This is a genomic window from Ruegeria sp. BI7, from assembly GCF_056537925.1.
The window spans coordinates 1-114,553 of record NZ_JBQFSK010000008.1 but is presented as its reverse complement, the minus strand read 5'-3'; the positions used below and the strand labels follow the sequence as shown (position 1 = coordinate 114,553).

The following is a 114,553-nucleotide window of genomic DNA, read 5'->3' as shown; positions in this document are numbered from 1 at the left end:
GCGTGGTTTGCAAACAGACCTGGACCTGAAATACGAAGACCAGACTTTGGCGGTATACCCCGCCTATCTGGCGCCGCACCCGTGGCCCTATCCCTTTGCGATGGACCGCGAGGCTGGAATTGCTGCCTATCAGGCGATGGTCACAGCCGAGGAATACAAGGCCCGCAAAGCGGCCGGTGATGTGTCGATTATCCACCGCTATAACATTGCGGGCGACGCGCCAGTGATGCAGGTCGAACTGACCAAAGTCGACAAGATGACGGCGGATGTGACCAAGTATGAGTTTTGCGCCCCCGATAGTGCGCCCTTGCCCGGCTGGAGCGCGGGTGCGCATTTGGACGTGCTGGTCGCGCCGGAATTCCTGCGGCAGTACTCTATGTCGGGAGACCCGTCTGACCGCTCCGTCTATCAGATCGGTGTGCTGCGCGAGGATGACGGGCGCGGCGGCTCAGCCCTTTTGCACCGCATCTTCAACGAAGGGCGCAAGGTTTTCATCTCAAAACCGATCAACCATTTCGAATTGGATGAGACGGCCACCAAGACCTTTCTGATGGGCGGCGGGATTGGCATTACCCCTATGATCGCCTTTGCCCACCGCCTGCACGCGCTGGGCAAGCCGTTTGTGCTTCATTATTCCTCCAGCACCCGTGCCAGCGCCGGATATCTGGACGATCTGGCGGCGATGCCCTGGGCGGAACATGTACATTTTCATTTCTCGGACGAAGGCACCCGCGCCGATCTGGATGCGGTTCTGTCGGGCTACCAACCGGGTTGGCGCGTTTATACCTGTGGGCCGGACCGCTACATGGACAGTGTGATACAAGCGGCTGAGGCGCAGGGCTTCCCCGAGGACGCGCGGCACCTGGAGTATTTCTCGGTCCCTGAACAGCCTGAATATGAAAACCATCCGTTCACCTTACGGCTGGCAAAATCGGGTCGGGAATTGATCGTACCTGTGGAAAAGGACGCTGCACAGGTGTTGACCGAGGCGGGGATTCACGTGGACGTCAAATGCTCAGACGGCATATGTGGGGTCTGCAAATGCGGTGTGATTTCGGGAGACATTGAACATCGCGATTTCGTTCTGTCGAACCAGCAACGCGCGGATGCGATGATCCTGTGCCAAAGTCGCGCGGCGCAGCCAGACGGCGTGATCGAGATCGACCTCTGACCTCAGGTCTGGAAACGACATCGGGTAACATGAAATTTGGTCGCTCCTGCCATGGACGCGGCCATGCTGCTGCACTAACGTCCCCTCTGAACCCAGTGAATCCTGATCAACAGGTGCGAGGTATTTCATGGATTATCACAGCCCCGCCAGCTTTGCCGAAGCTTCGGCACTGGCCGCAAACGCGACGGGCATCACACGGTTTCTGGCAGGCGGCACCGATGTTCTGGTGCAACTGCGATCAGAACTTGTGACGCCCGATACGCTGATCGACATAAAGAAGATCGACGGCGTGCGCGATATCAACAGCAACGCCGACGGCAGTTGGACGCTGGGCGTCGCTGCCACTGGCGCCGAGATGAGCGAACATCTGGAACTGGGTCGCGACTGGCCCGGCGTGGTCGAGGCGATGGATCTGATCGGCTCGACCCAGGTTCAGGGGCGCGCGACGCTGACCGGCAACCTGTGCAACGGCTCTCCGGCGGCGGATTCGGTGCCTGCCATGGTTGCGGCGGGTGTCACGGTCACGGTGACCGGCCCGGATGGCGACCGTGAGGTAGCGGTCGAAGACATCCCAACCGGACCCGGTAGAACGTCGCTGGCCAAGGGCGAGTTGATCTCGGCCGTCCACATCCCCGCACGGGGCGACAATGGCGGCGACGCATACCTGCGCTTTATCCCGCGCACTGAGATGGACATTGCCGTGGTTGGCGTTGGCGTCAGCCTGCGTCTGGACGGGGACACCGTCACCGAGGCGCGCGTATCATTGGGCGCTGTCGCGCCAACCGTGCTGCTGGTTGAGGACTGTGCCAAGGCCATCGTCGGCAGCGCGCTGGACGACGCTTCATTGGACGCACTGGCCGCTGCGGCATCCGCGGCCTGCAACCCGATTGACGACAAACGCGGCACTATCGAATTCCGTACCGAGGTCGCCGGCGTTCTGGCCAAGCGCGCCGCGAAAATCGCCTATGCCCGCGCCAAGGGAGAGGAAGCATGAGCAAGTTCCACGTATCCACCACCGTGAATGGTGACGCGGTCGATTACCTTTGCGATCCGCGCGAAACCCTGCTGGATTGTCTGCGCGACAAGCTGAACCTGACTGGTGCGAAAGAGGGCTGCGGCACCGGCGATTGCGGCGCATGCTCGGTCACGGTTGATGGCCGTTTGGTCTGTTCCTGCCTGATGTTAGGGGTCGAGGCCGATGGCAAGCAGATCGAAACCGTCGAAGGCATCGCGGAGGGTGACGTTCTGCATCCGCTGCAGAAAAAGTTCATCGAGCATGCCGCCCTGCAATGCGGTATCTGCACGCCGGGCATTTTGGTCGCGGCCAAATCGCTGCTAGAGAAGAACCCCAACCCGACCGAAGAAGAGGCCCGGTACTGGCTGGCAGGCAACCTGTGCCGCTGCACTGGGTATGACAAGATCATTCGCGCCGTGATGGAAACGGCCGAAGAACTGCGGGAGGCTTCATAATGGCACTCGACGATCGTAAAACGCAATTCACCTTCGTCGGCACACGCCCGGATCGGCCTGATGGCCTGGACAAGGTCACTGGTCGCGCCAAGTTCGGGGCGGATGTTTCTGCGCCAGGCATGCTGCACGGCGCGATCCTGCGTTCGCCCCACGCCCACGCACGGATTGTGAAGATCGACACCTCGCAGGCCGAAGCGCACAAGGATGTCAAAGCCGTCGTCACCCGCGCGGATTTTGCCGAAGTGCCGTTCAAACCCGGCCTTGAGGGTGAATTCTGGAATGTTCTGGAAAATGTCATGGCGGGTGAAAAGGCGCTCTATGACGGGCACGCAGTCGCGGCTGTGGCGGCGACCTCGGCCTTGGCGGCGCGCGATGCGCTCAAGCTGATCGAGGTTGAATACGAGGTGCTGCCGCACGTCACCGACGTAGACAAAGCGATGGAGCCGGATGCGCCGGTCTTACGCGAAGGTGCTGCGGATTATTCCGTACCCGAGGGGATGCACCCGAACGTCGTGCGGTACCACGAAAGCGGGCACGGCGATGTAGAAGCTGGCTTTGCCGAAGCTGACTTGATTATCGAAGACAGCTTTGTCACCGAGGCAACCCATCAGGGGTACATCGAGCCGCATGCCTGTTTGGGCATGTTGGGCAACGACGGTAAGGGTGAGCTGTGGTGTACCACTCAAGGCCACTGGATCGCGCAAAAGACCTGCGCGGCGCTATTGGGTATCGAAACCTCGCAACTGCGCGTGACTGCGTCCGAGATTGGTGGTGGTTTTGGCGGCAAAACCACAGTCTTCATCGAACCTGTCGCGCTGGCACTGAGCCGCAAGGCGAACCGCCCGGTTAAGCTGGTGATGACCCGGTCCGAGGTGTTCCGGGCCACTGGCCCGACTTCCTCGGCGTCGATGGATATCAAGATCGGGATGAAGAAGGATGGCACCATCTCGGCAGCCCAAGGCGTGTTCCGCCTGCAGGGCGGGGCGTTTCCGGGCGCCCCGGGTGACATGACCGCCATGTGTGCCTTTGCACCCTATAACCTGACCAATGTCAGCCAGATTGGGTATGACGTGATGGCCAACCGCCCGAAACAGGCCGCTTACCGCGCGCCGGGTGCACCGATGGGGGCTTTTGCGGTTGAATCGGTGATTGACGAGCTGTGTAAGAAGCTGGGCCTCGATCCGATCGAAGTTCGTCTAAAGAACGCCGCCCATGAAGGCACCAAGGCCAGCTATGGCCCGACGTATGAGCGGATCGGTTTGGTGGAAACGCTTGAGGCCGCGAAGGCCCACCCGCATTACTCGGCCCCGCTGAAGCCGGGGCAGGGTCGTGGGATTTCCTGCGGGTTCTGGTTCAACCACGGGGGTGAAACGTCGGTTTCGCTTGCGCTGTCCGAGGATGGCTCGGCACAGTTGATGGTGGGCACGCCCGATATCGGCGGCTCACGCGCGTCAATGGCGCTGATGGCGGCCGAGGTTCTGGGCATTCCGTATGAGAACATCCGTGTGACCGTCGCCGATACTGCGACGCTGGGGTATAACGACGTTTCGCATGGTTCGCGCGTGACCTATGCAAGCGGCTTGGCAACCATCAAGGCAGCAAAACACGCGGTTGAAAAGCTGTGCGAACGAGCTGCCGCCAGCTGGGGAATTCCGGCGGATGCGGTGAAATGGGAAAACGGCTGCGCTGTACCTTCGGGTCCAAACGCGGGTGATTTCGACCCGCGCCCACTGGCCGATATCACCGCCCACATGGGTCAAACCGGCGGGCCTATCTCGGGCCATTTCGAGGCCACGCCAGAAGGCGCAGGCGTATCCTTTGGCACCCATATCGTTGATGCTGAGGTCGATCCGGAAACAGGCAAGACTGCGGTTACCCGCTATACGGTCATTCAGGACGCGGGTAAGGCGATCCATCCTACCTATGTGGAAGGCCAGTATCAGGGCGGTGCCGCGCAAGGCATCGGCTGGGCACTGAACGAGGAATATATCTATGGCGAGGATGGCCGCCTGCAGAACTCGATCTTCCTGGATTACCGTATCCCTGTCGCCAGTGACTTGCCGATGATCGACACGGTGATTGTCGAAGTGCCCAACCCCGGCCATCCGTTTGGCGTGCGTGGTGTGGGTGAGACGGGCATCGTGCCACCTTTGGCCGCCATCGCAAATGCGGTGTCGCATGCGGCGGGCGTTCGGATGAAGCAACTGCCGATGTCACCGCCCCGCATTCTGGCGGCGCTTAAGGACAATGGTTGAGGTTCACCTCTGGTCCAGCCTCCGGTCACTGACCGGGGGCCAGCAGGTGGTGGAGGTTGAGGCCAAGACCACAGGCGAGTTGCTGCGAGAACTGGTGAAGATTCATCCGCAATTGCAGGCCCCGATTGATGCGGGGGTGTCCATCGCCATCGACGGGCGGGTCATCGCCAGCGGGTTAACCGAACCGATCCCCGAAGGTAGCGAAATCTATCTGATGCAACGGCTGAGGGGCGGTTAACCCTTAGGCGACCACGGTTCGCGCCCGACCATGCGGTCGGCTTCGGCGGTGATGTCGTTCATGTGCTGCTCAAGGCTTTGGCGCAGGGTTTCGATCTGTTCTTCGGACGCTTTGCGCGGCACGGTTTCAGTCCATTCCCGGCACAGAAAGACACCCTTGTTCCGCCAGGGGCGCGGCATCAAAAGACGATCCCATGTCCCGGCCTCGCGGCCATGTTCTGCCGAAAAGGTGATGCCGAACACCCGCTTGCCCGAGGTGCGCGCCCAGACCAGAGGCACAGTTGACAGTACCCGTTCGGGACCGCGCGGACCGTCCGCGGCGATGCCTATGGAAATGCCCTGCTTAATCTTGCCGATCACTTGGCGCGATATCGCAATGTTATTTGCGTTTTTGCTGGTCATGGCGATGGTATCCATGCCGAACAGTTTCTGCACTCGGCCCACCATACTACCCGCTCTTGCGGATGAGGTGATCGAACAGATCGGCCCTTTTTCCAAAGGAAAGAAATAGGGGGATTGCGCCAGCCTTTGGTGCCACAGCACCACGATCACCGGCTCACCCTGTTCGACCAACTGGTCCAGTTCGTCGTACCCGATGCGTTGCCATGTGGTGTTGCGATTGACCATCCGGATATAGCTTGCGATGCGGCGCGCAGCCCAGTTCAGAACGGCTTCGCTGTCGGCGATCTTTTTGCGGATACTCACGGATGGGGTCCCTCGTACTGACCAAACCGTGTCTTATAGAACTCAACGCCGCACGCAACTTGTTTGTCGAATGCAATTGTCGCGCGGAATCTGAAAAAGCCTCTTGAGTCCGTCGCGCGGCTGGCATATCTGAGGCGCACCTTAGGGGTATAGCTCAGTTGGTAGAGCGACGGTCTCCAAAACCGTAGGTCGCGGGTTCGAACCCTGCTGCCCCTGCCATTGCACTCAAATCGCTGTTTCAATGAATGTGCAAGAGTCGTGCGACTTGCATATGGGTTGTTGTGAGAAGTGACAGCCTGCAGAAGTCTTACGCGCACTCTTGCACGCCGATGCTTATCAGATATTCACCGGACACATACAGAAACTCATCCGGGCCCACAAACCTTGCCTTGGACATGAACCAGTTTCTTATCGGTCGCGGGTAGTACGTGGCAAGCGAAGTGCTTTTCTGGTCGAATTCCTTTTCGGTCATCTTTGTCCGGTTTACTCGGTACGGGCCGTGAAAACCGAAAAGCGTTTCGGAGGATACACACACATCGTCTGCCCCCAACAGCATGGTGCAGCTGGAGTTACAGTAATCCCCGACAATGTGTATGCGCGCGTTGGTCCTATTGGCGATTTCGATCTGAACCTTGCGGTCCAGAACCCGCCCGCCTGGATCATTGCCAACCTGTATTTCTTTCGATGCCAATGGCGTGCTCATAGTCAAGAGCACTGCCAACGCTGCGGTTAGACCTCTCATCTGCTCGTCTGCTCAAGGATGCTTTTTTTGTTTTGTTTTTTTGTTTAGCAGGAATTCGAAGAGGTAGATACACAGCGCCGAGATACAGCGGGATGGGCGGGTAAGGAGGACACACCTTGATCCGAATATTAGAGTTTCCAGAGGCATAGTCCGCTTGAAACGGCCACGCCACAGTCTTGGGTTCAGCAAGCCAGGCCATTGCCGCGCTTTTCGTGGTGGTGACAATTGGCCAATCCCGGTTTCCTACAGCGACGGAATGACATAATGTCCGACCACCACGAACACACGTAAGAGGACCCATGTCGCGCTTTGATGGATATTTCCTGCGGCAATTGCTGATTCTGTTCGGCTTTTTCACCTTGGTTCTGGTCGGTGTGTTCTGGATCACCCGATCGGTTAGCCTGTTTGACCGGGTCATCAGCGGTGGCCAATCGGCCATGGTGTTTCTGGAATTCTCGGCGCTGACATTGCCAACGCTGATCCGCACGGTGATGCCGATGGCGGTGTTTGCCGCCGCTGTTTATGCCACCAATCGGCTGAGCCGCGAAAGCGAGATGACGGTGATGCTGGCCACCGGTTCCAGCCCATGGCGGCTGGCCCGTGCGGTATTCCTGTTTGGGTTGGTGGCCGGGCTGATGATGGCCGTCATCAGCGTCTTTTTGCGCCCCGCATCTGTTGAGCAGCTTGAACAGCGCCAAGCCGAAGTAGCAGGGGACGTCACCGCGCAATTGCTGAATGAAGGCGAATTCCTGCATCCCGCCTTTGGCGTTACTGTCTATATCGGCAAGATTGACCTGGACGGCACGCTGTCCGAGGTTTTCGTATCAGATCGGCGAGATGCGCTGAACCCGGTCAGCTATTCCTCAAAAACGGCCTATTTGGTCAACAATGAATCTGGGATCCACTTGGTGATGTTGGACGGGATCGCGTTGCGTTTGAATCAGGAGGGCAGAACCTTGTCCTCGACGCTGTTCGAGGACGCCTCATATGACATTTCCGCACTGACGAATTCGAATGTCATGGCCGAGCGCAGTCTCGAAGCCATCCCCACCATTGAACTTTTGCGAGACCGCGCCGCCATCAGCGTCGCCGAAGGCTTTCCCATCGGAGAATTGGTCGACGAATTGCATCAGCGGTTTTCGTGGATTGCCATTTGTATCGCCGTGGCAATGGCCGGGTATGCCACGTTGATGTTGGGTAGCTTTTCGCGATTTGGTCTGTGGCCGCAGATCCTGGGGGCGTTTTCGATTCTGGTCGTGCTGGAAGGCGTGCGGGGCTTTGTTTCACCCGTTGTAATCGAAGAACCGAAATTGTGGATACTGTTGTATCTGCCGGCGGTCATCGGCATCGCGGTCGCCTGTCTGTTCTTGCTGGTTGCCGGGCGGCCATTGCTGCGCAGGCGCCACAGAGAAGCCTCGAGCGCGATCTCTCAGGCCTAGACTGCGCGCAGTTCGGTCAGGCAGGTCAGGACATCGTCACTGGTTGTGCTGTCACGGTTGGTCACCAGATGCAGCGGCAGCAGCAGGTCAATGGCCCCGGCCACGGGTGTCAGTTGACCCGCGGACAGATGATCTCGGATGACGTATTCCGGGAAATACCCGGTTCCGCCCCGCCGCAGGACATAACGCAGGGCCATCAGGCAATTGCCCAGAAACACCGTTTGCCCCGTGGCCTGCCGCGCAGCCGAACGGACGTGGTCCTGATAGACCTCGCCCAGTTCCAGATTGACGAAAACTGGATTGACCGTTTCCGGAGTTTTGACAAGCAACAGGCGTTCGGGGTTTAACTCGTGCGATTGCACGCGCGGATCGTTGGGTGTTTCGTGGGTCAATGCGGCGTCCAGAACATGGGTGGCGACCGCGTCGACCATGTTCAGATCGTGGTCATAGTTCAACGTCAGCAAAAGTTGCCCGAGGCGCTGTTCGAACTGAACGGCCAGATCGACTAGCAGCGGGTCCCAGATGCTCAGTTGCGCACTAAGACGCAGCGCGATCCGGTTCTGCGTTTGGGCTGGCAGTTCGCGCGATGCAAATGACCAAAGCGACAGCATCTGTTCGGCATATGGTCGGAACTGCTGCCCGAATTCAGTCAGGCTGGTGCCGCCTGCACCGCGGGTGAACAACGCCTTGCCCGTTTCTTCTTCGATCAGCCGGATACGGGCGCTGACGGCGGTTTGTGTCACGTTCAGTTTGCGCGCGGCGGCATGGAAGCCCCCGGTCTCGGCCACGCATAGAAAGGTCTCGATTGCTTTGAATTGCATGGCGATACTATTTTTTCATCAGATTGATAAAATCAATTCATTTTTTTGAGCAGGAGGGATGCGTTACTCTGATTCCAACAGATCAGCCAAAGGACCGCGCCATGCTGGACAAAAGCCACAAACCCACCTGGACCAGTTTCGAAGAGGCCACCAAGGCCGACTGGGACGCCGTCATGGAGTATGAAGAGGCATACAATGCCGCTTTGCCCGACCGCATTCTGGACGCGATCCGGTCGCTGGACGAAGACTGGACGCCCTATCCCGTGAACCGCTATCAGCACAGCCTGCAGGCCGCGACTCGCGCCTTTGAAGACGGCGCGGACGAGGAAATCGTGGTCGCAGCACTGATCCACGACACCGGCGATATTCTGTCACCCTATAACCATGGTGAGCTGTCAGCGTCGATGATGAAGCCCTATGTCAGTGATAAAACTTATTGGATTCTCAAACATCACTGTGTGTTTCAGGGGTACTATTACAACCATCATCTAGGCGGCGACCGCAACGCCCGCGACAAGTATCGCGACAGCCCTTATTGGGAGGACTGCCGCTATTTCTGCCATGAATACGACCAAAAGGCGTTCGATCCGGATTACCCGACCAAACCGCTGGAGTTCTTCGAACCCATGTTGCGTCGTGTCCTGAACAAGGGCGAGGGGCACATGGAGTTGAACGAGACCGCCGAGGGTTAACAGGCAGACATCAGGCGATAGACGATCTGCGCTGCGGTAAAGTCCCAGGCGGCATTGCCATTGGGGGCTAGTTCGACCACGTCGAAGCCCACGCATTTGCGGCCTTTCAGGGTATGTTCGACCAACCGCAGCGCTTGATAGTAGCCCAGCCCGCCGGGCACCGGTGTCCCGGTGGCGGGCATGATGGCGGGATCCAGCCCGTCCACGTCAAAACTGACATAGACCAGCTCAGGAAAATCCTCGGGCAGGTCGACGGCGTGGATATTACCGGTGACCAATTCCTCAGCATCCACGTGGAAAACGTGATTTTTCAGGCGGCTTTGCGCTTCTTCGGTCGAAAAGGCGCGCACGCCAAACTGCGCCAATCGGATACCTTCTTCAGCGAGCAGATGCATGACCGATGCGTGGGAGTGTCTTTCCCCCTGATAGGCATTGCGCAGGTCGGCATGGGCATCGATCTGGACAATGCCTATGGGTTGACCCAAGGCGCGAGCCACACCCATCACAGCGCCGTAACTCAGCGAATGTTCGCCCCCCAAAGTGACCGGCACCTTGCCCGCGCGAATGGCGGCTTCGGTGCGCTGGGCAAGGCGCTCCATGATCTCGGACAGGGACGCATCGCAATCCACGGGCTCTTCGGTGAAAATCCCCTCGACGCAGGGCTCGGCGTGGCCGGTGGTACGTTCCAGCTCATTGCTGGCCTCGATGATGGCCTCGGGGCCTTTGGCCGTTCCCGAACCGTAAGATACCGTGCGCTCCAGCGGTACCGGGATCACGCGGAACCGGGCATCTTCGGTGCGCTCAGTTGCGGTCAGTTCACTGTCGAGGAAAATGCTCATGAGAGTCGGTCCTTAAAGTCGTCATAGCCGAACTGTTTGATGATCTTCAACTCGTCCGATTCGCTGTTCCACAGGGCGATGGTGGGCAGGGGTACGCCGTTGAACGTGTTGGTTTTCACCATTGAGTAATGCGCCTGATCAAGGAAGGCAAAACGCTGGCCGATCTCCAGTGGTTTGTCCCATGTGTAGTCTCCGATCACGTCACCGGCCAAACAGGACGGGCCGCCCAGACGGTAGGTGTGACCTGCCTCGGCCTCGTCCATCAACGCGGGGCGATAAGGGGCTTCGATCACGTCAGGCATGTGACAGGTGGCCGAAATATCGGTGATGGCAAGGTTCATTCCGTTGGTGGGCAGGTCGAGGATTTCGCCGACCAGAATACCCGCATCCAGCGCGACAGCCTCGCCGGGTTCGAGGTAAACGTCGATGCCATAGGTTTCGCGGATGTTCTTGATGAAGCCCACCAGCCCCTCACGGTCATAGTCGTCGCGCGTTATGTGGTGGCCACCACCAAAGTTCAGCCATTTGAGTTGATTGATATAGGGCACAATTTTTGGTTCTACGGCGGCCCATGTCCGCTGCAAGGGATCGAACCCCTGTTCGCAGAGTGTGTGCATATGTAGGCCATCGACACCGTTCATGGCCTCGGCGGTCAACTGGCTAATCGGGGTACCCAGACGTGAACAGGGCGCGCAGGGGTCGTATTTGGCAATCTCGCCTTCGGAATGCTCGGGGTTGATGCGCAACCCAACCTGCACGTTTGCGGCCTGTGCTTTGGCCAAAAACAGGTCCTTTTGTGCCGGGCTGTTAAAGATGATGTGGTCGGACAGCGATAGGATTTCGTCCATGTCGGCATCTTTGTACCCGGCGCAGAAAGTGGCGACTTCGCCGCCATATTCTTCGCGGCCTAACCGGGCCTCGTAAATGCCGCTGGCGCAGGTGCCACCTAGATGCTGGCGCACCAGTGGGGCCAACGAAAACATGGAAAACGCTTTGAGCGCCGAAAGGACATGCGCGCCAGACAGGGTGCCGATATCGGAGAGGATGGTCAGGTTTCGCTCGACCGCTTTTTCATCGACCACAAAGCAGGGGGTTGGCACACGGTTCAGGTCGAAATTGCGGAAGGCTCCGGCGTCGCCAGCCTGTGTGGTCATCATGTCGGACATGTCCGGCGTTTCCTTGTGGTGGAGAGGCCGGGGGCTCTGCCCCCGGACCCCCGGAGTATTTGGCAAAAGATGAAATGAGTGGACTTAGAACTCGACCGGGCCGTCGAGTTCGTGGACTTGCCAGGGCAGGCCATGCTCATTCAGCATGTCCATGAAGTTGTCGGGGTCAAGCTGTTCCATGTTCCACACGCCGGGCTCGGACCAGTTGCCTTTGATCACCTGCGCCGCGCCGATCATGGCGGGGACGCCGGTGGTGTAGCTGACCGCCTGGCTGCCGACCTCAGCATAGCATTCCTCGTGATCGCAGATGTTGTAGATGTAAAAGGTCTTCTCACCCGAGCCGTCCTTGGCTTGACCGGTAGCGATGTCGCCGATGCAGGCCTTGCCTTTGGTTTCGGCACCCAGATCGCCGGGATCGGGCAGCAGGGTTTTCAGGAATTGGATCGGGATGATTTCCTTGCCGTCATGCATGACCGGATCGATGCGTGTCATGCCGACGTTCTGCAGTACGGTCGCGTGTTTGATATAGGCGTCGCCAAACGTCATCCAGAAGCGGGCGCGCTCGATCTCGGGGAAGTGGGTCGAGAGCGATTCCAGTTCCTCATGGTACATCTGGTACATGTTTTTCCGCCCGATGGCAGGAAAGTCGTATTCAACCTTGTTGGTCAGCGCCGGGCTATGGTGCCATTCGCCGTTTTCCCAATGGCGGACTTCGGCCAGCACTTCACGCAGGTTGATCTCGGGGTTGAAGTTGGTGGCGAACTCCTGATCGTTCGAGCCGCCATTGGCATCCAGAACGTCGATCTGGCGGATGGTGTCCAGCTTGTGTTTCTTAAGCCATTTGGCAAAGACGCTGGTCACGCCCGGATCGAAGCCCGATCCAAGAATGGCGGTCAGCCCAGCCTCTTTGAACCGCTCCTGATAGGCCCATTGCCAGTGGTATTCGAACTTGGCCTCATCCTCGGGCTCATAGTTCGCTGTGTCGAGGTAGTGGATCCCGGCCTCAAGGCAGGCGTCCATCAGCACCAGATCCTGATAGGGCAGGGCGAGGTTCACCAGAATCTCGGCCCCTGTTTCCTTGATCAATTTGACCGTGTCTTCAACCTTGTAGGCATCCAGTTCCGCCGTGGCGATATCGACGCCCACACGCTCTTTCACCGCTTTGGCGATGGCGTCGCATTTCGATTTGGTCCGGCTGGCCAGAGTGATTTCGGTGAAGATATCCGAATTCATCGCCATCTTGTGCACGGCAGCGTGGGATACGCCGCCAGCGCCGACAACCAGTGTTTTGCCACTCAAAGTTCCCATGGGGGTAATCTCCTCTCTGGGGTTATTCGTAATAGGTGTAGCCGTTGATCGAGTCGCGATAGGCGCTCATCAGGGTTTTGCGGTCCTTGGCCATCAGAGTACCGGTCGAGATCGCTTCGTCCACCATTTTGCGGAAGGCGGCGACGCAATCATTGGGGTCGAACTCGACATAGGACAGGACCTGGCTGATGGTGTCGCCCTCTTGTTCGTGCAGCAGGTCAAAGCCACCGTCAGCGCGCAGGTCGATGGTTACCACATTGGTGTCCCCGAACAGGTTGTGCAGATCGCCCAGTGTTTCCTGATAAGCACCGACAAAGAACACGCCCATCAGGTATTCCTGATCTTCGGGCAGGGAATGCACCGGCAGGCTGGGTGAGACACCGTCGGCCAGAATGAACCGGTCGATCTTACCGTCGCTGTCGCAGGTGATGTCGGACAGGACCGCGCGGCGGTCGGGTGTCTGGTTCAGCCCCTGCAGCGGGACGATAGGGTGCAGCTGGTCAATGGCCCAGACATCGGGCAGCGACTGGAACAGCGAGAAGTTGCAGTGGTAGATATCGGCCACTTTTTCCAGTTGGTCGTCCACATCCGTTTCCAAATCATCGCTTGCTGCCAGCGCCTTGAGGCGGGCCATCAGCGATAAATAGATGCGTTCGGCGCGGGCCATCTGACGCAGGTCGACATAGCCGCGGCGGAACAACGCGCGCAGCTCGTTGCGGTAAAAATTTGCGTCGTTCCAGCATTCTTGCAAACGCTCGGTACTGAGGTACCCGTTGATCGCGGCAAGGTCTGAGACCAGATGGTGATCGTCCGCTGCGACCTCGGGGCCGTTCGGTGCGTCATACAAGGTGCTTTCCAGCACATTGAACACCAGCATCGACGACGTCGCCACCACGGCGCGCCCGCTCTCGGTCACCAGCGTTGGATGTTCGACCTCGGCCTCGTCCATCGCGTAGGCCACGGTTTCAACCACGTTGGCGCAGTATTCTTCGACCGTGTAGTTGATCGAGTTCTCGGCAGCCTTTTTCTCACCGGTATAATCCACGCCCATGCCGCCACCGAGGTCCAGATGGGTCAACGGCACGCCCTCGCGCGTCAGTTCGGTGTAGTACCGGCAGGCCTCGCCAACGGCGCGGCGCACGTCGTTGACGTCCTGCACCTGAGAGCCCAGGTGTGAATGTTGCAGCTTCAAACAATGCAGCAAACCTGCCGCTTTCAGCTTGTCCACCGTGGCGACCAGTTGGTCAGTGTTCATGCCAAAGGCAGACCGGTCGCCCGAGCTTTCTTCCCACTTGCCGCTGATCTGATTGGTCAGTTTGACCCGCACACCAATCAGGGGTTCGATGCCCAGTTCGTTATAGACCTCGATCACCGTGTCCGCCTCCTTCGGGCTTTCCAGAACGATGACCGTGTTGAAGCCGATCTTACGACTGAGGATGGCCAGTTGGATGAACTCGGCATCCTTGACGCCATTGCAGACAATCAGCGCCTCGCGGGCCAGACGGTGCGCCAGTGCGACAACCAGTTCGGGCTTGGAGCCAGCCTCGAGCCCATAGTTATACTTTTTACCGAACTCGACGATCCGGTCGACCACCTGGGCCTGCTGATTCACCTTGATCGGGAATACGCCGCGATAGCTGCCTTTGTAGCCGACACGTGCAATCGCATCGCGAAAGCTTTCGTTGATATGCGCGATCTCGTTTTCCAGATACGAACTGATGCGCAGCAACATCGGTGCCTTAATACCGCGTTCGTCCAGATCATGCAGGATACCTGGCAGGCTGATTGCCGCCGCCTCGGGCACCAGGGGATTGCGCAGACCGATCTCGCCCTGCTCCGTCACCTCAATGAGGCCTTTGCCCCATTTCTCTACCCCGTAGATGGAATGCGGTGCGTCGGGCGTCTGTTTCAATCAGGTCAGTCCTTGCGGTTAAAGTGCCGGTTTAGCGCCCGCCAATACGGCAGCATTTTGATTCTTCCAAGTGTAATCTATGTGGGGGGATTTGCCGAGTTTATGCAGGCTTGCGAATTGGGATCAGGTGATTGTCCCAATGACAGTCCGGACGGGCTGAAATGCGGGGGGTGGATGTCAGCTCTCCGACTATCCCGGTGCCGGTGGTGAAAACGAACCCTTTGGGGCCGGAGCCAAGACCACAGACGTCTTCCAACGGGAAATCCCCGTTCAGTTGGCCATTCGCGACGTCGAACCGGTGCAAGGCGTTGCCGCGTGGGCAGGTGATGGCAACCGTGGTTTCATCCCCGGCAAAGGCGACACTGCCTGCGTAGCCTTGCAACGTGCTTTGCGCGGCATCAGGCGCTGAAAGCAAACGCGGTGCTTCGCCCCGACGATGTAGGCCCAGCAGAGGGGGGTGATGCACCTTGTCCCCCTGCCACTGCATCGCAAATGCCACCAAACCGTCGTGCCGTACAGCCAAATGGCGGATCGAATTCTTATGCAGCGCGCGTGGCAGTTCCATCTGTTCCAAAACCGTGCCGGACAAATCCAGATAGGTCAGCTGCGGCTGCATGGTTGGCAGGTTCAGCTTGGTGCGCCCTGTCTCGGGGTGGGTTTCGATGCCGCCATTGGCGATAACCAGCGTCTGACCATCGGGCATCAATCGCATGTCATGCGGACCGATCCCGCCCGAAGTGAACTCGCCTATGCGGGTGTAGCTGTCTGTGTTCCAGACGCCAATCACGCCGTCTCCGGAATCGTAGTCGTTTTCAGTTGTGAACAGACGAGTGCCGTCGGGGGAAAAGACGCCATGGCCATAGAAATGGCGACCGTGTGGGGCGTTAAGTCGGGTGACTTCGGTGCCTGTGGCGCAATCGATGACCACCGCAAAGGTGCCGGGACGACGGGCAAAAGCCACGGCCTGTGCGCGGTGCGGATGGGCTGCCGCCGCGTGGCCGCGCGCAGGTAGAGGTATGGAAAACAGAATGTTTCCACCCGTATCCAGCCCGGCTAGTCGATAGCTGCCATCCGGGAACAGGGCAGCGGCGAGATAGTCGGGCGAACCAACTGCGGCCCAGCCTTGTAACGGCGAAAGGCTGGTCGCGGCCAGACCGGCCAGAAAATGACGACGGCTGGGCAACAGGTCAGTCCCCGTCCAGTGAATTGAACCCGGCGCTGATGCCTAGCGTCGGACCCAGCTCGGCCGAGGCAATCGCACGGGTATCGTTGATGGCTTGCTGCAACGCCTCGACCCTAAGGCGGCCCTGCGGAGTGGTGACCCCGGCCAGCACCGGGTCGTCCAGCGATTGCGCGCGGATGATGGCCTTGTCAAAGGCGCTGTCCAGATCGGCGGCAATCTTGGGGTGGTCCGTTGACAGGTGCGCGGCCAGATCGCGCAGGGCGATCAGGGACAGTTCCACATGACGAAGCGCGCGTTCCGAACGGCGTGCCTCGGCCCGGTTGGGGCGCGGGCGGTCGAAGGTGCCCATCGGACGACCAAGGCGGGTGTCGCCGGTGAATTCAAGTCCGGTCACCAACGCCTTGTAAAGCTCTTGCGTGGCCTCATCGACGGACTGATAGGGGCTGTCGTCGCCCGGTTGGGTTAGGGCGGTTGCATAGCCGCCCCAATCTGCGTTTATCGCGCGGGCATTGCTGGCGATATCGGTGGTGATGGCCTGTATCAACGCGCAGCGAAATGTGGCGCTGCCCTGATCGGCAAAATTGGGCTCATAAAGCATCTGCTCTAACGCAAAAAAGCCACGTCCGGCGACGGATGTCTCGGCAAAACCTTCGGGGCTTTCCACAGCCGCATCCTCGGTCGCGATCAGGCTGGACAGGGCTTTGGGGGTGAACCCTTTGGTGTCGGGCCAGAAGGCCAGCGCAAAGGCGCGGTCGTTCACCTCGGACGGGCCAAAGCGCAGATGGCTGACCGAGATCCAGTCGTCAAAGGCCGCGTGATAGGCGCCCCGCAATTCGGGCGAGGTTTGGGTGCAATCGGTTTGTGCTGTTTGGGCCAACACCCCGGTCGTTTCAGCCAGTGAGGCAAAGCCGGGAAGGATGTGCCCTTCGACCGTATCCGACAAGATCGGCTCACGGTCCTGCGCCAGCGCAGTTAGGGGCAGCGTCAATGCGACGGCAGCAACAAGGATACGCATGTGTCAGAGGCTTTCCAGAAAATGGATCAGGGCATCGCGGTCGGGTTTGGGCATGGCCACGACCGTATCGCGGGCTGCCTGTGCCTCACCCCCATGCCAGAGGATGGCTTCCAGCAAGGATTGCGCGCGACCATCATGCAGGAACTGGGTGTGGCCCGAAACCTGTTCAGTTAGCCCAACGCCCCAAAGCGGTGGCGTGCGCCATTCGCGCCCTGTGGCGCGACCCTCGGGGCGGTAATCAGCCAGCCCTTCGCCCATATCGTGCAGCAACAGGTCGGAATAAGGCCAGATCAGCTGAAAACTCTGTTCGGGCCGGTCTGACATGCGATGGGTGACAAAGGCAGGCGTGTGGCAGGACGCGCAGCCAGTGTCGTAAAACACCTGCTTACCGTGCAGCACCTGAGGGTCGTCCATGTCCCGCCGGGCGGGAACGCCCAGGTTGCGGCTGTAAAAGGCAACAAGGTCCATTCCGATCTGGTCGATCTCGAACTCGCGCACGTCACCGTCCCCGTGCGGGGCGGTCACACAACCAATCTGAGCATCGGTGCAATCGCCGTGGCTGGCGGGGTAAAGTGGGCTTGATATGCCGATATCACCGGCAAAGGCCGCCGCCGATTGTTCCATGATCGTGGGCATCCCGGCCTTGTGTCCGAACCGACCCATCATCGGGGCGCCATATTCCATCGCCCAGACGATATTGGGACGCCCGGAAATCCCATCACCATCGGCATCGCTGGGATCGGCGTTGGCCAGCAGATCCGCGACCGGGATCGCTTCGAGCAATCCAAGGCCGATCATTTGCGGCGCCACACGTGGACTGAGCATCGCCTCTGGATGCAGCGGCCCGTATCCAAGGTCAGCCGCCGCGTAGGTCGGTTTGCGTAAAGTGACGGTTTCGCCATCCGACAAAGCGACCGGGACGGCTTCGTAGGTTATATCCAGGCGATATTCAGCCGGATGACCGGGCAGGGCCAAATCCTGCATCTGGCCGCCGTAATTCGGTTCAGGCTGGGTGGCGATGTAATCCTCGATCTCGTCATACCCACCGCCACCGGGGATCGAGACCCGCAGGAACATCGAAATTGCATTGTCATCCGGACCGTTGGGCGTGTGCCCGCGCCCGTCCTTGATATGGCAGCGCTGGCACGACCGGGCGTTGTACAGCGGCCCCAGCCCATCCGAGGCCAGAGTTGAGGCCGGAGAAGACACCCAGATTTTCTTGAACAGTCCGTTTCCAACCTTAAAGTCCAGCTCTTGCTCAAAGCTCAGGTTGCCTGAGGGCTGCGAAAATGCGTCAGCATCGGCACGGGCGCGAACGGTGGCGGCACCGGCGGGCAAGTCCTCGAACCTTTGGGGCTTGCTGAAATCGGTGGGCGCAGCGGTGACACGGGCGATGCGCGCACGCTCATCCTCGGTTCTGGGTTCGAAATTCAGGTGATAGTCCCGCAACTCGGCGGCTGGGGTTTGGGTGGCCGCAAGGGCGACCACCGACAGGATGAAAAGGCTACTCGCCCTCGTCCATTTTCGATGCGTTGAGTTGCGCATAATTGGCGTCGCCAATCCTTTCGTACAGGTCGAGCTGCGTTTCCAAAAAGTCGATATGACTTTCTTCATCGCGGATCAATTCTTCGAACAGCGACATAGAGGCATAGTCTTGTGCTTCTCTACAGTAATCCCGCGCTTCTACGTACAACGCGCGCGCGTCCTGCTCGGCTGCCAGGTCGCATTCCAGTGTTTCCTTGGGGTTCTGACCAATTCTCAGCGGGTCCAGTTTCTGCAGGTTGGGATGGCCTTCTAGAAAGATGATCCGTTCGATCAGCTTGTCGGCATGCCCCATCTCTTCGATGGATTCCTCACGGCTTTTCTTGGCCATGTGGCCAAGGCCCCAATCTTCCTGCAGGCGGTAATGGAGCCAGTACTGGCTGACGGCTGTCAGCTCATGCCGCAGAGATTTGTTGAGGTATTCTATTACCTTGGGGTTGCCCTTCATCTGCTTTCTCCTGAGTTGCTCTGGTGCGTAGGGCACGGAGCTGCATGGGGACTTCCAGATTATCGTTCGATCGCATTGTGTCCAGAAAAAGCGGCATGCAGCCGCCACAATCCGCCGATTTTCCAAGGGCGTGGTAGACCTTGCCGGGGGTGATGATCGTGTGTGCATCTGCTGTCCGCATCCAATCGATCGCGGCGCGGATATCATGGTCAGTTATGTTTGTGCAGTGACATACGATCATAGTGAATTCAGCCGATTCTATTTCCTAGAGAAATAGTCAGTTAATTTCGGGGCGTCCAGTTAGAAATTTCGTATGACCTTGAGTTGAAGGTTTTAGGTGCGTCTCTGCCGACACGTGGTTTTGGGGATCACTCTTTGATCCAGCGCGCGGTTAGTGCCGCCAGTTCGTCCGCATCGTAGAATTTAGATAGCCACGAAATGTCTCCAAATTTGGATTGATATTCTTGTGGTGTGATTGAATAGGACTGCTGCAGGGCGCGGTAGAGACCGAAGATCTTTTTATCCTCTGCAGTGTTGGAGACACCGAAAGGAATCTCGTGGAATTGAGAAAAGCTCTGCAGCCCCCGGTAAAATTCAGCCATTTCTTCCAGTTTATAGAAGAAAACACTGATGTCTGGTGTGCTTGTGAACCAGAAACCATTTTCCACAAGTGCAAGGTCGTCTAAGGCGAAGCCCGTGGTTTCCTGGAAGCTGTCGAACCAGGGCGCCATGAAGTTCGTCACGTGCTTTGGTGCGACCACGTCGAAGTGGGCACGGATGTCTTCGAGGTTGGTATTCAAAACCGATTTCTCGTCGCCAAGATACCAATATGCATTTATTGGATTGCAGATGTTCTGAAAGCAGGCGGACATGCATCGTGACAGTGGTTCACGGACGCCACAAAAAAGCAGGACAGGCTGTTTAACCGCTGCACGATCGGTAATGAATTTTTTCGCGCGCTCATGTTTGTGCATATGCGCAACATTGGGGTAGGCAGTCTGGAATGCTGATTTGAGGCTCTGGGAACCAACTTTGCCCATTTGATAGATCATGATGGCAGGATCATTGAAACCGGCGGCTTGCGCGTGCTGAAACTTCAGGTCCAAATCGGCTTGTATGTCATCATGTGAGATCATTAGAACTTTCTTCAATTCGATTGTTTTTGAACGCTGGATCTGTTCTGATTTCGCCTGTAATTGTCGGGGTTACCCGATTTCGCCAGCGCATTGCAGGGTGATCTTTAAAAAGCTGAACTGGATAAGGCAACCTTCTCGAACCTTTGGGTCTTCCACAGAACACCTTCGGCATCTGGGGGCATCCTTCATTGGCAACCTTATTCGGCATGAAAAAGTGCGGAACCCTAAGGTCCCGCACGATAACAGGTGCGTTTAGTTTCCCAAGAGGATACGACGGGGCGGAACAAGGTCGCTCCTGCGTGCGAACAGCTTACTGAAAAACTGCGTTCGGGTTATCCAGGCTGTCCGATCCTTCAAAGTTTATCTGATCCAGTTCTAGCGTGGTCACGATACGCTCGATCGTTTTGGTCTGATCGACCAGACCGTTGACGCCGCCCATGATCAGTTGCTCGCCGCCCTCATTGCCGCGTTCCAGCATCTGGTCATAGGCGAAACCGGCCTCGGCGGTCGACTTCAGACGGCCCAGGGCCTGCATGGTATTGGCCAGCTTGACCTTCATCTCGGCGTCCAGAGACGGATCGGACGAGATCACCAAGTCCGATAGCGAAGCGCCCGAAACCGGGGTGCCGTCGATGCGGGTATAGCTGCCCAGATACACGTTCTGAATGCCCAAGCCATCGTAATAGTGGCTGTTGTGGGTGTTGTCCGAGAAGCAATCATGCTCTTCCTCGGGGTCGTTCAGCATCAAGCCAAGGCGCATACGTTCACCTGCTTGCTCGCCATAGGACAGCGAGCCCATGCCGGTTAGGATCGCGCTGACGCCAGCGGTTTCATTCGCGTTCAGTGCAGCACGCGCCTCACCACCTTCGGCCCATTGTGCGGCCATCCATTCCAGATCGCTGACCAGCAGGGCGGTCGCGGCGCTCAGATATTGGGCGCGGCGATCACAATTGCCGCCGGTGCAGGCGTCACCTTGAACATAATCGGTATACGGGCGATTGCCCGCGCCCGCGCCGTGACCGTTCAGGTCCTGACCCCACAGCAGGAATTCGATGGCGTGGTAACCGGTGGCGACGTTTGCCTCGATACCGTCAGCCTCGTGCAGGGTTTCGCCCAGCAGTTCGGGGGTGATTTCGCTGGCGTCGATGGCCTCGCCCGACAACTCAAAGCTTGGATTGGCGATCACGTTCAGCGCGGCAAACTCGTTTTCATCAGTGGGTCCGCCATAGGAGGCATCGACATAATCGATCAGGCCTTCGTCCAGCGGCCAGGCGTTCACTTTGCCTTCCCAGTCATCAACGATGGCGTTTCCAAAGCGGTAGACCTCGGTCTGTTGATAGGGCACGCGCGCGGCGACCCAGGCGGCGCGGGCCGCGTTCAGGGTGGCATCGGACGGTTCGGCGATCAGGGTGTATACTGCCTCTTGCAGCGCTTTGACCGCGATCAGGCTGTCGTCATATTTGGCTTCGGCTATGTTTGCGTAGGTATTCAGAACATCGGCTTTCGAGGGTGCGTCAGCTGCAAAAGCTGCGGTGGCAGCACCAATTGTAAGGATGCTGGTGGCGGTGAAAAATCCGGTCATGGGGGTGACACTTTCCAGTCAGAAAAAGGTTTTCATACGCCGGTTATGTGGCGCGTATGATGTATTAACTGAGTGAATTAGTCACCTATGTCAACCTGAGTTTTATAGTCGGATAATATTGGTCACCCCGATACTCCCCAATATTGGTGGGGCGCGATGCGTGGGGCCAAGATTGCACGGGATTTGAAACATATTAGAATAATCCGGGTGATTCTTTGTTTAGTGGTGCCTGTTTATGAAAAGCGCAGCTTTCGCCCTGATCCTGATCTCTGCGGTTTTTGTGTCGCAGGCTCATACCGCTGTCGCGCAGGATCATGCCGCGGGTGATCTGGACATTGTGGTTTCCGGGGCCGAGTTCACCTTGTCACTGGCAGTCCCCGCCGCCGGCATTCTTGGCACCGAGAAGCCTGCACAAAACGATGAAGGGCGGGACTCTATTGCCGTCGCCATTTCCGACCTGTCCAAACCTCTGGAGTTGTTTGTTGTGCCCGAAGAGGCCGAGTGTTTTGCCGCGATGGCCAATGTCACACTTTCGGCCATAGGTTTGGGGCAAGACACAGACACCACGCGGACGGATGGTGATGACACAAACGAATTTCAGGCTGAATACCTGATAAGATGCAAGAATATCGACGTGATTGAGGCCATCCACTTTGCATATTTCGAACGATTCCCGACGGCTGAAAAGCTGGCCGTGCGGGTTGATCAAGCTGGTAAAAGCCGCACGCAAAACATCACGCGCGGCGCACCTGATCTGACGTTCAAGTAAGGTGGGTTATGTCAAAACGCCCTGACATAACCTAATCTTCGAACTGCAGGGACAGCTCCTTTTGTGTTGCGACGCTTTGACAACACAGGATCAACCCCCTCTCGACGTCACGATCCTCCAGAGCCATCCGGTTGCGCATATGAACGGCGCCGTCCTCAAGCTGGGCGACGCAGGCACCACACACACCGGATTGGCAGCTGAACGGTGGGTTCAGACCGGCTGCAATCGCCGCGTCAAGGAGGGTTTGCCCAGCAGCAACAGGCACCTCCGAGACCTTGCCGTCAAGCCTGATCCGGGCGGTTGCGGCCATGCCGGGTTCGCTCAGGTCGTCTTGGGCGTCTCCGCCGAAGCTTTCCATGTGGATGCGATCGTCTGGCACATCCAGATTCCGCAGCGCCGCCCGGATATCCGTATTCATACTGCCGGGGCCGCAGATCCAATAATGAGTGTCTTGCGCCACCGGAGGCGTTTCAGTGATTGCCGCCTGAATGACATCTGCGTCCAACCGCCCTGTGCGCCACGGTGAAAACCAGCTGAGCATGGAGGGGTGCGACAGGACATGGCGCAGGGTGAATTGGTTCGGGTGTTGTTCCAGCAACTGCTCAAGCTCATCCTGGAAAATAATGCTGTTCGCATTGGTATTGCCAAAGACCAGATGGGCCACGGAATGGGGCTCATCTGCCAGAACGGTCTTGATCATTGCATAAAGCGGCGTGATGCCGCTGCCCGCCCCAAAGAAATAGTGGGTGCGGCGTTTCAGGGCCCCGGGCTGTAATGTGAAATGCCCGAATGGGGGCATGACCTCGACCGTGCCACCGGGCGACAGGGTGTCGCCTACGTAGTTGGAAACGATCCCATCCTTTACGCGCTTGACCGTGATGCGCAGCGCAGATCCCGGCGGGTTCGAGATGGTATAGCTGCGCCTTTGCTCCGCACCGGCAATCTGAAACCTGAGCGTCAGATGTTGCCCGGCCGTCCATTGAAACAGATCGGTCAGATCGGGCGGGACGTCGAAAGTTATGCTGGTGGCCGCGCCGCCGATCTCTCGGCGAGTGTCGGACACGGTCAGGGTATGAAAGTCACGTTGCATAACAAGGTCCCGTCATCGGTAATCATAGGTCGTGGTCAAGGACTGGATCACCGTCCCGCCAAGATAAGGCGCAAAGACAAAGGTGTCTGTCTGACGCATTCTGCCGCTGTATCCCTGCCAATCATAGTCGACATCGGTCACGGCGGTGACGTGCGACACGCCATCCTCGGTGTGCGATGAAATCTGGGGCGCGGAGCGTGCGGTTTCGGAGTATCCCTCCAACGCCTTCGCGATCTCGGGGTCTTCCGCGTCGGTGTCATCCCCGACACGGTACGAGAACACGTCGTCCGGCTGCCCCATCCCGTATTTGAGGATGATCTGATGCGTGGCATCGGGGTGCCAATCGCTCCAGGTGGCAAGCAGGCTTTGTTCATCCTGCGCTTGTAGGATACGCGCGGCAATGTCTTCCGGTGCGTCAGCTTGCGCCGTCAGCACCAGAGCCGATGCAAGCGCAACTCCGATCAGGGTGGCTTGGATTGGTTTCATGATCAATCTCCGGGGCATTCAGCTGTCTTGCATGAAATCCAGCACCGCTTTCTGGTGCTGCGTGATCGGGCTTTCGCCAATCCCAGCGGGGCCGATTTCCAGATACGGACTTTTCAGCGATTTCTGCTGCTGTTCGCAGGCATAGATATCTTCGGTCGTGAAATCGCCCGATGCCATCGGATCATCTGCGCCTGCTGCATCGTCGCCTTGATATTTCGGGCCGCCAAAATCCCTCCAAAAGCCCGCGCTTTTCCACTGTTGCTTCTGGAACTCCCAGTTCGAAGCGTTGGCAACCTTTGTGCGGTTCTCGATCCGTGTCAGATCGGGGGCCAACGGTGTGATGATGAACAGATTCCAGCTTTCTTCGCTGGCCCCGATACCAATGCCGGGAAACAGCATAGGAACCCACGCACCGGTATGAGGTTCAGCGATCACACGCGGCATAGGAAGTTTGGCTTCGTGGTCCTTCGCGTAGGCCTCGGACGGGGGTTCCCAAAAGTGGTAATGCGGCCCCTTCCATCCGTATTCCGCCTTGGCATGGTCATACATATGCAGCGTATTCGAATGCAGATGGCTCAAGTGGTAGACGTCGATGTAATTCTCGACAACGATCTTCCAGTTGGCCTTGATTTCATAGGTGTTGCGCCTGTCGGTATACTCGACCAGTTCCTCGGGCTTGTGCGGGCCCAACAGGGGATCGACCTCTCCGAACCATTCGGCAAGGGTGGGGGCGTCAGGGTCCGGATGCACGAACAGCATCCCGCGCCAGACATCCACGCTGGCCGGTTTGAGGCCAAGACAGGATTTGTCGACACCGTTGGGAAACTCCGACGCCTCATCCGGGACCGAGATCAGGTTGCCCTCAAGATCATAGGTCCAGTCGTGATAAGGGCAGGTCAGCGCTTTTTGTGTCTTGCCGACCGCGCGGATCAACTGGGTACCCCGATGCCGGCAGATGTTGTGAAAGGCACGCAGCCGGTGATCGCGCCCCATGACGATGAACAGATTGTTCAGCCCGGCCTGAACCGACAGGTAATGGCCCGGTCCTTCGATATCTTGGACCAGCCCGGCAAAACGCCAAGTGCGCGAGAAAATCTGACGCTGTTCGCGGTCGAACCAGTCCTGCGAGGTGTAAGCCTCGACCGGTAGATGGTGATACATTTTGGTCATCAGAGTACCTCAGGCAAGAAGATGGGCATATTGGGGAAACAGGCTGGCGGCGATCATCATCAGACCCAGCGCAGCCCAGAGGCCGACGATGGCCCAGTACAGAACCGGGTCATCGTCGCGGTTGATTTCGAACACCAGAAAGGCTTGTCCGTTCATGATGGTTGGGACGATCCACCAGACAAAGAGCAGCCCCCAAACCCAGTAGAGACCAAGCACAGTGGCCACCAGCAGGATGGGCAGGGCAATGTAGTTCACCGTTCGCGTCGGGGTCATACTTTAGCCTCCAGTGTCGATGCCAGCAGAGAGGCGGCCAGTTTCAATTCGGCGCGCCATGCTTCGGGCGGGTCCAGCGGGGACAGGGCGTCCATACTGACAAAGATTGCCGAAATGCCCTGTGTTGCTGCGCGTATGCTTGCGTCTGGTGCCATTGGTGCCGCGCGCCGCAGGATTGCTTCGACCACGTCGAAGAAATCTGTGAGGCTGTCCATCAGACCTTTGCGCAGATCGGGGCGATCGGGCACTGTGGTGACCAGTGCCTGATAGGCCAGCATCAGCCGTGGATCGGTTCCGCTATCTTCGGAAAACAAGGTGTCCACCAGGTCCGAAGGTGTCGCCGTGTCTGGCAAAGCCTGACGCAAACCGTCCAATGACGCGGTAAATCCGGCAATCACGTATTCGGCCAGCGCGGTTATCATTTCGTCCTTGTTTCCAAGGTAATGGCGTAAGAGCGGTCGCTTGACGCCGGCTTCATCGGCGATCCGCGCCTGGGTCGCGCCTTCCAGCCCGAACCGCGCCACGCAGGTTAGATAGGCGTCGAGTATTTCGTGCGATCTTTGGTCTTTTAGCGAAGGTCTGGGCATCAGGATCTCGTTTATTGTCACGAATGACAAATAAGCGAGAAAAATACTTTGTCAACCATGACAATTTATTTTTCGAACTGAGAGCGGTGAAAACCCGATCTCGGTTAGTAATGATGAAAAGCGGAAAGGATCGTTAGTTGCGCCGGGCCGCATCGGGCTGCACCGGCAGTTCGTTGAAATGCTTGGCCGTTAACCGGTCACGGAACGGCCAAACACAGGTCAGTTATCATTTACGCGGGATCGAACGCAAAGTTGGTTTCGGAGGTTTGGCCGGTCACAGACTTGCTGGGCGTACCTGATACATAGACCTCTTCAACAGCGCGATCGTCTCCCATCATCTGCAGGACGAACAATTCTTCTGCAAGACTGCCAACGCGATCCATACGCAGGGCCATGGCGGAGGTGCTGCGGGCGTTCAGAACAACGACATCCGCCTCGGTTCCGGGGTCGAGGTTTCCGATTTTGTCTTCCAGACCCAGAACGCAGGCATTACCGCGCGTAGCCCAGTGGAAGGCCTGCAGGGGATGCAGAGCCAGCCCTTGCAATTGCAGAATCTTGTACCCTTCGTTCAAGGTTTGCAGCATCGAGTAGCTGGTGCCAGCACCGACATCCGTTGCGATCCCGTTCGAGATACCGCGCGCGCTCAGCCCGCCATGATCAAAGAGGCCGCTGCCCAGGAACAGGTTTGAGGTCGGGCAAAACACGGGATGTGCACCGGTTTCTGCAAGCGCGTCGATCTCGCGTGCCTCCAGATGGATCGAGTGCCCCAACAGAGTCTTTTGCCCCAGCAGACCAAAGGATTGGTAGACATCCAGATAATCCCGCGCCTGCGGATAAAGCTGCTTGGTAAAGGCAATCTCATCTTTGTTTTCCGACAGATGCGTCTGGACGTGACAATCCGGATGCTCCTGCGCCAAGGCCTGCGCCATGGCCATCTGTTCCGGCGTCGATGTGATCGCGAACCGAGGTGTGATGACATAGCCGTTGCGGCCCTTGCCATGCCAGTCGGTGATCAAGGCTTTGGTGTCATCGTACCCGGTTTGCGGCGTGTCCTGCAGACCTTCTGGCGCATTGCGGTCCATCAGGACCTTACCACCAAGCATGCGCATGTTTCGTCTGGTTGCTTCTGTAAAGAACGCATCCGCCGAGGTCTTGTGGACCGAGCAATAGGCCACGGCGGTCGTGGTGCCGTGGGTGATGAGCTGATCGTAGAATGCCCGCGCCATGTTCGCGCTGTGTGCATCCGAAGCAAAACGGGTTTCTTCCGGGAAGGTGTAATTGTTGAGCCAGTCCAAAAGCTGTGCGCCCCATGAGGCGATCACCTGCACTTGGGGGAAGTGAATATGCGTGTCGATAAACCCGGCCATCATAAGGTGTGGGCGATGGTCTGTCACAGGCACATCCCCGGCTTTGGTGCTGATCTCGGCGAAGGGTCCGGTGTCCTGAATGATGCCGTCCTGGATCAGCAGGGCACCGTCCTCAAGATAGGTATACGCGCCGGAATCTTCGCCGCTTAGGGGTTCGCGATGAAAGGTCAGCAGACGACCGCGAAGCAATCTCTGTGTCATGAAAGGTCTCGTTTTTAGGATAGGGAAAGAGTAGGGGGCAGCCCTGCGACTGCCCCGCTATGGATTAGGCCTGTTGTGCAGGTGAGTCGTCGTCGATCAGATCAGGCTCATCCGGTACGATCACACGATGCTCAAGATCCTCTTTGGGTGCGAACATCGGATAGACATAGAGGAACGCGCCGATGATCAAGTAACCAATGGTGATCCCGTCGAACTGAGGCACCTGCAACGTGTAGGAATGGATGATCCCGACAGAGGACATCAGCCCACCAGCGACAGCAAACGCGCCCGCCATCCGGAACCGACCGTCGATTACGTCGGCCACAATGGCACCCCAGACCAGACCCGTGATGATCGCACCTTGGCTCAGGGCAAGGTGTCCTTCGTAATGGGCACCTTCCATCAGTAGTGCTGCGGTCAGGCCTTCGTCACCCAGCGAGGGCAGTCCCTCGACACCGGTGCTGCGCAGAGCGTTCATCAGAGACCCCCACTTGACCATCAGGAAGGCCGAGATGTGAGGCAGGATCGCAAAGGACACGGCAGCCATGTGCATCGGCTTTACAGCCCAGGCCGTGTTGGTGATCAGGCTGACCGAAACAAAGACCAGGACCGGAGCCGCGGCGGCAATCGGGATCAGGCCCGCAAGGAAGGACAAGAAGCCCAGGAAAGCGGCGGCAGCGATCACAACAGCCACACCAACGATGTAACCGGCATGTGCATCAAGCCGCTTGTAGGCAGGGTGCCCGATGTAAACGGTTGTCGGGAAGGGCGAACCAAAAAGCGCACCCAACATTGTGCCTGCGCCGTCCGTTACTTGGCACAGTCCAACCGGGTAGTGGTCGCCTGCAGCCTCAGCCGATTCCACGTTGTTCATGGTTTCGATGAAGTTGTAGATTTGTACCGGGATCAGCACCAGGAACAGCTCGGGGTTGGCGAACAGGTATTGCACACCGGCGATGAGGTCACCGAAATAGGGGACCGGCGGGTAAAAGCCGATGCCGCTGACGTCGATTTTGGATTCACCAAGGAGGATAGCAATCACCGTACCGGCAGCAATTGCGACCAGACCGGCCGGAACATTGCCCGGCAGGCGAAAACGCCCGATCAGACCCCACAGGATAAACAGCAGCGACGTGAAGCCGATGATGGGGTTTTCGAACACCTCGGCCAACGGAACGGAACCGATAAAGACCAGCGCAATACCGCACAGCGTGCCCAGCATCCCGGCGCGCGGCGTGATCCGCTTCAGATAAGGCCCGACAATGGCACCCAAGGCCGCAACGATGCCGCCCATGAACCCGGCGCCGATGCCCACTTGCCATGCCAGCATGGGATCATTGGTTGCCCAGTAGATGGGTCCGATCACACCGAACAAGTAGACGAACATAACCGGCGTCGAGATGCCGTAGGGCAAGGCGGTGACGTCTTCACCCCGTTTGTTTGCGGCCCATTTGGCGAGGTACGTATAAACGGCAACACCGGCCAAAATCGCGACGGCGGCACCGGGAACAATGCGGCCAAACACGATTTCGGCGGGCATCTGAAACACGAACTGGCAGACCCCGGAAAGGATCAGCAGATTCACGAGGTTGTCAGTAAACAGCGCCCAGAAAGCGCTGAAGTCGCTGCGGGTAAACAGCTTGTATTCGTAGGTCCTCCCGTCCATGACGGTCTCCTCCTCTGATGTGACCGGAATGGCCCGACAGATGTCAGGCCGATCTCCCTTTCCGGTCGTGATGGTGGCCCCGCAGGGGCGCCTGGTTTGCCCCGGTCGGGGCGGTCGCGGCAGTTTCAGAGGTCAATTCAGCCATCACCTCGGCCACCACGAAGGTGGCGATGACGCTGGGCCGCTTGTCGCGGCTACCGCTTGCCCCGATAGGGCATTTCAAGTGTTCGATAGACTGTCCGTCACAGTGTTTGTGCGCCCAGTTCCTGAGCTTTACCCGCTTGGTGGCGGACCCGATCATCCCCACATAAGCGGCGTCCTGACGTTCCAGTGCGGCGGATGTCAGCAGGAAATCCAATCCATGATCGTGAGTCAGAACGATAAAGGCGCTGCCCGCAGGCGCACCCCAGATATCCGTCTCGGGGATCGCGCTGACGCGGGTTTCGACATTGGCTGTGCAAAGCTCGACCTCTTCGGGTCGAGTGTCGACGAGGATGCAGCGCACCGGCAGATGCTGAAACTGATTGGCCAAAGCGCGCCCCACGTGACCTGCGCCCATGACATAGACGTGTGGCAAAGCCTCGTCGCGCTGGGTCGCGCGTTCTGCGGCGGCCCATTTGTCGGACGCACGCATGCGGGTCAGTTTCATCTCGACCCGCCCACCGCAGCACTGGCCGATTTCCGGGCCAAGCGGCACATCCAGATCCTGATGCAACACCCCGTCGCGCAGCATGTCGCGGGCGGCGTTGATGGCCATGAACTCCAATTGGCCACCACCGATGGTTCCCCACAGCGCCCCGGGTGCCACGAACATCTCTGTCCCTTCATTGCGCGGCGACGACCCGCGCACACGCGTTAGTGCTACGCGGATCACGCTGTGCTGCGTGGACAGGAATTCGCTAAGGGAACCGGGGGCAGTCATGGCTCAGGGCCCCGCTTGCAGCCGCGCAACTGCCATTAGCACACGTTCGGGGGTGGCTGGCGCGTCAAGGCGCGGGCATTCGCGGTAATCAGCGACAGAGGCCACGGCCATCGACAGCGCCTCGAACACCGAAATGCCCAGCATGAACGGCGGTTCTCCGACAGCTTTGGAGCGTTTGATGGTCAGCTCGCGGTTTTCCGACCAGTCGGCGAGGTTCACATTGAAGATGCGCGGACGGTCGGACGCGAGCGGAATTTTGTAGGTCGACGGCGCATGAGTGCGCAGACGGCCCGCGTCGTCCCACCAAAGCTCTTCGGTGGTCAGCCACCCCATGCCCTGAATAAACGCGCCTTCGACCTGGCCCTTGTCCAGCACAGGGTTCAACGAGCGTCCAACGTCGTGCAAAAGATCAGTACGCTCGACCCGGTATTCACCTGTCAGGGTGTCAATTGTCACTTCCGAACAAGACGCGCCATAGGAGTAATAGTAGAACGGGCGGCCTTGTCCTTTGGCCCGATCCCAGTGGATTTTCGGCGTCTTGTAGAACCCGGCCGCCGAAAGTTGCACACGTGCTAGATAGGCCTGTTTGATGAACGTGTCGAAAGGCAGAACTTCGTCGCCGATATGCACCTGATTGGCGTGGAAGGCCACGTTCTCGGGTGTAACATCCCAGTTCTCAGCGGCGAATTTCACCAGACGCGCTTTGATCTGCTCGACCGCGTTAAACGCAGCCATGCCGTTCAGATCAGTCCCGCTCGAGGCAGCCGTGGCTGAGGTGTTGGGAACCTTCTCGGTGGTCGTTTTGGTGATCTTGATCCGGCTGAAATCGACCTGAAAGGCTTCGGCCACGACCTGCGCGACCTTGGTGTTCAGGCCTTGCCCCATTTCGGTGCCACCGTGGTTTAGGTGGATCGAACCGTCATTGTAGACATGCACCAGTGCGCCAGCCTGATTGTACCAAGTCGCTGTAAAGGAAATGCCAAACTTGACCGGTGTAAGCGCGATGCCTTTTTTCAGGATCGGCGACGTCTTGTTGAATTCGATGATCTCCTGACGGCGCTTGCGATAATCCGATGTCTCTTCCAGCTCTCCGATTAACCGGTCGAGAATGCTGTCTTCGACCTCTTGGTGGTAGGGGGTGATGTTGCGGTCCGTGGTGCCGTAGAAATTAACCTTGCGCACATCCAGCGGGTCCTGCCCGGTGGCATAGGCAATCTCTTCGATCATCCGCTCGGCAGCGATCACGCCTTGGGGGCCGCCAAACCCACGGAATGCGGTATTCGAAACCGTGTTGGTTTTCATCGGGTGGCTGTTCAGGCGGACGTTCGGATAGAAATAGGCGTTGTCCGCGTGGAATAGCGCCCGGTCGGTCACGGGCCCCGAAAGGTCTGCTGAAAACCCGCAGCGCGCGGCAAAGCTGCCTTCGACAGCCTGAATGCGGCCATCATCGTCAAAGGCGACGTCATAATCGATCACAAAGTCATGGCGTTTGCCGGTCGCCGTCATGTCCTGATCCCGGTCGGGGCGGATTTTCACGGCGCGGTTCCACTTTTTGGCAGCCATGGCAGCAACCGCGCAGAACAGGTTCATCTGGCTTTCCTTGCCGCCAAAGCCACCGCCCATACGGCGCACGTTGACCACAACGGCGTTGGATGGCACGCCCAGGACATGCGCCACCATATGCTGCGCCTCGGACGGGTGTTGGGTTGAGCAATGCACGACCACATCGTCGTCTTCGCCCGGAATGGCAAAGGCGATGTGACCCTCGAGGTACATGTGATCCTGGCCGCCAACACTCATGCGGCCCTTGATCCGGTTGGGGGCGGCAGCCTGCGCCGGGGCGACATCTCCGCGCTCCAGCTTGAGCGGTGCCGTGACATGCGGGTAACCGGCCTCCTGCGCGGCAATCGGGTCCAGCGCATGGGGCAGAGTTTCGTAGTTGATTTTTGCCAGTTCTGCGGCCCGGCGCGCGATGTCGCGGGTTTCGGCAACAACGGCAAACAAAGGCTGCCCATGAAACTGAATGGCATCGGTCGGGAAAACCGGTTCATCGTTCAGATGTGTCGGGCTGATATCATTGGACCCCGGCACATCATCCGCGGTCAACACTCCGACAACGCCGGGCGTGGCCAGAACGTCGGTGAAGTCGAAGCCCAATAGCTTGGCGTGCGCTACGTCCGAGACGCCGAGATACGCGTGCAGCGTGCCTTCGGGCTGGGCAATATCGTCGGTGTAATCGGCCCGTCCGGTGACATGCTTGATCGCGCTGTCATGTTTGACATTGGTGTGGGCCGCCCCGGTGATGGAAACGTTATCTTTCATTTTTTGTCTCCTTATCAGGCGCAAGCCAGTTGAACGGGGGCGTCGGTTTGGGCGTCGTTTTCAAGGTAGAAGCGGCGCAGCAGGTTTTGGGCGGATAGCATTCTGTAGTCAGACGATGCGCGCCAATCGGTGAGAGGGCTGAAATCTTCAGCCAGCGCCTCGGCGGCGGCCTCAAAGCTTTCCCGCGACCAGGATTGACCGCTCAGCGCCGCCTCGGCAGCAGCGGCTCGCTTGGGCGTGGCAGCCATACCGCCGAATGCGATGCGCGTATTGCTGATGGTGCCGTCCGTGACCGTCATGTGAATGCCAGCAGCGACCGAGGAGATGTCCTCGTCACGACGTTTGGAAATCTTGTAGGCCGCATTCAGATCATCGGGTCCGGGCAGGGGCACATGGATGCTTGCGACGAACTCATCGGGTTGGCGGTCTTGCTTTCCGTAGTCGATGAAGAATTCAGCGAGAGGCAGCGTCCGGCTTTCGGAACCGCGCCGCAGCGTGATTTCCGCTCCAAGCGCGATAAGAACCGGCGGCGTATCCCCGATGGGCGAGCCATTGGCGATATTTCCGCCGACGGTTCCCATATTCCGCACCTGCCACCCTGCGATGCGATCCCAGTAGGAGGACAGGTGTGGCAGGTGTTCAGACAGAAGTTCCTGGCAATCGGTGTAGCTGGCGCCAGCACCGATCAGGAGGAGGGAACCCTGTCTTTCGACTGTTTTCAGGTCTTCGAGATGACCGGTGAAGATGGCAGGCCCGATGTTACGCAGGAATTTGGTAACCCAAAGACCCACATCCGTGGCACCGGCCACGATCGTGGCCTTGGGATAGGTCTGCAGGCAATCGGCAAGGTCATCAACGCTGGAGGGGATAATGCTCAGGTTGTCTTCCGGCCCGGATACAACGCGCCGATCGTCCTTGAGCGCGGCCAGACGTGCGGTCATGGTTTCACGTTCGGTATTCAGGTGGTCCGATGCCGGGGTGCCATAGCGGCTGACGGCAACGGCGGCACGGATGATTGGCTCATACCCGGTGCAGCGACACAGGTTGCCCTGCAGCGCGGTTTCAACCTGCGCTTTGGTCGGCTCGGGCGTTTGCATCCACAGTGCATACAGCGCCATGACGAAGCCCGGCGTACAGAACCCGCACTGGCTGCCGTGGTGATCAATCATCGCCTGTTGTACCGGGTGCAGACGACCGTCCGGGCCGGACAGGTGTTCAACCGTCACGACATGGCAGCCATCGACCGAGGCAAGAAACCGGATGCAGGCATTCACGGGAACATAGGCCAGACCTTCACCGCCAAGCCGTCCAACAAGAACGGTGCACGCGCCACAGTCGCCCTCGGCGCAGCCTTCTTTTGTGCCTGTCAGCCGACGCTCCAACCGCAGGAAATCCAGAAGCGTCTGGTCTGCGGATACGTTTGGAACGGACACATCCTTGCCATTCAGGACAAATTGGATGTCGGTGCGATGCGTCATGGTATTCTCCCTATGCCCCTGCCTTTCAGGTGGGTAATCGGGGGAACCATAGGCGCAACGATTGAGTCTTAAAATCGCCGGAAACGGCAAATACTTTCAACAGATCGTTGAAAAAGAAAACGCCATGGCGCAGTCTTTCCCCAAGGAGAGGATCGAATGTCGTACATCGAAAGCCTGCGTGTTTTTGTCAGAGTGATGGAGCTGGGCAGCATTACATCCGGCGGGCGCGACCTGCGGTTAACCCCGGCGGTGGCCAGCAAACGATTGAAAGAGCTTGAGAACCATTTGGGTGTGCGGCTGTTCAACAGAACGACCCGGTCGATGACCCCAACCGAAGTTGGATCGGTTTTCTACGACGAGGCCAAGGCCGTTCTGCTGGCGATCGATCACGCCGAAGCGCGCGTTGCCAGCTTTTCCGATGCCCCGCGAGGTGCCATTCGCATCACCGCGCCGCTGGGAGTCGGGCGTAGAATCGTCGCGCCTCTGGTGCCGGAATTCTCGGAACTCTACCCCGAAACAGAGATTCGCATGCGTCTTTCGGACCGCAAGGTGGACATGATGGCCGACGGTTTGGACATCGCGTTCTTTATCGGTGAGCCCGGCGATTCCACCATGAAACTGCGGAAGTTTGCGGATTGCGATCGCGTGCTGTGCGCGTCTCCGGAATATCTGTCGAACTTTGGCGTGCCCAATACGCCGGATGACCTTCTGCATACGCCCCATAACTGCCTTTTGCTGCGGTATCCCAGATCGCCCGAATACTTCTGGACCCTCAACACCGACATGGGACCGCGAAAGCTGGAAGTTCACGGTAAATACGATGCGGATGATGGGGACGTGCTGACAGACTGGGCGCTGGCGGGCAAAGGGATCGTTAACAAACCACGCTTTGACGTGCGGGAATATCTTGAGGACGGTCGACTGGTCGAGGTCCTACCGAAGACACCCCCAGTGCCGACGATTTTCGGGTGCCTTTATCCGCATAAAAAGCTTCAGGACCCCAAGGTGCGCCTTTTCGTCGAACATATCGCGCAGCACAGCAAACGCTTTTTCGCGCCGGGCTGAAAAACAAAAAACTGGGTATGAAAACCCAGTTTGCCTGTCACCAATTTCTCTGTTGGTGCTATTGATCTCTGACTTCGTTGATCCACGCAACAATGGTCTGGCGTGCTTCTTCATCCATCTGAACCGCCGATGGTGGCGGCATCGCGTGGCTGATCCCAGCCTGCAGATAAATCTGGTCGGCCTGCCGGGCCACGTCACCGGGTGTTTCAAGGTAAACCTTCTTGGGTGCCCATTTCATGGTGCCGTAGACCGGCTCGCGCGCATGACACATGGAGCAATTGCCCAGCACCGTGTCATACGCGGCCTCAAAACCGGCGGCTGACGCATATTTCTGTTCATATGGTGTCAGCTCGCGGGCTTCGGCGTCTTCCCATGTTTCTGTTGGCCTGACCGAAGACAGCCAAGCGATTATGACCATGAGAATGACCGTGACAGCCCAGGTCCAGTGCGGGCCTTCCCCGGTCGAGTGCATGGTGTTGAAGTAATGCCGGATGGTCACGCCTGTTAGGAAGATCAGGCTGGCAATGATCCACGAATACTCGGTTCCGAAAGCCAGCGGATAGTGGTTTGACAACATCAGGAACACGACCGGCAAGGTCAGATAGTTGTTGTGCGTCGAACGCACCTTGGCGATCTTGCCATATTTGGCGTCGGGCGTCCGACCAGCCTTGAGGTCTTCGACCACGATCCGCTGGTTGGGCATAATCTGAAAGAACACATTGGCCGTCATGATCGTTGCCGTGAACGCACCAAGGTGCAAGAGCGCAGCGCGGCCAGTGAAGATCTGGTTATAACCCCAGGACATGATCACCAGGATCACGAACAGCAACAGCATCAACACGGTCGGGTGGTCGCTGAGCTTGGATTTGCACATCTGATCGTACAGCAACCATCCGATAGTCAGCGAACCGCCAGAGATCAGGATGCCTTGCCACAGCGCCAAATCCACCTTGGTTGGATCAAGCAGGAACAGCTCACCGCCGACCCAGTAGATGATCATCAGAAGGGCCGCTCCAGATAGCCAGGTCGTATAGCTCTGCCATTTGTGCCAGGTCAGATGTTCCGGCATCTGGGCAGGCGCCACAAGGTATTTGACGGTGTGATAGAACCCGCCGCCATGTACTTCCCATTCCTCGCCATAAGCCCCGTCCGGTAGGGTAGGGTTCGGCTTAAGCATGAGGTCCAGCGCGATAAAATAGAATGACGCGCCAATCCACGCCATCGCGGTGATCACATGCAGCCAGCGGACAGAAAAGGCGATCCACTCCCACATTACGGCCAAGTCGTACATGGCATTGCTCCTAAAGTTCAAAGTTCCTGTGCACTCTATGCGATAGAGGTTTGTTCTGGTATTGCTGCGAAAGACCAAGCAGTATCAAAAAATGCAAAAAAATGTCCTACTTCGATAACATCCGCACTTTTGTCCGTGTCTATGAATTGGGCAGCATGTCTGCTGCGGGCCGCGATTTGCGGGTTTCGCCGGCTGTAACATCAGCTAGAATTTCCCAGCTTGAAGAACATCTTGGTGTACGTCTGTTTCAACGTACAACGCGCAGCCTGACGCCGACAGAACAGGGAAAATCGTTTTATCGGGGGGCGACGGAAATTCTTGAAGCCGTCCAGAACGCCGAAGCGCAAATCGTCAATATCACCGAGAACCTCAAGGGATCGCTGTATATCGCCGCCCCCTTGGGGGTTGGTCGGCGTCTGATAGCACCGCAGGTGCCAAAATTTCTGGCTGAATACCCTGAGGTGAATGTTCGGCTAAGGCTGACTGATCGAAATGTGGATATCACGACCGAAGGCCTGGATTTGGCTTTCTTCCTTGGTCAGCCCGAGGACAGCAATTTGCGCATTCGAAAGATTGCTGACGTGGAACGGGTTCTGTGTGCATCCCCGAAATACATCAAGAAACATGGGATGCCAGAAAGTGGCGACGATATTGTCGCCAATGGGCATGAATGCCTCAGCCTGCGGTTTCCCGGTGCAACTGAATTCCAGTGGCTTTTGAGAACCGAAACCGGACCAAAGCGATTCCGTGTTTCAGGGCGGTACGAGTCAGACGATGGCGACGTGTTGACGGATTGGGCCTTGGCCGGGCACGGCATCGCGTTGAAGCCGGTATTTGAGATTTCAAAGTACCTCAACGCCGGTACCTTGGTTCCGGTCGCGGTTAAAACACCACCGGAACCGATTCAAATGGCGTGTTTGTTTACCCACCGTCGTATGCAGGACCCCAAGACACGCCTGTTCATGGAGTTCATAATCGAGCGTATTGGTTCAACGATTGCTGAGACAAACACGTCCTAAAAGGCGGCTCAGCTGCCGCGATAGGTTGAGTACCCGAAGGGCGAAAGAAGCAGCGGCACATGGTAATGCGACTGTTCGGACATCCCGAAGCGGATTGGGATTACGTTCAGAAAACGTGGATCCTCGGGCGGAGTGCCAGATGCGTCCAGGTATTCCCCGGCGTAGAAAATCAATTCGTACTCGCCCAATGAAAACTCGGCTTCGGGCAGGATTTGTTCATCCGTGCGGCCGTCGTCATTGGTGACCAGGGTTTTCAGCAGTGTACGGCCAGCCCCCTCAATTCGAAAAAGTTCGATTTTCAGACCCTCGGCAGGGCACCCCCGCGCCGTGTCCAGAACATGTGTAGTTAGGTAACCTGACATTTGCGCCTCTCTATAAAACTTGGAAATTACTAATCCGAATACTCCCCAAGAGGCAAAGGCTGACTGGCCGAAACTCTTTGTTGTATTTTTTGAAAAACATCGTCGATTATCTGGGGTATTCATCATTTCAAGAAGAAGGAAATTGATGTGACGCGTTATCCACGAGATATGACCGGCTATGGTGGGCAAGTGCCCACAGCCAATTGGCCCAATGATGCCAAAATCGCGGTTCAGATTGTGCTGAACTACGAAGAGGGCGGTGAAAACAACATCTTACATGGTGATGCCGCGTCCGAGGCATTTTTGTCCGAGGTCACCGGTGCCGCCCCTTGGCCCGGCCAAAGACACTGGAACATGGAGACGATCTATGAATACGGCAGCCGTGCCGGATTCTGGCGCGTTCACCAGCTTCTCCAAGACCTCCCCATCACTGTTTATGGCGTGGCCACTGCGTTGGCCCGCGCACCGGCACAAGTTGCGGCAATGCAGCACGCAGGGTGGGAAATCGCCAGCCATGGCTTGAAGTGGATCGAACACAAAGACATGAGCCCAGACGAAGAACGCGCGCAAATCCGCGAAGCGATCCGTCTGCATACCGAGGTCACGGGCCAGCCGCCGCGCGGTTGGTACACGGGCCGTTGCTCGATGAATACAGTCGATCTGGCCGCCGAGGAAGGCGACTTTGCCTATATCGCAGACAGCTATGCCGACGATTTGCCCTATTGGACAAAGGCCGGTGGCAAAGATCAGTTGATCATGCCCTATACGCTGGACTGCAACGACATGCGCTTTGCGATTCAGGCGGGGTTCACTACTGGCGACCAGTTCGAAAGTTATCTGAAAGACAGCTTCGACATGCTGTATGCCGAAGGCGAAGCCGGTGCGCCCAAGATGCTCTCAATTGGTCTGCATTGTCGGTTGATTGGCCGGCCGGGCCGCGCCATGGCGCTGAAACGCGCGTTGGAGCATTTCATGAAACATGACGGTGTCTGGTTCGCGACGCGCGAACAGATTGCCGATCACTGGGCAAAGGAACACCCCCCGATGCAACGCCTCACCCCGTCCGAAATGGACCAGCCCACCTTTGTTGCCGAATTCGGCGGCATATTCGAACACAGCCCATGGATTGCCGAAGGCGCGTATGATCTGGAGCTTGGGCCGACCCATGACAATGCTGCCGGAGTTCACAACGCGCTGGCGCGGGTGTTCCGTACGGCCTCTGCCGAAAAACGTCTGGGTGTTCTGACTGCCCACCCGGATCTGGCGGGCAAGCTTGCCGCGGCAGGTCGTCTGACCAAGGAAAGCACGGCTGAACAGGCCGGGGCCGGTCTGGATATGCTGACGGACGAAGAACGCGCGAATTTCACAGCGCTGAACGAGGCATACACAACCAAGTTCGGCTTTCCCTTCATCATTGCGGTCAAGGACAACACGAAAGCCAGCATTCTAGACGCCTTCAACCGCCGTATCGACAGCGACCGCGACACCGAATTTGCCGAAGCCTGCCGCCAGGTCGAACGGATCGCGGAACTGCGCCTGATCGAGAAGTTCGCGGGATGACGACTGTCCTGAATCTTCTGCCCCTGACGTCCGAGGCCTTTGCGCCATTCGGCGATGTCATCGAAGTGGCTGGTGATGTGGACAAATACATCAATCAGGGCAAGTGCGCGCGGTATCATGACCGCGCCGCGCTGGATTTCCATGACGGGCGCGCCGGGATCAGCGTGTTTCAGTCCGAGGCGTTCAGCCTGCCGATCAAACTGGATATGGTCGAACGTCACCCGGATGGAAGTCAGGCCTTTCTGCCCTTGTCGGACAAACCCTTTGTTGTGGTCGTGGCGCCCGACGAAGATGGAGTCCCCGGACAGCCTATCGCATTCAAAACAGCACCGGGGCAGGGCGTGAATTATCACCGCAACACGTGGCATGGGGTTCTGACCCCGCTCCACGCGCCCGGGCTTTTTGCAGTGGTCGACCGAATTGGAACCGGGCCCAACCTTCAGGAGCATTGGTTCGAGGAGCCCTTCACAATCACAGAATGAGAAACCTAGCCGGAAGAGGAGCCGGTTAACGTCTCTCAAGGGAGGAAAGACAAAATGTCAGATGCAACCATCGGAACGCCGGAGCAGCTCCGCGATCCGAATTACTCACCACCACTTATCAAAGCGGTCCCACTGGGCATTCAGCACGTGCTGGCGATGTTCGTCTCGAACGTTACGCCAGCCATTATCGTTTGCGGCGCGGCTGGGTTTGGGTTTGGCTCGAACAGTCCCGATTTTCCGCAGATGATCTATATGATCCAGATGTCGATGTTCTTTGCGGGCGTCGCCACGTTGTTCCAGTCCATTGGTGTGGGTCCTGTCGGAGCCCGTTTGCCCATCGTGCAGGGGACATCGTTCGCCTTCATCCCGATCATGATCCCGCTGGTGGTTGGAAAGGGCGTTGATGCCATTGCTGTCCTGATGGGCGGCGTTGTTGTTGGTGGGCTGTTCCATGCGTTCTTAGGGCTGTTCATCGGACGTCTTCGATTTGCGCTGCCGCCACTGGTGACAGGTCTAGTGGTGACCATGATTGGTTTGGCGCTTGTGAAGGTCGGCGTTCAATACGCCGCTGGCGGTGTGCCCGCCATCGGTACCGAAGAATACGGCTCGGGCCTTAACTGGTTCATGGCAAGCACCGTGATCGTGGTCACGCTTGGTCTGAAGTTCTTTGCGCGGGGTATGTTGTCTGTGTCAGCGGTGCTGATCGGCCTGTTGGTCGGGTACGCGGTGGCATTTGCACTTGGTCAGGTGAATCTGGGCAATGTTGGCAACGCGGCTTCCTTCGCACTGCCGAACCCGCTGCATTTCGGCATTGAATTTTCGGTCGCGGCGATCATTGGCTTCTGCGCGATGTCCTTTGTATCAGCGGTCGAAACGGTGGGCGACGTGTCCGGTATCACCAAGGGCGGCGCTGGACGAGAAGCGACCGACAAGGAAATTCAGGGCGCGACCTATGCCGATGGTGTCGGCACCGCAATCTCGGGCCTTTTTGGCGCGTTGCCGAATACATCGTTCAGCCAGAACGTCGGTCTGATTGCCATGACCGGTGTCATGAGCCGCATGGTTGTCACCATCGGTGCGCTTTTCTTGATCATTTGTGGTCTGATCCCGAAAATAGGTGCGATTATCTCATCCATCCCGATCGAAGTGCTTGGCGGTGGCGTAATCGTTATGTTCGGCATGGTGGTCGCGGCGGGTGTCTCGATGTTGTCGGACGTGAACTGGAACCGTCGCAACATGGTGATCTTTGCGATTGCGCTGAGCCTTGGCCTTGGATTGCAGCTTGAGCCCGGTGCTTTGCAGTATCTGCCCGGCACATTAAAGGTTCTGGCCACCTCGGGTATCCTTCCCGCCGCCGTCATCGCGATTGTTTTGAACCTGGTTCTGCCCGAGGAACTTTCGGACGAGGCAACCGAAGAGGTTTCAGGTGGTATGGCGGGTCACGGTCAGGGGTCGATTGGACATGACGATCACGTCTAGTGATGCCTGAAATGGCATTCCACGTGACACAGTAAAAAAAGCGGCGTGCCGAGGTGCGCCGCTTTTGTTTGTTCGGAAATCCCTCTGCCAGAATCAGATTTGAGGAAGCAGAGGCCGAACGACCAAGCCGCCCGAAATCGAGGCGGCCCATCTATGTTCCTGACTATTTAGTTGCTATTCAGCCGCCGCACTGAGGCGCTTATGCTGAGGGTAGGCAACAGATCCCGGTCTCAGTGCCATGTGCCGATTTACATCCTTGTAAAGAAGGTAACGGAATTTACCCGGACCACCTGCATAGCAAGCCTGGGGACAAAACGCACGCAACCACATGTAATCGCCGGCCTCAACCTCGACCCAGTCATTGTTTAACCGGTAAACAGCTTTTCCTTCGAGGACATAGAGCCCGTGCTCCATTACATGCGTCTCGAGGAATGGGATGACTGCACCCGGCTCAAACGTGACAATCGTGACATGCATGTCGTGACGCAGGTCACTTGGGTCGACAAACCGTGTTGTGGCCCATTTGCCGTCTGTGCCGGGCATGGTTGTCGGCTCAATATCGTTTTCGTTAAGGATCAGAACATCGGGCTTATCCAGCGCTTCGACCGCCTCATAGGCTTTTCTGATCCAGTGGAACCGCAGCGTTTCTTCAGCGTGGTTGTGCAGCGTCCATTCACTTGCACAAGGCAAATAGGCATAGCCACCAGGGGTCAATTCGTAGGTTTCGCCTTCGACGTTCAACGTCGCTGTTCCTTCGACAACGAACAAAACGCCTTCGGCCTCGGGGTCGACCTCAGGCCGGTCAGAGCCCCCGCCCGGCTGCACCTCCATTATGTATTGCGAGAATGTTTCGGCAAAGCCGCTCAGCGGGCGCGAGATTACCCACAAGCGCGTGTCGTCCCAAAACGGTAGAAAGCTGGTCACGATGTCCCGCATTGTGCCTTTGGGAATGACGGCATAAGCGTCCGTAAAAACAGCGCGGTCAGTCAACAGTTGGTCCTGCGCGGGATGGCCCCCGTGCGGCGCGAAATACTTGGTGTTCATGTATGCTCCTGAAGAATAACCGTTTGCTCTAAAATATGCGCCGGTCACATCCATCGACCACCCACAAAGAGGCGACAGCTCTATTCGAAAAGATTTGAAAGTGCCCGCTGTCAAAGCCTGCCTCGCCCAATGGTGGTTGCCTTTGGACAATTGGGTCAGTTTGGATTGCTTTCCAAAGCCTTCATGCTTTTGATAACCTTTTCGGCGTGTAACGGGTCTTTGAAGATGCCAGTCAGCATTTTTTCCACATCCGCATCGGGCCATGAACTCTTTAACTCGGCATATTTGCGCGCGGCCTCTTTGGTTTTACCCAATTCGTAAAGAGCGGCGGTCTGATAGGCGAAAGAGGGCGCGCTGATCGGATCCCCGTAACTCGCTGCTGCCGAAAAGGCATCCAAAGACGTCTGGTAGTTTTCAAGATGGAAATTCGCGGCGCCAAAAATATTGCGGTTCGCAAATCTCTGGTTGCTTCGGCCGCCGTTCATGGCTTTTTCCGCATGACGCGCGGCTTCGGCAAAGTGACCGGAGAACAGCGCGATCGAGCCGTGAATGTCCAGAACATGTTCATCGTCAGGCGCTAGTGCTACGGCCCTTTTCGATATCCTCATGGCCTCATTATATTCTCTGTTCGCGAATTTGGCCCATGCCTGGGCGGACTGAGCCCACGGGTCAGCGGGTGCCAGACGCAACGCATTGTCGGCCATGGTCATGGCTTCACGGGTCAACTCCGATTTTTCAGGGCCTGGCGGTGTCACTATGGCAAGTGTCGCAAGCGCCTGAGCTGCCCCCGCATAGCCCCCGAAATAATCAGGGCCCAACTCGATAACGCGGCGGAATACCTCTGTCACCAATTGTTGGCGCGGGCGGTCAAAGATAGGAAACATCATGCTTCTGGCTTGATCGGCCAGGTTCATGGCTTGCAGAGAAGATGCCGACTGTTCGATCACGGCCTGACGTCTCAACGAGTCCTGCGTTGGAATTTGAGTACTCTGGTGAACCCGTGTTTCGGAATTTTCCCCCAGGCCGATGATTGCGATACCTATACCAATCCCGGTTCCGACAACAAAGGACAGCGCCGCCCACCCGAAGGTGCGACGAGGATTCTCGCTCTTATCAGATGAGGCAATCGCGACCCGTTCGAAACGCGGCCTGTACCCTCCTGTGTCGACGAAAATCCTGACGGGATCAGAGCGTCCTGCCGTGTCGTAGTAATGTTTGAGGGTTTGCCGCAGGCGTCGCGCGTCCACCCTGACGACATTGTTTATGTCGCCTTCTTCGGCAGGGTCCCGATCATATACATCTTGGGCGATGGTTTTGCCCATGATAAGCGCGCCGCGGCCTTCCAGTTCCTCAGTGACGATGTATTTCAAAAAGGCACACAGGCGGTCCAGATGGGCGAATAGTTCGCTGCCGCAAACCGCTAGCATTGCGTTGGTCTTTTCGGTGTTTCGAATATCTGACGCCATTAAACCCCTTTGTTTGCAAGGTTTTTAGATCGTATTCGAATGTAATAATGCACCTGAAATCAGCGTGAGTCACCCCTGTGTCACCGTGATTCCGTTACCTCGAAGAAAAACCTGCGGGACACTGACCTTGCATCGCACAGGATGACCTGCCGACGACGACTTTTCTTTTTCACCGAAGCTGTCGGCGATTTCAGCAAGGGAGTGCAAATCATGAATAGACGAAAACGGCTATTGAAGTACTCGGTCTATTTGGCCGCCGGGGTGACGTTTGGATTCTGGCTGGCCGCCCCGAACGGAGGGCTGAAAATCCTTGGTGACACGTTCGGCCCTCCCATGGCCTTGGCGCAGGAGACACCCGAGGTGTCGCCGGTCAAGGCGAGGGAGAGAGATACGTATTACCCAAACAGTGAGGACCTGAAACCGGACGAAATGCGGGTGATTGCCTGTGGCACCGGAATGCCAACGACCCGCGCCGCGCAAGCCGCAGCCTGTTTCCTGGTCGAACTTGGGAATGGCGACAAGTTCCTGTTCGATATCGGGTCGGGTTCAGCCGAGCGAATTTCTTCGCTGCAAATCCCGTACAACTATCTCGACAAAGTGTTCATAGGGCATCTGCACACCGATCATTTCGGGGCGTTGCATGACCTGTTCATCGGTGGTGCCTTGATGGGGCGCAATGTTCCCCTTCGGGTGTGGGGGCCAAGTGGCGCGGTGCCGGAACTTGGCACGGCCTATGCGTTGGACCGTATGCAGGAAATGCTATCGTGGGACCTGGCGGGCCGGGCCGGAAACGTGGACTTCCGTGGCTATGTCATGGATGTGACCGAATTCGACTATAAGCTTGAGAATGAGCCCATCTATGAGGAAAACGGCGTTGTCATCCGTACGTTTCCTGCAATCCATTCCATTGATGGCTCGGTCAGCTATGCGCTGGAGTGGAATGATCTGAAGTTCGTCTTTAGCTCGGACACGTATCCCAACAAATGGTTCGTTGAATATGCCAGAGACGCTGATCTGGTCATCCATGAGTGCTTCATCGCTGTGCCGGAACTGGTCAGCAAAATGAAGTTCACACCGGAATCGGCCCTACAGGTTGGCACGCAGGTTCACACCGCCCCCGAGGCGTTCGGCAAGGTCATGAGCGAAATCAAACCCCGCATGGCGGTCGCCTATCACTTCTTCAATGACTTCGACACGGTCAACGGTGTGTATGAACGCATCCGGTCCACCTATGATGGCCCGCTTAGCCTGTCAGAGGACTTCATGGTCTGGAATGTGACCAAGGACGACATAGTCGTTCGTATGGCCGCGACTGAGGAACGAACATGGGCCCCCCCGTTGGCCGCCCCAGCAGAGCCGCCAAATGTGGAAGACAAAACGGCGATGGCTGACAAACTGGGTGTAGAGACGCTGGATTTCAGCGACTTTGTCGCCGGTGGTGTCTGGGACGTCGAAGATGTTTTGCGACCGATTTACGAAGAGGCCAGCGAAGCATTGGGACAGGATTTCCCTTACCCGGAAAAATCCGAACCCAAATAATCCCTCAAGACCAACCGGCGCTTTTAGGCGTTGCCATCTGGCGCCGGTCTCTGTGCTTCATTTCTTCAGGCTGAACCTCGGGTTTGGAGCAAGAAGCACAGAGTGGATCCAGCATAGGAGGTCCCTCTGATGGCGAACCTTAAGCGTTTGATCATTCTGACAGTTTTTCTGGTCTCGCATCCGCTGATCATACGCGCCGACCTGTTGCCGGCGAACGGTGCAGAAACCGCGGCAAATTTTGCGGAAATCTCGGTGCTGAAAGATCGGGTTCGGGTCGCGTTGGAAATTGATTTGGGCGATGTGCACGGATTTTTGGCGAAAGCACCGCAGGATGAAGGCCCAGCAAGCAACTTTTCAGAACGCACGGGCAAAGCCTTCGAGGTTCTTGCCGACGGCGCAGAACTTGTTCCGCAGACGGTTCAACTTGAGGTTCGGCCAAGAAAACCCCGAGTGACGGCTTTCAGGCCAAGCTACGGCCTGACCCGGCAGGACGGGCGCTCCGCCCAAGTCGTTTACGTTGTTCTTGATTATCCTTTTGATCACAAACCAGCGGAAATAACCTTTAAGCCGCCGCTCACGTCTGATGGAATTCCAACTGCGGCCATCGGTGTAATTTTCGATCACCTTGGCGTAGCTGTGACCGATTACCGTTATCTGTCCCGATCCGAGGTCTTTTACCCCAACTGGAACGACCCGTGGTACAGCAGGTTCGAGAATCCGAACCTGACCCGGCACCACAAATCTGCGTTGATGTCGTTCGTGTCCGTTGAGCCGCGCGAGGTTCGACACGAAGTGATCTTCCGTCTGCGCGATCTGGAGGGCTGGCTTGATCTCAAACTCGGCGACGAAACGCTACTTGATGCCAACGCCATGGCGAAGGTCAAGCGGCAGGCTATCGACCTGTTTTCGCACAGCAATCCGCTGACAATCGACGGTTCGGTTGCGTTGCCAAGCTTGGCAAAAGTTGAACAGCTGTCCGTGGGTGTCGAAGGTTTGAAAGTCTTGGGAAGCCCGTCAGAAGCAAACCGGGTCACCGCCATATTGGGCATTGTCCTGTCATACCCGCGCGACGCGTTGCCCAAAAATGTTTCCCTGAAATGGGATTTGTTCACCAAAGAGACGGACACGGTTCCGGTTCAAATTACAGATCCCGCCGGGGCCGTGCCCGGTCAAGTGACCCGAGATGCACCTGACATCACGTGGAAAAACTACATTCTCAAGTGGAGCGATCCCAAGACCCAACCTGTGATGGTCGCTACATCGCGTGTCGTAATGGTGCCGGGCTTGTCATTTGGCCTTGGAGTTGTGGCGATGTTTCTTGCGGCGCTTGCATGGCGAAACCGTTCGGGCCAATGGCAGGGCTGGGCAGTCGGCGCCCTGTCAATCTGTCTCGCCTCTGGCGCTTTGAGAACGATGACAGTCGAGGTGACCTTTCCAACCAAAACCCTGCCCGATACAGCCACAGCTGTGGATGTCACCGAGGCAATTGTCTCGAACCTGGCCATCGCGCGATTGGAAACGCAAAGCCCGCAGATGTCGAAGGCACTGAGCAGGTTCGTCACGGTAGAAGGGCTGAAAGATGTCGAAATGGAAACCCGAAGGGGCTTGTCTGTAACTCTGCCATCGGGGGCGACGGCTCAGATCGAATCCACCGACGGGCTGGTCGTGGAACGCATCGAGCACACGGCTGATGGCAGCAATCGAATTCTGGCCCGTTGGAATGCCTTGGTCACTGGCGGGCATTGGGGGCACATGCACCGTCGCAATGTGTCTTATCGCGCGTTGCTGGATGTCGAACACGACACCGACGCGTGGTTTTTGTCAGGCCTGACCATTCTTGAAGCCCGAATTGACCCTCAACCCTTGTCGGTAGGAGGCAACTCATGAGATCTGCATTCATTTTTCTTGCGGTTCTAGTTGGCTTGCTTTGCCAACCTGCGCTTGCGCATTTCAATTTGAATCAGAACGTGCGGGTCCATCATGTGACTCACTCTGAGGAGGGTTTGGACGTCTATCTGCGCATGCCCTTGTCTTATCTGGTGGCGGAACTAGTCGGGTCCGAAGGGCAGGACGGACTGCCTGTTCCCGCGCCCTATACCTACAATCAGATCGAAGACGGCGCGCTGATGCATTACCTGGATCAAGCCGCATTGCTGAGCGATCCTGATAGATTGGCCATTCTGGCGGCTGACACAGTTAATCTTTCCGCCATGGGGCAGCTCCAACCAGCAACCGTAATGTCCATGCGCCTGTACCCGCTGGGGTCTGAGCCTGGCTTTGCAACCCTCGCAGAGGCGCAAGATGCGACCACCGCAGGGGAAGTGTATCCAACAGCAGTTGGTGAGACCTATGTTGGCGACGTCATGCTGGACCTGCATATACGCTATGCCGCTGGGCCTGTGGGCACCTACAGCATGTCCCACAGATCAAACCCTGGTCTGCCGGGGCAAGACGAAACAGCGAACCTGATCCTCGACTACAATAACGGGCAAATCCGAACCTTCCGCGCAACTGGCCTGATGCATGATCCGATCACAATATCCGGGTCGGCCACCGCTGCGGCTTCGACCTTTGTGGTCGAAGGTATCCGGCATATTCTGGAAGGCCCCGATCATGTGCTGTTCGTGCTGTGCATGATCATCGGCGCGTTGAATCTGAAAAGTCTGCTGGCGCGTGTCACGGGTTTCACCCTTGGCCATACAGTAACGCTGATCCTTGGGTTTTTTGGTATCGCCCCCAGTGGCGCGTGGTTCATCCCGACCGTCGAGCTGGCGATTGCAGTGTCGATCATCTACGCGGCTGTGATGGCTGTTCAACCTCCTGAGCAGGAACACGGGGACCTGAAGGCGTTTGCGATCACCTCGGGCATTGGACTGCTGCACGGGTTCGGATTTTCCTTCATGCTGCACCAGATCTTGCGGGTGGATGCACCCAACGTGTGGCAAAGCCTGCTGGCTTTCAATGTCGGTGTCGAGCTTGGGCAGTTGATGATTGTTGTGCTGGTATGGCCGCTGGTTCTGTCTTTGCGCAAACAGCCGGGTCGTGTCTGGATAGGTTCTCGCGCTGCAGTCGCAGTCTGTGCCAGCTTGATCGCGATGGTCTGGGTCGTGGAACGGGCAGAATTTTTCCTGTGATGCGCATTTCCCAAGCGGTCGCGATGCATAGCGCGAAGGGATCAACAGTGTGAAACGCAACTTTTTCGTGGATATCGTTACGGTGGTTTTCTTCCGAAACAAAATCGACAAAGCTATGCCAGAAGCCTTCATGCGAAAAATTCAGGCGTCACAGCCATTCAATTTGCAAAAAAGCGAAACTAACCTACGATAATATCGTATTAAGGAAATTGTCGCGCGAAGCTCTTGATGGGCGGCGTGCTGGCATGTTTGAATTTTCGGGCAATCCCGGAGTAGCAAGTTGTTTTCCTAAGAAGACAGGTAATTCGGCTTTCCGGCATTTGTTCGAAAGGTGCGTCTCGGTCAGACCGGGGACAACAATAAGCACTAAAGACGACCAACATGGAGATATCAGATGAAAAAATTTGCAACGCTACTGGGAGGCGCATCAATGGCGATCGCCGGGCCTGCTATGGCCGCGGACATCGTGATCGGTGTGCCGAACTGGCCATCGGTGAATGCGACAGCGCATATCCTGAAGGTAGCGATTGAACAGAACCTCGGGCTTGAGGTCGAACTGCAGAACGGTACCAACCCAATCGTTTTCGAGGCGATGGATTCCGGTGCGATGCATGTTCACCCCGAAGTTTGGATGCCGAACCAGCAGAATCTGCACGACACCTATGTGACCGACAAAGGCACCGTTGCGTTCAACCCCAATGGTGTTGAAGCGTTCCAGGGCATGTGTGTCGACAAGGCGACAGCGGATGCCAACGACATCCGTTCGATCGACGATCTGACCAACCCCGACATTGCCGCGCTGTTCGACAGCAATGGTGACGGCCAGGGTGAAGTATGGATCGGTGCGCCGGGTTGGGCCTCGACCAATGTCGAAAAAATCCGGGCCAAGTCCTACGGCTACGATCAGGTTATGGAGCTGACCGAGATTGACGAGACCGTCGCCTATGCGAACCTCGACAATGCGATCAAGGCAGGCGACCCATGGGTCGGGTTCTGCTACACGCCGCACTACGTGTTTGCCCTGCACGATATGCAGATTCTGGAAGAGCCGGCCTATGACGCGTCCAAGTGGAATGTGCTTCAGCCCACCGACGATCCGGATTGGCTTGAAAAGTCCGAGGCCGGTGTAGCCTGGGATCTGGCCTATTTGCACCTGCACTATGCAAAGGCCCTTGAGGATGAATATCCTGAGGTTGCCCAATTGCTGGCCAACATGAAGCTGGATACCGATTCGGTTTCCGCCATGACCTATGCGCTGGTGATCGAAGGCAAAGAGCCTGCTGCCTATGCGGAAGAGTGGGTGGCAGCCAACGAAGATGCCGTTTTGGACTGGATGTCACAGTGAGTGACGCCAATCAGGGCTGAAACTCGGACAGGCCGCCGGAGTTGACCGGCGGCCTGTTCTGCATCGAAGGGACAAAAATGACAGAAACAGTCGTAAAACTGACGGATGTCTGGAAGATCTTTGGCGCACGGGCCGAAGAAGCCATGACCGCAGTGCGGAACGAGGGCATAGGAAAGCCCGAAGTTCTGGAAAGATTCAATTGTGTCGTGGGTGTGCAGGGTGCCACCTTCGAAGTGCCTCGGGGAGAGATTTTCTGCATCATGGGCCTATCGGGTTCGGGCAAGTCGACGCTGGTGCGGCACGTGAACCGCCTGATCGAGCCGACCGCAGGCAAGATCGAAATTCTGGGGCACGATGTGTCCAAGATTTCCGAAAATGAACTGCGGCGCATTCGGGCACAGCAGATCGGGATGGTGTTCCAACATATGGCGCTGATGCCGCACCGTTCGGTGCGCGATAACGTGGCCTATCCGCTGGAAATTCGAAAGGTTTCCAAATCGAAACGCTGGGCGGTTTCCGATCACGCGCTGGGTCTGGTGGACCTGACTGGATATGAGGATCGCCTGCCCAAAGAACTGTCGGGCGGTATGCAGCAGCGGGTGGGGATCGCCCGCGCGTTGGCTTCGGACCCGGAAATTCTGCTGATGGACGAACCGTTTTCGGCCCTTGACCCGCTGATCCGCTTGCAATTGCAGGATCAGTTCAAGGCGTTGGTGGCGCAGTTGCAGAAGACGACATTGTTTATCACTCACGATCTGGATGAGGCCATTCGCATCGGTCACCGGATTGCAATCATGAAAGACGGCGTGATCGTTCAGATCGGCACGCCGGAAGACATCGTCATGAACCCGGCGGACGACTATGTGCGCGAGTTTGTGCAGGGCATCTCCAAGCTCAAACTGGTCAAGGCGCATTCGATCATGGAACCCATGGAAAGCTATTCCGGCCCGACCGAGGGCGCGCCACGTGCAGACGAAGGGGCGGATCTGGATCAGTTGATCGACCTGGCCGTCAATACGGATATGCCAGTGATCATCACTGACGCGGGTGCCGATGTGGGCGTTGTGACCAAACCACGCCTGCTGCGCGGAATTCAGGGGGGCAAAAATGACTGATGCAACCACAGAGGTCAAAGTAACGGCGGCCTCAGATATCGAGGTCGACCGCGAGGCGCTGGACCAGTCCATTCACGATTTCGTCGGGCCGAGCGGTGATTACTATGTCAACGCGTTCCACAAAATCCATGATGCGACCAGCCCGGTTCCGAACACGTTCAACCTGTGGGCAGCGGTGCTTGGGCCTTTCTGGTCGGCGTCGCGTGCAATCTGGGGCATGTTCTGGACCTTCCTGATTCTGGAAATCATCGCGTGGGTTCAGATCGGACGTGGGGCCTGGGGCAATCCCGGGGCCGACCTGGCCGAGCGGGCCGAGCGCCAGCAGGCCCGCGCGAACGAGCTGCTGGAACGGGCTGGTGAAGCCACGGAAAAGGCCGACATAGACCGGTTCACCAAACTGGCTGAAAACATCCAAAAGGCCGCCGATTCCAGTTTTGAAAAGGCTGCTGCTGCACAGTCCGAGGCTGTGGGTATTATGGTCACTGGCCTGCTGATGCTGCTGGTATTCAAACTGGTGCAGGGGTTCTATGCGGACCGGGTCTATGAAAAGCAGTATTCGAAATGGCGGACGGATCCGGCCAGTACGGAAAGCGGCCGTTCCACGCGCAACACAGTGATGGGTGCCATTCTGGTGGCCGCGATTGCGCCATTGATCGTCTATAAGTTCACGGTGAACGCTTCGTTGCCTTTGTTGGATGCCTTCCCCGAGGAACAAGTGTCCGAGATTATTTTGGGCCCGGGCGAGGGAACGCTGTTTTCTAACCTGGCCAGTTGGATGGAGGCGAGGATTGACGCTGCTGCCGCTGCTGGGGGAGACGTTTTTGACGGGATTGTCGCCGGTGTCCGTTCGGTTCTGGATGCGTTGACGGTGGCGTTGATCGGGTCGCCGTGGCCAGTTGTGATGCTGGTCATCTGCGTGACCGCATGGCGTGCGGCGGGTCCGCGCGTGGCGATCTTCACCGCGTCTTCGCTGGCCTATATCGCCTTGCTGGGCTACTGGGATGTGGCGATGGAGACAGTGGCCCTGGTTGGGGCTGCGGTGCTGCTGTGTGTTGTGTTCGGGATCCCGCTGGGCATCTGGTTTGGCAAGTCCAAACGCGCCTATCGCGCAGCGGAACCTGTGCTGGACTTGATGCAGACGCTTCCGGCCTTCGTCTATCTGATCCCGATCATTGCCTTCTTTGGCACGGGTAACCCGCCGGGCATTCTGGCCACGATCATCTTTGGCATGCCACCGGTGATCCGTCTGACTGCGCTGGGTATGCGCGGGGTTCCGGAAAGCATCAAGGAAGCGGCCGTCGCCTTTGGCGCGTCCAAATGGCAGTTGCTGAAAGATGTGGAAATCCCGCTGGCCTTGCCGTCCATCATGACCGGGGTGAACCAGACCATCCTGATGTGTCTGTCGATGGTGGTGATCATCTCGCTGATCGGCGGTGGTGGTTTGGGCAAGGAAATCCTTGAGGCGCTGCAATACGCCGCCAAGGGTCCGGGCCTGCTGGGCGGCTTTGCAATCCTGTTCCTGGCCATGGTCATGGACCGGATCGTGCAAGGGGCCTTCCGGCGAGAAGACGAGAAACTCTGAACATACTCGCCCCCGGTTTCCGCCGGGGGCGTTTTTCTTTTACCGGGGACAACAATGACAGACCGTTATGAACAATCCATGATGGAAAACCTTTACTGGTGGGGGGTGCCCACCCTGTTCCGCTGCCCGAATGTCGGGCCTGTAGGGCAGGATATCGCGCTGGCTGGCGTGCCCCATTCCACCGGCAATGGCACGACCGAGCGGGATCAGCATCTCGGTCCGCGCGCCTTGCGCCATGTCTCGGCCGTGCAGCGCCGTGTTCATTCGCTGTTTGGGATCGATCCCTGGAACACTGCGCGGATTGCCGATGTGGGCGACGTGCCGTTCCCCAGGGCCAATGACAACGAGGACTGCATCGAGCGCATCACGCAGTTTTACAAAGATATCGATGCAGCTGGTGCGCGGCCTGTTTCGGTGGGTGGCGATCACTCCATAACGGGCGGAATCGTGCAAGCGTTGGGCCGGGGCAAGCTGGCGGGCGGTGAGCCGATTAGCTTTCTGCATCTGGACGCCCACACGGATGTGTTCACCAAGGTCGATCACTTTCTGGGTGCCAAGAAATCGGCGGCGCATTGGGGGGCTTATCTGGCCGATCAGGGGCAGGTCGACCCGACACGATCCATGCAGATCGGTCTTCGTGGCCATCCGCGAAGTCTGGACTGGCTGCAACCCTCATACGACTATGGGTATAACATCGTCACCATGCGCGAATTCCGCCAGCGCGGGCTTGCGGATGTGGTGGCACAGACCAAAGAGGTTCTGGGTGATCGTCCGGTCTATATCACCTTTGATCTGGATTGCCTCGACCCGACAGTTGCGCCTGCGGTGTCCAATCTGGAGCCCGGTGAGAAGGGCTTCGACATAGACGAAGCCGTCGGCATTCTGCACGCCGCGCGCGGGTTGAACATTGTGGGCGGCGACGTCGTCTGCATGATGCCCACCAAGGACAGCCCCAACAACATCACCGCCCTGACAGCAGCAGCGGTGATGTTCGAGATGATCTCGATGATCGCTGAGAACGTCAGCGCGGCCTAAGATCGCCGCGCATCCACCGCCTGCGCCAGCACGCAGAGCAGTTCGAACATCAGCGAAATACCAAGCCAGGCTGTGCCGCCTTCGGGATCGAAGGGCGGCGCGACCTCGACCAGATCGGCCCCAACCAGATTGACGCCAGCCATCTTGCGAATGACCTGCTGCGCCTGAAAACTGTTCGGTCCGCCGATTTCGGGCGTGCCGGTGCCGGGCGCATAGGTCGGGTCGACGAAGTCGATGTCATAGGTGCAATAGGTCGGTGCCGTTCCGACAATACTGCGCACTTCGATCATGACGTCGTCGATGCCGCGATCGAACAGTTCCTCGATGCGGATGATGCGGATGCCCTGCGCCTCGCCCCATTCGATGTCTTCCGTGTTATAGGCGGTACCGCGAATGCCGACCTGAACAAAACGTTTTGGGTCGACCAGTCCTTCTTCGACAGCGCGGCGGAACGGGGTGCCGTGGGTGAACCTATGACCACCGAAATAGGTGTCGAACAGGTCGGTATGGCTGTCAAACTGGATCAGGCCAAGCGGGCCGGATTTGGCCAGCGCGCGCAGGACGGGCAGGGTGGTCAGGTGATCCCCTCCAGCGGTCAGCGGGGTAATGCCGCGTACCTGCAAATCCGAGTAGAACGCAGTCACCCGTTCCAGCGTATCCCCGATATCCACCGGGTTTGGCGCGACGTCGCCCAGATCGGCGCAATTGACCCGCGAGAATGGCGCGACCCCGGTCACCGGGTTCATCGCGCGAATCATGGTCGAGAAATCCCGCAACTGGCGTGGCCCATGCCGCGCGCCGGGGCGGTTGGTGGTACCGCCGTCCCAAGGAATGCCGACCAGGCCCAGTTCAACCTCGGCAATGCGTTCGTGATCCAGTGTCATACTGGGCAGCCGCATGAAGGTGGGAATGCCGGCAAACCGGGCAAGCTCCATCGCCGAGACCGGCTGAAAAAACGTATTGGTCATGAGGTCCCCATTCTCTTTAGGTTGCGGGCGAGCCTAGCGGCAGAATTGTCGGTTGGAAATGGGCTGACGCGTTCAGATCAGAATGCGAAAGCGTTTGCGGATTTCGGCGTCCTGCGCGTCGGTCAGATACTTCGGATGATGCGTGGTCAGCACTTCTTTAGCCTTTTCGCGTGCAGCTGACCAAGCGTCTGGTGCGCCTTCTTCCTGCCACGTGCGCGGCTCGTTCCTATCGGCCAGGTCCGGGTAGAAGTAATCCCGCTCCATCGCCGCGTACGTATGCGAACTGCCCAGAAAATGACCGTCTCCCAGAACCGAATGGCAGATCGCGTCGAAGCCCAGATTTTCCTCAGTCACTTCGATCCCACGCAACGCCCGGTAGGTGTGCGAGTGCATTTCGTTATCCAACACAAAAGCCTCGAAACTGACACCCAATAGCGAGGCAGTCATGCCCGAGCTTTCATAGATCAGGTTGCCCCCGGCCAGTGCGGCAGCCAGCGATGTCATACCCTTTTCCGCGCCGTATTGCGCGTCGATGGCCTTTGCGTCGGCCATCGACGCCGCGACACCCGAGGGCAGACCCAGCCAGTTTGTGATCTGCGCTGAAGCGGCGTTCAGGATGGCGGTTTCACCGCTGCCCCCGGCAAACGAGCCGGTGCGCAGGTCCACGATGAAGGGCCAGTTGGAAAACACCATCGGAAAGCCGGGCTGGATCGCGTTGACCATGACCAAACTGGCCAGTGTCTCGGCCAGCGATTGCGCCAGAAACCCCGCGAGTGTTGCAGGGGCGGTTGCACCTGCTTGCGCTGCGGTGATGCAGGACATGGGTATGTTGTTTGCGATACATTCATAGACCACGTCCACAGCATCTTCGCCGTAACGCAGCGGAGATATTACCGGGCTGATATGGGCTTTCAGAAAGGGGCGTTTTGCGAACTCACCCGGCCCGCCGGCCACGATATCCAGCATCTCGACAATCGGGGCGACATTCTCGGCCAGCGTGAATGAAGTTGCCACTGGTTTGGTCGTGTTGCGCACCAGTGCATAAACTGTGTTGATGTCCAGATCGCGCACATCCGGCAGGTCGGTTGCCACACAACAGCGCGTGAACCAGCTGACATTGGCCAACGTGTCCTGCAACCGCGCGAAATCATGCAGATCAGCCAATGTCGAAGGCCGGTACAGACCGGTATCCATGTCCAGGGTCTGTACGGCGGCCCCTCCGGTGCCAAAGAACACGCGGTCGCCGCCAACCTGAATGGATCGGGTTTCGTCCCGACCGTGGAAGGTGAATGTTTTGGCGGCGCCCTGGATTACGCGCTCTACCATTTCACGTGGAAACACCAACCGACCCTGTTCACCCGGCTGCGCGCCAGCCGCCCGCAGATCAGCGGCCAGCCGGTCTGGAACCTCGCCCATGCCCAACGTTTCCAGCAGGAGTAGGGCGGTGTCGTAGATTTGTGTGATCTCGGGCTGCGTCAATGGCTTGAACGCGCCACCTTTCTGACCGGGCGGACAGGGATCGATCATAGGCTTGGCCGCGCGCTGCGCATGCCGGGCCCGCCGACCGCTTCGTTTGGCACCTTCCGAGGACATCCCTTTCCTTTCCCGCGCGTCTTTCGGAAACCCTAATCGGCAAATCCGGTCTGCGGCAAAGGGGAATTGCGAATTTCAAAATCCTCAATCGCAGTTTCGATTTTTCAATACAGTCGATGCCCCTGTTGTCGGCTCAGCCCTTTTTTCCGCAAGACTTGTCGGAGACAAGAGGGAGCAGAGCCATGAAGTCGCGCACCAAGGTCGTTGTCATCGGCGGCGGTATCGCCGGATGTTCAACGCTGTACCACCTGACGCAAGAAGGGTGGACGGACGTGGTTTTGGTCGAGCGGAACGAGCTGACCTCGGGCACGACATGGCATTCGGCGGCACAGGTGACGAATTTCGGGATGAACCAGACAATGGTTGGTCTGAAATCTCATTCGATCCGGTTGTACAAGGAACTGGCCGAGGACCCGGATTATCCGATCAACTATCATCATGGCGATGGTGGTATCCGTCTGGCCAACACGCAGGCGCAGATGCAAGGCTATCGCCATTTCGCATCGATGGCACGCGGGATGGATGTGGAATTCGAAGTGATCGACGCCGAGGAATGCGCCCGTCGCCACCCGCTGATCTCGACCGAGAATTTGATTGGCGGGCTGTGGGATCCCATGGATGGAGACATCGACCCGGCCCAGCTGTGTCAGGCGCTGGCGCGCAGGGCGCGCAAAGCCGGGGCCGAGGTCTATCGCAACACCCCCGTTACGGCCTTGACACAACACAGCGACGACACTTGGACCGTGCATACCGAACATGGCGACATCGACTGCGATGTTGTGGTGAATGCCTGCGGCTACAGGGTTAACGAGGTTGGCGCGATGATGGGGGTTCACCATCCGGTCGCGTCGATGGAGCATCAGTATTTCCTGACCGAAGAAATCCCTGCCATCCGAGATGCGGGGCACCGGATGCCTCTGCTGCGCTGCCCGATCAGCGACTATTACTGCCGCCAGGAAAAAAACGGGCTGCTGCTGGGATTTTACGAACAGGATTGCAAGACTTGGGGGATGGACGGGATCGACCCAAACTTCGTCAACGCCTTGTGCCCTGATGATCTGGACCGGGTGACTGACGTGCTCGAAGGCGCGTTTGCCCGAATGCCCGCACTGATGGAGGTCGGGGTTCATACGATTGTCAACGGGCCGATCACTTATACCATTGACGGCGCGCCTTTAGTTGGGCCGATCCCCGGCAAGCGCAATGCCTTCTGTATCATTGGGCTGCGTGCGGGGTTGGGCGAAGGCGGTGGCCATGGCTGGTTGCTGGCCCAGCAGATCGTGCATGGAGAGGCCTGTTATGACACTTGGTGTCTGGACCCGCGCCGGTTCACGGGCCATGCGAATGTGGAACTCACTGCGCTGAAAGCAATTGAAGACTATCAGAACGAATTCCGGTTTCACTTCCCCCATGAACACCGCCCTGCCGGACGACCGGCCAAGACGACGCCGTTAACGCCGGTGTTGGCGGCAGAAGGGGCGGAATTCACCGTGGTCAACGGGTGGGAAAGGGTGGAGTACATCAAGCCTTCCCCCAGCTTTTCTCCGAAGCTTAGTTTCGATTTTGACGAAACCTTTGATCTGGTCGCGGCTGAGGTGGCAAATGTGCAAACCGGCGTCGGGCTGGCTGAGGTGAATGGTTTCAACCGGATCGAAATCACGGGTGCGGATCGGCATGCCTTTCTGGACCGGATGTTCTGCGGCACCGTCACCCGGCGCGAGGGCCGGGTGGGGCTGGGGTATTTGTTGAACCATCACGGCATGGTCAAGGCCGAGGCGACCGTTGCCAACCTGCCGGCCAGCGATCGGGGTTCCGCCCGTCTGTGGTATGGCTCGGCCGCCGCCAGTGAATTTCACGACATGGATTGGCTGGCCCAGCATGTTCGGGCTAGCGAGGACGTTCAGCTGCGCAGCCTGACCAGCGATCAGACCATTCTGGTGCTAGCTGGCCCGAAAGCCCGCGATGTACTGTCTGCCTGCGCACGTGGCGATTGGTCCGCTTCGGCATTTCCGTGGCTCAGCGTGCGGGAATGTTTTGTCGGGATCGCCCCGGCGATGGTTATGGGTATCAGTTTCTCGGGTGAGCTGGCTTATGAAATTCACGTGCCCAACGCCTCGCTTTATGCAGCCTATCTGGCATTGCGTCAGGCTGGGGGCGCGTACGGGTTGAAACTGTTCGGCGCGCGGGCAGTGGAATCCATGCGCATGGAGAAGAGCTTTCTACATTGGAAGGCCGATCTGACCACCGAATTTGATCCGTTTGAGACGGGGCTGGATCGCTTTGTGAAGCTGAACAAGGGTGAATTTATCGGGCGCGACGCATTACTGAAACGGCAGGCAGAGGGCGCGCGCAAAAAACTGGTTGCTCTGCAGGTCCACGCAACACAACAGCCTGCGCATCCCGGCGCGTCATTGATGCAAGGTGAGCGTGTTGTGGGCACAATTACCTCGGGCGATTGGGGGCACCGCACCGGGCTCAATCTGGCACATGGGTTTGTCGATCCCGAACTGGCCGATTTCGGGGCTGAAATGGAGCTGGATTCCTGCGGTCATCGCGTGCGCGCTACGGTCATACCGCCGTCACCTTACGATCCGGGATTCGAGCGGATGCGAGAGTAATTCCAGCCCGTCAGTCGACTTCACCATTGCCGCCAGCGCAAAACTTTGCTTGGGTTCGTTTCGAAGAAATCGAAACAATGGGTGTTTGCGGTGTCGAAATCTCTGAGCCTTCGTTGGCTGGAAGTCTTCCGGCTGGTGGCCAAATCAGGGTCGATCCAACAGGTCGCATCCGAGACGGGGCTGTCGATCAGCACCGTCTCGAACCACCTGCGTAGCCTTGAGGGCGCGCTGGGCGTCGATCTGGTCGATCACGGGCGTCGCCCAATGGGTCTGACTCCTGCGGGTGAGGTTTTTGCGCGATATGTTCGCGATGGGCTGACTGTGCTGAAACGGGGCGAGGCTGAAATCCGATCCGGCAACTGGCAGCATGCAACAGACCTGCGGCTGGCCCTGATCGACGATTTCGACAATCAGATCGCGCCTGATTTATTCCGCTTTCTGGCTCAGGCCCTGCCGCGATGCAGTTTCCGCCATTATACGCGCCCTAGTCACGAGATCATCGCCAACCTGCAAGAGCATAAACTGGACGCTGGCGTCGCGACGCGGCCTTCGGAACGGACGGAAGGGCTGATCGAATACCCGCTGATGCGCGATCCGTTTATTGTGATCCTGCCCATTGGATATCAGGGTACACCCGAAGATCTGCTGACGCCTGATGCTGAGTTGCCTCTGCTGCGCTATTCACGCGACCTTATGATCGGCAAACAGATCGAGATTCAGCTGACCCGCAGCAAATACAACCTGCCCAACCGGTTCGAATTGGAATGCAATCACTCGATCATCGGGCTGGTTGCCGAGGGTAGCGGCTGGGCAATTACGACCGCCGCCTGTTTCCATCGCGCTCAGAGGTTCCACGACAGTCTTAGGGCGATCCCGTTTCCGGGGCGGAACTTTGTGCGCACCGTGTCGCTGTTCACAACCGAGGTGTATCCCGAAACAACCTCGAAACTTATCCAAAAGGTAATGGCTACGCTGATACGGCAGCATTTCACCGACCCCATGAGTGCGAGCCATGCCTGGCTAAAAGATGATTTCCGCACCATGGAGGCCGAAGCCGCCTAGCTGTCAGCAGGCGGCCCGAGGGATTGGCCCACTACGATATGTGTGTCCAGCCGCTTACCGCTGCCACCTGCCTTGTTTTCAAGCATTCCGATCAGCTCTGATGCTGCCCTGCGGCCCATTTCCCGGTGCGGGACGTGTACGGTTGTCAGGCGGGGCGTGACAATCCGGGCCAGCTCGATATCGTCAAATCCGGTGATGGAGACGTCCCCGGGCACACTCAATCCCATTTCCTGCGCCCGATGCAGGGCGCCCACGGCCAAAACATCGTTGCCGCACAGGATCGCGGTGGGCGGCATATCCTGCGCCATCAAGCCCGAGAAAGCCGCGGCCCCGTTTTCAATCTCATAAGGGGTTTCGATGATAGTCAGGTCTGACAATGTCAGATCATTCTGTCTGATCGCATCCTGTACACCTTCGATCCGCAGGCGAGCGCGATCATTGCCTGCGCTGATGCCTGAAATCACGCCGATCCTTCTGTGGTCCAAACCGATCACACGGTTTGCCAGTTCGGCCATTGCCGCACGGTTGTCAAAGCCGATACAGGGAAGCTGCCCATCGGGCAGGTATGACCAAGCGACCAAAGTTGGAATTTTCCATCGCTCAAGGTTTTCGTAAATCTGCGGTTTGCGATCATGTCCGATCAACAGCAAGCCGTCCGCGCCACGCGCGACCAGCGTTCGGATCTGCTCTTCCTCGATCTCCGGTTTGTAGGCCGAACTTGAGACCAGCAGCGTATATCCGTGCTGGTGCAATTCTTCCTGAAACGCCTGCAGGCCACGGGCGAAGATGGCGTTCTCCATCGTCGGAATAATCGCACCAATCGTCGAGGACCGCTTGGCTGCCATCACGCGCGCAGCAAAGTTTGGCACGTAACCCAGCGCGTCTACAGCTGACTGAACGCGCTGGCGCGTCGCCTTGACCACCTGATCTGGGTTATTGAGGCAACGTGATACGGTTGCGGTCGAAACGCCAGCCAGTTTGGCCACATCATCCAATGTTGGCGCCGATCCAAGTTTCGACATTTTCAAATCCGCCATTCACTTTTGCCAATAAGTCTAAACTTAACCGGGTCGCAAGGAAAGCTGTTATGTAAGCGCTTGCATTTTTCATGTAAGCGCTTACAAATGAGGCCGGACCGATTCCAAAGGGAGTCCTGAGAAATGTTTCTGACCGCATCCATCATCGTGTTCGTCATCTATTTTGCGAACGTTGCCATGGGGGCATTTGCGGGCAGCGCGTTTCTTGGGGACGTAGGAGAGATGTTGGTCCTGTTCGCGGCGTCGATCCTGTTCGTTGTCGCAATTCTGAAAAGGGAAGCTGACCGCGACGCAGAAAGCGACGGCTGACTTTTTTGCTTGGGAGGGCAATTGATGAACAACGACAGAAAAGAACTGGCCTCGGCAGAGCGCCGCAATTTCCTGAAGCTCAGCGCTAGCGGTGCATTCACTGCTGCACTCGTGGCCGGAGCAGGCGGAGTGCTGTGGTCATCCGAAGCTGCAGCGCAAACCGCAAAAGAGGAAAAAGAGCGTGAAAACGCTGCGGATCATGTGATGACGATCGCCACGGCCTATGTGCTGGGCGCGTCGCGCAGCTATCCGATCATGCAGCTGGATCTGAAGGAAAACATCCAGAATGCCACCAACGGCAAAGTTTATGTGAAACTGGCGCCGGGTGGTCAGTTGGGTGCAGGCGGTTCGCTGGTGCAGAAAGTGCAAGGTGGCACCATTCAGGCCGCGCAACATTCGCTGTCGAACTTTGCGCCTTTCGCGTCCACCGTTGACCTGATTAACATGCCGTATCTGTGCGGCTCGAACCAGCGTTTCACCAACCTGGTGCATTCCGAAACTTGGAAGAATGAGGTCCATCCCAAGGTCGAGGCCGCCGGGTTCAAGGCGCTGTTCTATGTGGTGATCGACCCGCGTGTCGTTGCGGTGCGTCAGGGCGGGAACCCCATTGTCACACCAGCAGATATGAGCGGCGTGAAGTTCCGCGTGCCGGGCTCAAAAATGCTGCAACAATACTACCGGATGGTTGGCGCGAACCCGACGCCGGTGGCCTGGGGTGAAACACCTTCGGCAATCAAACAAGGCGTGGCCGATGCGCTCGATCCGTCGGTCGGCGCGCTTTATGTATTTGGGTTTAAAGACATTCTCAGCAACGTGACCTTCACGCAGGCGGTGCCGGATAGTCAGGTCTATTCTTGTAACCTTGAATGGTTCAACTCGATGCCTGCGGATGTGCAGGAAGGCATCATGTGGGGGGCGGAAATGACCAGCCACCAGAACCTGTCCAAAGTACCCTCGGCCCGCGCCTTTGCCATGGCTGAACTGAACAAGGCCGGTGTGCAATTCCAGTCGCTGACAGATGATCAGTTGGCCGAGTGGAAAGATGTCGGTGGCTATCAGCGGTCGGAATGGGATCCGTTCAAGACCGAGTTGGCCGGATCAATGGACAATTTTGAAAAGCTGGTCGAAGCGGCCGGAACGCAGGGCAAATACTACGTCCACGACGCGTAATACCAAGCCGACGGGCGCAGCCAACGTGCCCGCTATCATCCTTAGCAGTCAGGCCGAAACCGGCCCGTAACAGAAGGCCAACGCCTGACTGCTCTTTTGTCGAGGGATACGATGACCGTTCTTCAAAACATAGACCGCAACGCCGAACGCTGGCTGCTGCTGGTGTTCTACGTGATGCTGGTGATTACAATGGCCATCGAGGTTCTGCGGCGAGAGATTTTCGCGTTTTCTTCGATCTGGGGTGAGGAAATCGTTCGCTATTCCTTCATTTATCTTGCCTGGATCGGGGCTGCGGCTGCGGTCCGGGAACGCGCCCATATCCGCATCGACGTAATCATGCATTACTTGCCGCAACGACCCAAAGCGCTGTTGTATATATTCGGCGACCTGGTGATGTTCGTCGTGGCGATCATTGCACTTTACTGGTCGTTCGAGGCGGTCCACGTTTCGGCCAAGTTCGGCTCGGTGACGGACGGGCTGCGAGTGTCCAAGGTGTGGTTCCTGATGGCGGTGCCCACCGGATTCGCGCTGATGATCTGGCGTCTGATCCAATCCTTCCTGCGTGATTTGAAATCCCTTCGTGACGGCACGCCCGTGTTCGAAGGCGACAAGCTGTTTGACTGAGGAGAAACAGGATGCTCTGGAATTCCCTCAATCAAACCGTTGAGCTGGGCTGGGATTTTTATCTGCCTGTAATCATGTTCGTGGGCCTGATCGCGCTTGCGGTTCCGGTATGGGCCGCGATTGGTACGGCTGCGATTGTCATGCTGATTATGTCGGGCGACCTGCCGCTCAGCCTTGTTGGCGAAAGCCTGTTCACCGGCATCGACGCTTTTGCCCTGACCGCTGTGCCGCTGTTTATCCTGACCGGTGACGTGCTGGTGCGCACTGGGCTATCGCGCAAGTTTCTGGATGTAGCCGAGGCGCTGACCTGTTTCGCCAAGGGCGGTTTCGGATCCGCCACCGTTTTGGTCTGCGGCATGTTCGCGGCCATTTCCGGCTCGGACGCGGCGGGGGCTGCCGCAGTGGGCCGCATGACCATCAACCGGCTGGTCGAAAGTGGTTATCCGCGCCCCTATGCCTGCGCGCTGGTGGCCGCCGGTGCCTGTACTGGTATCCTGATCCCGCCGTCCATCGCCTATATCATCATCGGTCTTGTGTTGGGTATTTCTGCCTCGACCCTGTTCTTGGCGGCGTTGATCCCCGGTCTGGCCATTCTGGTATCGATCCTGGTCACCAACATCATCATGAATCGCCTCTATGCCTATGAGGGCGGTGGCATGATGACCATGGGCGAATGGCTGGCCAATCTAGGCAAAGCGCTGAAATCCGGCTGGTACGCCTTTATCGTGCCAGGCATTATCTTTTACGGTATCTTCTCGGGGCGTCTGACTCCGACCGAGGCCGGCGCCACCGCCGTTGTTGTCACTATCATCATGGGCTTTATCCTGCGTACGCTGACGCTGGCCGATTTCCCCTCAATGCTGGTCAGTTCCGCCAAGGTGAACGGCGTTATCCTGCCCATCATCGCCTTCTCCGCCCCCTTAGCCGAGGCGCTGGCGATCATGGGTGTGCCGCAGGGTTTCGTGGCCTCGATCACATCGTTGACCGATGACCCCTATCTGTTGATCCTGCTGATGATCGGCATCCTGATCGCCGCTGGCTGCGTCATGGAAACGACACCGAATATCGTCATCCTTGCCCCCATCCTCAAGCCGTTGGCGGACAATATCGGCATGAACGAAATTCAGTTCTGTATCATGATGATCACCGCGTTGGGTGTGGGTTTCATTACCCCGCCTCTGGGCCTGAACCTGTTTGTCGTATCTGGCATTACAGGCGAGTCCATTCTGAAGATTGCCGCACGTGCTGTGCCTTTCGTATTAACGATGCTGATCGTGGTTTTGCTGATCGCGTATGTCCCGGCGGTGTCGACCACTTTGCTACCTGAAATCTACCAATAGGACTTGCTGACTATGCCTCGTGACTATCTGAAAAAGGCGACGCTGACCCCTGAATCTCATGCGTCCGAAGTGCATGAAACGGTCAAGACCATCCTTGCCGATATCGAGGCAGGTGGCGACGCCAAGGCCATGGAATATGCCGCCAAGTTCGACAAATTCGACGGCAATGTCCTAATGACTCAGGACGAGATTGACGCCGCCATAGCGCTGGTGCCGGAAAAACTGAAAGCTGACATCCGATTTGCTCATGACAACGTGCGCCGCTTTGCGGAAACGCAAAAGGCAACCGTGTCCGATGTTCAGATGGAGATCGTGCCGGGTTTCGTCGCTGGTCAAAAGGCAATCCCGGTGGATGCGGCGGGATGCTATGTGCCTGGTGGCCGGTACAGCCATATCGCAAGCGCGATCATGACGGTTACGACGGCCAAGGTTGCCGGGTGCCGCCATATCACGGCCTGTTCCCCTCCGCGTCCCGGCGCAGGGGTTGCCCCGGCGATTGTTTATGCGGCGCATATCTGCGGGGCCGACAGCATTCTGGCCATGGGCGGCGTGCAGGGTGTGGCCGCGATGACCTATGGCCTGTTCGGATTGCCGCGCGCCAATATCCTGGTTGGTCCTGGCAATCAGTTTGTCGCCGAAGCCAAACGTATCCTTTACGGCAAGGTCGGCATCGACATGATCGCGGGGCCTACTGACAGCCTGATCCTTGCCGACAGTTCATCCGATGCGCATGTGGTTGCGACCGATTTGGTCTCTCAGGCTGAACACGGCTACAACTCGCCGGTTTGGCTGGTCACCGATGATCGTGCCCTGGCCGAAAAAGTGATGGAGTTGGTGCCAACGCTTATTGAAGACTTGCCGGAACTGAACCGCGAAAACGCCTCAGCCGCGTGGCGTGACTATGCCGAAGTGATCGTTTGTTCGGATCGTGAAGAAATGGCGGCCTGTTCTGACGAATACGCGCCCGAGCATTTGACCGTTCAGGCCGAAGATCTGGATTGGTGGTTGAACCGGCTGACCTGCTATGGCTCGTTGTTTCTGGGTGAGGAAACGACGGTTTCTTACGGCGACAAGGCGACCGGAACCAACCATGTGCTGCCGACATCGGGTGCCGCCAGCTATACCGGCGGGCTGAGTGTTCACAAGTACATGAAAATCGTCACCTGGCAGAGGGCCACGCGCGAAGGTTCAAAGCCCATTGCTGTGGCAACTGCCCGGATTTCCCGCCTGGAAGGGATGGAGGGGCACGCCCGGGCGGCAGATGTTCGTCTGGCCAAGTATTTTCCTGATGAACAGTTTGATCTGACCTCAGATGGATGACCCCCGATCTCTCTTTGATCTGACGGGGCGGGTGGCCTGCGTGACCGGGGCCAGTTCGGGGCTTGGTCGCCGGGTGGCGGTTGTTCTGGCTGCTGCCGGTGCTCAGGTGGTTGGCGTGGCCCGCCGGGCCGAGGCGCTGTCAGATTTGAAACGCGAAATCGGTGAGCGTGCCGAAACCGTGGTTGCCGATGTGGCGGACCGGTCGGTGACAGGGGCGTTGGTGGAACAGATAGGCTCGAAATTCGGGGCGCCGGACATTGTTATTCACGCGGCCGGGGTAAACACGCGTGAAGCAGCGGATGATGTCAGCGCTGAAGGTTGGGATGCGACGCTCGCGCTGAATCTGAGCGCGCCGTTTTTCCTGAGCCAGGCGATGGTGCCTGCCATGAAGAAACGCGGCTGGGGACGGATTGTGAATTTCGCCTCGCTGCAAACCACACGGGCTTTTCCGGGGGGCATTGCTTATGGTGCAACCAAGGCCGGGATCGGGCAACTGACCCGCGCCATGGCCGAGGCCTGGTCGCCGCACGGGATCACCGCCAACGCCATCGGGCCGGGGTTCTTCCCGACCGAACTGACCCAAGCCGTGTTTGATGATCCCGAACGTGCCGCTCGCAACGCGGCTCAGACTTGTACCCAGCGCAACGGGCGGGTTGAGGATATCGACGGGCCGATCCTTTTTTTGTGCTCGAAAGCCTCGGATTACGTCACCGGGCAGGTGCTGATGGTTGACGGAGGGTTTACGGCGAAATGAAAGCTCTGGTCTATGAAGGTGTAGAACAAGTGGCCTTTCGGGATGTCCCGGATGCTGCGCCGCGGGAAGCCGAACATCTTATTCGGATCGAGGCCGCTGGTATCTGCGGATCGGACATGCACGCCTATCTGGGCCACGATGCACGCCGCCCGGCACCCTTGATCCTTGGGCACGAGGCCGCAGGCACGATTGTAGGCGGCCCACGCGATGGCGCGCGCGTCACCATCAACCCGCTGGTGAGTTGTAGCAAGTGCAGCGCGTGCAAGTCGGGGCGCGAGAACCTGTGCGCCGACCGTCAGATCATTTCAATGCCACCGCGTGAAGGGGCCTTTGCCCAATATGTCGCCATGCCCGCCAGCAATCTGGTCGAAGTACCGGCACACGTGAGCTTTGCAATGGCTGCGCTGGCCGAGCCTCTGGCGGTCAGTTGGCACGCGGTCCGGCTGAGCCTTGAGGCGCTGCATCCCACGATGGATCGCAAAGCGTTGGTGATTGGCGGCGGCGCCATCGGTGTGGCCGCAGCGCTGGCATTGTCTGCGATGGATGTTGATGATGTGGTTATCGTCGAACCCAGCGACGGACGGCGCGCATATTTGCAGAGCACTGGTGCGTTCAACGTGGTCAAAGAGACGATGCAAGACTTCTCCCTTGTGATCGACGCGGTCGGTTTTGCTGCCACTAGGTCCATGGCCTCAACGATGGTTCAGCCGGGCGGGGTAATTGCCCATGTCGGGTTGGGAGAAGACGCCGGAGGGCTGGATATACGTCGCATGACCTTGCAGGAAATCACTTTTATCGGCACCTATACATATACGGCCGAGGATTTCCGGCAAACCGCGCAGGCCATTTTTGATGGCCGATTGGGTGGTTTGGATTGGGTTGAAGAACGGGCCCTGTCTGAAGGCGCCGAGGCGTTTCGTGACTTGCGCAATGGGGTCGTTGCGGCACCGAAAATCATCCTCATGCCGTGGGCATAGGCCCGGAAGAAACGGAGGGATTCATGTATAAGAAAATTCTGGTTCCAATGGCGTTGGATCACGATATTTCGCAACACACGCTAGAGGTCGCCCGCGCGCTGACCGCCGAGGGTGGCGAGATCGTCGCGCTGCACGTCTATGAGATGCCACAGGGTTCGGTCAGTGCCTATCTGGACAAAGAGATGGTCGCGGAAGGCTTTCGGGCCGCTGCCAGAGTATTGAAAGAAAAGACTGAGGATCTTGAGGGCATCCAGCCCGAGATCGTCAAGGGCCACACCGCCCGGAGCATCATTGACTACGCCAACAGCAATAATTTTGACTGCATCGTCATCGGTTCGCACAAGCCGGGCCTCAGCGACTATTTTCTGGGATCGACCGCGTCGCGCGTCGTCCGTCATGCCGGATGTGCGGTGCATGTGCATCGCAGCATCTGAACCATCAATCGCGCCCCGGGCGCCCCAAACAGGACTGACAGACCGGAAATGAACATAGACAAGAAGATCACTGACGATCTGGTGGCGAACGATATTTCGTTTGTAACCACCGTCCCGTGTAAGCAGCTTGCTGGCGTGATCGAGGAGATCGACGCGCGGGACGAGATTTTCCACATCCCGTCAAACAAGGAAGACGAAGGGATGGGCCTGTGCGCAGGCGCGTGGATGGGCGGTAAGCGCCCGGCCATCATCATGCAGAACACGGCGATTGGAGTGACCATCAACACGCTGGCAACGCTGATCCAGTATTATCGCATGCCGCTGCCTATGCTAATATCGTATCGTGGAGAGCTGCGCGAGCCCGTGGCCTGCCAGGTCGAGATGGCTGTGCACACCAAAGCCTTGCTGGCGCAGATGAACATCCCGACCTACCACTTTCACCATCAGGCGGATGTCGAGGAACTGGATGCAATCCTGAAATACACCTTCATGTGCAACAAGCCGGTCGCAATCCTGACCGATGCCAATTTCTGGGGAGGCTACGGCGACCAATGATCCGTTCTGAGATTCTGAAAGAAATCGCCCCGATCCTGCGTGATCAACTGGTTGTCTGCAACATCGGTATCCCCAGCCAGGAACTGCACGCCATCGATGATCAGCCGACCAATTTTTATATGCTGGGCACGATGGGGCTGGCCTCATCCATCGGTCTTGGGCTGTCGCTGTCGCAGCCGAAGCCGGTGATCGTGATTGACGGGGATGGTTCGATCCTGACCAATCTCGGCACGCTGCCGACCATCGCCAACAACGTGGCCGATAACTATATCCTGCTGATCGTCGATAATGGCTCTTATGGCTCGACCGGGGATCAACCGACCTATGCGGGGCAGAAAACCTCGCTGGCGAAAATGGCCGAGGCTGCCGGGTGCGAACGTGTGATCGAATGCCAGGCCGAAGAGACAGGCCGTGTGCTGCAAGAGGCGCTGGATGCCAAACAGATGACCATCATTGTCAGCAAATGCGAAAGCGGGAATGCCAAGATGCCTGTCATCACAATGGATCCGGTAGTCATCCGTGACCGCTTTATGAAGGCCGTTCAGGCTTGATCCCAAGCAACGCGATCCACAGCGCAGAAGACGCCCGCCGCATTTCGCGGCGGCGTCTGCCGTGGATGGTATTCGACTATATTGACGGCGCGGCGGGGCTTGGAACCGGCGCGGCCCGCAACCGTGCCGCCCTGGACGCTATGACAATACGCCCGCGGGTGTTGCGGGACGTCAGCGAACGGTCTCTGGCGACCGAAGTCTTCGGCCAGCCCACACAACGCCCTTTCGGCATCGCGCCAATGGGCATGTGTAACCTGTCCGCACCCGGGGCTGATCTGATGCTGGCCCGTCTGGCCGCGCGGTATTCCGTGCCCTTGGGCGTGTCCACGGTCGCTTCGACGTCGATGGAGGAGATTGTTGTCGAAGCCGAAGGCAACGCCTGGTTCCAGCTTTATTTCAGCGGCGACGGCTCGGGCACGTTCAAGCTGGTCGATCGCGCCCGCGCTGCAGGTTACGAGACGCTGGTGCTGACCGTGGATGTTCCCGAGGTCGGGCGACGCCCACGTGAGCTGCGCCATGGGTTCAAGATGCCCTTTCGGATCGGCCCACGCCAATTCGTGGACTTTGCCCTGCATCCGAAGTGGTCCCTTTCAACCCTGATGGCAGGTAAACCTCAGATGGCGAACTTTCTGACTGAGGGTTACGAGTTCGACCGCACCGAAAGCCGCGCAAAGGCAACATGGGAGACGCTGGCCCGTCTGCGCGATCAATGGGAGGGCAAGCTGGTCGTCAAAGGGGTGCTGGACCCAGAGGACGCGCTGGCCGTGAAAGCAGCGGGCGCGGACGCACTTCAGGTCTCAAGCCACGGCGCGCGGCAGCTGGACAGCGCCCCGGCGGCGATTGAAGCGCTGCGAGAGATACGCACCGCCGTGGGCGAAGAATACCCGTTGTTCTATGACAGCGGGTTGCAGTCCGGTGAGGACGCCATAAAGGCCCTATCCGCGGGTGCGGATTATGTGTTCTTTGGCCGCATCCTGCAATTTGCCATGGCCGCCGCAGGCGAGGCGGGCCTGCAGCAGCTTTGGGATGTGTTGAGCGAAGAATTCAGCATCACCATGGCCCAAATCGGAGTGACATCCGTTGGTGAACTGAAGGATTGACCGCTCGGATCACCTTTCGCGTTCCAATAGCTGTCCGTACCCGGGGATGGGTCCATCGATATTCAACAGTTGCAACGCCTGAAACAGCATCGCCTGGTTCGAGCTGATCACCGGTTTCCCAACCACGTCTTCCAGCCGGGCTATGACCTCGACGCTGCGCATGTCGGTGCAGGACAGAACCAGCGCGTCGGCCTCGGGGTGATCAGCCCCGCGGCCCAGTTCGAATACGGCATCCGGCTCTAACGCCCCCTGGCCTTCATTGCCAAGCGGTTCAGACACTTCCGAGCGTTGGATCGTGTCCACCCCCAGCTTGCCCAGAAAAGCAATCGCCATGTCGTTGATCGCCGGAACATAGGGCGAGGCGAAACCGATACGCTTGGCCCCCAAGGTGGACAACGCATGCACCAACGCCCCTGCTGCGGTCACCGTCTTGGCCCCGCTATCGGCGCTGATGCGGTTGGCCAGATCTCGGTCGAACTCTGGGCCATGAGTCAGCGTGGCCGAGGTGCATCCGTAAAAGACTACGTCCGGCTTGGTTCCCATCAACAGGCGCAAAGGCTCATCCAAGTCGGCGGCCCCTAGATCGTGCATCTGGGATTCGTCGGGGATTTCATCCTCGTCATACCCACCCAATCGGGCTACGTGCAGTGAAACGCCTGTAGGGGACATCAGGGCCAGGTCAGGCTCAAAATTGGTGTTGGTGAAGGGCACCAGCAGGCCGAACCGGGCCCGCCCTCTGGAAGCTGTCATATCTGTCCCTCCTGTTTCCATTGCGTCAGGATTTCTATCGCTTTGACCATCGCCGCCTGCGGACCGACGGTCATGCGCAGGGAATGAGGCAAGCCCGCGCCGCCTTGTGGGCGCAGGAATACGCCCTCGGACCGCAACCTTTGGTCCGCGCTTGCTGCGGCTTCGGTGCTGCCCATGTTGAGCAGCACAAAGTTGGTGAAACTGGGATAAGGCGCGAACCCGGCCTGTTTCAACTGGGCCCTCGCCTGATCCCGCAAGCTTGCGGTGATCGCGCAGGTTTCGCGCATATAGGCATCGTCCCGCACGGCTGCCGCGGCAGCGATTTGGGCGCTGGCCGGGACGTTGTTCGGGTTCATCACTTTACGCAACTCTCCGGCGATGGCAGGTGGGAACAGACCCCACCCGACGCGAAACCCCGCCATGCCGTAGGCTTTTGAAAACGTGCGTAAAACGACTGTGTTTCCGCCCTGAACCAGATCGAAACACCGCTCGCCCAGGTGATCAGAAAATTCGCCATACGCTTCATCGATCACCAACAGAATGTCAGGCCGCAGGCCCTGACGCAGGTGGACAAGTTCGGCTTTCGGAATGCGCGTGCCGGTCGGGTTGCCGGGGTTTGCGACAAAGACGATCCCGGTATCCGGTTGGACCGCGGCAAGCATGGCATCGACACTGACGACGGCATCTACTTCGGCGGCAGGGTCGAACCGCGCGTTTGTCACCTGCGCCGCCGTTTGAAAGAACGGATAGGCATGGGCGGGCGCCAGCACCGCCCGGTCTGGCCCTGCGAACACGCGCGCCAGACATCCGATCAGGTCGAGCGATCCGTTGCCGCACAAAATACCATCGGGATCTATCCCGTGCAGTTCGGACAGTGCGTGCCGCAGGTCCGTCCAGTCCGGATCGGGATAGAGCATCGAGCTGCCCAACGCCTGCGCCGCCGCCTCGGTCGCCTTGGGGCTGGGCGGGCGCAGGCTTTCATTTTGCGACAGCGAGATCAGGGTTTTGCCCTCGGGCGCGTCAAGGTTGGCCAGCGCATAGGGGGACATGCACGCAATATGCGGGTGCGGTTGGGTCATGTTTGCCTCCGATACTGGGTTTGGGCCATCGCCTCGCTGACAAGACCCGCGCGGACGTCGCTTTGCACCGCTTCCTCCGGGCGTTCCTCGGGCAAGCCAAAGCCACCCCCACCCGGAGTTTCAAAGATCAGCGTTTCACCGGCCTTGATCCGAACCTCACCTTTGCCCGGCAGTTGGCGGTTTTCCGGCATCACGGTGATGCGACCGGGCGCGCCGTCCAACCCACCTTCTCGGCCGTTGGCAGGGTTCTTGATCCGCTCGACCGACAGGAACAGCATCAAATCCTGATCCTTGGACGCGCTGAGTTCAATATGCTGCCCCAGACCACCGCGCAGACGCCCGGCGCCACCGGAATCGGGCCGCAGTTCACGACGGTGAAACAGCACAGGGGCAACCGCCTCAGTGGTTTCGACCTGACTGCCCCAAACGCCGCTGGGAAAGGCCGTGGCCGACAGACCGTCCAGCCCGGGGCGTGCGCCTGTGCCGCCATTGAACACCAATTCCAACGCAAACTGGTCATCGCCCCGGTCGATCGCTTCAGGCGCGTGGCGCAGGGGCAGATCGTACATGCATGATGCCCCCTCGGCTGGAACCTTGTCGGGCAGGGCCTGCGACAGGCAGCCATAGACCAGGTCGGGGGTCATCTGCCCCAACGTATGTCGCATCGCCACCGGTGCCGGAGGTTGCGCGTTCAGGATACAACCCTCGGGGCCCGTCACCCGAAACGGATCGAGCGAACCCGCATTGTTCGGGATATCCGCCCCGATGATGCAACGCAGGGCAAAGACGGAATAGGCGGTTGCATAGTTCAGTGGCACGTTGATCCCTTTACCCACACAGGCCGCTGTACCGTCGAAGTCCAGCAACAGGTGATCATCGGCGATGGTCAGCGCTGCGTGCAGCTCGATCTCTTCGTCGTAACCATCTACTTTCAGCACGTGTTGCCATGTGCCCTTGGGCAGGCCGGCGATGGCCTCTAACGTGCCGCGACGTGACGTTTCGATGATGTAATCGGACAGCGCGCTCAGGTCGGGGATGCCAAATTCCTGCATCATCTGAACCAGCCTCGTCGATCCGGCCTCGCAACAGGCGATCAAGGCATAAATGTCACCTTCGTTCGCGATGGGCTCGCGCGAGTTGGCTTTGACGATCTCAAGCAACAGAGCATTGACCTCACCCTGGCTGACCAGTTTGCAGGGGGGGATCAGCAGCCCTTCGTCATAGATATCCGACCCTTCCGGCCCCATGCCCAACCCGCCGAGATCGACCAGATGCGAGGTGCAGGCTGTATAGCCGATAACAGTGTCGCCGAAGAACACGGGCATCATCAGCAAAAAGTCGTTCAGGTGACCCGAAGCGATCCACGGATCGTTGGTCATATAGATGTCGCCGGGTTTCATATCGGTCTGGGCAAATCTGGCGCGCAGGGTTTTGACCGCCTCGGCCATGGTGTTGATATGTCCGGGCGTGCCGGTGACAGCTTGTGCCAGCATCCGGCCCTGCATGTCGAATATCCCGGCCGAGATATCGCCGCATTCGCGCACGATCGGACTGAAGGCGGCGCGGATCAGCGCCTGCCCCTGTTCCTCGACCACGGCCAGAAGTCGGTTCCACATCACTTGCAGGCGTGTATCTGATTGGATCATCCCTGTGCCTCCTCTTGCCGCGTCAGCCAGATATTGCCCTGGCCATCCACGGTTGCGCTGAAATCTGCGCTAACAAATGTGGTCGTTTGTGCCTCGACAATCAGCGCCGGACCGCTGAGCGCGGCTCCGGACGTCAGGTCGGTGCGGTTGTAGACGCCTGCGGCGCGCCATTCTCCGGTGATGTCGCACAGGATCTCGCGCTGTTCGGTGGTTTCTGCCTGTTGATGGACCGGGTTATCGGGATAAGGTTCATGCGCAGGTGCGGGCGATGAAACAGACAGCCCCCAGTTCAGAATCTCGATCGTCATGCCGGGCACGATCCGGCTGAACTGTCGGCTGTATTCCGTCTCAAACGCTTGCCTCAGCGCATCTAAATCTGAGGCCGCCAAAGCCCGTTCGGGCAGGCGGATTTCGATCTCATGCCCCTGACCGTGATATCGCATATAGGCGATCCGGCGTTGCAGCAGTGCCCCGTCGGGCGCACCGGCGCGGACAACCTGTTCCGCTTCGGCCTGCATACCATCGAAGAACCGGTTCAACCCGTCGATATCCAAGCTGTCCAACCGGGCATAGCGTGACCGGATGACCTCGTACGAAACCGGCGCGAACAGAAACCCAACGGCCGAGCCGACGCCGGGATCACGTGGGATCAACACGCGCCGCATCTGGGCGCGACGGGCAACACGGGTTGCGTGCAGGGGGCCGTTGCCGCCAAACGCGATCATCAGCCGGTTGCCAAGGTCTTTGCCGGATTCGACGGCGTGCATACGACCGGCGCTGGCCATGCTTTCGTCGACAATCTCACTGACGGCAAAGGCGGCCTGATCGGGGCTCAAACCCAACGGCTCGCCGACATCCTTCGCCATCGCCTGTTGTGCTGCGCTCTGATCGATCTGCAGACGTCCTTCGGCAAAATGCCCAGGCTCGATCAAGCCCAGCGTCAGATCGGAATCGGTGACCGTCGGGTTTTCCCCGCCCTTTCCAAAGGCTGCCGGCCCGGGATCTGATCCGGCACTGTGGGGGCCAACCTGAATGCGGCCCAGGCGGTCTACACTGGCGATGGAACCGCCCCCGGCTCCGATCTCGATCATCTCGATCACCGGTATCCGGACCGGCATACCCGACCCCTTGATAAAGCGTTCAGCCCGCGAGATTTCGAATTTGCGTGCGGTCTGGGGGCGATATTCGTCGATCAGGCACAGCTTGGCCGTGGTGCCGCCCATGTCAAAGGACAGCACGTCCGCCTCTCCAGTGGCCTCGGCGATGCGGGCGGCGAGAACGGCGCCACCGGCGGGGCCGGATTCGACCAGACGGATCGGTAGCCGGGCAGCGGTGTCGAGCGTGGTCATGCCGCCGCCTGCCGTCATCATCAGGATCGGGCAGGTTAATCCCATCTGCCGAAAGCGCGCCTCAAAATCCTGCAGATATCCGGCCATGAGCGGCTGCACGTAGGCATTGGCAATGGTGGTACACAGCCGGTCGAACTCGCGCGCTTCGGGGCTGACCTCGTGGCTGAGTGAGATGACCAAATCGGGCATATGCAGCGCCAGCAGATCGCGCAGGGCCAGTTCATGTGCAGGGTTGGCATAGGCGTGCAGCAGGCAGATGGCGACGGCCTCGACCTCAAGCGCAGTCAGTTCGTCCACCAAAGGCGCGATGGCCGCCGCGTCCAACGGTTCCAGTTCCTGCCCGTTGACGTCCATGCGCCCACCGATGGTCAGCGAATGGGTGCGCGGCACGATTAGGTCGGGTTTGACCAGATCAATCGCATATTGGCTGTAGCGCCGCTCATAAGCGATTTCGAGGATATCCCGGAACCCACGCGTGGTGATGGTGGCGGTCGTGGCCCCGCGTCGTTCGATCAACGCGTTGGTGGCCAGAGTGGTGCCATGAATGAACCCGGTTACCCGATGCCAATCGGCACCAACGGCTTCAAGCACATGCGTGGCACCCGCAACGGCACCAAGGGCGGGGCGATGTGGAGTGGTGGGAGTTTTGGTGGTTGCCACCACCTGCGATGCGCTGTTCAGCAGGACGGTATCAGTAAACGTACCGCCGATATCGATTGCCATGCGCAATCCATCTGGTTGGATCATTTGGGTATCAGCCTGAAAAGGTGGAAAAAACCTGAAGTCGGGTCAGATGATAACGGTCTGTCCCCGCGGGTTAGACGACCAGATCGCACCCGGTGTCGCGACGCATCATCGGTTGTCGAAGGGTGGCTGTCACAGCTTCGGTTCCTTATCCTCTGATGCCTAGAACATTGAGTGAGGAATGCCCCATCCGTCAACAAATCTTTCGGTCCCCATGAATTTGGTTCCATTCCAATATTGTGATATGACGTCGGGTAAGGTGCATCTTATTCACAAGTATTCCTAAATTTCATCTCAGGGGGGGAAGTTATGAAATTCAGCCATACTACACGTAGTGTTCTGATCGGTGCTGGCCTAATACTGGCAGGTCTGTCGCCCGCATTGTCGCAGGACCGCGAAGAAAGCCAGGGCATGGTGCTGCTGCGCGGGCTGCCGACGCTGGATACGAGTCACAGTATCGCAATCATTGAGCTGGACCCGGAGTCGGATCGGTTCGGAGAAATCCTCAGCGAAGTAGAACAGCCTGAGATGGAGCATCCCTTGCACCATCTGTATTACAGCCCGAATGGCAGGCTCTATGCCACGGGGCTTGATCCCTCGTGCAGCCTGGCCGAGGTCGGGTTGGCCCGCGATGCGGGCGGTGCGCCGGTAATTTCGGGCTTTACCTGTCTGGATACGCAGGGACAGATGGTGGGTGAAGACATCATGTGGGCCAATTCGAACGGTCAGGAATACATGTTCGTGACCTTCATGGGCGGAACCGGCGGCGATGATGGCGGTTCGGTGGGCGTTTTTGATCCACAGACGAACGAAGTCGTCAAAGTGATCGAAGCACGTAAAAGTCAGGTGGGCGAAGGTGCCCCGTTTATCATGTATCCGCATGGCATCTCGGCTTTTGAGGACCGAATGGTCGTGACTTCGACCGTGCATCCGGATCTGGCCACTGGCGTTGGCAACATGCTGACGATCATTGATCTGAACGCGTTGGAACCCATCGAAAACATCTTGGTTGAGAAAGAAAAGCCGCTGGACTTTCCGTCCTCTCCGGTCGAGGTGCTGTTTGCCCGCCCAGGCATGCATCCAGATATCGAACCGGCCATTCTGGCCAATACAATGTTCGGGTTCGAGACGTGGAAAGTACCTTATGACGCCAGTTCCAAGAGTTTTGGTGAGGCCGAAGTGATCTATAGCGGTGTTGCCAATGAAACGGCTGTACCTCTGGAATTCTACGGCACCGAGGATGAGCTGTTCATCTCGCATGCCCTGCCGGGTGTGGTGAAACGCTATGAATTGGCCGCGTTGCCCGAGCTGGTGCCCAGCGGGCCGGATATCGTCGCCGATCCGGGGGCGCATCATATGATCTTTTTCACCTCGGCTTCTGGGCGCGATTTGATTGCCGTTCAGAACAATCTGCTGAATCTGGGCAACGGGGCTGAAGATGATCCGACCGATGTGGATTTCATCGCCGATCTGGCCAGCCATACGATCTCGGTTCATGATCTGGAGACCGGAGAGCGTCTGGCCACGATTGATTTCAAAGAGCGTTACAACAAGGGAGTGGATAACCTCGAAGGACTGTTCGGCTCGGGGTTTGTTCACCACCACTGACGGCCGTTGGGGGGCGGAATGCGTTGGGTTGTGTTGATCCTGGCTGCCGCAGGGATTGCGGTGGCTGGTTGGATGGTCTGGGATCGGATGCGCGGCCCGACGGAAACGCCCATTGCCGATTTCTCAGCCCCTTTCGTGTTCGGGCGGTTTGCCGTTCCGCCCGACAACCCGCTGACGCAAGAGGCGTTCACGTTGGGCCGGCACCTGTTCTATGACCCCATCCTGTCGGGCAACAATGAGGTGTCCTGCGCAACCTGTCACGTGCAGGAATTGGCGTTTACCGATGGGCTGGCAAAGTCGCCGACATTGTCCGGGGGTGAGCTGGACTTTAGTTCGATGAGCCTCGCCAATTTGCTTTGGGGGCAGGAGAGGTTTTTCTGGAACGGCCGTGCGACCTCGTTGGAAGAGCAGGCTTTGATGCCGATCCAACATCCGGATGAGATGGGGCAGGATATCGATGCGCTGATGGAGGAGCTTCAGGTCTCAGGGTCTTATCGCAAGATGTTTCGTCAGGCCTATGGTGCGGTCACGCCCGAAAATACAGCCAAGGCGCTGGCGACTTTCATGCGGCTTTTGATCTCGTCAAACTCGAAATACGATCAATACCTACGGGGTGAGGTCCGGCTGACCGCGCAGGAAGAACATGGGCGCAAGCTGTTCATGGCGCATCCCGATACCAAGGTGTCCCTGCGGGGCGGCAATTGCATCGATTGCCACAGTCAGTTCCTGACCTCGGGCTTTCGCGATGCGCTGGACGGGTTTTCCAACAACGGGCTGGATCCAGATGGGACCTTGCCCGACGGTCTGATGGCGGTGACGGGCAACCCGGCGCATAAGGGGTTTTTTAAAGTCCCGACCCTGCGCAACATCGCCGTCACAGCTCCCTACATGCATGACGGTCGGTTCGACACGCTGGAAGACGTAATGGACCATTACAACGATGGTATCGTGGTCAGCGATACACTCAGCCCGTTGATCCTTGAGGCCGACAACGCGCCCGAGGCCGGGCAGGAAACGGTGGGCCTGCGCATGACGCCCGATGAAATTCAGGCCATCATCGCCTTCCTGCACACTCTGACGGATGAGGCATTTCTGACCAACCCGCAGTTTTCCAACCCGTTCGAGGGAGGGTCGTGATGCGTCCGATCATTGTAATTTCAGTCATGGTGGCTCTGATCGCGGGGTGGTTCGTGCTGAACCCGGGGCAAAACAAAGCCACGCCGATCACGCTGACATTCCACGCCCAGATGGGGGATGAGTCTCTGATCTATGATCAATTCATCTATGATAATCCGGGCGGGCAGGGTCAGTTCAGGGTTCGCGACTTCAGGTTCTACCTCAGCAACCTGTCTTTCGGGCACGGGGATGAGACCTATGCCGAACCCGAAAGTTATCATTTGCTGCGCTTTGACAATGCGGACAGCGCGCATTCGATCACCTTGCCTGCCGTGCCATTGCCATCGATTGAAACTGTGCGGTTCTTGATCGGTGTCGACCCGGCTGCGAACAGCTCGATTGAGGTGCGCGGGGACCTGGACCCCAACAGTCAGATGGCCTGGAATTGGGAGGTAGGGTACAAATTTGTCGTATTCGAAGGGGCGCTGCAAGTGGGTGGGGACGTGTCCCCCCTAGTCTATCACGTGGGGTTTTCCGAGAACGCGCGCGAGGTCGAATTTTCAGTTCCGGCAGAGGTTTTGGCAGACGGAAAGCAAGAGGTTCGTCTGATCGTCGATCTGGCGAAACTATTCGACAATGCGGCACAGATCGACATGCAGGCGCTGCCCTCGGTCAAGTTCAACCGCACTGATGCCGAGGTGCTGGCCAACAACTATGCCAACATGATCGCGCCGAGTTTCTGAGGGTGTTTAATCCACCTAAGGGTGGTGTTTCAGGAACATCGGGCCGCCGCGCCAGCGTGAGAAGCCATACCCGTTGACCATGACCACGTCGATATCCTCGGGGCGCCGCGCTATGCCTTCCGTCAAAAGGGCCTGCGCCTCGGCCTGCATGGTGGATAGAATGCGCTGGACGATCTCGGCGTCGGATATCGGAGTGCGCGCGATCTTCTTGCGCGCAGATTCGGCCAGAACAAGGTTTTCCACCCATTGCGACGGGGTAGTTTTGCCGCCCGCGTAATCGTACCAGCCTTGACCGGTCTTGCGCCCGAAACGTCCTGCCTCGCACAGCTTGTCTGCGATGTGAACATAGCGCTGGGCGGGGTCGCGAGTCGCAGCTTGGCTTTTGCGCTTGGCCCATCTGATGTCGAGGCCCGCAAGGTCCTGCATCTCAAACACGCCCATGGGAAAACCAAAATCGCGCATCGCTTGATCAACGTCCCATGGAAGGGCACCGTCTTCGACCATGTATTCGCATTCACGTCGATAGGCTGACATGATGCGGTTGCCGATAAATCCGTCACATACTCCGGCGGGCACGGCGATCTTTCCAAGCTTACGCGACAGCGCAAACCCTGTGGCCACAACGGATGAGGCGGCATTGTCTGGGATGATGACCTCAACCAGTTTCATGATGTGGGCGGGTGAGAAAAAGTGCAGGCCGATCACACGTTCGGGGTGTCTGGTTTGGGCGGCCATGGCGCTGACATTCAGATAAGACGTGTTGCTGGCTAGAATGGCGTCGCGCCGGATATGCTTATCAAGCTCCTGAAACACCTGCGCTTTCAGTTCCATGTCCTCGAATACAGCCTCGATGATCAGATCGGTTTCGGTCAGAGCCTTGAATGTGGTCGTGGTTGATAAAGCGGCGGTCAGAGCCTCCTGCTTGCCTTGGTCAATCAGGCCGCGCTTTCTGCTGTTGTCTAGGATGGCTGCGATGCGATCTTGCCCGGCTGCACGGGCAGCTTCGTCCCGTTCAACCAAGGTCACTGGCAGCCCTGCCAACAAGCAGGCGGCGGCGATTCCGGCCCCCATGGTGCCCCCACCAATCACGCCGATGCTTGTGAGCGGATGGGGTTCCATGTCCTTCAGTTCGGACAGTTTCGACGCTGATCTTTCAGCAAAGAAGATGTATCGCAAGGCCGCGCTTTGCGGGTCGGATTTCAGGGCCAAATACGTCTCACGCTCTTGAATCAGAGCTTGATCCGCGGGCAGATCGAGCGCGGCTTGCACGGCCCTTGCTGCTGCGGCAGGCGCATGTGCGCCGCGCGCTTTTGTGATGATGCCGGTCTTTGCTGCTTCCCAAGCTGTTGCGTCCATAACTGGTTTGGCGTTCCGGTGCCGCAATGCAGTTCTAGGCCGAGCGTTTGCGGCCGACCTGGCCAGCGCACTGGCACAGGCCATCAGGTCACCGTCGGCGATATCGTCAATCAGACCTAGGTTCAGCGCCGTCGTAGCAGAGATCGGCTTACCGCTGGTCACCATGTTCAGCGCCTCAAGCGGGTCGATCAGGCGCGGTAGTCGAACGGTGCCGCCCGCGCCAGGGATCAGGCCCAGCGTTACCTCGGGCAGGCCAAACCAGGTGCTGCGCAGCGCCACGCGGTGACTGCACCCAAGCGCGATCTCAAGTCCACCGCCAAGGACAGAACCGTGCAGTGCCGCGACCCAGGGCTTTATTGTGTCTTCAATCGCCTGGATGACGTCCGGCAGGTGGGGTTCCATTGGCGACTTGTCAAACTCGCGTACATCCGCACCAGCAGTGAATGTCCGACCTTCAGCGCACAGTATGACGGCCTTGGCAGAGGTGTTCGCTTCGGTCTCGGCAATGGCTGCCAACAGCCCCGCGCGCACTGCCTGACTGGCTGCGTTCACAGGCGGGTTGTCGATCGTCACAACCGCCAAATCGTCCTTTGTTTCGACACGCACCACCATCCGGCCACCCGACGTTTTGGAGAATAACTGAAAGCGTAACTTCTCGCAAAAAAACTTCAAGCATAAAATATTTTAACTTGAAGGGATCAGCGACTCGGTCTAGCGTTTAAGGTATTCAGACGGATGAAGGGAAGTTTAGCGATGCGCATTGCTTGCCTTGGCGGCGGACCGGCGGGTCTTTATTTCGGGATTTCGATGAAGCTTCGAAGTCCGGCGGCCGAGATTGAGGTGATCGAGCGCAACCGACCCGATGACACCTTTGGCTGGGGCGTCGTTCTGTCCGATGAAACGTTGGACAATCTGGCGGTCAACGATCCGATCAGCGCTGAGAGAATTCGGGAACAGTTTGCCTATTGGGACGATGTCGCGCTGGTTCACAAAGGCCAGCGCACTGTGTCTGGCGGGCATGGGTTCTGTGGCATCGGGCGCAAGCAGCTGTTGCTGATCCTGCAGGCCCGCGCCCGCGAATTGGATGTGAAGATGCGGTTCGAAACCGAGGCTGCATCCGCCTTGGACTATATGGCCAACTATGACGTCGTCATTGCGTCGGACGGGCTGAATTCGAAAACCCGCGCCGAGTTTTCAGATGTGTTCAAACCGGATATCGACCAGCGCCTGTGTCAGTTTGTGTGGCTGGGAACGCACCAGAAATTCGACGACGCATTTACCTTTATCTTCGAGAAGACCGATAAGGGCTGGGTTTGGGCCCATGCCTATCAATTCGATCCAGACACCGCGACTTTCATTGTCGAATGCACACAAGAGACATTCGATGCCTATGGCTTTGACAAGATGAGCCAGCAGGACTCGATTGCCGTTTGCCAAGACATCTTCAAGGATCATCTGGGCGGGCATGCTCTGATGACCAATGCCAACCATATCCGTGGCTCAGCCTGGCTGCGGTTTCCGCGCGTGCTGTGTGAGAAATGGAGCCACGACAACGTCGTTTTGCTGGGGGATGCTGCGGCTACGGCGCATTTCTCGATCGGGTCGGGAACCAAATTGGCGCTGGAAAGCGCGATTGCGCTGGCCGAGTATATCCACAGCGAAGACACGCTTGAGGCTGCCTTTGCCCGTTATGAAGACGAACGGCGGCTCGAAGTACTGCGACTGCAATCGGCGGCGCGGAACTCGGTTGAGTGGTTCGAGGATGTTGAACGCTATCTGGATCTGGATTCCGTGCAGCTGAACTATTCCATGCTGACCCGGTCGCAACGGATCAGCCATGAAAACCTGCGCGAACGCGATGCTGGGTGGCTGGGCCGGGCCGAGGCCTGGTTCATGGCGCAAGCCGGGGTCGGGATCAACGCTTCCGCCCGCGCGCCCATGTTTGCGCCATTCCGTCTGCGTGGGATGGAGTTGAAGAACCGGATCGTGGTCTCACCCATGGCACAGTACAAGGCCGTGGATGGCTGCCCGACCGACTGGCATCTGATCCACTATGGCGAGCGCGCCAAGGGCGGGGCAGGGCTGGTCTATACCGAGATGACTTGTGTCAGTGCCGATGGTCGCATCTCGCCAGGTTGTCCCGGTCTGTATGCGCCCGAGCATGAGGCGGCATGGCGCCGCCTGACCGATTTCGTCCACACCGAGACCGACGCCAAGATTTGCTGCCAAATCGGTCATGCCGGGCGCAAAGGATCGACGCGCATCGGGTGGGAGGGCATGGATCAGCCGTTGGAGGAAGGCAACTGGCCCCTGATCTCCGCCTCGGCCATTGCGTGGTCAGACGACAACGCCATACCCAAAGCGATGGATCGGTCGGATATGGATCGCGTCATGGCTGAGTTCGCAGCAGCCGCCCAAATGGGTGATCGCGCCGGGTTCGACATGATAGAACTGCACGCGGCTCATGGGTATCTGATCTCGTCCTTCATCTCTCCGCTTTCAAACACACGAGACGACGACTATGGCGGCAGTTTGGAAAACCGCATGCGTTACCCGCTTGAGGTGTTCGCGGCCATGCGCGCGGTCTGGCCCGAGGCCAAGCCGATGGCAGTGCGTATATCGGCCAGTGACTGGGCGGGTGAAAACGGCATCACACCGGAAGAGGCCGTTGAGATCGCGGCGATGTTCGATGCGGCGGGGGCGGATATCGTGGATGTGTCCGCAGGCCAGACCTCGACACAGGCGCAGCCGATTTATGGGCGGATGTTCCAGACCCCATTCTCGGACCGTATCCGCAATGAACGTGGCATCAAGACAATGGCAGTTGGCAACATCTACGAGGCCGACCACGTCAATTCGATCTTGATGGCAGGGCGCGCCGATCTGGTCTGTCTGGCCAGACCGCATCTGAATGACCCTTATTGGACCTTGCACGCAGCCACGGCGCTGGGCGACCGGCAGGAGATCTGGCCAAAACCCTATGAGGCTGGGCGCGATCAGGCCTGGCGTCTGGCCGACCGCGACGCGGAAATGGCAGGTAAGGTATGAGTCATGTGGTCATATCAGGCGGTGGCACCGGGGTCGGTGCAGCGATTGCGAAGACGTTTGCTGAGGATGGCGTGGCGATCACTCTTTTAGGTCGGACCGAGGCTACCTTGCAACAGCAGAGCCTACCTTTCGAAGTCTGCGATGTGACCGACACGGTGCAAGTACAGGCCGCTTTCGAGTCCGCCCGCGCCCAACGCGGCCCGGTCACGGCGGTCATCGCCAATGCAGGCGCGGTGCATTCGGTGCCGTTTGCCAAAATGACGGCGGATGACCTGCGCGGCATGACCGAGGTCAACTTGATCGGTGTATTCAACATCTGGCAGGCCGGGCTGGCAGACATGCAGAAGGCGGGCGCTGGGCGTCTGGTCGCCATCGCCTCGACAGCGGGATTGAAAGGCTATCCTTACGTCTCTGGCTATTGCGCCGCGAAACACGGGGTTATCGGCCTTACCCGCGCGCTGGCAGTTGAACTGGCCCCGACCGGGATCACCGTCAACGCCGTGTGCCCCGGTTTTGTAGACACGCCGATGCTGGAACGTTCGATCGAAACCATCGTCGAAAAAACGGGGATGAGCGCAGAGGACGCCGCCGCCTCGCTTCACCGGGGCAACCCCCAACGCCGGTTTATCGAAACGGATGAGGTCTCCAGCGCAGTGAAATGGCTGTGCTCGGACGCTGCGAAATCCGTGAACGGCCACACGCTCAGCCTTTCGGGAGGTGAAATATGACCCCGACCCTTGCACACCCCCCGCTTGAGGATGCCTCGAAAGAACGGCTACGCCTGTGGTTGCGTCTGTTGAAAACCACCCGAGGTATCGAGGCCAAACTGCGTGAGAATTTCCGGGCCGAGTTCGACACGACCTTGCCCCGGTTCGACGTGATGGCAGCGCTCTCGCGCTTTGAGGGCGGCCTGAAAATGAGCGAGATTTCCGGCGTGCTGCGCGTCTCCAATGGCAACGTGACCGGGATCGTGGACCGGCTGGCTGACGATGGCCTGCTGGTGCGTGTGCCTGTGCCCGGAGACCGCCGCGCACATCGCGTATGTATGACCCAAAAGGGCCGCGCGGAATTCGCCCGCCAGGCCGCCGCGCATGAGGCATGGATCGCCGATATGCTGGGTCAATTCTCGGCCGAGGATGCAAGGACGCTCACCACCGAATTCAGCCTGCCGGAGGAGCCTAATGATCCGTGACGTCAAACATTTCCAGTGTGAGGTGCAAGACCGCGTTGCCACGGTCAGCTTGGACCGGCCTGAGCGGAAAAACCCGCTGACCTTCGACAGCTATGCCGAGCTGCGCGACTGGTTTCGCGATCTGGTCTATGTCGATGATGTGGACGCCGTGGTCTTTGCGTCGAATGGTGGCAATTTCAGCTCGGGTGGCGATGTGCATGACATCATCGGCCCGCTGACCCGCATGAATATGAGAGAGTTGTTGGCCTTTACCCGCATGACCGGCGATCTGGTCAAGGCGATGGTGAATTGCGGTAAGCCGGTGATTGCGGCGGTGGACGGTATCTGCGTTGGGGCTGGAGCGATCATCGCCATGGCATCCGATCTGCGTATCGCCACACCACAGGCGAAATGCGCCTTTCTGTTCACACGGGTTGGGCTGGCTGGTTGTGACATGGGAGCCTGTGCCGTCTTGCCCCGTATCATCGGGCAGGGGCGGGCGGCAGAGCTGCTCTATACCGGGCGGTCTATGAGCGCCGAGGAGGGGCTTGGCTGGGGGTTCTACAACAGCGTGGTCGAGGCGGATCAGCTTGAGGGCGCGGCGCAGAACATGGCCCGGCGTATCTCTGCGGGACCGAATTTCGCGCATATGATGACCAAAACCATGTTGGCGCAGGAATGGTCCATGTCGATCGAACAGGCCATCGAAGCCGAGGCACAAGCGCAGGCCATCTGCATGCAGTCCGGCGATTTTGAGCGTGCCTACAACGCCTTTGTCGCCAAAGAAAAACCAGAGTTCGAGGGGGATTGATGGCAGATCGCAGCTTCCTGTCATGGCCATTTTTCGAGCCACGCCACCGCAACTGGGCCGCGCGAGTCGAAGAGGTCGTGCAGGAGCTAAAGGTCGACCACGCGGACACGGATGCCGCCTGCCGCGCGCTGGCGCGTGACTTGGGCGCGGCGGGGCTGCTGCGGCCAACTGCGGACGAACACGGCCAGTTGGATGTGCGGACTTTGTGTCTGACCCGGGAAATCCTTGCCCGGCATGATGGGCTAGCTGATTTTTCCTTTGCGATGCAGGGTCTTGGCACCGGTGCGATTTCCCTGTTCGGCTCACCCCAGCAAAAGGCCGAATGGTTGCCTAAAACGCGCAGCGGGCAGGCGATTTCGGCCTTTGCGTTGACCGAGCCGCAGTCAGGATCCGATGTGGCGAATTCTGCCATGACCGCCACATGTGATGGCGATCACTATGTTCTGAACGGCGAAAAGACGTGGATATCGAACGGGGGCATTGCCGACGTTTACACCCTGTTCGCCCGCACCGGCGAGGCGCCGGGTGCTAAGGGATTGTCTGCCTTTGTGGTAACACCCGACTTGCCGGGGTTTGAGGTTGCCGAACAGCTGCACACCATCGCTCCGCATCCGCTGGCGACACTGCGGTTTTCTGATACGCGCATCCCAGAGTCGGCGATGATCGGCGCGCCCGGTGCCGGGTTTAAGATCGCCATGTCGGTGCTGGATGTGTTTCGCTCGACTGTGGCGGCCGCGGCGTTGGGGTTCGCCCGGCGCGCGTTGGATGAAGCGTTGACGCGGGTCAGTACCCGGCATGTGCAAGGCGCGCCGCTGTTCGATCTGCAGATGGTGCAAGGTCACATCGCCGATATGGCGCTGGACGTCGATGCGGCGGCGCTGCTGGTCTACCGCGCCGCCTGGACCAAAGACAGTGGGGCACCACGGATCACACGTGAGGCCGCAATGGCCAAGCTTTTTGCCACCGACCACGCGCAGCAGGTCATCGACAAGGCGGTACAGCTGTTCGGCGGTGATGGTGTCCGATCGGGCATGCCGGTCGAGGCGCTGTACCGTGAAATCCGGGCGTTGCGCATCTACGAGGGTGCCTCGGACGTTCAGAAAGTGGTCATCGCCCGTCAGGCAATGGCCGCGCATAGGGAGGGGAAGTGATGTTGGGACCGTCCGCACATATCGATACGTTCAGCCGCGATAGCTTGCCGTCCGAGGAGCAGTGGCCAGATTTTCTGTTGGACGGGTTCGACTATCCCGACCTTCTGAATGCTGCGTATGAGCTGACCGATGCGATGGTGGACAAGGGGTTTGGCGACAATATCGCGCTGATCGGAAACGGGCGGCAGAGGACCTATAAAGAGCTGACCGACTGGACCAACCGTCTGGCGCACGTGCTGGTCGAAGATCTGGGGGTACAGCCCGGTAACCGGGTGTTAATCCGTTCGGCAAATAACCCGGCCATGGTGGCCTGCTGGCTGGCCGCGACCAAGGCTGGGGCCGTAGTCGTCAACACCATGCCCATGCTGCGGGCGGGAGAGTTGACCAAACATGTGGACAAGGCCGAGATCCAGTTCGCCCTCTGCGACACACGTTTGATGGAGGAAATGGAAACCTGCGCACAGGATAGCCCGTTCCTAGAGTGCGTCGTGGGGTTCGACGGCACCTCAAACCACGATGCCGAACTTGATCGTCTGGCGCTGGAAAAACCGGTTCAGTTCGAATGCGTGCAAACGGGTCGCGATGACGTTGCCCTTCTGGGATTCACCTCAGGTTCGACCGGAGAGCCCAAGGCCACGATGCATTTTCACCGCGATCTGATGATCATTGCCGATGGTTATGCGCGCGAGGTTCTGAACGTGCAGCCTGAGGACGTCTTTGTCGGGTCCCCTCCACTGGCATTCACTTTCGGGCTGGGTGGACTGGCGGTGTTTCCACTGCGATTTGGGGCAACGGCGACCTTGCTGGAACAAGCCTCTCCCTCCGGTATGATCGAGATCATCGAGAAGTATAAAGCCACCGTCTGTTTCACAGCTCCAACCGCCTATCGGGTCATGTTGCAAGCGATGGAGGACGGGGCCGATCTGTCCAGCCTGCGCGCTGCCGTTTCGGCGGGCGAGACGTTGCCCAAACCCGTCTATGACGACTGGATTGCACGTACAGGCAAGCCGATGCTCGATGGCATCGGGGCCACGGAATTGCTGCATATCTTCATCTCAAACCGGTTCGACGATCACCGGCCCGCTTGCACCGGAAGGCCGGTCAAAGGGTACGAAGCGAAGGTTTTGAACCGCGACGGGACCGAGGCCAAAACGGGCGACATTGGCCGATTGGCGGTGCGAGGCCCGACCGGCTGCCGATATCTGAATGATGATCGTCAAAAGGATTATGTTCACGACGGTTGGAACATCACCGGCGACAGTTTCTATCAGGACGAGGGCGGCTATTTCCATTTCGCGGCACGCAATGACGATATGATCGTCTCGGCCGGTTACAACATCGCAGGCCCCGAGGTCGAAGCCGCGCTGCTGGCGCACGAGGCCGTGCTGGAATGCGCCGTGATCGGTGCCCCAGACCCGGATCGGGGCGAAATTGTCGAAGCGCATGTCGTGTTGACCGAAGGTGCTGTGGCAGAGGATACCCTGCGCGAGGCGCTGCAGACACACGTCAAATCCGTCATTGCGCCCTACAAATACCCACGCTCGATCCGGTTCTGCGACGCGTTGCCAAAGACTGCGACGGGAAAAATTCAGCGGTTCAGGTTGAAATCCCCCTCGACGAACGGGGCGTGATCAGTGTGAATAGCGGCATAACAAAAAAGAACGCCCTGTCAGGGGCATAGGCTGAACGCGGGGAAGATTGGCAAAAGGCGCGTTCGAAAGACCAACGAAGGGAGATGAAGATGAAAAAGTTTCTAGCGGCCGCTGCGGTTTCCGCGCTGTGCGCCACCGGTGCGGTGGCCGAGGTCAAGGTCGGGATGATCACCACGCTGTCTGGCGGCGGGGCCGGGTTGGGCATCGATGTGCGGGACGGGTTCATGCTGGCCATCGCGCAATCGGGCCGCGACGATATTGAGGTTGTAATCGAAGACGACCAGCGCAAGCCCGACATCGCCGTGCAGTTGTCGGACAAGATGATCCAATCCGAACGGGTCGATGTGATGACCGGTATCATCTGGTCCAACCTTGCCATGGCGGTTGTGCCTGCGGCGGTGAACCAGAACGTATTCTATCTGTCGCCCAATGCGGGCCCGTCTCCCTTGGCCGGGAAAGGTTGCCATCAGAACTATTTCAACGTCGCCTGGCAGAACGACAACCTGCACGAGGCCGCCGGGGCCTATGCCAATGGTGCGGGCTACAAGAACAGCTTTATCTTGGCCCCAAACTATCCGGCTGGTGTGGATGCTCTGACAGGCTACAAACGGTTCTTCGAAGGTGATCTGGCCGGTGAAATTTATACCGAACTGGGACAGACCGACTATGCCGCCGAGATTGCTCAGATCCGGGCCAGCGATGCGGATAGCGTGTTCTTCTTCCTGCCAGGCGGTATGGGGATTTCCTTCCTCAAGCAATATGCCGACAGTGGGATCGACCTGCCCGTGGTCGGTCCGGCCTTCAGCTTTGATCAGGGCATCCTGCAGGCAGTTGGTGATGCGGCAATGGGTGTGGTGAACACCTCCCAGTGGAACAAGGATATCGACAACCCGACCAATGCGGCGTTTGTGGAAAGCTTTCAGGCGGAATACGGACGTCTGCCTTCGCTCTACGCAAGTCAAGGGTTTGACACCGCCAATCTGCTGCTGTCGGCGCTGGACAAGGCCGACCCGTCAGATGCCGATGCTTTCCGTGAGGCGCTGCGAGCGGCCGAGTTCGACAGCACCCGCGGCGATTTCAGCTTTGGCCCAAACCATCACCCGGTTCAGACCATCTATGCGCGTGAAGTGATCAAGGAAGGTGACGTATTCACCAACAAGATCCTCGGCGTTGCGCTGGAAAACCACTCTGACGCTTATGCGGCCGAGTGCAAAATGTAACTGACCCTCTGCCTGCCCCCGATTGCGGGGCGGGCAGACCACCGGAGTTCCCATGTCCTCGATCCTGATTATCGAGCAGATCCTTAACGGGCTGCAGTTCGGTGTAATGCTGTTCCTGATGGCGGCTGGTCTGACGCTGATTTTCGGCGTGATGGGCCTGATCAATCTGGCGCACGGGTCCCTTTACATGGTGGGGGCTTTTGCGGCGGCGGCTGTGGCGGGCGCAACTGGGTCTTTCCTGCTGGCGCTGGTTGCCGCCCTGGCCGCCGCAGCGCTGGCCGGAGCGATTGTTGAGATGGTGGTGATCCGGCGATTGTATAACGCGCCGCATCTGGATCAGGTGCTGGCCACATTCGCGCTGATCCTGATCTTTTCTGAAGGAACACGCTGGGTCTTTGGCTCTTTTCCGTTGTTTCTGGACATTCCCGACGCGCTGTCCGGACCTGTCACTTTGCCGGGCGGGATCGAATACCCCCTATATCGCCTGACCCTGATTGGCATCGGGCTAGCCGTGGCTGTGGGTCTTTGGGCACTGATTGAACGCACCCGCCTAGGCATTCAAATACGAGCGGGAGAGAATGATCGTGAGATGATCGCGGCACTGGGCGTCGATATCTCGAAACTCTACACGTTGGTTTTTGCGTTGGGCGCGGCGCTGGCCGGATTGGCTGGCGCTTTGGTCGGGGCGATTCAATCGGTTCAGGTCGGGATGGGAGAACCGGTGCTGATCCTGGCCTTTGTGGTCATTGTCATCGGCGGGATCGGTTCAGTTCGTGGTGCCTTTATCGGCGCGCTGCTGGTCGGGCTGACCGACACGCTGGGCGGGGTGTTCCTGCCCGAATTGTTCAAGCTGTTCATGGACAATGGCGCGGCACAGAAAAGCGGCTCGGCGCTGGCCTCTATGGGGATTTACGTGCTGATGGGGCTGGTGCTGATCTGGCGACCCACAGGGTTGTTCGGAGCGCGCGTATGAGGCTGAATGAGACATACCTCAACTCCTTGATGATCGCGGGTCTGCTGGCACTGCCGCTTTGGGCGGTTATGGCAGACCAGCCCTTTACGATCACATTGGTGACGCGGGCGGTAATCCTTGCGCTGGCGGCGGTGGGGTTGAACATCATCCTTGGGATCGGTGGCATGGTCAGCTTTGGGCATGCCGTGTTCTTTGGGATCGGAGGGTACGCGATGGGCATCCTTGCCTATCACGCGCAGACCTACACGGCGCTTGATCTGGGATTTTTCACCACCGATGGCACCAAAGCTATGCCGGTGATCTGGCTGGTGGCGATGATCCTTTCAGGGATGGTGGCGTTCTTTATCGGGCTGCTGTCGCTGCGCACCTCTGGTGTGTATTTCATCATGATTACGCTCGCCTTTGGGCAGATGTTTTTCTACTTCGCGATCTCCTGGGCGCAATACGGTGGCGAAGATGGGCTGTCGATTTACGTTCGCAACGACTTTCCTGGTTTGAACACGTTAGCGCCGATCCAGTTCTATGGGATCTGTTTCACGCTGCTTTGTGTGGTGCTGTTTCTGTTCGCCCGCCTTCAGGGCTCACCCTTCGGATTGGCGCTGAACGCGGCGCGTCAGACGCCCACTCGGGTTGAGACCGTGGGCCTGAACCCGATGCGATTGAAGCTGCTGGCTTTTGTCCTTTCTGGGGCCATCACCGGGCTGGCGGGCGCGTTGTTTGCAGACCTGAACCGATTTGTCTCGCCAACGATGTTCAGTTGGCAATTGTCGGGTGAATTGATCGTGTTGATCATTATCGGCGGGGTTGGGCGCCTGATGGGGCCAGTGATCGGAGCCTGTGTCTTTGTGGCGCTGGAACACTTCTTGGGCGAGCTGACCGATTACTGGCACGTCTATCTGGGCGTGGTGCTACTGTGTATTGTGCTGTTCGGGCGCGGGGGGCTGATCGGTCTGCTGACCGGGAAAGAGGGGGCACATGTCTGATCCCGTCCTTTCCACGCTGAACCTGAACAAAAGCTTTGGCGCACTCAAGGCCACGGACGACGTGTCGATTGACCTGATACCCGGCGAAATCCATGCGATCATCGGCCCAAACGGGGCGGGCAAATCGACGCTGATCCAACAGATTTGCGGTGGGTTGCAGCCAGATTCCGGACGGGTCCTGCTGAATGGTCAAGATGTCTCGGGGCATAGCACGCAGGCGCGGGCGCGGGCCGGGCTGGGGCGCACCTTTCAGATTTCCCAATTGTGCATGGAAGATACTGTTCTGGAAAACGCTGTGCTGGGCGCGATGGGGGCCGAGCATGTGGCTTGGCGGTTCTGGCGACCTGCCTTGAAACGACCCGCGCTGCGCGAGCGAGCCGAGGCAGCGTTGGAGCGCGTGGGCCTCAGCGATGACCGCGATACGCGCTGTGCCAACCTCAGCCATGGTCAGCGGCGGCAATTGGAGGTTGCAGTTGCTTTGACCTTGTCCCCAAAAGCCTTTGTGATGGACGAGCCAATGGCCGGGCTTGGTGCCGGAGGGTCGAAACGACTGACGGGTTTTCTTGACGGGCTGAGGCAGGAAGCGCCCATTTTGCTAGTCGAACATGACATGGACGCGGTCTTTGCGCTGGCCGACCGGATCAGTGTGCTGGTCTATGGCAAGGTCATCGCCACCGGTACAGCAGACCAAATCCGCACCAGCCGCGAGGTGCGCGACGCTTATCTGGGAGATGAGGCATGACCCTGCTGCGGATAGAAAACCTCAGCGCCTCTTACGGTGTCAGTCAGGCCCTGTTTGGTGTGGATCTTGAGATTGCGCAGGGTGAGGTCACTGCCCTGATGGGGCGGAACGGGATGGGTAAGACCACCACGGTAAAGGCCATTTGCCGGATGATCCGGTCAGACGGCACGCTGACGCTGGACGGTCAGGACCTGCATGCGCTGCCTAGTCACAAGGTCGCGCGCAAAGGCGTGGGGCTGGTGCCCGAAGGCCGCCGCTGTTTTGCCGACCTGACTGTGCGTGAAAACTTGATTGCGGCGGCACGCCCAGGGGATTGGACCCTGCGTGGTGTGACCGAGTTGTTTCCCCGGTTGGGTGAACGGCAGGGGCAACGGGCGGTTTCCCTGTCGGGAGGAGAGCAGCAGATGCTGGCGATTGGCCGTGCGCTGATGACTAACCCCCGACTGCTAATCCTGGATGAGGCGACTGAGGGGCTTGCCCCGATCGTCCGGCAGGAAATCTGGGCAGCGCTGCACCGCCTGCGGCAAGAGACCAACGTGGCGATCCTGCTGATCGACAAATCGTTAAAGGAGTTGGCGGCTGTGTCTGACAAAGCGGTCATTCTGGAGCGGGGCCGCACCGTCTGGACCGGTGCCATCACTGACCTGACCCCTGAAATTTCCGAAAAATATGTGGGGGTCTGATGGCGTTTGAGTTTCATCAAAAAGTCTTGTTCAAACATTGCGACCCTGCCGGGATCGTGTTCTTTCCGCGTTACTTCGAGATTATCAATGATTGCGTCGAGGCGTTCTTTGATCAGGGCTTGAACGCGCCGTTCCACGATCTGCATCGCGCAGGTGCCGTACCAACTGTTCAGATCCAGACCCAGTTTCCCGCACCCAGCCGCCATGGAGACCAATTGGTTTTCCAACTTGAAATCACACAGATCGGCAACAGCTCGGCGGGGTACACGATGACCGCCCGTTGTGGGGACGAGGTGCGGTTGACAACTTTGGCGACATTGGTCCACGTCAACGCCGATGGCCGCCCCGAGGCGTGGCCAGATACCATCCGCAGCAAGCTGGAAACATTCAGAAAGGACGCGACATGAGCCATAAGATCATTCAGCCCGACGGCTGGCTTCCGGCCAAAGGCTATGCGAACGGCGTTCTGACCAAGGATGGAACCTTGCATATTGGCGGCCAGATCGGATGGGACGCGAACAAGGAATTCGTCAACGGCGGCTTTATTGGCCAGATGAAACAGGCCCTGCAAAATATCGTGGACATTGTCGAAGCCGCAGGTGGTGAGGTAACCGACGTGACCCGCTTGACCTGGTTTGTCATCGACAAAAGCGAATACCTGGCAAAACAGGCCGAAGTCGGCGCAGCCTATCGTGAGGTGTTTGGCAGACACTTCCCCGCCATGTCGATGATCATCGTTGCCGGTTTGGTCGAAGACGAAGCCATGGTTGAGATTGAGGCCACAGCGCATCTGTCGTAACCCCGGTTGTTAAAGATTGCGCACTCAGAACCGGTAAGTAGCACCTATCAGCGGGCCGGATTGATCGAATTCGTAATCATTGCCGTCAATATCGTGGTCGAAAGATATGTAACGGTATCCACCCCGCAGCATCCACCTGTCGTTGATGATGTAGTCTGCAGTCAGCAGAACCGACCAGGTCTGGCTGCCGCTGCGAAATCCTCCGTAATCCACATAAGCGGTGCTGGTCCATGAATCGGATAGCGTAAACCGTGCCCGGACCCCAACCACCGGGTCGACCCAACTTTCGTCGGCAGTAGAGGTAAAGGCGGGACCTCCTACAGGTGTCAGCGAGAAATCAGTGTCGGTACTGTACCACCTGAAGCCGCCCGCAAGGTCCACCTTGACGGTTGGATCATTGCGCACTCGGTAACCCAGTAAGGCCGTCAGGAACTGTGTCTTGACCGAAGTTTCAAGGTCGCCGCCGCCAGGCCCGGTATCGCCAAAGGACAAGTTGGTATAGTTATAGTCGGCCAGCACGCTCCATTGCCCGTTTGTTGCCGCCAGCGCGCCCATGAACGCAAAGTCGAGGTTTTCCAGCGCGTCTGTAAAGCTAAGTGTCGCGTCAAGCGTACCCCGAGGGGTTTCAATGCTGGTCTCGGTCTCGGGCATGAACAGATAGATAGTGGCCTCGTAAGACCAATCGGACTGCTGCGCCGAGGTGGGTGCTGCCACGGATGTCAGTAAGGCCGCTGCGACGGTGCCGAGCGTTGTTTTTTTGGTTTGTACCATTCTGTCCCTCACTATTTCTGTCTTAAATTATGTGTTTCCGAAATGGGTCCTATGCCGCTACGTCCTCAGAGTCCGTTGCGCCCGAGCCGACGCGATTTACGTCAGTGTCCGGGAAAAACTCGGACCAGACGTGCCAGAATATTCCGGCCCGCAGAGTTTCTACCCGTTGCAACTGACCCTGGTCCGACACACCCCAGAAATCGCAATGTGAAACGGGCTGACCACTGTCATTATACCACACGCCCAAGCTTTCGTATTTCGGGTCCAAACTGACTACGACATCGCGGCCACCGACGGTGGCGTTGACGATCCAGTTGTTGTCGATGACGAAATCATCCGTCCAGCAGGCGGCATCCTTGCCGATTGTGATCCCCCAGACATAGGTCTTGTTGGGCAGCCGGTCATCAGAACGATCCATATTGTCCATCACGGGTGCTTCTTCCTGATGCTGGCGGCCGATGCCCCATCCAAAGGTGATCTCGGTCACCATGTCCAGCAGCCGCAGCAGAGGATTGGACGAGGGTTTGTTCAGAAAGACTTCGCCGTCGGGAAAGGCCTTTTGGAATCCTCGGAACGTCATCCGGTATGTCGGCCAGGGCTTCATCTGCGCCTCGGGTCGCAGGGGGCAGGCGAGCCCATCTGCGTTCGGGTCGCGGTCAGCCTCGCGGAAGCCATAGATATGCTGGATCGGTTCGCCGGATTCATTGTCGCGTAGGATCAGGTTGTTGCCGTGCTGGGCCAACACCTCAAGGTCCAGCCGCTTGCCCTCGATCCGTGGGGTGTATCCCTGGCCGAGGTTGGCCATTGCGCAATAGGTCATCACCACATCTTCACCGCCCAACCCATCGACGTCACCGGCCAGATGAGGTCGCATGATCTGTGCATCCGGGTGCGCGCGGGCATGGCCGTTGTGATCCATCACGATGACCGGCGCGGTTGGGCCAACATATTTGCGGGCCTCGCTGATCGGAAAGAAGGCCGCGTCGTTCAACTGGTTACGCAGGCCCAGATGTACCCAGACAAAAGGGAAGCCGTAAAAGAACAGCACCAGCAACGCAGACAAAGCCCACAACCAGAACGACCCGCCACCCAAAAAGAGAAAGGTCAGCGTGGAGACGGCAAATGCGCTCAACCCGATACCGATCAGGCGGTATTCATGCCGGATGAACCGCACCATATTCTCGCGCTTCACCTTCAACAGCATTTGCGAGATGTCGCCCAGATCGCGGAAATAGACAAAGCCAATGCCAAGCGACACCACTATGCCAAGTGCGAAGATTATGTTTCCAGCCATCGCCTTACCTGCTGTCAGTTGAAAAGGCCGCCCGCGGAATTACTGCGGGCAGTCTAAGCTTATTGTTGTGACGATTGGCGTTTGACCAGGAACGCTTCAACCGCTTGCTGTGTCTCGGGGCGGATGTTGTCGATGCCCTCGTACGGAACACCCGTGGCCGGAGGAGTATCCGGGAATTTTTCCTTTCGCGCATTGTGGCGCCCGAGAATCCGAACGAACTCCTGTCCACCCCAGGCACCAACTTCGGTCGACACCGAATACTCCTCACGCGTGTCGCGATAGAGATCAAAGAACTTGGCAACAATCGGGCTTTCACCAGGCCCCGGTAGCTTGAGCTTGAGCTGATCCTTGACGATAGCTTCGGGCTTGGCGACCGAATAGATGATCACGTGATCCCGGCGCGCTTTGGATTCATCGGCAAAAAGAAGTGCGGCCGACTGGTCCACACCATCGACAAGCCGGTCGCGAGGGATGAACTCTTCCGCACCAGCAAACCGCGCAAACGTTGTGTACATGTCAGAGACATGAACAATGCTGTTCAACAATGCGTCTTCTTCAATCATTCCCGGCCAGCGAATAAAGGCATCAACACGAACACCACCTTCTGTCGTGTCAGCTTTTCCACCGCGGAAGATCATTGGGGTGAACCCTGATTGCGGAGAATATTTGGTGAAATGGCCATTGTCGCCCATTACGACAATGATGGTATTCTCGGTTAACCCAAGCTCGTCCACTTTGGCGAATAAGTCACCAAGCCATTGATCCAGCAACTGCATTTTGTCGACATACAGCCCGCCGTTGGCGCTTTCGGGTCCGTCACGACCAGCACGCGTGTTATCCAGGGGAATCATTGGCCAATATTGGAGAAAGAAAGGTTCTTCATCGCCGGCCAAACGCTCAAGTTCAGACAGGGTTTTGTCCTGAAAGGCTTGGTTCATCTCGTCGTATTTGGCGGCATTCCAACGTTCGCCTGTTTCCATGCGGATTTCGCGGATCGGTCCGTCGGCCTCGCCTTCGATTACTGTCATCATCGCGGATGCATCAGGTCTGAACCAATTGTCCAAAGTATATTTGTCGTCATAATCGCGGATCGCGACAGATACCTGTTCCTTTATGGCATCATCGTTGAAAATGGTTAGTTGTCCTTGCTGGTGTACGGCCATTTGGGCGTAGTCAAAGCCTTGGTTCATGGCCCAGCTTTCTGCGATGTCCCCCATGTGCCATTTTCCCACATGGCTTGTGGCATAGCCCGCCTGTTTCAAAACTTCCGGTAGGGTGACCTCATCGCCGGGCAAGCCAAACCCTGCTATATCCACTGCGGTGTCGCCCATCCCCATCCTTACCGGCAAACGCCCAGTCATCTGTGCCACACGGGTCGGCGTGCATGATGGCTCGGTGTACATACGCACCATTCGCATGGCTTGATCCGAGAAATCGTTGATGTTTGGCGTCTCATAGCCCCGCACTGCGTTCAATTCGGGGATGCCCATGTCGCCAAAGCCCAAATCATCGATCAACACGCTGATGATGTTCGGAGGATTGCCACCGTTGCCGTCCCTAAACGCGGCCAATGCTTCGTTTACAGCAGCATCATCCTGTGCCCATTGGTCGGCGTGCTGGGCTTGCAGAACGTAAAATTCTGCGTCGTGCTGAATGGGGTTTTCCTGCGCCAATGCCGATGTGGCCACAAGACCTGATGACAAGGTGATTAACCATCCCAGTTTCATTCCGTACTCCCCTTGTATGCAAGATGTTCTCTTGGCCTATGGCTGCCGAGGCATTCTCACATTGAAACATTATGATGTTTATTTCTAAATTTCTACGGTTTACCTCATTGCCAGCTCATGAAGGTTTCGCGCGCCAGTTCCGATTCTGGGCGCAGGTTTTCGATCCCTTCATAGGGCAGGCCAGTGCCAATCTCGGAATGCGGGTATTTGGCGATCATTTTCTGATGGCGTTTGACCATGTCCTGAAACGAGGCCCCGGCCCAAAGGGAATACCCCACCAGCGGGTGTTGTTCGCGCGGGTCGCGATATATGTTGTAGGTCGGTGCGCCAGCGCCGGGTTGTCCGGGGGCAGGCAGGTGCATCTTGAACTCTTGCTTGACCACAGACCGTAGGACCGGCCCCTCGTAAACATAGACATAATCGCGCCGTCCGTGGCCTTCGCCGTTCAGCAAAAGGGCGGTCTGGTCGATGCCGTCAATTACGCGGTCGCGCGGTATATAGTCAGTCGCCCCCGCGATCCGGGCCATTGTGGTGTAGATATCAGAGACGTGAAAGATATCGCCCGCCGCACTATTGGCTACGATCACATTGGGCCAGCGGATAAAGGCATCGGTGCGTACGCCGCCCTCAAGATGCTGGGTCTTGCCGCCGCGATAGATCAGTTGGTTCAGGCCTGAGGTGCCCTCGTAGTGATACATCAGGCCATTGTCGGCCATCAGGACCACGATTGTGTTGTCGGCTTCGCCGGTTTCTTCCAGCGCGTCCAACAGATCACCGATCCAACCATCCAGCAGCTGCAGCTTGTCCGCGTGAAAGCCCCCATTCCGTGAAATCGCCTGATCGGGATAGACAAAATTTAGCGGGTATAGCGGCCAGTATTGCAGGAAGAACGGCGCATCTTCAGCCGCAACGCGCTGAAGTTGTTCCAGAGCTTGCTGTTGATAGCGCAGGTTCATGTCTTCGTATTTCGCCTGGGTCCAAACCTCGCCCGCCGCCATGTCAACTTCGCGGGCCACGCCCCCCGCCTCGGCCTCGACACCTGTGACCAGACCGTAGGGTTTGAACCGCGCGTCCAGAAGGAACTGATTGTTCTGTCCTTCGGGAACATAGCCGAGCATGGCATTGGACCGCATCGCCTCGGGGGTCATGAGGCTCAGCTGTACTTGTTGGTGCAGGGGGAAGGCGGCCCAGTCGAACCCCTGATTGTGGGGGTAGGATTGTTCGATATCGCCCTGATGCCATTTGCCGACATGAGCGGTGTTATAGCCCGCTTGTTTCAGGATTTCTGGCAGGGTTACTTCTGAGGCCGGAAGACCCTCGCCCACCAGCGCCACCTTGACCTCTTCCACCCCGGCTCGCACCGGATGGCGGCCCGTCAGCATTGCCGTGCGTGTGGGTGTGCAGGAGGGTTCAGTATACATCCGCATCAGCGACAGACCCTCGGTTGCCAGCTGGTTGATGTTCGGTGTCTCGATCCCCATTACGTAGTTCATCTTGCGGTCGCCCATCTGACCAAAGCTCACGTCATCAATCAGGATGTAAAGGAAATTGGGTGGTTGGCCGCCATTCGCATCGCGGATTTCGGCAAGCTTGGCGTCAATTTCAACATCCTGTGCGTCCCAGGCAGTGCCGAACTGCGCGCGCAGGTATTCGAACTCACCATCGTGAATGATCGGGGTGTCCTGAGCAATGGCCGGGCTGGCGGTCAGGATCAGCAGGGGCAGAAGGGTACAGAGTTTCATGGTCAACCTTTCACTCATTTGTGCGGTCAGGGGCGTGCAGCCGTTTTTCAATACTGCTTCGCAGGTCCGAGACACTTTCGGCCAGATCCGCGAGGTAACGGGTCTGCGTTCCACCTGCGGATCGCGGGGCAAGCGCCAACTCGCGGAGTACCTCGTGGTAATCGGCGCAGATTTGGTCAAACTCCTTGTCTCGCGCGCGCAAAGCCTGCAATTGATGTGCCGCGCCGGGAAACTGTTCTGCAAAGAAGTCATCATCTGTCATTGTAACGGCATCCGCTGGATTCGCCATTCAAACATGCCTGTCCAAGAATATGTCTTGAACGTATTAAACCGCATGCTACCGTAGCAGCATGCCGCCAAGTCCTTACCTTGAAAGGATAGTTCTTGACTGCCGCAACCGACGATACCACGCAGAGGGATGCAGGATCGTTCCCAAAGGAACAGATCCAGTCGGCGCTTGATCGGGTTCTTGCGTCGAAGGATTTCAAGGGTTCGGCGCGGATGCAGTCCTTTCTGACCTATGTCGTGACCGAGGCGCTTGCCGGACGCACGGATGAAATCCGCGCCAAGACGATTGCCATGGACGTCTATGGTTACAGCACCGATGACCTGTCCCGACGCGAAGGGGTCGTGCGTGTCGACGCGGGTCGCGTTCGGCGCAAACTTAAGGCGTATTACGGGGGGCAAGGCGCGTCGGACCCGGTGGTCATCACCTTGCCCGTCGGCAGCTACGCGCCAGAGTTTCGGTCGGGTGCGGCCGAGGTTGGAGGTAAGCGCAACCTGCTGCTGGTCGGAGCGGTAACCGGAGCGGTTCTGCTGGGCCTTGGCGGTTATGTGGCAACCACGCATCTGAGCGGCCGAAATGCGCCACCGATCACCGGCGATCAATCCACGATCTACGATGTTTCTCCGACCCGGGTCGAGGCGATGAACCTGTGTAGCGCTGGTCAGGACCTGATTTTTCCGGTTGTGGATTTACAACGGCTCCGCCCGGCTCTGATGGTGTTTGAAACGGCTATACAGCGGGACCCGCTGTATTACTGCGGCTATGCAGGGGCTGCGCAGGTTGAAACCATGCTTGCCATTTTGCAGTTCTACGATCCTGTCGCAGAGGAGTTGCTTGGCGCTGCCGATAAGAATAGCGCCCATGCACTTGAACTGGCCCCGGATGCGCCCTGGGCTTTGTCGGCCAGAGCATGGTCTGAGTTCGCTGCCGGCAATTTCGATCAGGCCGTCAGTCTGACTCACAGGGCAACCAAGCTGGCCCCCAATGATCCACATATTGCGGAATTTGACGCCTTGATATCGCTTTATACTTCTGACTTTGAACGCGTACTTTCACAGGCACAGCATTATCAGGCGCTGGCTGAAGATGGTGGTGGGTCGGTGGCCGGAAACGCGCTGGGTGCGGCGCAGTTTCACACCGGCGACTATGCGGGCTCAATCCGAACCTATGAGAATACGATCGCGCGCGGCGGCCCATTCGGGCCAATTTCAACAGCCTATCTGATGGCCGCGCATTGGAAAAACGGTGATCGGGGTGAGGCACGCAGACTGGCCGAATTATACGCCAGGACCTGGCCAAACTTTCCTTTGGAGGCGTTGAAAACTAGGGTATTTGCCGATCCAGGTCCTGTACGGGATCTGACTTCGGCAATGCGCGCCGCCGGGTGGGGTAGTGCAGACCCCACAACCGCAGAGTAAAACCTGACGGTTGTGGGGTGGGATCAGGGCCGCTTAGGCGGCGACCTGCTCCATCGGCAGTTTGCGGGGATAGGGATCGCCTTGCTTGTACGATCCTGCCGCCGTGAACAGCACATCGGTGGACGAGTTCAGACCGGTTTCCGCCGAGTCCTGAAGAACACCGATAATGAACCCGATGCTGACCACCTGCATGGCCGTTGCGTTGTCGATACCGAACAGGCTGGCGGCCATTGGGATCAGCAACAGGGACCCGCCCGCGACGCCCGACGCGCCGGTGGCTGCAACCGAAGCGATGATGCTTAGGAACAGAGCCGAGAAGAAATCGACCTGAATTCCCATGGTGTGCACGGTCGCCAGTGTCATCACCGTGATGGTGATGGCGGCACCGGCCATGTTGATTGTGGCGCCGATGGGGATGGTGACCGAATAGGTCTCTTCATCCAGATTCATGCGGCGGCACAGCTCCATGTTGACCGGAATATTGGCGGCCGAGCTGCGCATGAAGAACGCGGTGATCCCGGATTCCTTCAAGCAGGTGAAGACCAGCGGATAGGGGTTCTTGCGAATGCGCAGGAACACGATTAGCGGGTTCACAACCAGCGCCATGAACGCCATGCAGCCAATCAGCAGCAACAGCAGCTGGCCGTAGCTGGCAACCGTTTCAAAGCCGGTTTCAGCAATGGTTGAGGCCACGATGCCAAAGATACCAATGGGTGCAACCCGGATGATGGCAGCCACGATCTTGGTGATCGCGCCATCCAGATCAGACATCAGGGTCTTGGTTGAGTCGCTGGCGTGGCGGAAAACCAGCCCAAGGCCGATGGCCCAGGCGAGAATGCCGATATAGTTGGCCTGCGCCAGCGCGTTCACCGGATTGTCCACGATCTTCAACAGGATGTTCTTGACCACCTCTGCCAGCCCGTCCGGGGCGTCCAAAAGCTCGGGCGTGCCAGTCAGGTGCAAAGAGACGGGGAACAGGAAACTGGCGCCCACTGCAACCAGTGCAGCGGCAAACGTGCCGAGAATGTATAACATCACCACCGGCCCCATGCGGGCCTGGCTGTCTTTCTTGTGGTTGGTGATTGCGGCGCAGACAAGGATCAGCACCAGAACGGGGGCGACGGCTTTTAGCGCGTCGACAAAGAAATCACCCAGCAGACCGACGGCTGAACCAGCAGCGGGCCAGAGGGTGGCGAGAAGGGCACCGGCTACCAGACCGATGATGATTTGCGTAACCAGGCTACCGCGTAGAATAAAATTCATCGGGACCATCCAGTTTGATTGGGGGCCTGACATGGGAATTGTCGCTGTTCAGGCACGGTTAATTAACAAGATTGCGGCTATATGGGTCTTTTGGATCCAATTTAAACATCTGGACTTAAGAAATAGGTCCAGATTGGATATTTGCTTATTGAGCCGCCGTCTCGCACGGCCTGACTGTGGGTGTTTCCGTGGACACGCGCTGCAGGCTCCAGGTGCAGGTTTGAACAGTTAGGCCTGGCAGGTTTGGCACCTGATCCGAAGCCCAAACACTGGTCACCGAAAAACTGAATGGCGTGTTTGCAGCAGCGGGAAAAAACCGCGCAAGTTCTTTCGACGGGAAAGTACCGCCGCAGGCTTCGAAATAGCCGCTGACCAAGGTGCCCTCGGGGTTCAGAACAACTGATCCGGTATAAAGCGAGTATTCAGCCCCAAGCTCTTGTTTGTCCGTGTAACGCAGGTCGATGGATATGCGGTCTCCGTCCTGAACGATCCCGGCGCTCATGGGGTCGGACCAGCTTGAGGGCACGCCACCCGTGGTGCTGTCACAGGCATAGCGCCCTTCGTATTGGCCGGTCAGTGAAAAGCCTTCTGCATATGCTGCACAAGGGATGGCCGCAAAAATGGCAAAGGCTGTTTTTCTTAAAATGGGGTTCGAGGTCACAATAGCTCTCCTCTCCGATGCGGACAGGGATTGCGACGTCACAAAATATCCGAGTGCCTATCAATCACCTGGCCAAAATGATGCTGCCACAGGTCCACGCCCAGTTTACCGCTGCGATCAAGCGAAGACCCAACAACCGTATCGGCAATTATGGTCGGTTGCAGGCCCGCGTCAAATAGGGCGAACCCTGCGGCAAGAACGCAGGTGTCGGCCTGGATGCCACAGACCAGCACACGGTCGACTTTCCAGCTTTGAAATTGTGCGATGACTTCCAGGGGCGGACTGTAGCCGTATTTCAGGACAATATGATCTGCCTGAACAAGGCTTTCGTCGACAGAACGTGGCTTCCACCCAATTTGCCGAAAAAAAGGAACTTTGTCCTCGTCATGGCGTTCAACGGTAGCGACCGAGGGGAATTTGGTCGCCAACAGACGGCTGCGTTCGACCAGCCAATCAGGCGGGTCAAAGCTGGGTTGGACGTCGACAACCAATACGGCCTGTTTCAATCAATGCCTCCGATGCTGGCTAAACCGCTTGATGAACCTCGATGATATTGCCCTCGGGGTCGTAGAAGAACAGTTGGTGCCACTCTTTCGCGAATGCGGTGCCATAGTCCGAATACGGAATGCCGTTGTCGTCGAGCAGCTTTTTGAACGCCTCGATATCATCGGTGCGAAACGCGATGTGGCCGCGTTCGACAGGGTTGATAGTCTCACCATGTTTGAACGCGACGTCGAGGTTCTTTTCGGCCAGATGCATCTGCATGGCCCCGTCGGTGGCAAAGCGGATCTTGCCGCTATAGCCCTTGTCGTCGGTCTCATCGGGCCGAGGGAAATTCTCGATCGGGATATCGGCCAACCCCAGAACCTGAGTGTAGAAACGGTGCAACCGCTCAACATCGTCCGAGACAAAGTTGATGTGATGGAATTCAAGTTTCATGAAGGCCCGGCCTTTTAATTGGTGGTTGGCGTCAGAAAATCCCAAGAACCAGCGACAGGCAAGCCCTGTATCAAAGGGATTGATATAGCAGGGAAATGCGTACGCCGTGACAGTCAGAAAACCGTTGCACCGTTTGGGGGATGCAGGGATAGTGAAGGGATCACAAACTACCGGGGATCCTTGATGAACCCTACCAAGCTGTTTGTTTGCGCATTGATCCCCCTGTTTCTGCCGGGCCCGGCAGCGGCCCAGTCCGACGCGCCGCCGCCAAGTGTGACCGTCGCGCCGGTGACGTTGGAGGATTTGCAGAAAAAGGCCCAGTTTGTTGGCCGGGTCGTGGCGGATCAAAGCGTCGATCTGCAGGCCCGTGTCGAAGGGTTTCTGGAAGAAGTCAATTTTATCGAAGGCGGGACAGTCGCCAAAGGGGATGTACTTTTTCGCATCGAAAAGAAGAAATACGCGGCCAGTGTGGACAGCGCACAGGCGGCGCTGAAAAGCGCGCTGGCCAGCGCGCAGACCGACAAGGCGGCGCTGGATCGTCAGCAGGCTCTGTTCGACAAGGGAGATGTCCCACAGGCTGTTTTGGACACGGCATTGGCAACCTATGCCGCAGGGCAGGCTGCGGTGGATGAGGCGAGGGCCGATCTGAAAATCGCGCAGATTGATTTGGATTACACGGAAATCCTCAGTCCCATTGATGGGCGCATCGGGTTGTCAGCGGTGGATGCGGGCAATTTGGTAAGCTCCGATACCGGGGTTTTGGCAACGGTTAACAGCGTTGATCCGATGCTAGTGAGTTTTTACATCAGCGAGCCGGTCTTGCTGCAAGAACGCCGCAAAGGGCGCATCACGCCGGGCAACATCAAACTGACCACAAGCATCAAACTGGCGGATGGGGAAACCTATGCCTCCACGGGCAAAGTCATATTCGTGGGCGACAGCGTCAGCCAGAACACCGACACGATTGAGCTACGCGCCAGTTTCGCCAACCCTGACGGCGTGCTGATCCCCGGTCAATTCGTGACCGTGGGTTTGGCCGGTTCAGAGGAGCCCAAAGTGCTGACCGTTCCGCGCAACGCTGTGCAGTTCGACAAGCAGGGTTATTTTGTGTTTTCGGTCGACAGTGACGGCAAAACCCACCGGCAGAATATCGAGATCGGCACTCAGACAGCGACCCGCACTCAGGTGGTATCCGGGCTGAGCGAAGGCGACCGTGTGGTGGTACAGGGACTTCAGAAGATACATGACGGGCTGGTCGTGAAAGCAGTAGACAGTCAGGGTTAGGGGCCGGTTTGATCGCACGCTACTTCATCGACAGGCCGCATTTTGCAGCCGTGATTGCGATCCTGATGGTTCTGTTCGGCGCGGTCTGTGTGCGCCTGATCCCGATTACCGAATACCCGCATATCACGCCGCCGCAGATCTATGTGGATACGTCTTACCCGGGGGCGGACGCGCAGGTCATTCTTGAATCCGTCGCCACCCCCATCGAAGAGCGTGTGAACGGCATTCCGGGCATGTTATCGCTGTCGTCCAAAAGCTCGAATGACGGCACCTATATGCTGAACGTGTCCTTTGAGCTAGGCACTGACCCCGACGTGGCGGCTGTTGAGGTGCAAAACCGCGTGGCGCTGGCCAGTTCCGAACTGCCCTCGGCCGTATTGCAGCAAGGGGTCGAGGTTACCAAGCGGTCAGGCAACATGATTGTGGTGATCAACCTGACCTCGCCCGATGGATCGCGGGATGAGCTGTTTCTCAGCAATTTCGGTGCTGATTTCCTGCACGACCCGTTGCAGCGATTGCCGGGGGTAGGGACGGTGTCGCAATTCGGTCAGCTGGAATACAGCATGCGGGTCTGGATCAATCCGGTGCGTATGGCCGCGTTGAATATCACCGCGTCCGAGGTTGCCGACGCCATCGAGGATCAGAACGTCATCGCCGCCGCCGGACAGGTCGGGGCTCCGCCATTTGCCGAGGGACGAACCGATTTCCAGTTTAAGCTGCGGGCTGAGGGGCTGCTGCGAGATGCCGAGGAATTTGGGCGGATCATTGTCGCCTCGAACCCCGACGGGTCAGTCACGCGGCTTGAGGACATCGCTCGGATCGAGCTGGGCGCGGCCACATATTCCGGGTCGACCAAGCTGAACGGCAAGGACTCGGCCACTATCGCCGTCTATCAGGAAAGCGCCGCCAACGCGCTTGAGATTTCAGACTCGCTGCGCGCCTTGATGAAGGATCTGTCGGCGAAATTTCCCAAGGGCGTGTCGTATGAGATCACCTATGACGTTACTGACGCGGTGCGTGTTTCGATCCGCGATATCATGACGACGCTGGCCCTGACGGCGGGGCTGGTGATTGCGGTGACCTTTCTGTTTCTGGCCAGCCTGCGTGCAACCATCGTACCGGCCATCGCCATCCCGGTGTCGCTGCTGGGTGCTGTGGCGCTGATTTATGCCATCGGGTTCAGCGCCAACATGATCACGCTGTTCGCTTTGGTTCTGGCCATTACCCTAGTGGTGGATGACGCGATCATCATCATCGAGAACGCCGAACGTATCTTACGGGATGAGGGGCTGGACCCGCGTGCGGCGACCCTGAAGGCGATGTCTCAGGTCAACCGGCCGATCGTGGCGACGACCTTTGTTCTGGCGGCCGTGTTCGTGCCGGTGTGCTTCTTTCCCGGCGTGACGGGGACGATCTATTTCCAGTTCGCGCTGACGATCATCTTTGCCTTTGTCCTGTCTGCGGTGAACGCCCTGACGTTGGCACCGGTCTTGTGCGCGATGATGCTGAAAACTGACAGCAAGCCCATCGGTCCGCTGGCGATTGTTCCGGCAGTGATTGTCTGGCTACGGCGCCAATACCTGCGCCTTGTGGCGCTGATGCTGCGGTATATGGCGGTGTCGCTGCTGGTGTTTGCCGGGGCCGTCGGCGTGACGGTATATCTGTTCAAAACTGTGCCCACCGGCCTGATTCCGCAGGAAGACAACGGCGTTCTGATGGCGTCGATGGAACTGCCGGACGGGGCCTCGTTACAGCGTACCCAGGCTTTCATGGCGCAGGTGGGCAATCTGATCGAACAGACGCCAGGGGTTGCAGCGGTCACAACGGTCTCGGGTCATTCCATGCTGGCCGGGGGGCGTTCGAATGTGGGCATGGCCATTGTTACGCTCACCCCATGGGATCAACGCACCAGTCCGGATTTGCAGTGGTACGCCATCATGCATGGGCTTGAACGACAGCTGGCGACATTGTCAGAGGGGGTCTCATACGTGTTTCCCTTTCCAACCATTCACGGGTTGGGCTCGACAGGGGGTATCTCGGTCCAACTGCTGGATCTGGGCAAAGGCGACGGGGCACAATTGGATGCGGTAATGAACGGCTTTGTAACCGCCCTGAATGCCGCGCCCGAGTTTTCGCGTGCACATGGCGATTTCTCGGCCCAAAGCCCGCAATACAAGCTGTCCATCGACCGAGACCGTGCCGAGACGCTGGGCGCCAGCGTGGCGGATATCTTTACCGCGTTGCAGGCCAATCTTAGCTCGTACTTCGTGGACAACTTCATACTGGACGAGCGCGTCTATTGGGTGGTGATTTCAGCCGATGCCGAATTCCGTCAGACGCTGGATGACGTGGATAACATCTATGTCAAAAACAGCGCCGGAGACTCGCTGCCCGTGCGCAATTTCGTCAGCGGCGAACCGGTCCTCGCACCGGACACGATCCCGCGCTACAACCTGTTCACGGCGGCCTCGGTCAGTGCGCAATTGGCCGAAGGGGTCAGTTCGGGCGACGGAATCATCGCGATGCAGGCGATTGCCGACAAGACGCTGCCTGGCGGGTTTCGGATCGACTGGTCGGGTGTCACCCAGCAAGAGGTGAAGGCACAGGGGCTTGTGCCCTTCATCATGCTGTCCGCGCTGGTCTTGGCTTATCTGTTTCTTGTGGTGCTGTATGAAAGCTGGATTCTGCCGCTGTCGATCATCACGTCGGCGGTCTTTGCCCTGTTGGGCGCGTTGATCCCGCTGGCGGTATTACCGTTCCTGACCAGCAATATCTTTGCGCAGGTGGGGATGGTGCTGCTAATTGGGTTGGCCGCGAAAAAGGCGATCATGGTGGTCGAATTTGCCAATCAGCAACGTGAAAGCGGGGCCAGTATCCGAGACGCAGCCCTAAGGGCGGCTGAAATCCGGTTCCGGCCGGTGACGATGACGGGCCTGTGTTTCATCGTGGGCGTCATGCCTCTGGTTCTGTCCAGCGGGGCGGGGGCGGCAGCGCGGGTCTCGGTGGGGTATCCGGTTCTGTTTGGCATGATCCTGGACAGCACGCTAGGCCTGCTGATGATCCCGGTGCTGTATGCGGCGTTTCAGACTGTCCGGGAATGGCTGGTTGGGTTGCGAGCTGCCACCGGGTAGTTCCCGCAAGACCTGAAAATTGTTGCAGTCTTCCGGGGTTTCTCGGATGCTGAACGGCACGGAAACCGAGGTGGGCCCACGCAAAATGTCGCTGCAAGACCCCTTTACGGATCTTAAAATCGAACGGCAGGACAGCGGGTTTTACAAGGGCTACAACCTGCCGATTGCGCTGGTCAGCAAGATCGCTGTGTCGTTGCTAGTCCTGTGGGCGTTGGTCTGGCCGCTGAATGCGAATGACACGCTGAGGTCGTGGAAATCCGGGCTGCTGAGCGAGTTCAACGTCTTCTACAATCTCTCAGTCGCGTTGTTTGCCTTCTTTCTTTTTGTGGTTGCTATTCTTCCTGCCACCGGGCGCATGCGATTGGGGGGCGACGATGAACGGCCTGAATTCACCAACTTCTCGTGGTTTTCGATGATGTTCGGGGCCGGGTTGGGCGTTGGGTTGATGGTGTATGCCACGGCGGAACCGTTGGGCCTGTGGGAATCAAATCCGCTTACCATGTCTGGTGAGGTCGCCCCGAAAAGCGCCGAGGCGATTCAGGGTGCCTATCGCTATACCTTTCTGCATACAGGGTTCCACGCTTGGGCCATCTACGTGGTGACAGGGTTGAGCTTAGCCTATTACGCCTATACCCGTGACATGCCTCTGACGATCAGAACGGCGCTGACGCCGCTGCTGGGCGAGTATTCCAACGGGGTTGCGGGCCACGTGATCGACATTTTGGGGGTGGTGGCGACCATCCTCGGGGTGGCGGTGACCATCGGGTACGGAGTGTCGCAGCTTGTCGACGGCGCCTTCCTGATCACCAGTGCGCAGTGGTTGATGGAAGGGGTCATGAAACCCTCGACCGCTGGTCTGATTGCGGCGCTGGCGTTAGTCATGATGATGTCGACCCTTTCGGCGGTGTCCGGCGTGGGGCGAGGGGTGAAATACCTTTCGAACCTCAATCTGATCCTGTCACTGATTCTTCTGGCGGTGTTCATTTTCTTTGGCTCGTTTTCTTTTGCGATCAGGATCTATGGGCAGGCATTGGTGGACTATATCGTCAATTTTATACCGCTCAGCCTTCAGGCCCATTCCCCGATGTCCCAATCCGAGTATGCCGCAGCCCTGCCACCTGAAGCCGCTCCCTTCGTGGCCGAGCTGTTTCCCGGCGCTACTGATGCCTGGGACACGCGTGACAGCTTTTTGGCAGGGTTAAGCGGGGACGTGGCCGACCTGCCTGACACGACAAAGCAGGCCGCCTATGATGCAGGTACACCGGGGCGGCTGTTCGGCTGGCAATCGGGCTGGACGACCTTCTATTGGGCGTGGTGGATTGCCTTTTCCCCTTTTGTCGGTCTGTTTCTGGCCCGCATCTCGCGTGGGCGCACAGTGCGCGAATTCATCCTTGGTGCAGTGGTTGCACCGTCTTTGGTTTGTTTTGCCTGGATGACCATTCTGGGCGGCTCGGCCATTGATCTGGAACTGAACGGAGACGCCGATGGCGCCATTCTCACGGCCTCGACTACGGCGACGCTGTTTGTGACGCTCAGCGAGATGATCTCGGGACATCTGCTGATAATCATCAGTTTTATGTGCGTGGTGCTGACCATGACCTTTCTGGTCACGTCAGCGGATTCCGGCATTCTGGTGATGAACACGATTATGTCCGGCGGGGCCGAAAAAACCGGGGTCATGCACCGTGTTTTGTGGGGCGGATTGCTGACGCTGGTGATTGGAACCCTGCTGATGGCCGGGGGCGGCGGGCTTGAGGCATTGACCAATTCCATGATCATTGGTGCGCTGCCTTTTAGCGTGGTCTTATTGCTGATGTGTGTCTCGCTGGCCAAGGCGATGATCAATGATCTGCGGCGTGCGCGCCACGAAGAAAACGAGACTGAAACCTAATCTTATCTGAGCGTGACCTTCAGAGGCACATCAGATTGGATCGACTCGCACCGTCGAGAACACTGACTGATCCTGGGAATGATCTGCGCCTATTTGGTCGAGAAACAGATCGAAAAAGCAGCGCCGTCATGTGTCGGTAGTAACGAGATATCCGCACCATGTGCCCGCAGTGTATTGCGCACGATGGACAGCCCCATACCAGTCCCGCCCTGATCGCGTTTGGTGGTAAAGAACGGATCAAATACCCGCGCTGCATTGCCGGAGGAAATTCCTGGCCCATCATCGCTAATGCGCAGGATCACTTCGGTATCGTCTCCTGTTGCCGACAGGGTCACAACCTGCGCACGATGTTCTTGCGCGTTGCCGAGCAATTGGCGTAACACGACCAGCAAGCCATTGTAACCAATCGGGATAATTAGATCGCCGCCGTCAAAACGCATTTCGAGAGTGGGAAAATCGCTGGACAATGCGTCTTGCACCGCGTTCAGACAGGTCACCCCCTCATGACGCGACTCGCGCGCGCGGGCTACCTGACGCATGGCGTCGATCTGCTGTTCCATCTGCACGCCCGCGCCGGCAATCTGGTCCACCAGCCTCAGGTTTTCAGCCGATAGCGTGTCATCATCGCGCAGTAATTCCGTCGCTACCCTAAGTGTTGCAACAGGCGTCTTCAGCTCATGCGTGACATGGTCCGAGAAACTGCGGATAGTGGTTTCACGGTTGCGCAGGGTTTCGGCCATGTCGATGACGCGCTGGGCGGTGGTGCCGAGCTCCTGAGTGCCAAAACGTGAGGGCGGCGAGAGGGGATCGGCGGGGTACCGAACAACCTGCGTGGCAAAACGTTCCAGCGCAAAAATCGGTCGCAGCAATAGCCGCACCAACAACCAGCCTAGAACAGCCGTGGCCGCCGTGATGATCACCGCCAGCAAAACGGCGGCATTGCGATAGCCCAGTTCCGGTCCCAGATACCGAAACGCAACCAGCCCGGTCAGGGACAACAGCAATGTGCCGCATAGGGCGCCGCCCAGCACGAAGGCAAGGCTGGGGCGCCACTTGGGCCTCATGCCGCGGTGTCCTGAATGCGAATGCCGACACCATGCACAGTTTCGATCACCCCAGTGCAACCGGCCTGCGCCAGCTTACCCCGCAAGTTGCGTAGATGGCTGTCCAGAGTACGGTCCGAGACTTGCGACAACGCCCCCCAGACCGCCTGTATCAGCTGCGCGCGGGTGTGTACCTGACTGGGACGTTCGACCAGCGTGGCCAGCAAAGTGAACTCGGTCGCGGTCAGCGATATGGCGTTTCCGTCCAACCTGCAGATATGCGCGCCTGGGTCCAGCGTGATCCGCCCATGGGTCAAGGTCGGACTGGATTGCGACCCGGATGCACGTTTCAGGATCGCGCGCACCCGCGCCACCAGCTCACGCGGGCTGAAGGGTTTGGTGACATAGTCATCCGCGCCCATTTCCAGGCCCAGTATCCGGTCAATCTCATCATCGCGCGCGGTCAGGAACAGGATCGGAACCTCGGATCGGGCGCGGATGCGGCGGCAGACCTCGAACCCGTCCATCTCGGGCAGGCCAATATCCAGGACGATCAGATCCGGTGCTTCGCGGGCGGCGTGGGTCACGGCCATCTGGCCATCGCTGGCGGTGATCACCTGAAAGCCGGCGCGTTCCAACGCCAGACCAGCCAGATCGCGCAGGCGGGGATCATCGTCAACCAACAGGATTTTCATTGCGCCTCGCCTTTGGGGTTCGCCGTAAGATAGCCATTCACACGTGCGGTGCGAAAGCCCCATTCGCGCCAGTTCGGATGGGTTGGGGCAGGATGCACACAGCTTTGGGCCCAGTCGGGAATGTGCATGATCGGCTGTTTGGCAATCTGGGTAGAAATTGCCTTGGAGGCCGAGTGCCCCAAACCACACAGATAGGTCCAGTCGGTCCGGGTCGCAGTATCCGAATCTGCAGCACGCGACAATGTATCCGCCGCAATCAGCGCAGCGAAATTTATGAACGCACAGATATAGAGGGTTCCCACGCTCAACATAGTGACCCGCAGGATCAACCAGACAGACGAACGCCCCCTTTGCACCTGCCAGGCCACCATGGCCAACCCAATTGCCACCAATCCCATCCAGATCAGCGCGTAGATCCGTAGGTAAGTCAGGCCAAACGCGTCGATATACAAGTCCAACCGGAACGCTGCGGACAAGGTCAGCAAAACGTTCTGTGCCAGCCATACAAGCAACAAGGGTTTCAACGCTGGGCTTTGCCCAAGAAAGGGGCGCGCCGCCAGTGCGAAGGCCCCGGCCAGCAAGGCCGTCATCAGCAGGGGGTAAGCGCCGCGATGGGCATATGTGGCGTGGCTCATACCTTCGGGCAGGGCGGCGGCGCCGAACAGGATCGAGATGTCCATGATGCTCTGCGCCGCCAACATGAGGTTGAACAGAACCAATGCCCTGAAAACCGATCCGGCATTCAATAGGCGTGACATGTTCCAGCTTAGGGTGGGGGCTGCCATAGGCGCATCCGGCGCGGGGGCTGTCAGGAACGGCCAAATCAACAAGGCCAGCCCGCCCCAGAACGCGATCCGGCGGATCAGCACAAACAGGTCGAAATCGACCTTAAGCACTCGGACCAAAGCATGTTCCAACACCGGATTAGCACTGATCAGCAACGCCCCAAGCACGAAGAAGCCACCCAACGGAAAGGCCCAGTTGCGGATGAATACATGAACTATTGAACGGCCGGTTTCGCCATGTGCTACCGGTTTACGGCGCCATCCCCGAACGTGCGCTGCGCATTCCTTCAGCCCGGCAGTCGGAACCCTTTTGATCAGGCGCAATACTCCACCGGCCAGCCAGGGAAGGAGTTTGCGGTATTTGACCTCTGGTGGGATTTGCAACAACACGATCGCGCTGAGCAGCCCCGCGATCAGGAAGGTCACCGACAAAAGCTGGACATGTTCTACCAAAGGCAGGGTGGCCAGCATCAACACAACTGCGGGCGCCAGTAGTTTTGAGCGGGTGGGCTTGTTCACCCAGACGGCAGCAAAGATGCACCAAGCGAAAAGGGCCAGTGAGAGCCCGGGTTTGTGGCCCCAGAGCAGTAGATCGCCCAGCAGAACAAGCAGGATCAGTGCAGTAATCCGCGGAAACCTTCGGACGCCGTCCAGCACGTTTCCCGGGGTCGCAGGCGGGGGCGTTGGGTCAACCGACGTGCCGCTTTCACTGGCCAGCCACCAGCCATCATGGGCAAGTGAGCGGGGCACCCCCCGGATTATAAGTTCATTGGGCATATCAGCCTCCTGCTTGAGTTTCCTCAAGATTGCAGGGGCAGATCGCAGAACCTTTGCAGCAGTTGTGCAGAATTCGTGCAGATTGGCCCGGACCTACGGACCCGGCAAGGGGTGTCTGGCAGGTTAGTGCAGCGCGCCGTGATCCCTAAGTTCTCCGGCAAATCGGCAGCTGCGAACGGCCTCGGGCGTGGTGGAATACTGCGCCCTGAAAGCCCGCCCCAGGGCAGAAGCTGATGAAAACCCGGTTGCTGTTGAAATCTCAAGCTGTGGCATGTCGGTATAGCGCAGCAAGCTGTAGGCGCGCTCAAGCCGCAGCTCGCGATAGGTGGTTAACAATTTGACACCCGTCTTGTTCAGAAAACGTCGCTGCAATTGACGGGTCGAGGCCCCAAGCGCCTGCGACAGGTCCGAAATTTTCAGCGGGTCTTCGACATTGTTCAGCATCTTTTCGATCACCTGCCGGACCATCGGATCAGCCCCGGACCGTTGGATCAGGCGGTTGGCCAACTGGCTTGCACAGCCGCGTTTTGGTTCGGTCAGGCCAATGTAGCCGCGTAGACTTTCGGCTAGATGTTCACCGTGGTCCAATGCTACGAATTCCGCCAGCAGGCGCAGGGCGCTCAGTTTGGTCGCGGCACTGTGTACCCGCCCATCGGGTGATTTGTGCGTGGGTTTATGACAGTCGGCAAGTCCGATCTCCTGCGCTGCGGCCGAGAAATTCGGATGGATGGCGGCGAGGGGCTCATCAGTCTTCGCGCTGTGCGCCAGCAGTAGAGCAGCCCCCCCGACCAGAATGGAGCGTGACGCCAGATTCAGTATCTGCGCAACGCGGGTCTTGTCCTGTCTGGCGCAGTGCCAGGGTTTGTGAATGTCGCCCCAGAAAATCGCAGTGCGACCCGCCCAATACAGGGGGTCGCCAGTAAAGGCTTCGGATGTATTCCGAATGGTGACGGTATAGGTGTGATCTTCGACAAGATCATTCAGAGCATGAAAAAACTCGGTAACCATTTCGGCCGAACCATCGGCCTCGGGATCGTTTAGAAAAACGTCGATACTTCGCAGCCGTTCAGAGGCCGTTCGGGCCAACTGTACGTGGTTGTTGCCGAGGACATAGTGTTTCATTTCTCCTCCCCCTGCCTGATTTGGCTGCGTTGTTTTGGTCGGTGTACCCCCCGCCTTTTGGCGGGGGGTGTGATTTATTCTGCGGCTTCTTCGTATGCGTCCATTGGTGGGCATGTGCAGACGAGGTTTCGGTCGCCATATGCGTTGTCGACGCGGTTGACGGGGGACCAGTATTT

At 58.2% G+C, this 114,553-nt stretch carries 102 protein-coding genes and 1 tRNA gene (1 of these 103 cut by a window edge); 54 read left to right on the top strand and 49 right to left on the bottom strand.

The features are described from left to right. From ACR0JB_RS16840 to ACR0JB_RS16820, 5 genes are all read left to right on the top strand, one after another. On the top strand, positions 1-1,171 hold the 3' portion of the coding sequence (locus ACR0JB_RS16840) for a 2Fe-2S iron-sulfur cluster-binding protein (protein WP_170397961.1). It extends 2,042 nt beyond the left edge of the window; the window shows 1,171 of its 3,213 coding nt (coding positions 2,043-3,213); the start codon falls outside the window, past its left edge; it ends in the stop codon at positions 1,169-1,171. A gap of 127 nt (positions 1,172-1,298) precedes the next feature. Next, on the top strand, positions 1,299-2,165 hold the full coding sequence (locus ACR0JB_RS16835; protein ID WP_170397958.1) for an FAD binding domain-containing protein: 867 nt from the start codon (positions 1,299-1,301) through the stop codon (positions 2,163-2,165). Continuing rightward, complete coding sequence (locus tag ACR0JB_RS16830; protein ID WP_170350859.1) at positions 2,162-2,641, top strand: (2Fe-2S)-binding protein; 480 nt, start codon at positions 2,162-2,164, stop codon at positions 2,639-2,641. The genes ACR0JB_RS16835 and ACR0JB_RS16830 overlap by 4 nt, the downstream gene beginning before the upstream one ends. Next, a complete protein-coding gene (locus ACR0JB_RS16825) occupies positions 2,641-4,896 on the top strand; it encodes a xanthine dehydrogenase family protein molybdopterin-binding subunit (protein WP_170397955.1) in 2,256 nt (751 codons plus the stop codon). The genes ACR0JB_RS16830 and ACR0JB_RS16825 overlap by 1 nt, the downstream gene beginning before the upstream one ends. Then, a complete protein-coding gene (locus ACR0JB_RS16820) occupies positions 4,889-5,134 on the top strand; it encodes a MoaD/ThiS family protein (RefSeq protein WP_170350861.1) in 246 nt (81 codons plus the stop codon). Before ACR0JB_RS16825 ends, ACR0JB_RS16820 begins: the two co-directional genes overlap by 8 nt. Here the strand turns inward: ACR0JB_RS16820 and ACR0JB_RS16815 are convergent. After that, on the bottom strand, positions 5,131-5,838 hold the full coding sequence (locus ACR0JB_RS16815; protein WP_170362068.1) for a lysophospholipid acyltransferase family protein: 708 nt from the start codon (positions 5,836-5,838) through the stop codon (positions 5,131-5,133). The two genes, ACR0JB_RS16820 and ACR0JB_RS16815, sit on opposite strands and share 4 nt — an antisense overlap. Before the next feature lie 143 nt (positions 5,839-5,981). Between ACR0JB_RS16815 and ACR0JB_RS16810 the strand changes: the two genes are divergently transcribed. Next, positions 5,982-6,057, top strand: a tRNA-Trp gene (locus tag ACR0JB_RS16810). Positions 6,058-6,145: 88 nt separating this feature from the next. Here ACR0JB_RS16810 and ACR0JB_RS16805 read toward each other — a convergent pair. After that, complete coding sequence (locus ACR0JB_RS16805; RefSeq protein ID WP_170378039.1) at positions 6,146-6,580, bottom strand: hypothetical protein; 435 nt, start codon at positions 6,578-6,580, stop codon at positions 6,146-6,148. 299 nt (positions 6,581-6,879) lie between these two features. Here ACR0JB_RS16805 and lptF point away from each other — a divergent pair, with 299 nt between their 5' ends. Continuing rightward, complete coding sequence (gene lptF, locus ACR0JB_RS16800) at positions 6,880-8,019, top strand: LPS export ABC transporter permease LptF (protein ID WP_170397952.1); 1,140 nt, start codon at positions 6,880-6,882, stop codon at positions 8,017-8,019. On the opposite strand, the gene ACR0JB_RS16795 is transcribed toward lptF, so the two are convergent. Next, entirely contained in the window at positions 8,016-8,840 is an 825-nt protein-coding gene (locus tag ACR0JB_RS16795; RefSeq protein ID WP_480790086.1) for a LysR family transcriptional regulator, read from the bottom strand. The two genes, lptF and ACR0JB_RS16795, sit on opposite strands and share 4 nt — an antisense overlap. Before the next feature lie 101 nt (positions 8,841-8,941). Here ACR0JB_RS16795 and ACR0JB_RS16790 point away from each other — a divergent pair, with 101 nt between their 5' ends. Beyond that, complete coding sequence (locus tag ACR0JB_RS16790) at positions 8,942-9,532, top strand: HD domain-containing protein (protein ID WP_170397946.1); 591 nt, start codon at positions 8,942-8,944, stop codon at positions 9,530-9,532. Here ACR0JB_RS16790 and speB read toward each other — a convergent pair. The 11 genes from speB to ACR0JB_RS16735 all read right to left on the bottom strand — a co-directional run bounded on the left by speB (position 9,529) and on the right by ACR0JB_RS16735 (position 21,663). Then, on the bottom strand, positions 9,529-10,371 hold the full coding sequence (speB, locus tag ACR0JB_RS16785; RefSeq protein ID WP_170397944.1) for an agmatinase: 843 nt from the start codon (positions 10,369-10,371) through the stop codon (positions 9,529-9,531). The two genes, ACR0JB_RS16790 and speB, sit on opposite strands and share 4 nt — an antisense overlap. Further along, on the bottom strand, positions 10,368-11,537 hold the full coding sequence (gene nspC / locus ACR0JB_RS16780; protein ID WP_170397941.1) for a carboxynorspermidine decarboxylase: 1,170 nt from the start codon (positions 11,535-11,537) through the stop codon (positions 10,368-10,370). The genes speB and nspC overlap by 4 nt, the downstream gene beginning before the upstream one ends. An 84-nt stretch (positions 11,538-11,621) precedes the next feature. Further along, a complete protein-coding gene (locus ACR0JB_RS16775; RefSeq protein ID WP_170397938.1) occupies positions 11,622-12,845 on the bottom strand; it encodes a saccharopine dehydrogenase family protein in 1,224 nt (407 codons plus the stop codon). A gap of 22 nt (positions 12,846-12,867) precedes the next feature. Beyond that, on the bottom strand, positions 12,868-14,757 hold the full coding sequence (speA, locus tag ACR0JB_RS16770; protein WP_480790085.1) for a biosynthetic arginine decarboxylase: 1,890 nt from the start codon (positions 14,755-14,757) through the stop codon (positions 12,868-12,870). Positions 14,758-14,857: 100 nt separating this feature from the next. Further along, on the bottom strand, positions 14,858-15,940 hold the full coding sequence (locus ACR0JB_RS16765; protein WP_170397934.1) for a DUF1513 domain-containing protein: 1,083 nt from the start codon (positions 15,938-15,940) through the stop codon (positions 14,858-14,860). 4 nt (positions 15,941-15,944) lie between these two features. After that, a complete protein-coding gene (locus ACR0JB_RS16760; RefSeq protein ID WP_170397930.1) occupies positions 15,945-16,955 on the bottom strand; it encodes an imelysin family protein in 1,011 nt (336 codons plus the stop codon). 3 nt (positions 16,956-16,958) lie between these two features. Then, positions 16,959-18,500: a di-heme oxidoreductase family protein gene (locus tag ACR0JB_RS16755; RefSeq protein ID WP_170397927.1), complete on the bottom strand. Its 1,542-nt coding sequence runs from the start codon at positions 18,498-18,500 to the stop codon at positions 16,959-16,961. Further along, the gene (gene bfr / locus ACR0JB_RS16750) at positions 18,460-18,945 is read right to left on the bottom strand and encodes a bacterioferritin (RefSeq protein ID WP_170350874.1); all 486 of its coding nucleotides are present in this window, start codon (positions 18,943-18,945) and stop codon (positions 18,460-18,462) included. Before bfr ends, ACR0JB_RS16755 begins: the two co-directional genes overlap by 41 nt. Next, entirely contained in the window at positions 18,893-19,186 is a 294-nt protein-coding gene (locus ACR0JB_RS16745; protein ID WP_170350875.1) for a (2Fe-2S)-binding protein, read from the bottom strand. Before ACR0JB_RS16745 ends, bfr begins: the two co-directional genes overlap by 53 nt. Before the next feature lie 127 nt (positions 19,187-19,313). After that, positions 19,314-20,081, bottom strand: coding sequence for a hypothetical protein (locus ACR0JB_RS16740; protein WP_170397925.1), 768 nt, complete (start codon positions 20,079-20,081; stop codon positions 19,314-19,316). 310 nt (positions 20,082-20,391) lie between these two features. Continuing rightward, positions 20,392-21,663: an imelysin family protein gene (locus ACR0JB_RS16735; protein WP_480790084.1), complete on the bottom strand. Its 1,272-nt coding sequence runs from the start codon at positions 21,661-21,663 to the stop codon at positions 20,392-20,394. Positions 21,664-21,898: 235 nt separating this feature from the next. On the opposite strand from ACR0JB_RS16735, the gene ACR0JB_RS16730 reads away from it, so the two are divergent. Further along, a complete protein-coding gene (locus ACR0JB_RS16730) occupies positions 21,899-22,432 on the top strand; it encodes a ZrgA family zinc uptake protein (RefSeq protein WP_170397919.1) in 534 nt (177 codons plus the stop codon). Positions 22,433-22,463: 31 nt separating this feature from the next. On the opposite strand, the gene ACR0JB_RS16725 is transcribed toward ACR0JB_RS16730, so the two are convergent. From ACR0JB_RS16725 to xdhA, 10 genes are all read right to left on the bottom strand, one after another. Further along, positions 22,464-23,522, bottom strand: coding sequence for a ferredoxin--NADP reductase (locus ACR0JB_RS16725; protein ID WP_170397915.1), 1,059 nt, complete (start codon positions 23,520-23,522; stop codon positions 22,464-22,466). A gap of 12 nt (positions 23,523-23,534) precedes the next feature. Next, positions 23,535-24,008 carry a hypothetical protein gene (locus ACR0JB_RS16720; protein ID WP_170397912.1) on the bottom strand — a complete coding sequence of 158 codons (474 nt, stop codon included), beginning with the start codon at positions 24,006-24,008 and terminating at the stop codon, positions 23,535-23,537. An 18-nt stretch (positions 24,009-24,026) separates the two neighbouring features. Further along, positions 24,027-25,178 (bottom strand): aromatic ring-hydroxylating oxygenase subunit alpha, encoded by a 1,152-nt coding sequence (locus tag ACR0JB_RS16715; RefSeq protein ID WP_480790083.1) that lies wholly within the window; start codon positions 25,176-25,178, stop codon positions 24,027-24,029. Between the two features lie 9 nt (positions 25,179-25,187). Further along, complete coding sequence (locus ACR0JB_RS16710) at positions 25,188-25,451, bottom strand: hypothetical protein (RefSeq protein ID WP_170507184.1); 264 nt, start codon at positions 25,449-25,451, stop codon at positions 25,188-25,190. Beyond that, positions 25,448-26,038, bottom strand: a complete 591-nt coding sequence (locus tag ACR0JB_RS16705) for a TetR/AcrR family transcriptional regulator (RefSeq protein WP_480790082.1) — start codon at positions 26,036-26,038, stop codon at positions 25,448-25,450. The genes ACR0JB_RS16710 and ACR0JB_RS16705 overlap by 4 nt, the downstream gene beginning before the upstream one ends. A 230-nt stretch (positions 26,039-26,268) precedes the next feature. Further along, the gene (gene guaD, locus ACR0JB_RS16700) at positions 26,269-27,606 is read right to left on the bottom strand and encodes a guanine deaminase (RefSeq protein WP_170507190.1); all 1,338 of its coding nucleotides are present in this window, start codon (positions 27,604-27,606) and stop codon (positions 26,269-26,271) included. Between the two features lie 64 nt (positions 27,607-27,670). Continuing rightward, positions 27,671-29,272, bottom strand: a complete 1,602-nt coding sequence (locus ACR0JB_RS16695) for a xanthine/uracil/vitamin C permease (RefSeq protein ID WP_170507192.1) — start codon at positions 29,270-29,272, stop codon at positions 27,671-27,673. 43 nt (positions 29,273-29,315) lie between these two features. Then, on the bottom strand, positions 29,316-30,194 hold the full coding sequence (gene xdhC, locus ACR0JB_RS16690) for a xanthine dehydrogenase accessory protein XdhC (RefSeq protein ID WP_170350885.1): 879 nt from the start codon (positions 30,192-30,194) through the stop codon (positions 29,316-29,318). Between the two features lie 3 nt (positions 30,195-30,197). Next, entirely contained in the window at positions 30,198-32,516 is a 2,319-nt protein-coding gene (gene xdhB, locus ACR0JB_RS16685; protein ID WP_170507195.1) for a xanthine dehydrogenase molybdopterin binding subunit, read from the bottom strand. 14 nt (positions 32,517-32,530) lie between these two features. Then, complete coding sequence (gene xdhA, locus ACR0JB_RS16680) at positions 32,531-33,994, bottom strand: xanthine dehydrogenase small subunit (protein WP_170397897.1); 1,464 nt, start codon at positions 33,992-33,994, stop codon at positions 32,531-32,533. A 156-nt stretch (positions 33,995-34,150) separates the two neighbouring features. On the opposite strand from xdhA, the gene ACR0JB_RS16675 reads away from it, so the two are divergent. Beyond that, on the top strand, positions 34,151-35,059 hold the full coding sequence (locus ACR0JB_RS16675) for a LysR family transcriptional regulator (RefSeq protein ID WP_170362090.1): 909 nt from the start codon (positions 34,151-34,153) through the stop codon (positions 35,057-35,059). 58 nt (positions 35,060-35,117) lie between these two features. Here ACR0JB_RS16675 and ACR0JB_RS16670 read toward each other — a convergent pair whose 3' ends face one another. Then, positions 35,118-36,350, bottom strand: coding sequence for a urate hydroxylase PuuD (locus tag ACR0JB_RS16670; protein ID WP_170397895.1), 1,233 nt, complete (start codon positions 36,348-36,350; stop codon positions 35,118-35,120). A 101-nt stretch (positions 36,351-36,451) separates the two neighbouring features. On the opposite strand from ACR0JB_RS16670, the gene ACR0JB_RS16665 reads away from it, so the two are divergent. Beyond that, complete coding sequence (locus ACR0JB_RS16665; RefSeq protein WP_170397893.1) at positions 36,452-37,369, top strand: LysR family transcriptional regulator; 918 nt, start codon at positions 36,452-36,454, stop codon at positions 37,367-37,369. Positions 37,370-37,377: 8 nt separating this feature from the next. Here the strand turns inward: ACR0JB_RS16665 and uraH are convergent, their stop codons facing one another. After that, on the bottom strand, positions 37,378-37,731 hold the full coding sequence (gene uraH / locus ACR0JB_RS16660; protein WP_170397889.1) for a hydroxyisourate hydrolase: 354 nt from the start codon (positions 37,729-37,731) through the stop codon (positions 37,378-37,380). A gap of 147 nt (positions 37,732-37,878) precedes the next feature. Here uraH and puuE point away from each other — a divergent pair, with 147 nt between their 5' ends. Genes puuE through ACR0JB_RS16645 form a run of 3 tightly spaced genes read left to right on the top strand, consistent with a single transcriptional unit; the run spans position 37,879 to position 41,252 of the window. Continuing rightward, positions 37,879-39,291 carry an allantoinase PuuE gene (puuE, locus tag ACR0JB_RS16655; protein WP_170397886.1) on the top strand — a complete coding sequence of 471 codons (1,413 nt, stop codon included), beginning with the start codon at positions 37,879-37,881 and terminating at the stop codon, positions 39,289-39,291. Next, entirely contained in the window at positions 39,288-39,773 is a 486-nt protein-coding gene (locus ACR0JB_RS16650) for an ureidoglycolate lyase (RefSeq protein WP_170397883.1), read from the top strand. Before puuE ends, ACR0JB_RS16650 begins: the two co-directional genes overlap by 4 nt. A gap of 54 nt (positions 39,774-39,827) precedes the next feature. After that, positions 39,828-41,252, top strand: a complete 1,425-nt coding sequence (locus tag ACR0JB_RS16645; protein WP_170350894.1) for a uracil-xanthine permease family protein — start codon at positions 39,828-39,830, stop codon at positions 41,250-41,252. 174 nt (positions 41,253-41,426) lie between these two features. On the opposite strand, the gene ACR0JB_RS16640 is transcribed toward ACR0JB_RS16645, so the two are convergent. Beyond that, positions 41,427-42,296, bottom strand: coding sequence for a bifunctional allantoicase/(S)-ureidoglycine aminohydrolase (locus ACR0JB_RS16640; RefSeq protein ID WP_480790081.1), 870 nt, complete (start codon positions 42,294-42,296; stop codon positions 41,427-41,429). Between the two features lie 155 nt (positions 42,297-42,451). Further along, entirely contained in the window at positions 42,452-43,618 is a 1,167-nt protein-coding gene (locus tag ACR0JB_RS16635; protein ID WP_170397877.1) for a tetratricopeptide repeat protein, read from the bottom strand. 354 nt (positions 43,619-43,972) lie between these two features. Between ACR0JB_RS16635 and gntH the strand changes: the two genes are divergently transcribed. The 7 genes from gntH to ACR0JB_RS16600 all read left to right on the top strand — a co-directional run bounded on the left by gntH (position 43,973) and on the right by ACR0JB_RS16600 (position 53,512). After that, positions 43,973-45,301, top strand: coding sequence for a guanitoxin biosynthesis MBL fold metallo-hydrolase GntH (gntH, locus tag ACR0JB_RS16630; RefSeq protein WP_170397874.1), 1,329 nt, complete (start codon positions 43,973-43,975; stop codon positions 45,299-45,301). A gap of 129 nt (positions 45,302-45,430) precedes the next feature. Continuing rightward, complete coding sequence (locus ACR0JB_RS16625; protein ID WP_170397871.1) at positions 45,431-47,188, top strand: hypothetical protein; 1,758 nt, start codon at positions 45,431-45,433, stop codon at positions 47,186-47,188. Next, positions 47,185-48,435 (top strand): HupE/UreJ family protein, encoded by a 1,251-nt coding sequence (locus ACR0JB_RS16620; protein WP_480790080.1) that lies wholly within the window; start codon positions 47,185-47,187, stop codon positions 48,433-48,435. The genes ACR0JB_RS16625 and ACR0JB_RS16620 overlap by 4 nt, the downstream gene beginning before the upstream one ends. 394 nt (positions 48,436-48,829) lie before the next feature. Next, positions 48,830-49,780, top strand: coding sequence for an ABC transporter substrate-binding protein (locus ACR0JB_RS16615; protein ID WP_170350897.1), 951 nt, complete (start codon positions 48,830-48,832; stop codon positions 49,778-49,780). A 77-nt stretch (positions 49,781-49,857) separates the two neighbouring features. Continuing rightward, positions 49,858-50,895 (top strand): quaternary amine ABC transporter ATP-binding protein, encoded by a 1,038-nt coding sequence (locus ACR0JB_RS16610; RefSeq protein WP_170350898.1) that lies wholly within the window; start codon positions 49,858-49,860, stop codon positions 50,893-50,895. Beyond that, on the top strand, positions 50,888-52,477 hold the full coding sequence (locus ACR0JB_RS16605; RefSeq protein ID WP_170362101.1) for an ABC transporter permease: 1,590 nt from the start codon (positions 50,888-50,890) through the stop codon (positions 52,475-52,477). Before ACR0JB_RS16610 ends, ACR0JB_RS16605 begins: the two co-directional genes overlap by 8 nt. A gap of 54 nt (positions 52,478-52,531) precedes the next feature. Next, positions 52,532-53,512: an arginase family protein gene (locus ACR0JB_RS16600; RefSeq protein WP_170397865.1), complete on the top strand. Its 981-nt coding sequence runs from the start codon at positions 52,532-52,534 to the stop codon at positions 53,510-53,512. Here ACR0JB_RS16600 and ACR0JB_RS16595 read toward each other — a convergent pair. After that, positions 53,509-54,480 carry an agmatinase gene (locus tag ACR0JB_RS16595; RefSeq protein WP_170397862.1) on the bottom strand — a complete coding sequence of 324 codons (972 nt, stop codon included), beginning with the start codon at positions 54,478-54,480 and terminating at the stop codon, positions 53,509-53,511. The genes ACR0JB_RS16600 and ACR0JB_RS16595 overlap by 4 nt on opposite strands. 72 nt (positions 54,481-54,552) lie before the next feature. Further along, positions 54,553-56,073 carry a trimethylamine methyltransferase family protein gene (locus ACR0JB_RS16590; RefSeq protein WP_170507198.1) on the bottom strand — a complete coding sequence of 507 codons (1,521 nt, stop codon included), beginning with the start codon at positions 56,071-56,073 and terminating at the stop codon, positions 54,553-54,555. Between the two features lie 182 nt (positions 56,074-56,255). Here ACR0JB_RS16590 and ACR0JB_RS16585 point away from each other — a divergent pair, with 182 nt between their 5' ends. Further along, a complete protein-coding gene (locus ACR0JB_RS16585; RefSeq protein ID WP_480790079.1) occupies positions 56,256-58,691 on the top strand; it encodes a GcvT family protein in 2,436 nt (811 codons plus the stop codon). A gap of 90 nt (positions 58,692-58,781) precedes the next feature. Further along, entirely contained in the window at positions 58,782-59,753 is a 972-nt protein-coding gene (locus ACR0JB_RS16580) for a LysR family transcriptional regulator (protein ID WP_170350904.1), read from the top strand. On the opposite strand, the gene ACR0JB_RS16575 is transcribed toward ACR0JB_RS16580, so the two are convergent. Further along, positions 59,750-60,775 carry a LacI family DNA-binding transcriptional regulator gene (locus ACR0JB_RS16575; RefSeq protein ID WP_170398108.1) on the bottom strand — a complete coding sequence of 342 codons (1,026 nt, stop codon included), beginning with the start codon at positions 60,773-60,775 and terminating at the stop codon, positions 59,750-59,752. The genes ACR0JB_RS16580 and ACR0JB_RS16575 overlap by 4 nt on opposite strands. Positions 60,776-60,913: 138 nt before the next feature. On the opposite strand from ACR0JB_RS16575, the gene ACR0JB_RS16570 reads away from it, so the two are divergent. The 11 genes from ACR0JB_RS16570 to ACR0JB_RS16520 all read left to right on the top strand — a co-directional run bounded on the left by ACR0JB_RS16570 (position 60,914) and on the right by ACR0JB_RS16520 (position 69,924). Beyond that, the gene (locus ACR0JB_RS16570) at positions 60,914-61,099 is read left to right on the top strand and encodes a hypothetical protein (RefSeq protein WP_170350906.1); all 186 of its coding nucleotides are present in this window, start codon (positions 60,914-60,916) and stop codon (positions 61,097-61,099) included. A 24-nt stretch (positions 61,100-61,123) separates the two neighbouring features. Then, on the top strand, positions 61,124-62,269 hold the full coding sequence (locus tag ACR0JB_RS16565) for a TRAP transporter substrate-binding protein (protein ID WP_170507202.1): 1,146 nt from the start codon (positions 61,124-61,126) through the stop codon (positions 62,267-62,269). A gap of 111 nt (positions 62,270-62,380) precedes the next feature. Beyond that, a complete protein-coding gene (locus tag ACR0JB_RS16560; RefSeq protein ID WP_170350908.1) occupies positions 62,381-62,893 on the top strand; it encodes a TRAP transporter small permease in 513 nt (170 codons plus the stop codon). 11 nt (positions 62,894-62,904) lie between these two features. After that, complete coding sequence (locus tag ACR0JB_RS16555) at positions 62,905-64,233, top strand: TRAP transporter large permease (protein ID WP_058282850.1); 1,329 nt, start codon at positions 62,905-62,907, stop codon at positions 64,231-64,233. A 12-nt stretch (positions 64,234-64,245) separates the two neighbouring features. Beyond that, positions 64,246-65,553 carry a histidinol dehydrogenase gene (gene hisD, locus ACR0JB_RS16550; RefSeq protein WP_170350910.1) on the top strand — a complete coding sequence of 436 codons (1,308 nt, stop codon included), beginning with the start codon at positions 64,246-64,248 and terminating at the stop codon, positions 65,551-65,553. Further along, positions 65,546-66,307, top strand: a complete 762-nt coding sequence (locus ACR0JB_RS16545; RefSeq protein WP_170507205.1) for an SDR family NAD(P)-dependent oxidoreductase — start codon at positions 65,546-65,548, stop codon at positions 66,305-66,307. The genes hisD and ACR0JB_RS16545 overlap by 8 nt, the downstream gene beginning before the upstream one ends. Beyond that, the gene (locus ACR0JB_RS16540) at positions 66,304-67,284 is read left to right on the top strand and encodes an alcohol dehydrogenase catalytic domain-containing protein (protein WP_480645074.1); all 981 of its coding nucleotides are present in this window, start codon (positions 66,304-66,306) and stop codon (positions 67,282-67,284) included. The genes ACR0JB_RS16545 and ACR0JB_RS16540 overlap by 4 nt, the downstream gene beginning before the upstream one ends. 23 nt (positions 67,285-67,307) lie before the next feature. Next, positions 67,308-67,718, top strand: a complete 411-nt coding sequence (locus tag ACR0JB_RS16535) for a universal stress protein (RefSeq protein WP_170397855.1) — start codon at positions 67,308-67,310, stop codon at positions 67,716-67,718. A 48-nt stretch (positions 67,719-67,766) separates the two neighbouring features. Then, on the top strand, positions 67,767-68,273 hold the full coding sequence (gene comD / locus ACR0JB_RS16530) for a sulfopyruvate decarboxylase subunit alpha (protein WP_170362110.1): 507 nt from the start codon (positions 67,767-67,769) through the stop codon (positions 68,271-68,273). Beyond that, positions 68,270-68,824, top strand: coding sequence for a sulfopyruvate decarboxylase subunit beta (gene comE, locus ACR0JB_RS16525; protein WP_170507212.1), 555 nt, complete (start codon positions 68,270-68,272; stop codon positions 68,822-68,824). Before comD ends, comE begins: the two co-directional genes overlap by 4 nt. After that, positions 68,824-69,924, top strand: coding sequence for an alpha-hydroxy acid oxidase (locus ACR0JB_RS16520; protein WP_480706457.1), 1,101 nt, complete (start codon positions 68,824-68,826; stop codon positions 69,922-69,924). Before comE ends, ACR0JB_RS16520 begins: the two co-directional genes overlap by 1 nt. A 9-nt stretch (positions 69,925-69,933) precedes the next feature. Here ACR0JB_RS16520 and ACR0JB_RS16515 read toward each other — a convergent pair whose 3' ends face one another. The 4 genes from ACR0JB_RS16515 to ACR0JB_RS16500 are packed head-to-tail and all read right to left on the bottom strand — an operon-like array spanning position 69,934 to position 75,495. After that, positions 69,934-70,674, bottom strand: coding sequence for a maleate cis-trans isomerase family protein (locus ACR0JB_RS16515; protein ID WP_480706301.1), 741 nt, complete (start codon positions 70,672-70,674; stop codon positions 69,934-69,936). Then, the gene (locus ACR0JB_RS16510; protein WP_480790078.1) at positions 70,671-71,753 is read right to left on the bottom strand and encodes a pyridoxal phosphate-dependent aminotransferase; all 1,083 of its coding nucleotides are present in this window, start codon (positions 71,751-71,753) and stop codon (positions 70,671-70,673) included. Before ACR0JB_RS16510 ends, ACR0JB_RS16515 begins: the two co-directional genes overlap by 4 nt. After that, complete coding sequence (locus ACR0JB_RS16505; RefSeq protein ID WP_170397847.1) at positions 71,750-73,399, bottom strand: hydantoinase B/oxoprolinase family protein; 1,650 nt, start codon at positions 73,397-73,399, stop codon at positions 71,750-71,752. The genes ACR0JB_RS16510 and ACR0JB_RS16505 overlap by 4 nt, the downstream gene beginning before the upstream one ends. Beyond that, positions 73,396-75,495: a hydantoinase/oxoprolinase family protein gene (locus ACR0JB_RS16500; RefSeq protein ID WP_170397845.1), complete on the bottom strand. Its 2,100-nt coding sequence runs from the start codon at positions 75,493-75,495 to the stop codon at positions 73,396-73,398. Before ACR0JB_RS16500 ends, ACR0JB_RS16505 begins: the two co-directional genes overlap by 4 nt. Positions 75,496-75,801: 306 nt before the next feature. Here ACR0JB_RS16500 and ACR0JB_RS16495 point away from each other — a divergent pair, with 306 nt between their 5' ends. The 3 genes from ACR0JB_RS16495 to ACR0JB_RS16485 are packed head-to-tail and all read left to right on the top strand — an operon-like array spanning position 75,802 to position 78,959. Next, the gene (locus ACR0JB_RS16495) at positions 75,802-77,100 is read left to right on the top strand and encodes a hypothetical protein (RefSeq protein ID WP_170397843.1); all 1,299 of its coding nucleotides are present in this window, start codon (positions 75,802-75,804) and stop codon (positions 77,098-77,100) included. A gap of 18 nt (positions 77,101-77,118) precedes the next feature. Beyond that, positions 77,119-78,237, top strand: coding sequence for a cytochrome-c peroxidase (locus ACR0JB_RS16490; protein WP_170397841.1), 1,119 nt, complete (start codon positions 77,119-77,121; stop codon positions 78,235-78,237). Then, positions 78,237-78,959, top strand: a complete 723-nt coding sequence (locus ACR0JB_RS16485) for an MbnP family protein (protein ID WP_170397838.1) — start codon at positions 78,237-78,239, stop codon at positions 78,957-78,959. Before ACR0JB_RS16490 ends, ACR0JB_RS16485 begins: the two co-directional genes overlap by 1 nt. A gap of 15 nt (positions 78,960-78,974) precedes the next feature. On the opposite strand, the gene ACR0JB_RS16480 is transcribed toward ACR0JB_RS16485, so the two are convergent. After that, the gene (locus ACR0JB_RS16480) at positions 78,975-80,927 is read right to left on the bottom strand and encodes a 3-hydroxyacyl-CoA dehydrogenase NAD-binding domain-containing protein (RefSeq protein ID WP_170397835.1); all 1,953 of its coding nucleotides are present in this window, start codon (positions 80,925-80,927) and stop codon (positions 78,975-78,977) included. Between the two features lie 141 nt (positions 80,928-81,068). Here ACR0JB_RS16480 and ACR0JB_RS16475 point away from each other — a divergent pair, with 141 nt between their 5' ends. The 13 genes from ACR0JB_RS16475 (at position 81,069) to ACR0JB_RS16415 (ending at position 93,548) form a co-directional block, all read left to right on the top strand. Continuing rightward, a complete protein-coding gene (locus ACR0JB_RS16475) occupies positions 81,069-83,363 on the top strand; it encodes a bifunctional salicylyl-CoA 5-hydroxylase/oxidoreductase (protein ID WP_480790108.1) in 2,295 nt (764 codons plus the stop codon). Then, entirely contained in the window at positions 83,360-84,091 is a 732-nt protein-coding gene (locus ACR0JB_RS16470) for an SDR family NAD(P)-dependent oxidoreductase (RefSeq protein ID WP_170507232.1), read from the top strand. The genes ACR0JB_RS16475 and ACR0JB_RS16470 overlap by 4 nt, the downstream gene beginning before the upstream one ends. Continuing rightward, on the top strand, positions 84,088-84,555 hold the full coding sequence (locus tag ACR0JB_RS16465) for a MarR family winged helix-turn-helix transcriptional regulator (RefSeq protein WP_170350925.1): 468 nt from the start codon (positions 84,088-84,090) through the stop codon (positions 84,553-84,555). The genes ACR0JB_RS16470 and ACR0JB_RS16465 overlap by 4 nt, the downstream gene beginning before the upstream one ends. Then, entirely contained in the window at positions 84,545-85,345 is an 801-nt protein-coding gene (locus tag ACR0JB_RS16460) for an enoyl-CoA hydratase family protein (RefSeq protein ID WP_480790077.1), read from the top strand. Before ACR0JB_RS16465 ends, ACR0JB_RS16460 begins: the two co-directional genes overlap by 11 nt. Then, entirely contained in the window at positions 85,345-86,496 is a 1,152-nt protein-coding gene (locus ACR0JB_RS16455; RefSeq protein WP_480790076.1) for an acyl-CoA dehydrogenase family protein, read from the top strand. Before ACR0JB_RS16460 ends, ACR0JB_RS16455 begins: the two co-directional genes overlap by 1 nt. Continuing rightward, positions 86,496-88,127, top strand: coding sequence for an AMP-binding protein (locus ACR0JB_RS16450; protein ID WP_480790075.1), 1,632 nt, complete (start codon positions 86,496-86,498; stop codon positions 88,125-88,127). The genes ACR0JB_RS16455 and ACR0JB_RS16450 overlap by 1 nt, the downstream gene beginning before the upstream one ends. Before the next feature lie 110 nt (positions 88,128-88,237). Further along, the gene (locus tag ACR0JB_RS16445) at positions 88,238-89,368 is read left to right on the top strand and encodes an ABC transporter substrate-binding protein (protein WP_254428557.1); all 1,131 of its coding nucleotides are present in this window, start codon (positions 88,238-88,240) and stop codon (positions 89,366-89,368) included. Positions 89,369-89,420: 52 nt separating this feature from the next. After that, positions 89,421-90,341 carry a branched-chain amino acid ABC transporter permease gene (locus ACR0JB_RS16440; protein ID WP_170397817.1) on the top strand — a complete coding sequence of 307 codons (921 nt, stop codon included), beginning with the start codon at positions 89,421-89,423 and terminating at the stop codon, positions 90,339-90,341. Then, positions 90,338-91,324 carry a branched-chain amino acid ABC transporter permease gene (locus ACR0JB_RS16435; RefSeq protein WP_170397814.1) on the top strand — a complete coding sequence of 329 codons (987 nt, stop codon included), beginning with the start codon at positions 90,338-90,340 and terminating at the stop codon, positions 91,322-91,324. The genes ACR0JB_RS16440 and ACR0JB_RS16435 overlap by 4 nt, the downstream gene beginning before the upstream one ends. Next, complete coding sequence (locus ACR0JB_RS16430) at positions 91,317-92,066, top strand: ABC transporter ATP-binding protein (protein ID WP_170397810.1); 750 nt, start codon at positions 91,317-91,319, stop codon at positions 92,064-92,066. The genes ACR0JB_RS16435 and ACR0JB_RS16430 overlap by 8 nt, the downstream gene beginning before the upstream one ends. Next, a complete protein-coding gene (locus tag ACR0JB_RS16425) occupies positions 92,063-92,749 on the top strand; it encodes an ABC transporter ATP-binding protein (RefSeq protein ID WP_170397807.1) in 687 nt (228 codons plus the stop codon). Before ACR0JB_RS16430 ends, ACR0JB_RS16425 begins: the two co-directional genes overlap by 4 nt. Beyond that, entirely contained in the window at positions 92,749-93,156 is a 408-nt protein-coding gene (locus ACR0JB_RS16420; RefSeq protein ID WP_480790074.1) for an acyl-CoA thioesterase, read from the top strand. The genes ACR0JB_RS16425 and ACR0JB_RS16420 overlap by 1 nt, the downstream gene beginning before the upstream one ends. Continuing rightward, a complete protein-coding gene (locus ACR0JB_RS16415; RefSeq protein ID WP_170377946.1) occupies positions 93,153-93,548 on the top strand; it encodes a RidA family protein in 396 nt (131 codons plus the stop codon). Before ACR0JB_RS16420 ends, ACR0JB_RS16415 begins: the two co-directional genes overlap by 4 nt. Before the next feature lie 24 nt (positions 93,549-93,572). On the opposite strand, the gene ACR0JB_RS16410 is transcribed toward ACR0JB_RS16415, so the two are convergent. The 5 genes from ACR0JB_RS16410 to ACR0JB_RS16390 form a co-directional block, all read right to left on the bottom strand. Further along, the gene (locus ACR0JB_RS16410; RefSeq protein ID WP_170397801.1) at positions 93,573-94,319 is read right to left on the bottom strand and encodes an outer membrane beta-barrel protein; all 747 of its coding nucleotides are present in this window, start codon (positions 94,317-94,319) and stop codon (positions 93,573-93,575) included. A 49-nt stretch (positions 94,320-94,368) separates the two neighbouring features. Then, positions 94,369-95,613, bottom strand: coding sequence for a DUF3179 domain-containing (seleno)protein (locus ACR0JB_RS16405; protein ID WP_170397798.1), 1,245 nt, complete (start codon positions 95,611-95,613; stop codon positions 94,369-94,371). A 59-nt stretch (positions 95,614-95,672) separates the two neighbouring features. Beyond that, complete coding sequence (locus tag ACR0JB_RS16400; RefSeq protein WP_170350937.1) at positions 95,673-97,340, bottom strand: sulfatase-like hydrolase/transferase; 1,668 nt, start codon at positions 97,338-97,340, stop codon at positions 95,673-95,675. 104 nt (positions 97,341-97,444) lie between these two features. Further along, positions 97,445-99,082, bottom strand: a complete 1,638-nt coding sequence (locus ACR0JB_RS16395; RefSeq protein ID WP_170397795.1) for a sulfatase-like hydrolase/transferase — start codon at positions 99,080-99,082, stop codon at positions 97,445-97,447. Positions 99,083-99,092: 10 nt separating this feature from the next. After that, positions 99,093-99,344, bottom strand: coding sequence for a hypothetical protein (locus ACR0JB_RS16390; RefSeq protein WP_170397792.1), 252 nt, complete (start codon positions 99,342-99,344; stop codon positions 99,093-99,095). 122 nt (positions 99,345-99,466) lie between these two features. Here ACR0JB_RS16390 and ACR0JB_RS16385 point away from each other — a divergent pair, with 122 nt between their 5' ends. After that, complete coding sequence (locus ACR0JB_RS16385) at positions 99,467-100,786, top strand: tetratricopeptide repeat protein (protein ID WP_480790073.1); 1,320 nt, start codon at positions 99,467-99,469, stop codon at positions 100,784-100,786. Positions 100,787-100,819: 33 nt separating this feature from the next. Here the strand turns inward: ACR0JB_RS16385 and sstT are convergent, their stop codons facing one another. The 4 genes from sstT to ACR0JB_RS16365 form a co-directional block, all read right to left on the bottom strand. Continuing rightward, positions 100,820-102,049: a serine/threonine transporter SstT gene (gene sstT / locus ACR0JB_RS16380; RefSeq protein WP_170350941.1), complete on the bottom strand. Its 1,230-nt coding sequence runs from the start codon at positions 102,047-102,049 to the stop codon at positions 100,820-100,822. Positions 102,050-102,194: 145 nt separating this feature from the next. Next, on the bottom strand, positions 102,195-102,710 hold the full coding sequence (locus ACR0JB_RS16375; protein ID WP_170413383.1) for a hypothetical protein: 516 nt from the start codon (positions 102,708-102,710) through the stop codon (positions 102,195-102,197). A 38-nt stretch (positions 102,711-102,748) separates the two neighbouring features. Beyond that, positions 102,749-103,216: a cysteine hydrolase family protein gene (locus ACR0JB_RS16370; protein ID WP_170517256.1), complete on the bottom strand. Its 468-nt coding sequence runs from the start codon at positions 103,214-103,216 to the stop codon at positions 102,749-102,751. Positions 103,217-103,235: 19 nt separating this feature from the next. Further along, on the bottom strand, positions 103,236-103,649 hold the full coding sequence (locus ACR0JB_RS16365; protein WP_170350944.1) for a VOC family protein: 414 nt from the start codon (positions 103,647-103,649) through the stop codon (positions 103,236-103,238). Between the two features lie 183 nt (positions 103,650-103,832). Here ACR0JB_RS16365 and ACR0JB_RS16360 point away from each other — a divergent pair, with 183 nt between their 5' ends. The 3 genes from ACR0JB_RS16360 (at position 103,833) to ACR0JB_RS16350 (ending at position 109,955) form a co-directional block, all read left to right on the top strand. Next, complete coding sequence (locus ACR0JB_RS16360; protein ID WP_170507255.1) at positions 103,833-104,933, top strand: efflux RND transporter periplasmic adaptor subunit; 1,101 nt, start codon at positions 103,833-103,835, stop codon at positions 104,931-104,933. Positions 104,934-104,941: 8 nt separating this feature from the next. Continuing rightward, positions 104,942-108,064 (top strand): efflux RND transporter permease subunit, encoded by a 3,123-nt coding sequence (locus ACR0JB_RS16355; protein ID WP_480790072.1) that lies wholly within the window; start codon positions 104,942-104,944, stop codon positions 108,062-108,064. Positions 108,065-108,149: 85 nt separating this feature from the next. Further along, a complete protein-coding gene (locus ACR0JB_RS16350; protein ID WP_170398102.1) occupies positions 108,150-109,955 on the top strand; it encodes a BCCT family transporter in 1,806 nt (601 codons plus the stop codon). A gap of 89 nt (positions 109,956-110,044) precedes the next feature. Here ACR0JB_RS16350 and ACR0JB_RS16345 read toward each other — a convergent pair whose 3' ends face one another. The 4 genes from ACR0JB_RS16345 to ACR0JB_RS16330 all read right to left on the bottom strand — a co-directional run bounded on the left by ACR0JB_RS16345 (position 110,045) and on the right by ACR0JB_RS16330 (position 114,377). Continuing rightward, on the bottom strand, positions 110,045-111,019 hold the full coding sequence (locus ACR0JB_RS16345; protein ID WP_170397780.1) for a sensor histidine kinase: 975 nt from the start codon (positions 111,017-111,019) through the stop codon (positions 110,045-110,047). Next, complete coding sequence (locus ACR0JB_RS16340) at positions 111,016-111,693, bottom strand: response regulator transcription factor (RefSeq protein ID WP_170397777.1); 678 nt, start codon at positions 111,691-111,693, stop codon at positions 111,016-111,018. Before ACR0JB_RS16340 ends, ACR0JB_RS16345 begins: the two co-directional genes overlap by 4 nt. Beyond that, complete coding sequence (locus ACR0JB_RS16335) at positions 111,690-113,255, bottom strand: DUF4153 domain-containing protein (RefSeq protein WP_170397773.1); 1,566 nt, start codon at positions 113,253-113,255, stop codon at positions 111,690-111,692. Before ACR0JB_RS16335 ends, ACR0JB_RS16340 begins: the two co-directional genes overlap by 4 nt. Before the next feature lie 123 nt (positions 113,256-113,378). Continuing rightward, a complete protein-coding gene (locus tag ACR0JB_RS16330; RefSeq protein WP_170397771.1) occupies positions 113,379-114,377 on the bottom strand; it encodes a helix-turn-helix domain-containing protein in 999 nt (332 codons plus the stop codon). Positions 114,378-114,553: the final 176 nt, after the last annotated feature.

Excerpts from the sequence above, each read along its gene's own strand:
- ACR0JB_RS16835 (WP_170397958.1), top strand. The coding sequence starts at position 1,299 with ATGGATTATCACAGCCCCGCCAGCTTTGCCGAAGCTTCGGCACTGGCC.
- ACR0JB_RS16830 (WP_170350859.1), top strand. The coding sequence starts at position 2,162 with ATGAGCAAGTTCCACGTATCCACCACCGTGAATGGTGACGCGGTCGAT.
- ACR0JB_RS16825 (WP_170397955.1), top strand. The coding sequence starts at position 2,641 with ATGGCACTCGACGATCGTAAAACGCAATTCACCTTCGTCGGCACACGC.
- ACR0JB_RS16820 (WP_170350861.1), top strand. The coding sequence starts at position 4,889 with ATGGTTGAGGTTCACCTCTGGTCCAGCCTCCGGTCACTGACCGGGGGC.
- ACR0JB_RS16805 (WP_170378039.1), bottom strand. The coding sequence starts at position 6,580 with ATGAGAGGTCTAACCGCAGCGTTGGCAGTGCTCTTGACTATGAGCACG.
- lptF (WP_170397952.1), top strand. The coding sequence starts at position 6,880 with ATGTCGCGCTTTGATGGATATTTCCTGCGGCAATTGCTGATTCTGTTC.
- ACR0JB_RS16795 (WP_480790086.1), bottom strand. The coding sequence starts at position 8,840 with ATGCAATTCAAAGCAATCGAGACCTTTCTATGCGTGGCCGAGACCGGG.
- ACR0JB_RS16790 (WP_170397946.1), top strand. The coding sequence starts at position 8,942 with ATGCTGGACAAAAGCCACAAACCCACCTGGACCAGTTTCGAAGAGGCC.
- speB (WP_170397944.1), bottom strand. The coding sequence starts at position 10,371 with ATGAGCATTTTCCTCGACAGTGAACTGACCGCAACTGAGCGCACCGAA.
- nspC (WP_170397941.1), bottom strand. The coding sequence starts at position 11,537 with ATGTCCGACATGATGACCACACAGGCTGGCGACGCCGGAGCCTTCCGC.
- ACR0JB_RS16775 (WP_170397938.1), bottom strand. The coding sequence starts at position 12,845 with ATGGGAACTTTGAGTGGCAAAACACTGGTTGTCGGCGCTGGCGGCGTA.
- ACR0JB_RS16760 (WP_170397930.1), bottom strand. The coding sequence starts at position 16,955 with ATGCGTATCCTTGTTGCTGCCGTCGCATTGACGCTGCCCCTAACTGCG.
- ACR0JB_RS16755 (WP_170397927.1), bottom strand. The coding sequence starts at position 18,500 with ATGCGCAACTCAACGCATCGAAAATGGACGAGGGCGAGTAGCCTTTTC.
- bfr (WP_170350874.1), bottom strand. The coding sequence starts at position 18,945 with ATGAAGGGCAACCCCAAGGTAATAGAATACCTCAACAAATCTCTGCGG.
- ACR0JB_RS16745 (WP_170350875.1), bottom strand. The coding sequence starts at position 19,186 with ATGATCGTATGTCACTGCACAAACATAACTGACCATGATATCCGCGCC.
- ACR0JB_RS16740 (WP_170397925.1), bottom strand. The coding sequence starts at position 20,081 with ATGATCTCACATGATGACATACAAGCCGATTTGGACCTGAAGTTTCAG.
- ACR0JB_RS16735 (WP_480790084.1), bottom strand. The coding sequence starts at position 21,663 with ATGACCGGATTTTTCACCGCCACCAGCATCCTTACAATTGGTGCTGCC.
- ACR0JB_RS16730 (WP_170397919.1), top strand. The coding sequence starts at position 21,899 with ATGAAAAGCGCAGCTTTCGCCCTGATCCTGATCTCTGCGGTTTTTGTG.
- ACR0JB_RS16725 (WP_170397915.1), bottom strand. The coding sequence starts at position 23,522 with ATGCAACGTGACTTTCATACCCTGACCGTGTCCGACACTCGCCGAGAG.
- ACR0JB_RS16720 (WP_170397912.1), bottom strand. The coding sequence starts at position 24,008 with ATGAAACCAATCCAAGCCACCCTGATCGGAGTTGCGCTTGCATCGGCT.
- ACR0JB_RS16715 (WP_480790083.1), bottom strand. The coding sequence starts at position 25,178 with ATGACCAAAATGTATCACCATCTACCGGTCGAGGCTTACACCTCGCAG.
- ACR0JB_RS16710 (WP_170507184.1), bottom strand. The coding sequence starts at position 25,451 with ATGACCCCGACGCGAACGGTGAACTACATTGCCCTGCCCATCCTGCTG.
- ACR0JB_RS16705 (WP_480790082.1), bottom strand. The coding sequence starts at position 26,038 with ATGCCCAGACCTTCGCTAAAAGACCAAAGATCGCACGAAATACTCGAC.
- guaD (WP_170507190.1), bottom strand. The coding sequence starts at position 27,606 with ATGACACAGAGATTGCTTCGCGGTCGTCTGCTGACCTTTCATCGCGAA.
- ACR0JB_RS16695 (WP_170507192.1), bottom strand. The coding sequence starts at position 29,272 with ATGGACGGGAGGACCTACGAATACAAGCTGTTTACCCGCAGCGACTTC.
- xdhC (WP_170350885.1), bottom strand. The coding sequence starts at position 30,194 with ATGACTGCCCCCGGTTCCCTTAGCGAATTCCTGTCCACGCAGCACAGC.
- xdhB (WP_170507195.1), bottom strand. The coding sequence starts at position 32,516 with ATGAAAGATAACGTTTCCATCACCGGGGCGGCCCACACCAATGTCAAA.
- xdhA (WP_170397897.1), bottom strand. The coding sequence starts at position 33,994 with ATGACGCATCGCACCGACATCCAATTTGTCCTGAATGGCAAGGATGTG.
- ACR0JB_RS16675 (WP_170362090.1), top strand. The coding sequence starts at position 34,151 with ATGTCGTACATCGAAAGCCTGCGTGTTTTTGTCAGAGTGATGGAGCTG.
- ACR0JB_RS16670 (WP_170397895.1), bottom strand. The coding sequence starts at position 36,350 with ATGTACGACTTGGCCGTAATGTGGGAGTGGATCGCCTTTTCTGTCCGC.
- ACR0JB_RS16665 (WP_170397893.1), top strand. The coding sequence starts at position 36,452 with ATGTCCTACTTCGATAACATCCGCACTTTTGTCCGTGTCTATGAATTG.
- uraH (WP_170397889.1), bottom strand. The coding sequence starts at position 37,731 with ATGTCAGGTTACCTAACTACACATGTTCTGGACACGGCGCGGGGGTGC.
- ACR0JB_RS16650 (WP_170397883.1), top strand. The coding sequence starts at position 39,288 with ATGACGACTGTCCTGAATCTTCTGCCCCTGACGTCCGAGGCCTTTGCG.
- ACR0JB_RS16645 (WP_170350894.1), top strand. The coding sequence starts at position 39,828 with ATGTCAGATGCAACCATCGGAACGCCGGAGCAGCTCCGCGATCCGAAT.
- ACR0JB_RS16640 (WP_480790081.1), bottom strand. The coding sequence starts at position 42,296 with ATGAACACCAAGTATTTCGCGCCGCACGGGGGCCATCCCGCGCAGGAC.
- ACR0JB_RS16635 (WP_170397877.1), bottom strand. The coding sequence starts at position 43,618 with ATGGGCAAAACCATCGCCCAAGATGTATATGATCGGGACCCTGCCGAA.
- gntH (WP_170397874.1), top strand. The coding sequence starts at position 43,973 with ATGAATAGACGAAAACGGCTATTGAAGTACTCGGTCTATTTGGCCGCC.
- ACR0JB_RS16625 (WP_170397871.1), top strand. The coding sequence starts at position 45,431 with ATGGCGAACCTTAAGCGTTTGATCATTCTGACAGTTTTTCTGGTCTCG.
- ACR0JB_RS16620 (WP_480790080.1), top strand. The coding sequence starts at position 47,185 with ATGAGATCTGCATTCATTTTTCTTGCGGTTCTAGTTGGCTTGCTTTGC.
- ACR0JB_RS16615 (WP_170350897.1), top strand. The coding sequence starts at position 48,830 with ATGAAAAAATTTGCAACGCTACTGGGAGGCGCATCAATGGCGATCGCC.
- ACR0JB_RS16610 (WP_170350898.1), top strand. The coding sequence starts at position 49,858 with ATGACAGAAACAGTCGTAAAACTGACGGATGTCTGGAAGATCTTTGGC.
- ACR0JB_RS16605 (WP_170362101.1), top strand. The coding sequence starts at position 50,888 with ATGACTGATGCAACCACAGAGGTCAAAGTAACGGCGGCCTCAGATATC.
- ACR0JB_RS16600 (WP_170397865.1), top strand. The coding sequence starts at position 52,532 with ATGACAGACCGTTATGAACAATCCATGATGGAAAACCTTTACTGGTGG.
- ACR0JB_RS16595 (WP_170397862.1), bottom strand. The coding sequence starts at position 54,480 with ATGACCAATACGTTTTTTCAGCCGGTCTCGGCGATGGAGCTTGCCCGG.
- ACR0JB_RS16590 (WP_170507198.1), bottom strand. The coding sequence starts at position 56,073 with ATGTCCTCGGAAGGTGCCAAACGAAGCGGTCGGCGGGCCCGGCATGCG.
- ACR0JB_RS16585 (WP_480790079.1), top strand. The coding sequence starts at position 56,256 with ATGAAGTCGCGCACCAAGGTCGTTGTCATCGGCGGCGGTATCGCCGGA.
- ACR0JB_RS16575 (WP_170398108.1), bottom strand. The coding sequence starts at position 60,775 with ATGTCGAAACTTGGATCGGCGCCAACATTGGATGATGTGGCCAAACTG.
- ACR0JB_RS16570 (WP_170350906.1), top strand. The coding sequence starts at position 60,914 with ATGTTTCTGACCGCATCCATCATCGTGTTCGTCATCTATTTTGCGAAC.
- ACR0JB_RS16565 (WP_170507202.1), top strand. The coding sequence starts at position 61,124 with ATGAACAACGACAGAAAAGAACTGGCCTCGGCAGAGCGCCGCAATTTC.
- ACR0JB_RS16560 (WP_170350908.1), top strand. The coding sequence starts at position 62,381 with ATGACCGTTCTTCAAAACATAGACCGCAACGCCGAACGCTGGCTGCTG.
- ACR0JB_RS16555 (WP_058282850.1), top strand. The coding sequence starts at position 62,905 with ATGCTCTGGAATTCCCTCAATCAAACCGTTGAGCTGGGCTGGGATTTT.
- hisD (WP_170350910.1), top strand. The coding sequence starts at position 64,246 with ATGCCTCGTGACTATCTGAAAAAGGCGACGCTGACCCCTGAATCTCAT.
- ACR0JB_RS16545 (WP_170507205.1), top strand. The coding sequence starts at position 65,546 with ATGGATGACCCCCGATCTCTCTTTGATCTGACGGGGCGGGTGGCCTGC.
- ACR0JB_RS16540 (WP_480645074.1), top strand. The coding sequence starts at position 66,304 with ATGAAAGCTCTGGTCTATGAAGGTGTAGAACAAGTGGCCTTTCGGGAT.
- ACR0JB_RS16535 (WP_170397855.1), top strand. The coding sequence starts at position 67,308 with ATGTATAAGAAAATTCTGGTTCCAATGGCGTTGGATCACGATATTTCG.
- comD (WP_170362110.1), top strand. The coding sequence starts at position 67,767 with ATGAACATAGACAAGAAGATCACTGACGATCTGGTGGCGAACGATATT.
- comE (WP_170507212.1), top strand. The coding sequence starts at position 68,270 with ATGATCCGTTCTGAGATTCTGAAAGAAATCGCCCCGATCCTGCGTGAT.
- ACR0JB_RS16515 (WP_480706301.1), bottom strand. The coding sequence starts at position 70,674 with ATGACAGCTTCCAGAGGGCGGGCCCGGTTCGGCCTGCTGGTGCCCTTC.
- ACR0JB_RS16510 (WP_480790078.1), bottom strand. The coding sequence starts at position 71,753 with ATGACCCAACCGCACCCGCATATTGCGTGCATGTCCCCCTATGCGCTG.
- ACR0JB_RS16505 (WP_170397847.1), bottom strand. The coding sequence starts at position 73,399 with ATGATCCAATCAGATACACGCCTGCAAGTGATGTGGAACCGACTTCTG.
- ACR0JB_RS16500 (WP_170397845.1), bottom strand. The coding sequence starts at position 75,495 with ATGATCCAACCAGATGGATTGCGCATGGCAATCGATATCGGCGGTACG.
- ACR0JB_RS16495 (WP_170397843.1), top strand. The coding sequence starts at position 75,802 with ATGAAATTCAGCCATACTACACGTAGTGTTCTGATCGGTGCTGGCCTA.
- ACR0JB_RS16490 (WP_170397841.1), top strand. The coding sequence starts at position 77,119 with ATGCGTTGGGTTGTGTTGATCCTGGCTGCCGCAGGGATTGCGGTGGCT.
- ACR0JB_RS16485 (WP_170397838.1), top strand. The coding sequence starts at position 78,237 with ATGCGTCCGATCATTGTAATTTCAGTCATGGTGGCTCTGATCGCGGGG.
- ACR0JB_RS16480 (WP_170397835.1), bottom strand. The coding sequence starts at position 80,927 with ATGGTGGTGCGTGTCGAAACAAAGGACGATTTGGCGGTTGTGACGATC.
- ACR0JB_RS16475 (WP_480790108.1), top strand. The coding sequence starts at position 81,069 with ATGCGCATTGCTTGCCTTGGCGGCGGACCGGCGGGTCTTTATTTCGGG.
- ACR0JB_RS16470 (WP_170507232.1), top strand. The coding sequence starts at position 83,360 with ATGAGTCATGTGGTCATATCAGGCGGTGGCACCGGGGTCGGTGCAGCG.
- ACR0JB_RS16465 (WP_170350925.1), top strand. The coding sequence starts at position 84,088 with ATGACCCCGACCCTTGCACACCCCCCGCTTGAGGATGCCTCGAAAGAA.
- ACR0JB_RS16460 (WP_480790077.1), top strand. The coding sequence starts at position 84,545 with ATGATCCGTGACGTCAAACATTTCCAGTGTGAGGTGCAAGACCGCGTT.
- ACR0JB_RS16455 (WP_480790076.1), top strand. The coding sequence starts at position 85,345 with ATGGCAGATCGCAGCTTCCTGTCATGGCCATTTTTCGAGCCACGCCAC.
- ACR0JB_RS16450 (WP_480790075.1), top strand. The coding sequence starts at position 86,496 with ATGTTGGGACCGTCCGCACATATCGATACGTTCAGCCGCGATAGCTTG.
- ACR0JB_RS16445 (WP_254428557.1), top strand. The coding sequence starts at position 88,238 with ATGAAAAAGTTTCTAGCGGCCGCTGCGGTTTCCGCGCTGTGCGCCACC.
- ACR0JB_RS16440 (WP_170397817.1), top strand. The coding sequence starts at position 89,421 with ATGTCCTCGATCCTGATTATCGAGCAGATCCTTAACGGGCTGCAGTTC.
- ACR0JB_RS16435 (WP_170397814.1), top strand. The coding sequence starts at position 90,338 with ATGAGGCTGAATGAGACATACCTCAACTCCTTGATGATCGCGGGTCTG.
- ACR0JB_RS16430 (WP_170397810.1), top strand. The coding sequence starts at position 91,317 with ATGTCTGATCCCGTCCTTTCCACGCTGAACCTGAACAAAAGCTTTGGC.
- ACR0JB_RS16425 (WP_170397807.1), top strand. The coding sequence starts at position 92,063 with ATGACCCTGCTGCGGATAGAAAACCTCAGCGCCTCTTACGGTGTCAGT.
- ACR0JB_RS16420 (WP_480790074.1), top strand. The coding sequence starts at position 92,749 with ATGGCGTTTGAGTTTCATCAAAAAGTCTTGTTCAAACATTGCGACCCT.
- ACR0JB_RS16415 (WP_170377946.1), top strand. The coding sequence starts at position 93,153 with ATGAGCCATAAGATCATTCAGCCCGACGGCTGGCTTCCGGCCAAAGGC.
- ACR0JB_RS16410 (WP_170397801.1), bottom strand. The coding sequence starts at position 94,319 with ATGGTACAAACCAAAAAAACAACGCTCGGCACCGTCGCAGCGGCCTTA.
- ACR0JB_RS16405 (WP_170397798.1), bottom strand. The coding sequence starts at position 95,613 with ATGGCTGGAAACATAATCTTCGCACTTGGCATAGTGGTGTCGCTTGGC.
- ACR0JB_RS16400 (WP_170350937.1), bottom strand. The coding sequence starts at position 97,340 with ATGAAACTGGGATGGTTAATCACCTTGTCATCAGGTCTTGTGGCCACA.
- ACR0JB_RS16395 (WP_170397795.1), bottom strand. The coding sequence starts at position 99,082 with ATGAAACTCTGTACCCTTCTGCCCCTGCTGATCCTGACCGCCAGCCCG.
- ACR0JB_RS16390 (WP_170397792.1), bottom strand. The coding sequence starts at position 99,344 with ATGACAGATGATGACTTCTTTGCAGAACAGTTTCCCGGCGCGGCACAT.
- sstT (WP_170350941.1), bottom strand. The coding sequence starts at position 102,049 with ATGAATTTTATTCTACGCGGTAGCCTGGTTACGCAAATCATCATCGGT.
- ACR0JB_RS16365 (WP_170350944.1), bottom strand. The coding sequence starts at position 103,649 with ATGAAACTTGAATTCCATCACATCAACTTTGTCTCGGACGATGTTGAG.
- ACR0JB_RS16360 (WP_170507255.1), top strand. The coding sequence starts at position 103,833 with ATGAACCCTACCAAGCTGTTTGTTTGCGCATTGATCCCCCTGTTTCTG.
- ACR0JB_RS16350 (WP_170398102.1), top strand. The coding sequence starts at position 108,150 with ATGTCGCTGCAAGACCCCTTTACGGATCTTAAAATCGAACGGCAGGAC.
- ACR0JB_RS16345 (WP_170397780.1), bottom strand. The coding sequence starts at position 111,019 with ATGAGGCCCAAGTGGCGCCCCAGCCTTGCCTTCGTGCTGGGCGGCGCC.
- ACR0JB_RS16340 (WP_170397777.1), bottom strand. The coding sequence starts at position 111,693 with ATGAAAATCCTGTTGGTTGACGATGATCCCCGCCTGCGCGATCTGGCT.
- ACR0JB_RS16335 (WP_170397773.1), bottom strand. The coding sequence starts at position 113,255 with ATGCCCAATGAACTTATAATCCGGGGGGTGCCCCGCTCACTTGCCCAT.
- ACR0JB_RS16330 (WP_170397771.1), bottom strand. The coding sequence starts at position 114,377 with ATGAAACACTATGTCCTCGGCAACAACCACGTACAGTTGGCCCGAACG.